Source organism: Mucilaginibacter sp. CAU 1740 (genome assembly GCF_039839285.1).
Taxonomy (GTDB): domain Bacteria; phylum Bacteroidota; class Bacteroidia; order Sphingobacteriales; family Sphingobacteriaceae; genus Mucilaginibacter.
Map to the genome: position 1 here is coordinate 230,686 of NZ_JBDOQS010000008.1, position 115,343 is coordinate 346,028.

The following is a 115,343-nucleotide window of genomic DNA, read 5'->3' on the forward strand; positions in this document are numbered from 1 at the left end:
AGGCCTGCTTGATGGTGATTCGCCGAATGCCTTAGGGGCTACGAGGGGGAGCAATGAAGCCGGGATCAAAGCCAACATAAAGAAATACCACGACGCCGGTTTTAACCAGATCAAGATCTACAGCTACATTAAGAAAGGTGATTTCAATACGATAGTTAAAGAGGCAAGATCATATAACATGGATGTGGTTGGCCACCTGCCCAATGGTTATACTATTGGCTATTTTATTGATAATGGCATGAACAGTATCAGCCATATCCACTATTTTATGAACAACATGAAGTTTACTGGCGGCGACCTGACATCGGCCAATAAACCTTTAATAGATAAGCTGCTTGAAAAGAAGATCTACCTCGATCCTACCCTTAACGTATATGCCTTAACAGGCGATAAAAAAGTTGATTACTACAGGCGCTTTGTTAAACTGTTTTTTGATAGTGGTGTACCGATAGTTGCCGGTACCGATAATGAAGGCACCGTAGCCCAAGAGGTTCAGAACTATGTAAAGGCAGGCTTAAGTCTGCTGGATGCCATCCGTGCGGCTACCATAGTACCGGCAACCATGATGAAGATGAATAATGAAAGCGGTAGCATTGAGCAGGGAAAAAAAGCCGATATTTTACTGTTGAACAAGAACCCGCTTGAAGATATTACAGCGCTTAATGATATTGATACCGTTATAAAAGGGCAGTTGATATTTAAAAAATGATCGTAAAACATATTAATGACCGAAACCAACCTTATCAAACAAAAATTTAAAAGCGCCGTACAACGCGGGACCGGCGAGGCTCATTTATTAATGCAGGGCCATCCTGATCTTGATTTTTCAGCCTTAATTATAAAAGCCTGCATTAAAAATTTCGCTTACGATGGTCAATGCGAAAGCAGCCGGATTGGATATCTTTTCGAACTGATCAAACTATCCAACCAGGAGTACAAAATTAAAGAGGCGATACTTAAAGCCCTGTTAACCCCGCAAAAAGATACCTGGACGCTAACGCAGCTTTTTGAACTGGCTTTGTTGTTTGCCAAGCAAGGTGATATCCGCGCACGGCAGGTTATTTATGATGCCTTTGTGTCAAACCCGATGTGGGGATCGGATTGGGCCGGTACCTATCAAATTGTTGAACTTGATGGTATGAAGGGGCTTGAGTTTATTGCCGAAGAATTTGGAAAAAGACTGAGCAATAACCCCGAAGATTGGCACGACGATGACCTGATCAAGTATTTTCAAGGCAAGAACCCCGACATAGATGTATGGGCAACGCTTGATAAACAGGCGGAACAGAACTGTTTTGTTAAATTTCATGTTGATAATGTAAGGGAGATAACGGCCCGGCAGGCGGCACATTCAACCAGGCTGCGCCCGGTTTATAAAGATATTGTGGAAGAGGTTCTGTTAACCAAAAGCAGGTTTAAAATTTGGAATTTTAAGGACGATGGGGCCGGGCTGAATTTAATAGCAGAACGTTTAGCAACCGAAAAAAACAGGAATAATATCGAGAAGCTTTTATTAGTATTTACACAGAACGAATATCCGCTTGATAGCAACATAATTCTTAACCTTGCCCGGCATGGCGCTAATAAAAAGATCAGGCAGCGCGCTATTAACGCGCTGCAGTTTTTACAGGGAGAAGAGATAAGGCAGTTTGTTATTGATCATATCACTACAGTTAAAAATCCGCAAGATTATGTGAAAGGGCTTCGCTCAAACTACCAGCCGGGCGATCACGAATTGTTAACTCAACTGGTTGAAAAATGTAACAATGCAAGTGCTTTAGAATCGCTGGTTATCCATTACCAGGATATTTATCGTAATAACCCAACCCCCGAATGCCGCGGGCCGCTTGAAGCCCTTTATAACAAACACACTTGCGCACTTTGCCGGGAACATACTGTAGAGATATTGATTGATAATGGTGTTTTGAGCGATAAGATAAAAAGCGAGATCCGGTTTGATTGTAATGAGGGCATAAGGCAGTTATATGAAGATTAAACCATAGCAAAGGGTGCTGTGAGTAATAAGTGCGGCTTTGTTTGGTAACAAAACCAGCTGCGCATCATCTTAAAATATATAATATCTACATAAATTGACTGGGTTTCCTGACAATATAAAATTCCAGTACAGTTGGCGCAAATATCAACAACGTGTACTGGACGGACTTGATGATTATCTGATTGATGGGCATTTACATGTAATAGCTCCACCCGGATCTGGCAAAACTGTTTTAGGCCTGGAGGTTGCCCGGCAGATAAACAATGCTACGCTTATTCTTACACCTTCTATCGCCATCCGTAACCAATGGGTGCAACGGTTTTGCGATATGTTTTTACAAACCGCGGAGGTACCCGGCTGGATCTCGAAAGATATCCGCAAGCCTGCTTTCCTTACGGTAGTAACTTATCAGGGACTCCATGCGGCATGTAATAATTTGCGTGTGGCGGATGATGATAATGCCGAAGAAGAAGAGTTTGATGATGAACCTGCTCAAGCCTCGCATAACCAAAATCTTGAAAATATTATTGCGGGTTTAAAGCAGCAAAATATAAAAACCATAGTTATTGACGAAGCGCATCACCTTAAAAATGAATGGAACTACACATTAACCAAAGTTAAAGAGGCTATTGATCCAATTACTATCGGCCTTACCGCAACACCGCCATACGATGTATCGCCGAATGAATGGCAGCGATATATTGAACTTAATGGCCCGGTAAGCGTTGAGATCTCGGTGCCGGAACTGGTTATTGAAGCCGACCTTTGCCCTCACCAGGATTATGTTTACCTGAGCCTGCCTACCCAAACCGAAAAGGAAAATATCAGCAGTTTCAGGGAGCGGATGCAATTCGTTTTCGATGAAATAACGCAGGATGAGATACTGATCGTGGCCATAGAAAGCCATCCTGCCTGGATTGATCCCGAACAGCATCTTGATTGGATCTACAGTAATTTATCATGCTATTCGGCCAGCCTGATATTTTTGAACGCCTGCGGTCGTGAAATTTCAAAGGCCCATCTCGATATCATTGATGATAAGGATGTAAAGATCCCGGTGTTTGATTATTACTGGGCGGCAATATTGCTTGATTTTTATCTGTATAAGGAAAAGCTACAGTTTAAGGATTTTCAGGAGCACAACAAAAACCTTGAGAATAAGCTAAGGCGCAATGGTGCCATCGAAAAAAAGCAGATCAACTTTTCGCAAAACAGGCAGGTTACGGGTTCGCTCGCCTCAAGCATTAGCAAACTGCAAAGTATTAAACAGATAGTCGAGTTTGAATACGGGCAGCTGGGACATAATATGCGGATGGTAGTGCTTACAGATTATATCCGCAGCGAGTTTTATGTCAACAATGTTGTCAATAACATCGAACTAAACAAAATTGGTGTGATAACCATTTTTGAAAAATTGCGCCGTGAAAATGCTACCGGTATCCGGATAGGGGTTTTAACTGGTTCGGTAGTGATCATCCCGCATAAAGCATACACCGCCTTCGAGCTGGCAGCCCAGGCAAAGGGTTTAACTAAGCTGGTATGCACTAAGGTGCCTTTTGATGGCGATTACGTGTTGATTGAAGAATGTGCCGCACTAAAAAACGATATCGTTCATATCATCACCACCATTTTTCAGCAGGGAGAAATAGAATTGCTTATCGGCACAAAATCATTATTGGGCGAAGGTTGGGACGCTCCCGCCATTAATGCACTGATATTGGCCAGCTTTGTAGGCTCGTTTGTACTCTCAAACCAAATGCGTGGGCGGGCTATTCGTACCCAAAAGGGGAACAATGATAAAACAGGCAATATCTGGCACTTGGCCTGTATCGATACTACATTGGCAAATGGAGGCGATGATTTTGAAATGCTTACGCGGAGGTTTAAAAGTTTTGTAGGTATTTCCTTTAAGGGCGATAGGGGTATTGAAAATGGAATGGCCCGGTTAAATATTTCTGAAAATTTTTATGGCAGAACAGACATTGAAGAGCTAAACCAAAAAACGCTTAAACATGCATCTGACCGTGCCGGGCTTAAACAAAACTGGGATGCCGCGCTTGAAAAAGGCGTATCGTTAATTGAGGAGATCAAGATTCCGTTCCCCGAAGATCAGGAATATCAGGCCATTAAAAGCATGTATTTTGATCGTACTATCAAAAACCTAATTGTTTCGCTGCTGATTGGTATGGTTGATTATTTTATTGGGATGTTGGAGGGGATTGGCCGGAGTGGCAAAAGTATTTCCACACGGCAGGATCTGAACACTTACTTTTCTTTCGCTTTAATAATTGCAGTGTTTGTATTTGCCCGTAAAGCATTTAAAGCTTTTAGGCTATATGTTAAGTATCGTGACATAGCCAAGGATATACAAACCATTGGCGATACTTTGCTGAATACCCTGGTAAGTATAGGCATTGTGAAAACAGAAAGGACAAAGCTTGAGGTGGAAGCAACTGTAGATAAATTTGGAGCGGTTTACTGTTACATAGATGGCGGAACCACCTTCGAAAAATTCACTTTTATAAACATGCTGCATGAAATAACCGCGCCTATCGATAATCCTCGTTATGTGATAACCCGCCGGGCCATGTTTATGCGTTATATTAAGCAGGAGGATTTTCATGCAGTGCCCGAACTTATTGGCCGTAATAAAAGTACGGCGGTTTATTTCAGTAAAGAATGGCAGCGCCTTGTTGGTAACTGCGAACTCATTTTTACCCGCAGTGCCGAAGGCAGGAGGCTGTTGCTGAAGGCCCGCGTAAAATCGTTGGCGGCGCAGTTTCAAAAACGTGCCGAGCGTATAAATAAATGGCAGTAACAACAGGCTGTCGCGATGCACTGTATCGATAAATAGGAACTTTATATCGATGGCCGGCCAAAAAAACGGTGGTTAAAAATTTGGATATTAAAACTTAAATCACTTATCTTCGTTAATTACCAAAAGGCAAGACTATGCAGGCAAGTGGCTTACATAGTCTTGTTTGCTTTTATAAGCGTCGCGTCCTTTCTTGAAATAGGGAAGGGCGGTTTTTTTTGGATAACGAACAGTAATCATATTAATAAATTTTTGCGTTATGGCAGAGGTATCATACTATACCAAAGATGGTTTAGAGAAATTAAAAGAGGAACTACAACGATTAAAAACAACCGGTCGTTCTGATATATCAAAGGCTATTGCCGAAGCCCGCGATAAAGGCGATTTATCAGAAAATGCCGAATATGACGCGGCTAAAGAAGCCCAGGGCTTGCATGAAGCCAAAATAGCGCAAATGCAGGAAACGCTTGCTAATGCCCGTTTGCTTGATGAATCAAAAATTGATGTATCAAAGGTATTGGCGCTATCAATTGTTAAGATCAAAAACCTTAAAAATGGTGCAACCATGAGTTATCAGCTGGTATCTGAAAGTGAAGCGGATATGAAATCGGGCAAGATCTCGGTTACATCGCCTATTGCTAAGGGCCTATTGGGCAAAAAGGTTGGCGAAAAAACAGAGATCACCGTACCTGCCGGTAAAATTGAATTTGAGATCCTCGAGATTAGCAGGTAATTTTTATAAAAATACTTTAACGGGGTGGATGGTTTTTAAATAGGATCATTTGCCCCGTTGGCATAAACAAGCATCAACCAAACAAAAACAAACCCTTATGAGCAGCATTTTTTCGAAGATAGTAGCAGGCGAGATCCCGGCCTACGTAGTAGCCGAAAGTGTAGAATTTCTGGCTTTTTTGGATATTAACCCATTAGCTATAGGACACGTGTTGGTGATTCCTAAGAAGGAAGTGGATTACCTGTTTGATATTGATGACGAAACTTATACCGGCCTACAGTTATTTGCAAAAATTGTAGCCACCGGGCTTAGAAAAGCTATTCCTTGTAAGAGGATAGGTGTAGCGGTGATAGGACTTGAAGTTCCGCACGCGCACATACACCTGATACCGCTGCAAAATGTGGAGGATATTAATTTTTCGCGTCCGAAATTAAATCCAGGCCCCGAGGAGTTGAAAGAAACCGCCGAAAAAATAAAAGAGGCATTACGGTAGTTTTAAGCTGTTTAAATTAAATAGCCGAAATATCAAAAATTGTAATTGTGAGGTACGAAGCAATAACGAACTATACAGGTCGGACCTGCTTCATTGCGATTGCTTCGTACCTCGCAATGACATTGCGGAGAATCCTCTTTCAACAAAAAGAGCTACTTAACAACCCTTTTAGCATTATCCTTAACAAAAGTATCCCAACCCGAGTATGATTTTTTGCTGCCGGTTTTTCCCGCGCCGGTAGTAACCCGCTGAAAGGAATGACAAACGGCAACAGCCAAGCCATCTGTAGCATCTAAAAAATCGGGGGTTTCCTTAAATTTTAAAAGGCTTTGCAGCATGGCTGCCACTTGCTCTTTAGTGGCGCTTCCGTTACCTGTAATGGATTGTTTTATTTTGCGGGGCGCATACTCGGTAATATCAACATTGCGCGATAGGGCCGCGGCGATAGCCATACCCTGCGCCCTTCCCAGCTTAAGCATTACCTGTATGTTTTTACCATAAAACGGGGCTTCGATAGCCAGGCAATCGGGATGATAATTATCAATAAGGGCTACCGTTTTTTCAAATATGCGTTGCAGTTTCAGCATAGCATCATCCGTAACGGGCATTTTTACTACACCCATGGCAAGCATTTCAATTTTAGAGCCTGTTTCTTTCACCAGTCCGTAACCCATTACCACTGTTCCTGGGTCGATGCCTAAAATTATCCGCTCTTTTGTGTTTACCGCCTGCTGCATATCAACTCAAAGGTAACCAATCAAACCAAACTATTTTGCAGCACAGTCATATATTGCTTCCTGTCAATCATACGTGCGCCCATCGATTCGAGGTGATCCGTATGTACCTGGCAGTCTATCAATTTATAAAGGCCTGTACCAGCCAAATAAATAAGCGCCATTTTTGAAGCATTGTTTGCTCTGCTAAACATGCTTTCGCCGCAAAATACATCGCCAACGCGTACCCCATAAAGCCCGCCAACCAATTCATGGCCCTCCCAAACTTCAACCGAGTGCGCGTGGCCTGCGGCATGCAACCTGTTATAAGCGGCTATCATATCGGCCACTATCCAGGTGCCGTCCTGCCCCTCGCGTGGCACTGCTGAACAGGCTGTGATCACATCATTAAAGCAAGTATCAATAGTAACCCTGAATTTGCCCGATCGTATTACCTGCCGCATTGATTTGGAGATCCTCAACTCGTCAGGAAACAATACAAAGCGCTCGTGCGGCGAGTACCACAAAATAGGATCATCCTCGCTATACCACGGGAATATGCCGTTTTGATAGGCCAGCAATAACCTATCAACAGACAGATCACCGCCAACAGCCAAAAGCCCGTCTGGTTCGGCCAGATCGGGCTTTGGAAATATCAATCGTTCGTCGAGCCTGAATATCATTCAGGGGCAAAATTAAGCTTTACGACGGATCACCAGTTTTTTATTTTGCGCTTTGGCAATGGCATCCATGTACACCTGCATTTCATTGTATTTTGCGGCAGGTATAACGTGATTTTTTAAATTGAATTTAGTGGTGCTGATAACCTGGTTTTTAGCAGCATCATAAACATATTTAACATCGTAGGTGCCATAAGTAAATTTGAGGCTTTGATCGGTAGGTAAGGCATCAATTTCAAAACCTGCAGGCAGATCAATAGTGGTAACGCATGTTTTTAACATGGGTATCTCGAAAAAGTAATCGCTTTTTCGCTTTTCAAGCACAGGCATAGTGGCCTGCCAAATATCAAACACGCGGGGTTTGTAAAATTGTTTATTACCTGCTGCAACATCGCAAAACTTATCATATATCAGATCAATATCTACCTCCTTGGTTCCATCCTTATCGGTTGATGGTTTAAACTCAAATATCGAGGGCTGTTTCATATTAAGCCTGCGGATAAGGTATTGCTTTTGCTCGTCGGTTTTTAAAGCAGCTAAGCCAATGTAATCGTCGCGATAACCGCCGGTAGTTAAAATTTTAAGCTGAGCTTTAGCGCCGCCGTCGGCATCCAGTATAATATGGGCTTCGGCATTAAACTGATTATCGGCATCATTGCTGCGTGGGGTTTTAACCAATTTCCCGCCATCATCTGTAACTAACAGCGCGTACCTGTTTTCAGTAAAGGAGCCAAGCTTGCCAAATGATTTTTGCATGTTGGTGCATTCTAACCAGGTTGTATCTCCTTTAAACGGAACGCATAAAATGATATGGTTAAACGGATCGCTCGGGAATGATGGATCGGCTGGTTCTTCATTAGCGCCCGCGTTAATAATAGCATAGTACGATGGTATGTTTACTGCTTTAAGCAGGGCGTACATGTAATTTGATAAGGCTTTGCAATCGCCATATTTTTTCTGATCAACAAAAGTTGCCGGGAAAGGTTTCAAGCCGCCAATACCAAGCTGAATGCTCACATAGCGCATATTTTGCTGCATGTATTGGTACAAAAATTTGGCCTTTTCCTTATCCGTTTTGATATCAGCAGTCATTTTTTTGATCTCTTCAATCCGTTCGGGGCTAAGTGTGCATATATCGGCGTTTAAGGCCTGCTGCCATTTGCCATAGTTTTGCCAGGTGCTTATATCGCCCGGGATCCCTCCAAACTGGAACGAATTTGCGGCAAACATGATCTTGGGCATAACCTGCCACGCTTCGGCATCATCCTCGGGCTTTATGGCTTTTAAATTTTTTACGTGCCAGGTATATTTTTCAAGTTCACCAACCGCGCTTTTTTCAGGCTTAATGTTAATGTTTTTGTTCATGTACCTGAAGCCTACAGCAGGGTTTACAAAAAAGGTGTAGTCGGCATTTTGAACCGAGCGTTCGCGTGTTTGAATATTCCACTCGCCAAGGTCAAGATAGCTGTTCCTATCAGTTTCGTATATGATCTCAATTGTGGTGGGGTAAATTGAAATGGTATGTTCTACAAGCAGCACGCGGTCGTCGGTTACAATTGAAATACCATCAATAGCTGCACGGTCATAAAAATCGCTTTTGCGGTATTTTTTGATCATGGTGCCGGCGGCGTTGTACACCAGCATCTGTGCATCATCGATACTTGAAAACTTTTTATCATAAAATAATGGCAGAAAGGCCGCGCCATCGCCTTTTTCGTTTAAAACAGTAATGATAGCGTGGTGCCTCGTCATCATTTTACCTGGCCCTTTTACCGTTACCTCATCTGATGAATAGCGAACTACCGAATTTGCATCTTCCTTCAACGAATCGGGAATGGTTGAGGCTATATAAAGATCCTTAGAGATATTTTTATCCTGGCCATATACTGTAGCCAACGAGACAAACAGAACTGCTACGGTTAATAGCAGCCTGTTAAAAAACTTGATACACATACTAATTGATTATGTTTTTTTGAGTACAACCTGTTGGTTAAGTTTCCCGAAAAACTTTTTCCAAAACTGAGGCTAAGCTTTTTTCAATACAATTTGCTCATTGATCATATCCTGCATCTGTTTATAAAATTCGTGCAGCTCAGGATAGTTCTCTTTTTCGTAAAAGGTTTTTTCGTAGGTTATAACGTAGCGAACTACAATTACTCCGTTTTGTTCGGCCATAACCCGTCTAAAACTGATGCTTTGGTCTGGAATTACCATACGTATGCTTTTTGGTAGCGCATCAACTTTATAGCCTGCGGGTATTTTGTAAGTGCCGGCTATTTCATAGCGGTTTCGGTGCCCAAAATCAATATCGGTCGATCGTTTTTCGTTTATAAAAGGGTTTACCTTAATTGGTGTGAACAAATTAGGGTTAACATAAATATAGTTTCCGTCCGATCCGGTAAGTTCAAGGTTAAAAGCTATGTTCTGAACTAATGGAAGGGTGTCGCTTTCCATATCGTTCATTTTTAATGACGTTATTTTAAGGTTATTGTCATTATCCCTCAGGTAATCGATATATTTTTTCTCGCCATCAGTTTTGTAGCGCTCGCAGCTATTGATCTTGTGATAGCTAAAGCTGCTGATATCTGCCGTGCCGGTCATTTTGCCATCAGCCATGATCTCGGCATTGATAATGGTTACCTGCCTGGCGGGCTGCTCTTTTTTGATAAAAAGCATATCGTAGGTATTGGCCGGTTTATCGATATACAGGCCCAGTGAGTTAAGCAGGTTATCAGGAGTTTCGTTATACATGTTATACTTGCTGGTAGCATCAAGTATATATTCTTTAGTAGTATCAACAGGTATATAAACCACTGCCCTGTTAAATTGCGAAAGCGATGTATTATAACGGTTTACTTTTCCATGCTCGCGCGTACTCACTATCATGGGATAAATTTCTTTTATGCCTGATTGTTTAAGCAGGTGATATAAAATGATATTCACCTCGGCCGAGTTGCCTGTTTTCTTTTCCCAGGCGCGGTAGGTACCATCGTTGGTGTACCAGCGGTCAACGCCATCCCATTTCATGGTGTTTTTTACAGCGTTAAATATATAGGCTATTTTTTCCTCGTCGGTTTTAAAAGTTTTGGCCTTGGCAATAATGGGCTCTTCATCTTTTAATTTACGTTTAAGCTGGCCTCCAAAGTCTTCATCATCAGCAATAATACCGCCTACTTTGGCCCAGGTATCTGAATATGACTTGTAAAAGCCATAGTTTGATTTTACTGAAGTGAGGTTAAACTGCAACGAAATGGTGTTATCGGCATATGAGCGCATAAAAGGTTCATCACGCAACGAAGGGATATTTTCTATCACCCGGGTATCCTTTTCTTCGTTATACGATAATGAACTGTTGCCAGGCATTGTGCGGGCTTCAGATTTATGTATGCTTTTTGAGTAAGGCATCCAAACATGGTTCACCTCCCTGAAGTATAACAGATCGGGAATAGAAGTATCCAGCTCGCTATACTTCACCGGTATTTTTTGCTGAAAATCCCAGGATGGGAAATTGCTTATCGAAACAGTGTGGTATTTGTATTTATATTCAATTACCGAACCTGCTTTTACGTTAGGCATCGAAAACACTATTACGCTACGCACCCTGTCAATAGCCTGCGTATAAATAAGCTTTTTATCAAGTTTGGTTATTTCGGGTTTGCCGTTAACCAGGTTAATGGTTTGGGCTTCTACACCGGTAATATATTCAAGCCGGTTGCCGCCAATGTATTCAATACGGATGTTTGCTTCATCTTTGGCGTTGTCATTAAATATTTTGATGCGCTTGTGGTATTCGCCAATAATGTCAAACGAGCCATCGTAATATACGTCGCCTTTGTTAAAAAGCACTTCGGCGTTGGCATCCGGTTCAAAATCACATTTGGTCATTTCCAGGTCGGCAACATCTACTTTGCCAAATACAACTGGTTTAGGGGCTGCTGTTTGCGCCTGTGCTGAGAGGGTAAAAAGGGCTACTCCCGCGAGTGTTAAAAGCCTGTTCATTGTAATAAGGTTTAATCGGTGCTAAGATAACAATAAACTTACATTGTTACGAAAAGTAATTAATAGCCATTTTATTTATTTTTTTTGAAAGAAAAGCTGTTTTATCTGCCTGTTTGCTGTGGCTTATGCTATTTTGGCATTAAATTTTATTTACCACGCCCGTTTATGTACATTTATTTAACTGGCATTTGGATTGATATACTGTAATTAATGAAACAAAAATTTTATGATACTGCTGTGAAGCAGGAGAAAGCTGTACTTGTTGGTGTAATAACACCAAATGAAACTGATGAGATGGAAAAGGAACACCTTGAGGAGTTGGAGTTCCTGGCCAGTACTGCCGGGGCGTTGACTGTAAACCAATTCACTCAAAAGCTACAGCGCCCGGATAGGGCAACCTTTGTAGGTTCAGGTAAACTGGAAGAAATTAAAGCCTACGTTATTGAAGAAGAAATTGATATAGTTATTTTTGATGATGGCCTTTCGCCATCGCAATTGCGTAATATAGAGAATGAACTACAGGTAAAGATCCTGGATCGGAATAACCTTATCCTGGATATTTTTGCAAGCCGGGCTCAAACGGCACAGGCCAAAACACAGGTTGAACTGGCGCAGTTACAATACCTGTTGCCCCGTTTAACCCGTCTCTGGACTCACCTTGAGCGCCAAAAAGGTGGTATTGGTATGCGTGGGCCGGGTGAGTCGCAAATTGAAACCGACCGTCGTTTGATCTTGAATAAAATATCCTTATTAAAGGAAAGGCTTAAGCAAATAGACAAACAGAACGAAACCCAGCGCAAAAATCGCCACCAATTGGTGCGTACCGCGTTGGTGGGCTACACCAACGTTGGTAAATCAACTATCCTGAATATGATTGCCAAATCGGAAGTGCTTGCCGAAAATAAGCTTTTTGCTACGCTGGATACTACGGTGAGAAAAGTGGTGATAGAGAACCTACCCTTGCTGATGTCGGACACGGTTGGGTTTATCCGCAAGTTACCTCACCATTTGGTTGAGTGTTTTAAATCGACCCTTGATGAAACCCGCGAGGCTGATATCCTGATCCATGTGGTTGATATTTCGCACCCTAATTTTGAAGACCAGATCCGCACGGTAAATGAAACCCTGAAAGATATCGGCGCTATTGATAAACGCATCATTACAGTATTTAATAAAGTAGATGCCTTTAAACCCGAAGATCATTTGGTTGAAACCCAAGGCGAACCATTAACTCTTGACGATTTTAAGCATAGCTGGATGGCTAAGAATAATGCACCGGCCATATTTATTTCGGCAACTAAAAAGGAGAATGTGGATGAGTTTAGGGCTTTATTGTATAGTGAGGTGAAGGCGATCCATACCGAGAGGTATCCGTACGATCAGCTGCTTTATTGATATCATTTACCGGTTGGTGTATATTGATAAACCACCTCATAAGGCTTATCCATCCATTTCTTAGCAATACTGCCAATGGCCAGGTTTTCGGCCTGCGGGGTTGGTTCACAAAATGAATATACCCTGCCTTTGTAAATGATGGGTGTACCTATTGGTTTATCAAACTGTACGGCCATGGTAATATGGGTTGGATATAAAACCGCTATCATAGGGAGGTTATAGATCTCCTTCACCAAATAAAAAAACAAGGCGGCCCTGTCGTCACAATCGCTGTATTTTGCAAACAGAGTTTCCTCCGGCGACAGGCGCTTTTCTTTCCCGAAATTTTCCTCATCAGTTTCATATAAAAATGCGTAGCGGGTAAAGCGCATCAGGTAATCAACGCCTTTTTTCTGATCCATGTTCGTTAAATTTTTTTTAAGTAGCGGGATCAGCGAGCCATAGGTTTCTTTGCTCATGGGGATGTTAAAGTACGATTCAAAATCAACCACCGGATAATTGGCAAATATCGTTTCTACATCTTTATTCAGTTTGATGTTGAAATAGTAAACTTTGTGATTGTAGGTAAACTGGAGTTCTTTATCAATATAGCTATCCGGGCTAAAATCGGGCATGCGGGTTATTTTGTATGAAAAGCTTTTAGTTGCCTCGGGTATGTTAATGTTAACCGGAATTGGCTGGTCCTGGTTAAGATTGGTGTTGGGATAATCATGGTAATTGAGGCAGATATATTTTTTATCGCCTACCATAAAAAACGGGATATCTTCAACATCCTCATCATTCAAAACATAAAAAATAACTTTGCTTGACGTAAGTGCAAGCCGGGCATCATATCCGGATTTGGCGAGTAGAAACCATTTGTAAAGCGTGTACCGGGCGTAGTTGTTTTCTTTTGGGCTGATTTGCTGTGCCGCTCTGCGAATTAATTGGTAGTAAAGCCAATCGCTTAATTGATAATGTTGTTGAAAAGCCTTCAATGAATCAATTACCGCTTGATAACCTGATAGGTTTAGTCGGTTATAAAAAGCTTTAACATCTTTAGATGTAAGCGTTTTCGGGGCATCAACCCATAAAGTACTATCCGCAGCAGTATTAAAAGTACCTTCATAAAAGTCAAAGCGAAGCCTTTGATCTTTATGTTGGCCATATGCGAAAGTCAATGAAAAGATCAGCAGTAATGTACACCATACATTAAGCGGCCGTATCATGAAGATTTATAATTGGTATATTAAATATACGTAATTATAAAATAAAGGGTGTGTTAAGTTTTAAGAAGTTTTATGAAAAATTATTTTTTTGGAGATAACAAATCTTCCGGCGAAATGCGCTTAACCTCCATAAAAACCTGGTTAAGATGATCGAAATCTTTATCGGTAGTTACTAAGGTTAAGCCGAGGAGGGCGGCTGTTGAGGCTATCCAGAGATCGTTTTTGCCCATGTTGCGGGGAGTGGTGAAGGGGTAATCATCATATCCCGGATTGCGCCGTTGTGAATAAGCGTCAATTTGCGAATAAGCGTTTATCAAAGTTTCATTAACTTCCAATACGTTACACGAATCATAAAAATCTTTAACAACTTCCCATCTTTCGATACTCCAGTTATTTTGAAATGCAATTGATTTAAGTTCTCCTATTGAAACTATAGAAAGGTAAACCCTGTCATTGTCAAGATCAACAGGGATGTTTTTCAAAATCTGCTCCGGATTTTTACTTAGATATAATAATATGTTAGTATCAAGTAACAGGTTCATTTACTTGCATTAAGCGTTTCTAATGCGCTTTTTAATTCTTCATCGGTCAAAAATGAATCTGGAGAAAATGAAGCCATCTTTTCCTTAAAGTCTTTTAAACTTTTCCCCATCTTGTTTGCAAAGGCCGTGGCCCCACCTGCTGCTAAAACTTCATCTATAGCGTATGACTTGGGATTTTCAGGAATATAAGGTATTGTATGTTCTTCTGTTTTGGCTATTTTAAACTTCATTTTAAATCCTCCCTTCCACACAAATATACCAATTGTGTCTAAATGTTTAGATATTTAAATGTCGTACTTTAGTTATCACGCTGTCAAAAATATCCCATCCTTTATTTCCGGAATAATCCCTTTCTCCAACGCAGTATCAAACATCAGGTTAATGGCTTTTCGGCCTTCCACGCCCAGATCAACCGAGTATTGGTTTACATAAAGTTCGATGTGTTTATACATTACTTCCTCGCTCATTTCCTGTGCATGCTGGCGAATAAATTCTAAACCCGATTTAGGATTAGCAAAAGCAAACTCGACAGATTTACGCAGCACCCGGTTTATTTTATGCTGAACATCTAACGGTAAATTACGGTTGGCTACAATGCCGCCCAACGGGATAGCGCAGCCGGTGCGTTTTTCCCAATAATCGCCAAGGTCGATGATCTTTTTCAGGCCTTTATCCTGGTAGGTGAAACGGTTTTCGTGAATGATGAGGCCGATATCGATACGGCCATCCAGTACAGAGTCTTCAATTTCAGAGAACACGATCTCTTTTTTGTTGGTAGCTTCCGGGAAAGCAAGGCCTAATAGAAAGTTAGCCGTAGTGAATTTACCTGGGATACCTATTACAGGTTCTCTCGTACCTGATTTAGGATCATTGATCAAATTCTTTTCCAAATCCGAAACTGAAATTTCAGTATCCGAAATTAACATGGGTCCTACGCCAAAACCCAACGCGCTACCCGAATCAAGCAATACATATTTATCGGTCATATAGGCAAAGGCATGGTAGCTGAGCTTAGTAATATCCAATTCGCCGCGAAAAGCTTTTTGGTTAAGGGTTTCCACATCATCATAAAACACCTCAAACTCCAGCCCTTCGGTATCAATTTTATGGTGAATGAGGGCATCAAAAATAAAAGTATCGTTAGGGCAGGGCGAAAATCCGAGCGTTAGTTTCATGGTAGATAGATTACGTGTTAATGATCTGGCTAACCAGGTCGGTGGCAAATGTATTCAGATTTTTAATGGCCAGGCCAATGTTCCATGCCTCGCGGTTACGTTTTTCAACATAATTTGACACAGCCCTGATCTGCAGGCAAGGCACATTCATCTGCCGGCAGGCATAAAAAAAGGCTGCACCTTCCATGCTTTCCAGTTGCGGGTTTAAACGCTGCTGTACTTTTTGGATGGATGGTTCATGGCCGTGAACTGTGTTAACGGTGATAGCCCTGGCCTTTTTTAAATAAAAGCTCGGATAAACCTCGTCAAGTGATGTGGTAGGCGTAAAAACACTTTCACCAAACCCCAGCGTATCTATATTAATAAAAGCATCATCGTCCTGCGCGCCAAGCTCCGAAAAAGTATCTTCGGTGATCTCCAGTACATCGCCTAAATTAAAATTACGATCGAAACTGCCGGCAATGCCCAGGTTAATGGCCAGATCATAAGTGTGATTGCTGAGTTGCCGGGCCATGCCGAAAGCGGTTGGCACCATGCCCGCGCCGGTTACCAGCACATCTACTTTGTTACCAAAAACGTTAACTAAAGGCCCTACTTCAAATTTGGTGGCTGCAACAATGAGTATAAGCATATTGCATTATTTTGACGGCTAATATAAAACAACTCACCTGTTTTTGTTTTGTATATTTGCACCCAATTTGTTATGATGATACATATAACGCGCAAGGAACATTTTAATGCCGCTCACCGGATGTACCGTGAGGAATGGAGCGCTGAAAAAAACTTTGAGGTATTTGGCAAATGTGCCAACCCCAACTGGCATGGCCACAATTACAACCTGTTTGTAACTGTAAAAGGCGAGGTTACCCATGCAACGGGTTACCTGATAGACTTGAAAGAGCTCAAAATAATAATCAACGAATATGTGATCGAAAAGCTCGATCATAAAAATATCAATAAAGATGTTGATTTTATGGCAGGCAAAATGGCATCGACCGAGTTGCTTTGCATTGAGATATTTAACCAGTTAAAAGGCCCTATTGAAGCTTACGAAGGTGTGTTTTTACACTCTGTAAAGTTGTATGAAACCGAAAATAATTCTGCCGAGTATTTTGGCGGTTAATTTTATAAAATGAGCGATTCCCAATTTAACCAGGATACCGACGACGACGATTTCGGCGGATACATTAAAATAGATCGTTACAACCAGGACCGTATTGATAGTTTGAAAACCAACTATCATAATGTGCTCAAGGAGATAGGCGAAGATGCCGAGCGCGAAGGCCTGTTAAAAACTCCCGAGCGTGTAGCTAAAGCCATGCTTTACCTCACTCACGGCTACGAACTGAATGCCGAAGAGATCTTAAACTCGGCAAAGTTTAAGGAAGATTACAGCCAGATGGTAGTGGTAAAAGATATTGAGGTATACTCGATGTGCGAACACCACATGCTGCCCTTTTTTGGTAAAGCCCACGTGGCTTATATTCCTAACGGCCATGTGGTTGGGTTAAGCAAAATTCCGCGTGTAGTTGATGTGTTTGCCCGCCGTTTACAGGTGCAGGAACGTTTAACCAACGAGATCCGCGATTGTATCCAGCAAACTCTTAACCCTATAGGTGTAGGCGTAGTTATTGAATGCCGCCACCTGTGCATGAGCATGCGCGGCGTACAAAAGCAAAATTCGGTAACCACAACATCGGCCTTCACCGGCGAGTTTTTGAAAGAAAAAACCAGGACCGAGTTTTTGAATTTAATTTCATCGAAGTTGAGTTAAGCCCTTTGGGCAGAGATTAGAGGTTGGAGGCCAGAGATTAGGTTTTGAGAACTTATCCTGATACCAACCTTTAATCGCCAAACAACTAATCTCTAATTAACTAACCTCTAATCTCTAAAACAATGAAAGCATATATTTTCCCGGGCCAGGGTGCCCAGTTTCCGGGTATGGGCAAAGACCTGTACGAGCAATCAGAAAAAGCGCGTGAGCTGTTTGAAAAAGCTAACGAGATATTAGGTTTCCGCATTACGGATGTAATGTTTGAAGGTACTGCAGATGATTTGGTACAAACCAACGTTACCCAGCCTGCTATATTTTTACACTCCACAATTTTAGCAACAGTTTTGGGTGATGATTTCAAACCGGAAATGGTTGCCGGTCATTCATTGGGTGAATTCTCTGCATTGGTTGCTGCTGGTGCACTAACTTTTGAAGATGGTTTGAAACTGGTTGCGGCACGAGCCAACGCCATGCAAAAAGCCTGCGAGATCCAGCCATCAACCATGGCCGCTATCTTAGGCCTGGATGATTTTACGGTTGAAGATATTTGCGAGCGTATTAGCGAAGTAGTAGTACCTGCTAACTATAACTGCCCCGGCCAATTAGTAATATCTGGCTCAATTGCCGGTATTGATGAGGCTTGTGCGAAAATGACCGAAGCCGGTGCCAAACGTGCCCTGAAATTGAAAGTTGGTGGCGCGTTCCACTCGCCGTTAATGGAAGCGGCAAGGGTTGAATTGGAAGCTGCTATTGTAGCTACCGAGATCAAAGCTCCGGTATGCCCTATTTACCAAAATATTGATGCCAAACCATATACCGATCCTGAATCGATCAAGAAAAACCTGATCGCTCAGCTTACCGGTGCCGTTAGGTGGACACAAACCGTACAACATATGTTAGAAGACGGCGCGACTTCATTTACTGAAGTAGGGCCGGGCAACGTTTTACAAGGCCTTGTTAAAAAGGTTGATAAAACAGCCGTGACGGCCAGCGCAGTATTGCCGCAATAATTTTTTAAGGGTCACAATCAACATTGTGGCCCTTACTTTTGTTATAGGCGTGTAACAAAATAAAAATCTATCTTTATAGCTATATCTTGACCACCTCCCGAAAAATACGCCTTTTACTTGCCCTGCTTGTTGTTACTTTGCTGGCAACAGCTATTATTGTTCAAAAAACGTACACCCCGGTAAATAGCCTGGTACAATCGGCACGCACGCTTGAAGATAATCTGCACAAGCGGGAGGCCTATGTAAACCAGCAATTTAATGATCCGGCAAGGTTTAAGAAATTTGCAGGTTTGCGCACAAACGAGCAGGATGCACTTGATGCCATCAAAGAATTTACTACCGATCATAACCTGTGGTTTCTGGTGCTTACTAATAGCCATTTAAGTTTTTGGAGCGGTATTAAGGTTTTGCCGGATAGCGCCGGCATGATAAAAGAGGGTTTTTCGTTTATAAAACGGCCTAATGGCTATTACGAAACCATTCGCCGTACAGAGGGCAGCACCTCAGTTATTTTCTTTATCCCGATAAAGGCTAATTATGCTTTCGAAAATAGGTATCTCAAAAACCGTTTCGCTAAAGAATTGCTCGATGAAGACAATATTGATATAGCCGATTTTACTGACATTAATGTTTACGAAGTACACAGTAGTAACAATGATTACCTGTTTTCGGTAAGGCTGAGGCCTAATGTTAACGATAATAGCTTTGCCTGGTACGAGTTTTCTTTTTGGTTATTAAGTATCCTCTCGCTATGTGTATTGGTGCATAATTTATTAAAGTATGCAGCTGCCAAGGGTTACGTAATAGCATCTATAGTGTTACTGGCTTTGTTCATTGTGTCGCTCCGGTTTGTAAACCTGCACTATAACCTGCCCGATTTTAGCGATAAGCTCGATCTTTTTAATCCCGAGTTTTATGCATCGAGCGCTATTTATCCCTCCCTTGGTGACTTTTGCATAAATATACTCCTCATTTTTTGGCTTGTTTGTTTTACTTACAGGCAACGCGGTAGGTTATTAAATAATGTAAAGGATAGGCTGATAGGGTACATCATTGTAATATCATCAGTACTGTTGCTTATCGCTGCGTCAACCGCGCTATTAAGATTGTTTTACGGCCTGGTCATCAACTCAAAAATAAGTTTTGATGTAAATAATGTGCTTAGCCTAACAGGGTTTAGTGTACTGGGTGTGCTGATGCTTTGTTTCAGTTTTTTGATATTTTACCTTATTAGCGAGGTTGTTTTAACCATTTGCCTTAAACTTAGCGTTCCGCGGTCGCACCAGGCATTTTTGCTTTTTTTGGGTGTGATAGCCTCCACTGCTATTATCGCCTATTACTTCGAGTTTACGCTGTTTTACATTTTGTGGATGATATTGGTGTTAATAAGGGCCTATAACTACATTTACTACCGGGGCCAACTCTTCGCCACCTCATTTTTAGGCATTGTATTGATATGCGCTACCATCGCCGCGATAAAATTGAGCCATTTTGAAGATCTGAAAGAACACGAAACCCGTAAAGCACTCATTCAAAAACTCGAAATACCCGACGATACCGAGGCTGACCAGATCTTCAAAAAGATCGAGAACCAGATCATCACGGATACTGCCATTGTGAAATACTTTGCCAACGGCACCCGCAATGGCGATTACCTGAAAACCCGTTTCCAGAAACTATATTTTGATGGCTACCTATCCAAATACGAGTTCAGGGTGCACGAGTATGATGCTAATGATGAGCCAACATCTGATGATAAAAACTATTCGCTTAATGTTTTTAAAGATCTGGTGGTGTATAGCTCGTTCAAGGTATCAGATTACTTTTATCGCGAAAACGAATCATTCGGTTTCCAAAATTATTTTGCCATACTACCCGTTAACAGTAACGATAAGCAATTGGGCACCATCGTTATCGAACTCAAATCAAAACCGCTGCAATCATTCAGCGCTTTTCCCGAATTATTGATAGATGGCAATTTTGACAGGGAAGATGATTTTAAAGATTATTCGTACGCCTTTTACAGCGACAATAAGTTATTGAGCCAGCGTGGCACTTATGTGTATTCGCGCAATAATGGCGAGTTTAAAGGAGAGGTAAAAAAGTACACTGTTAGAACAACCCAAAGCTTTAACCCTACCTGGTACAAACGTTTTACAACGTATAGTCACCTCATATACAAACCCAGCGAGCGGAACCTTATTGTAGTAAGTAAGGAAGAGAACTCGCTTTATTATGGCGTTACCTCGTTAACCTTCTTTTTGGTGGTACTGCTTGTTTTTAGTGCGGTTATTATTTCTGTGAGATGGTTGTGGGCCCGTATTAAGATACTAAACGTTACCGAAGATGGGGCCAGGTTTAAATTCAGGATAAGTTTTGATAAAGTATTGTATAAAACCCGAATCCAGATCTCGATGATCCTTGCCGTGGTTATTACGCTGGTGCTGGTTGGCTTTATTACTTTTTTATCTATCAGTAACCAATATTACGCCCAGCAGGAAAAAATGATCAGGGATAAACTTACCCGTATTTCGGCCACGCTCGAAAATGGGATGTTTACCAAAGATATTGAACACGTTGATGAAGAAAGCCAGGTACACTTTAATGAGCTGGCCAATACCTACGCAACCGATCTTACCTTGTTTGATACCACCGGCGTGCCGCTGTTAACCACGCAACCTAAAATTTACGAATACGGCCTTGTTGCCAAACGAATGAACGCCCGCGCGTTCATTAACTTAAGCATGCTGCAAAAAACAGGTTTTGTTAACGATGAGAAAGTTGGCGACCTTAACTATAAAACGGCATACGCACCTATTACCATACCTAACAGTAATAAAACGGTAGCTTATGTTCAGCTGCCATATTTTAGTAATGAAACTGATTACCGCGAACGCATAAGCTCGTTGCTTAATGTGATGATAAACGTGTACGCCATAGTGTTTATAGCGATAGGTTTGTTTGCCATTATTATAGCGCGGCAGATAACTGCGCCGCTTAATTTTATACAGCAAAGCTTAAGTAAAACCATCTACGGTAAAAAGAACGAGCAGATCAAATGGTCGCGCGATGACGAGATCGGGGCTTTGGTGAAGGAGTACAACAAAATGATATCAGCCCTTGAAAACAGTGCCCAGCGGTTGGCGCAAAGCGAAAGGGAAAGTGCCTGGCGTGAAATGGCCAAGCAGGTAGCGCACGAGATCAAAAACCCGCTAACGCCGCTTAAATTAGGTTTGCAGTTGCTTGATAAATCGTGGAGGGATAAAGACCCTAAGTTTGATCAAAAGTTTGAACGTTTCAGTAAATCGTTTGTGGAGCAGATAGAAAGTTTATCATCTATCGCTTCGGAGTTTTCGGCCTTTGCCAAAATGCCTGATACTAAAATTGAGCAGATAGATATTTTCCAGATGCTTAACCAGGCGGTTACCATTTTTAAGCAAATGGATAACGTGTTTATTGCCTACATGCAACCCGCAGCGCCATTCATTATCAATGCCGACCGCGACCAGTTGTTGCGCTGTTTTAATAACCTGCTCAAGAATGCTATTGAGGCCACTCCGCCGGGTACGCAATGTATTATTGAGGTAAACTACCTCATCACAAGCAAAAACATACTGCTTACCATAAAAGATAACGGAAATGGCATCCCTGAGGAGATGCGTGAAAAGATCTTCGAGCCTAACTTTACAACCAAAAGTTCGGGAACCGGTCTTGGTTTGGCCTTTATTAAAAACTCTATTGAAAATGCCAACGGTAAGATCTGGTTCGAGACCACAATGGGCGTAGGCACTACGTTTTACTTGAGTTTACCGGCCGCTTCTTGAAGGTGAAAGGAAAAAGGCGAAAGGTAAAAGGTTTGCATTGAAGGTTGTTTAGCGCGAAGCTTCTTTTCAAATGTCTCGGTGCTAAGAACCTTTCGCCTTTTACCTTTTTCCTTTCACCTAAATTTTCACAAACTTCTTCACCGTTTCGGTAACATGTGCCAAATGATGGCGGCTGTGCCACGAGTATGTTGCAAGGCATTTTTTAAGGGAGATGGTATCGCCCGAAGCCGGGTGTACAAAAGTACGTTCCCATTCGTTTTCGGTAAAACTTTCAAATAAGGCAACCATGTGTTGGTGGATGCCCTCCAGCATTTTTATGGATGGTTCAACCGGTAGGCGATAGTCGGGAAGGAGTGCCCAGTCGGCTTCTTCGTAAGGTTTTATTACCGGGTTGTTTTCGGTAAGGGCGAGCTTAATACGGGTGATAGAGTTCATGTGACTATCGGCCATATGGTGGATCACCTGGCGAAGCGTCCAGCCACCGGTGCGGTATGGTGTGTCCAGCTCCTGGTAGTTTAAACCTGCTATTGCAAGCCTTAATTTACCAGGCAACGTAGCTATATCATCAATCCAGCGACGGATATCTTCGGATGTATATGAAACCGGGTTTACAAACCTCCCGATGGGGTATCGCATTTGTTCGTCTGTAAGCATAAATGTTAAAAAAATTTAAAGTAGCTATAATTTTATACTGCCACAAGCTTTTAGCCTATTTTAGCGTTTTACAGATTGTTAATTTAACTGATGATAAAAAAGTTACTGCTTGTACTTTTAATTTTTAACGGTACGCTATCCTTCGCCGAAACTATCAAGACCGACATATTAGTGGTAGGCGGCACCGCCAGCGGAACGGCGGCAGCCATACAGGGTGCCCGTAGCAAATTAAAAACCATGCTGATTGAGCAAGGCCCTTGGTTGGGTGGTAGCCTAACCTCGGGAGGGATGTGTGTAGTTGAAGGGAACCGCAATTTGCCAACCGGTATTTGGGGCGAGTTTAGGCGCAGGGTACGTGAGTTTTACGCCAAAGCTCCGGGTTATGATACTGCTTATAACGCCACGTTAAGGTTTGAACCTTACACCGGGGCAGCCATCCTCAAAAAAATTACTGATACGGTAAAAAACCTCACTGTTAAATTAAACAGCCCTTTTATCGGCATAAAAAAAGATGGTGCCGGTTGGGATGTAAGCGCCACCATAGACGGTCGAGCAACCATCATTAAAGCCAAAGTAGTTATTGATGCCACCGAAACCGGCGATGTAGCCGCCAAGGCCGGCGAAGTTTACACCTATGGTTTCGACAGCAAAAAAGAAACAGGCGAAACACTGGCTACAGAAGGCTCATCGCGGGTGCAGGATCTGAGTTGGATAGCTATTTTGAAAGATTATGGCAGCCAGGCAGATAAAACCATTGCCCAACCAGAAGGATATGATGCAAGCCAATACGCCTGCCTAAAGACTAAAAACATCAAACAGCTACTTACTGATGGCCGGCTACCCAATGATAAGTATGTGATAAAATGGGCCGATTGCGGTAATCAATTCCCTGTTACAACTACTGATCTTAAACCCGAAAATCGGGACGCTTTTTACACCAAAGCCCGCCTGCATACTTTAGGCTTGATATACTATTTACAAACCGAGCTTGGCTATAAAAACCTCGGTATTGATGATGGCTTCATTACGCCAGATCATCTGCCTTACACCGCATATCTGCGCGAAGCAGGCCGTGCGACAAAGGGTTTAATAAGGATGATGCTTGATGATATTTATAAACCATACAGCCGCGAATCGAAACTTTACCGTACGGCCATTGCTGTTGGCGATGCATATCCCGGTCAGCATTATACAGGAGAAGGTGTGCCGTTGGTTGATTACCAATCGTTCCCGGCTTACGGTGTTCCGCTGGGGGCTATTGTTTTAAAAGATCTGGATAATTTATTAATAACCGAGAAAGCCATGTCGGTAACGCATTTGGTAAATGCCAGTACCATGTACCCTTCGGTACAAATGGCCATAGGGCAAGGTGCGGGCGCTACGGCAGCTTTCTGCGCGTTTTTTAAAACTACTACGCAAAACCTTAATGTGCGAATAATACAGGGCGAACTATTGGATTTCAAAGCCTGGATTATGCCATTTTCGGATATCAAGCCAGCCGATCCTTATTTCAGGGCGATACAGCAGATCGGTGCTTCGGGCTTATTAAAAGGAGTGCAAAAAGCTGATAGAAATACCGCCAGGTTATTGTTTCAACCTGATTCATTGGTGGCTACCGCCGAGGTTGAGCCGGTGCTGAAAGAAGTTTACACCCGTGCGTTTTTATGGTTTAATAGGGAGAAACCAGGTCCGGTATTTACTATTGGTAACCTTCTTTCATTTATCAGCGAAACCACACTAACAGATCCGCACACATTGGAGATAGGCATGCAAAAAGCCTGGAAAAATCAATATAAATTCAGTTCGGATTTTGATTTGAAACGGCCTGTAACCCGCAGGGAGTTTGCTATTTTGGCTAATAGGTATTTTAATCCCTTTGCACGTACTGTGGATATTGCGGGGCGGATGGTGAATTAAAACTAAGGGATTCAGACTTACGAAGTTTCAAAAACTTCGTAAGTCTGACTTCTATAACCGTGTTATTACTACCCATGAAAAGTTAAAAAAGCGTCGTCATCCTGAGCGATAGCGAAGGATCTTCTTCATCAGGAATGGCCGCTATACAGAGCGAAGAAGATGCTTCGTGCCTCAGCATGACAAATGGGCGAATGTCATATGTGATAATCTGGTCGAAGTTTAGCGATAGCGTAACTTCGACCTAAACTGACGGAAGCATCCTGCTTCCGGGTTCAAAGCTTTACAATTCCAATTCCAACTGATCTCCCGGCCCCAATTCTTTATAATCCCGTTGTTTAACCGAAACTTCGCCAAAATTAGAAAGCGAAATCCCCAATAATCGAACTTTAACATCCTCCACACCCGTAGCCGCCATTAATTGCTTAGCCGTGTTGCTGATAGTTTCAAGATCGTTTATCGGCGAAGGAAAAGATTGATTACGGGTGATCTGCTTAAAATCATGATACTTTACTTTGAGGGTAACGGTACGGCCTTTCAGCTCATATTTCAGTAACCTGTTATGTACGGTTAGCGCGATCTTATCCAGTTCGGCCTCCATCTCTTCAATAGTGGTGAGGTCATACGCAAAAGTATCCTCGGCTCCCATCGATTTTGTTTCGCGGTGAGGCTGTACCTCGCGGTTATCGATGCCGCGTACTATCTGGTAGTAAAAGCGGCCTACCTTGCCAAAATGCTTTACCAGTTCGGTTTCTTCCAGGCGTTTTAAGTCGGCACCCGTATGCAGGCCCATTTGCTTCATTTTTTGCGCGGTTACCTTGCCCACGCCGAAAAATTTATCTACCGGTAATTGCTCCATAAAAGCCTCGATACTTGATGGGCCGATGAACTTCAAGCCATCGGGCTTATTGATATCTGAAGCTATTTTGGCAACGAATTTATTGATAGAAACTCCAGCTGAAGCGGTAAGCTGGAGTTCGTCTTTAATAGCCTGTTTGATGAGCTGTGCGATCTCAATGGCCGAGCCTATGTCTTGTTTATCCTGTGTTACATCCAAATAAGCCTCATCGAGCGAAAGCGGTTCGATCAGATCGGTATAACGGCTAAAGATCTCCCGGATATGCTGCGATACCTCCCGATAAACATTAAACCGCGGCCGCACAAACAAAGCATGCGGACAAAGCTGCAATGCTTTTTTAGATGACATAGCCGACCGGATCCCGAACTTCCGGGCTTCATAACTCGCGGTAGCTACCACGCCGCCCCGCCCCTCGGGCAAACCGCCAACTACCAAAGGTTTGCCACGGTATTCCGGAAAATCTCGCTGCTCAACCGACGCGTAAAATGCGTCCATATCAATATGGATTATTTTACGGTGGGTTGTGGATGATTGATCGGCCATGGGGATAATAGCAAATATAGGCCAGTTAAAGTATAAAAGAGTCAGAGCAATTGCATGTTCAAACGTCAAGCTTGAATTATACGATATGTAAGCGTGGACGCCTGAACGTAGAAGTTAGTTGAGAAAATCCCCCAGAGGGGGGAACAGGTTTGTAGCAAAATATGCAGCTTGATTAGTCGTGCCAGAGGTACGGAACACCGTGGTTGTGTACCTCTGGCACACTGAAAATTTGCCTGTTCTATTTCTACAAACCTTTTGCACCTCTGGCGCAACCCTTAAATCTATCAACTTAATAGCATACCGTTTGCGACAGCAAACCCTTCTTTAACTCTCGGTATCCTCTGGCAAAAACCGAAGCTTTTTCTGAAAATACATATCCCAGCTATGTTGCTGTACCCTATCCTGCATGTGGGCAGTATCCTCATCATAATCCGAATTAAGCTGTTTGTACTTGGCATCTATCCGGTTAAAAACAGCCATCGCCTCATAGTTGTAGTTGCTGCTAAAGCGCATCCGGCTTACGGTACGTAATAACTCCTGCTGTTCTAAAAAGGCTATGGTATAATGGCCCTGCTCATGCTTCAGTATCTCGGTCATTTGCTGCGGGGTACTTACCCTGCTTTTATCAAGCCACGATTTATTATTATTGAGGATAAGCCGGATGTTGAAATTGAGCCGATAGCCTCCACGCTCTCGCTGTGCCTGATAACGATAATCGATAGTGCAGTTGGTATATGCAACAACGCCGCCGGCATTAGCCCGCGGCGTTCCCCAAAAATCATTGGCGGTAAGCTGATGAAATGACGATTGTGCCGAAGCCGTTGTTATCATCGTTAAAACACACATGGCCGCAAGGCCTATCTCTTTCACAATATGTTTTTTCATTTAAAAAATGGCGGTTTCAAACTTTTACTTTTTGACGTTGTCATTATGTAAAAGGTTTAAAGCCATCATTTCTTTTAACGTATGTTGCATCTGATCGGTTGAGCCATCAAGGAAAATAACATTGCCTTTCGAGTTTTCAGAAAAGTGTTTGATCGATTCTGTCCACATGGTGAATAATATCACCGAGGTATCCATGTTGGCTTCGGCCATTTCTTTGGCAGCTACGGTCATACCGCGGGCAACTTCCTCACGGAATAAGGCGATACCCTGGCCACGTAATTGCGCAGCCTCACGCTCGGCCTGTGCCGAAATTTTAATGGCGTTACCCTCGGCCTCAGCAGCTTTGGTTTTGGTAATGAGCAGAGCCTGGCCTTCGTTTTCAGCAGCGGCTTTCAGGTTGTTTGACGCCACTACCTGGCTCATCGATTTCATGATTACATCATCAAAAGTGATATCATTCAATTGCAGATCTTGCAGATGATAGCCCCATGTTTCCAATATCTGGTCCAACTGTTCTTTTACGTGCTCAACAATATCACGGCGTAAAATCAATACTTCGCTTTGGCGTTTGGTGGCCACGAAGGCACGGATGGAGCCTTCAACCGTACGGATTAGGGCCTGCATCAGGTTGCGTTCATCAACAAATTTAAAGGCTACGTTTTTAATGGTTTCTTCCTGCTGATCCAGTACTGAATACAAAAGCATCGCCTTAAAGTAAACATTGGCCTGATCATAAGTTACGGCCTGGAACTCCAGCTCGACAGAGCGGTTTTGGATAGAGATCTTAGAGTAAATGCTTTCTATAAAAGGGATCTTGAAGTTAAGTCCCGGTGTAAGGATGCGGCGGTACTTGCCAAATACGGTAATAACTACTATTGTGCCCTGTTTTACAGACACAAACGAACTGAAAATCCCTATAAGGATTGCTACAAAAATTATTATTCCTACAAATGATCCTAATGATTCGGGCATGGCTTTGGTTTATTAGTTTAAAATAAAAGTAGTACTAATTATTGGTGTGTTATTTGTTTTTTAAAAAATGCTTATAAAAAACAGCACATCTGCCATGAACTTAAAACGTACTTTCGGAACCATCTTGACCGTGCTCGGTATAGTTGGTCTGATTTATACAGGTATCGCTATCATTAACCATAGCGCTCAGGTAACCACTATGGTGGTAATAGGTATTATTTCGTTGATCTTTTTTACAACAGGGATTAGTTTGGTGCGGAATACAAAGGATGAGGCTGCATAGTCTACTCACCCGGTCTGCGCTTCGCTGGACCACCCTCTCTACGGCAAGCCGCAAAGAGGGTAGAAAAGTATCAGAAAATAAATGCAAACAGGGTTAAAGCCTATGGTCGGTGTTTTCACCGCACCACATGATTACGGGTGGTGATAGTATTTGGAGGATATAAAAGTGGTACGGTGAAAATACCGACCAAAAGCTGAATTATTGTTATTGAACTGTGTATCCGCTTAAATAGCCGGAGCCAAACTCACCTCCCCCGTATCAGAAATCACCAACCCCGCATCAGGAAAATCGGTCTCCGTTAATTGCTTGATCCTAACAGCTGCTCGGTTAAGCGTATCAACCTCCAGTCCTTTGCTATGATCCTGCCTTAAGGATATGATCTTGCCATTCAAAAACTCACCTTTTTTATTCAGGTGTACTTTAAGCAAAGGGGCCAGTCCGCAAACACCCGATACGCTCACACTTTTGTAAGTACAGAAATTGCCAAGGCTATAAGCTATCAATCTGTTTTTATAAACCTCCATAGCCCGGCTTACGTGCGGTCCGTTACCGAAAATTACATCGGCACCGGCATCAATGGCATTATGGGCAAAAGCATGTACATCGCCACGCTTTTCGCTAATGAAGGATTCCATAGCAAAAGGAACATGCTCGTAGCCCACACCCTCGCCTCCGCCATGAAACGATACAATGAGGATATCACAACGCTGTTTTAACTCGCTGATAATTTTGGCAGCGTTAGGCGGGTTAAGAATAGGCAAGGTATTAGCATTCGGCGCGAATGAGCAAAAGCCATATTTAACGCCGTTGCGTTCAAACACTGTACTTGGATGGCTTAGCAATCCACCATAGTTAATGCCGATGCTGTCCAAAACACGCATAGTACTTACGCGACCGGTATCTCCAAAATCGCCAATATGATTATTGGCAAGGCTCAGCACATCGAAGCCGGCATCTTTAAAAACGCCGGCATAGGCAGTAGGCATCCTGAATAGATATGCTTTACTTTTTTGATGCAATTTATAATGCGCGGGACTACCGCCGTCAAGCAGGCTGCCTTCCAGGTTACCGAAGGTCACGTTGGCATTGCGAAGTTCATCCGCTATTACGCTGAAACTGTTTTTAGCGCTATCGGGCGGTAAAGTGTAATTATTAGGGTAAGATGTTCCGAGCATCATATCACCAACGGCGGCTATAGTTATGGAGTCGGACGGAGGAGCAACCGGGGTTGCTGCTATTGTGGTATCGGGTTTAGGTTTGGGAGCCGGGCTTAGTACTGTTTTTTTATTGGGTGGATGGTTACACGCCTGTAAAAACAGCGCCATGCAGGCGGCTGCGAATAAATAAGATCTCATTACAAAAAAAAATCCCCTCATTAATTAATGAAGAGACTAAATTATAGAATTAATTTAAAATCGTTTAGTTTTTACTTTCGTCAACGTCGTCGCCCATATCGTTGTTACCCGCCGTGGATGCCGAACCTTTAAACTCGTTTTTAAACGAGGCTAACAATCTGCCGCCTTTATAAAAGTAGCGGCTGTAATAAGCATCATCCAAACTGCCTATTGCTACACCTTTTGATGATGCATGCGCAAATTTGTTATTGCCTAAATAAATACCCACATGCGAAATGCTGCGGCTGTGAATTTTAAAGAAAACTAAGTCGCCTTCTTTTAACTCATCTTTAGCAACAGGGTTAACCATGCTAAAAATATCACGCGAGTTTCGTTTAATGTCTAAGTTGAAAACTTCGCTATACAACTCTTTGGTGAAAGCAGAGCAGTCAATGCCTCTTCTTGAGCTTCCGCCAAAATGGTAGGGAGTGCCTATCCAATCGTAAACGAAGTGAAATAATTTCATGTTTGAGGTGGCAGATAAAGCAACTCCCATAATTTGGGAAAAATACGCTTTACCTAAACTTTCCTGGTCGTCTTTGCTGTCATCAGTTGTACTTGCTACACTTTTTGTTTGGGCTTGCGAAGCCACGACGCTGAAAATAAGGGCAATAGCCAGGGCAAATTTCTTCATTTAATCAGTTTGTTTGTTGCGTAGGGTCAACAAATTGTTTATTAAAAAAGACACTATGTCTATCGTTCTCTACAAAACTATTTATATTTTCTTTATTTGCAAATAAATGATGCTTTTTTTTCGAAAAAGATAAAAAAGTGTGTAATAATACACATTCGTTTAGAAAACAGGCTTTTGTACGCGTCTCAATGTAATTTAGTTGTAATTATTTCGTTGCTTTTTCGCCATAAAAAGCAAAAACAATATTTCTAAAACTTCGTGCAACGATAATTTATTGCCCTGTGGTGAATATTTTTTAAGTTTTATTTGGCATAGTTTCGTTGTGCCAAACTTATATTGGGATAAATTGTTCATTTGACACAACCCGGTTTTCCGCCAAATAAAATTTTGCAACAAATTGCCTGATGTTTCGATAATTTGCAGGATATAATTAGATTTGCGCTTTACTCCAAAAAGGTTGTTTAATACATGAGTTCAATCGAAATAACTAAGGACACTTACCTGATGTGGTATGAACAGATACTGTTGATGCGCAGGTTTGAAGAAAAAACAGGGCAGTTATACGGACAGCAAAAAATAAGGGGCTTTTGCCACTTATATATTGGGCAGGAGGCTGTTTTGGCCGGAGCTATGTCTGTAATTAAACCTGAAGACAGCTTGATCACCGCTTATCGCGACCATGCTCATGCGCTTGCTAAAGGTGTAACCCCTAAAGCCATTATGGCCGAGATGTATGGTAAAGCTACCGGCTGCTCAAAAGGCAAAGGTGGATCTATGCACATGTTTGATAAAGAAAAGAATTTTTACGGTGGTCACGGTATTGTGGGCGGTCAGGTACCACTGGGTGCCGGTATCGCTTTCGCCGAAAAATATAAAGGTACCGAGTTTGTAAACATCGCTTATATGGGTGATGGTGCAGTACGCCAGGGTGCTCTTACCGAAACTTTTAACATGGCTGCTCTTTGGAAATTGCCGGTAATTTTTGTTTGCGAAAACAATGGTTACGCCATGGGTACTTCGGTTGAACGTACTACAGCTCAAACTGATATCTACAAATTAGGTCTGCCTTACGGTATCCCTTCATCACCAGTTGATGGTATGGATCCGGCAGCTGTACACGTAGCAATGGACGAAGCCGTTCAGCGTGCACGTGCCGGCGAAGGCCCAACCTTCCTTGAAATGCGTACTTACCGTTTCAAAGGTCACTCAATGTCCGATCCTCAAAAATATCGTACTAAAGAGGAGTTGGAAAGCTACAAAGCGAAAGATCCTCTTGAGGCTACCAAACAAACCATCCTTGATCAAAAATATGCTGATGAAGCATGGTTTGACGAAATGGATGCTAAGATCAAGGCTATAGTTGACGAAGCAGTTCAATTTGCCGAAGAGTCACCATGGCCTGAGGCTTCTGAATTATATACCGATGTATATGTTCAGGAAGATTATCCTTACATCAGGGACTAAGTTTTAAGTCGGAAGTCTTAAGTTCTAAGTCTTGAGCCGAATGTTTTTAGTTGTGTAAATGACTTTAGGCTATCGACTTTTGATTTGGGATTTTCCACAAAGAAGTACTAAAAAATTAAACACATATAAATAGTATATGGCCGAAGTAGTAAAAATGCCTAAGATGAGCGATACCATGACCGAAGGGGTATTGGCTAAATGGCATAAAAAAGTTGGCGATAAGGTAAAATCGGGCGATGTATTGGCCGAGATTGAAACCGATAAAGCTACCATGGATTTTGAATCGTACCAGGATGGTACCCTGCTGTATATCGGTATACAGGAAGGTGCCGCTGCCCCGGTTGATGCCGTTATTGCCGTTTTAGGTAAAGAGGGCGAAGATTACAAATCATTGCTTGACCAGGCTGGAAGCGCCCCTGCTGCAGAACCTGCTAAAGAAGCTGCCCCGGTAGCTGATAAAGCACCTGCCGCTACTCCGGCACCAGCTGCTGCAAAGGTTGATCTGTCGAGCATCCCGGCTACGGTTATCCGCATGCCGTTGCTTAGCGATACCATGACCGAAGGCACCATCGAAAAATGGAACTTTAAAGTTGGCGATAAAGTAAAAGCTGATGATTCACTGGCTGATGTGGCTACCGATAAAGCTACCATGGAAGTTGTGGGTTACGAAGCTGGTACTTTATTATACATAGGCGTAAAAGAAGGCGAAGCTGCACAGGTAAATGGTATTATTGCCATTGTAGGTAAAGAAGGTACTGATATCACCCCGTTATTACAGGATGGTGGTTCGGCCCCTGCCGCTGAAGCTGCTGCACCTGCTGCCGAAGCAAAATCAGAAGCTGCACCAACTGCCGCTGCCGAAACTGAAAGCTCATCTTCAGATGACAGCCGCGTAAAAGCATCTCCATTAGCACGTAAAATAGCTAAAGATAAAGGCATCAACCTTAATGATGTAAAAGGCAGCGCCGAAGGCGGCCGCATCATTAAAAAAGATGTTGAGGAATATACACCATCTGCTAAAGCTGCTGCACCTGCTGCCGAAGCTGCGCCTGCCGCTGCTCCGTCTGCCGCGCCGGCAAAAGCAGCTATCGTGTTGCCAACCTTTACAGGTGAAGAGAAATTTAGCGAAAGGCCTGTTACTCAAATGCGTAAAGCTATCAGCCGTCGCTTAAGCGAAAGCTTGTTCACTGCTCCGCATTTCTACGTAACCATGAGCATTGATATGGATCAGGCAATTACTGCCCGTAACCGTATGAATGAGGTTGCCCCGGTTAAAATTTCATTTAACGATTTTGTAGTTAAAGCTTGTGCTGTTGCATTGCGTCAGCACCCGGCTATCAACTCATCATTCCTGGGTGATAAGATCCGCACTAACGAGCACGTTCACGTTGGTGTAGCTGTTGCGGTTGATGAAGGTTTATTGGTACCGGTTATCAAATTTGCCGATGGTAAATCACTAAGCCACATCTCGGTTGAAGTGAAAGAGTTTGCCGGTAAAGCAAAATCTAAAAAATTACAACCAGCCGAAATGGAAGGCTCAACCTTCACCATTTCAAACTTAGGTATGTTTGGCGTTGACGAGTTTACTGCTATCATTAACACACCAAATGCTTGTATCCTTGCTGTAAGCGGTATCCAGGCTGTTCCGGTTGTTAAAAATGGTGCCGTAGTACCTGGTAACGTAATGAAGGTAACCCTGAGCGCCGACCACCGCGTGGTTGACGGTGCTACAGCTGCTGCCTTCTTGCAAACACTTAAACAATTATTAGAAGAGCCGGTAAGGCTGTTGATATAATTTATTGATTTCGGATTTCGGATTTTCCATTTCGGATTTTGAAAAGCGATGGGTTTAGGCTCATCGCTTTTTTTGTACACAATAAAAATTAAAAATCTGCCGCGGGTTTAGCGATAGCGTAACCCGTGGTGTACAATAGCTTAAGTTTTCAACTTAAGCTCCCCCTGAAGAACATGTACAGGAGTGATTTAGATTAAAATAAATTTCACGGCAGATCGTCAGCGTTAAAAAATAATCTTTTAATCATAATGCGGATGATCAACACTTACCAACCAGATGCTTTCATCGATCTTCATACCCACCGTAATGAGTTCCCTGCCGGGTTCCTCAAAGCGGGATACCAACATTTTTTTATCACAAAGGTTGAAGATATGCTTTGCCGGATGAAGTTGCCTGTCCCGCCTTCCCGGGTTTCTGTTCATACAATGATCTACCTAACAAGCGCAATTGCCAATATGAGGATCAATGGTGTGGAGCATCAAATTAAAGCCGGAGAGGTATTATTAGTACCGACGGGACAGGTGTTCTCCTTTGATACGTTGGATATCAATACCGGGTTTTTATGCTCATTTAATGATGAGTTTTTACATCACAGCCCAATAACCTCAAATGACGCCTATCCTTTGAGGCATCTTGATATTTCAGGAAAGAATCGTTTCACACCTACCGATCAGCAATCTGCCTGTATTCATCTTAATTTATCAAGGATGCTGCAACTTTATACTGCATCCGGGCTGGGTGCACATCAATTGATCCGGGTTTATTTATTGAGTGTTATTTTTGAATTGCTTGTAAGTGAAACAAAAGATGTTGGTCGAGCATCGTCGCAATTGGAATTGGCAACCCGTTTCAAATTACTTTTGCTTCAACACTTCAGAACACAGCACAAGGCCGGTTATTATGCCGATTTACTATGTGTTACCCCCAATCATTTAAATAAGATTTTACGAAAAGAAACCGGAAGATCTACCAAGCAGTGGATAGCCGAAGCTCTTTTGCTGGAGGTGAAAATTTACCTCAACTCCACCAACTCAACAATTAGCGAGGTTGCAGTAGAAACCGGATTTGCCGACGTTACCTATTTTAGTCGTTTCTTTAAAAAATACACCGGCATAACACCGTTAGATTACAGGAAAAGGATTGATTATTGAAATAAATGGACGGATTTGTCCTGACAGGCATTTTGATGGAAAACGAAATTTGGACTCATAAAATTATACGTTATGATCAACCCAAATTCAATTTTACCTTTTGTTATGCCTGTGCTTATTGCACTGGTAATTATTTTAATATTTTCATTTGTAAAAGAACCATACCGGCAAAAAATTAACGCTTTGGGCATCGCCGCAGCGGGAGCTGTTTATTGGAGCGGAGGATTTGGTGTGTGGGAATTTCCCTTCGGTCCGTTAATGTTATTTGTTGCCTACCAGGGACTGAGCAATTACAAGTTTATTGCCCTGGGCTGGTTGCTGCATACCTGCTGGGATATTTTACATCACTTGTATGGCCATCCTATCATTGTTTTCGCGCCGTCATCATCTCAGGGTTGTGCCATTTGTGATAGCGTTCTGGCAATTTGGTTTTATTTAGGAGCCCCTCCTGTTTTTCGAATATTTCAAAAAAATAAGGTTATCGGTGTTGGCCAATCTGCATAGTTTGCGATTGCCGCGTCGCCCCCTTCGCACAATTCCGCACGGCTCCTCGCAATGACATGTTTTATAATATTTTGTACTGATCATTGCACAAACCCCTGCATCCCTACAAAAAAATGACACAATGACCTAATGACATCAAAGACCGATATGTGTATATTCACGGCAAATTTTGAGGTATGACACTTTATAGCTTTTTTAAAGAAGCCCATTCAGGTTTCAGGTACATTGTTATCGTTTTAGTATTGCTGGCCATTGTACGCGCTTTTATGGGCTGGCTAAGCAAAAGGCCTTATGGCGAGGGTAACCGCAAACTGAACCTGTTTGCCATGATCTCGGTACATACACAGTTTTTGCTGGGCATCATTTTATTTTTCATTAGTCCGATGGTGCAGTTCAGCAAAGAAACCATGAAAAATCCTATAACCCGTTATTGGACGGTAGAGCATTGGGTAATGATGATCATTGCTATCGCGTTGATCACTATCGGCCATAGCAAATCGAAGAAAGCTGCTCTGCCTGAGGCTAAACACAAAGCGGTGGCAGTGTTTTATTTGATCGGTTTGATCCTTATTTCGGTGGCAATTGTGCTTATCCCGAAGTAATTCTATGTAGCTAATAGGATTTAGCAAATAAATAATTTCACAAAAAATTTGACAATTCAAATTTCTTTATAAATTTGTGACCGCGATGATTAAAAACACACATAAAAACAGCTGGTGGCACCAATTAAATTGGCAGCCGGCTTGCGCTTTTTGATCAGAGACCAACTAATCAATTGTGAACCTAAATAGGAAACCCGGCGACCCCAATTCGTCGGGTTTTTTTGTTTTAAGATATTTTGAAATTATAACATGAGCACATTTAAAATTGTTACTACTTATAAAAAGTTACTTGCCGATACCACAACCCCGGTAAGCATTTACCTGCGCCTGCGCGATGTATTCCCCAATTCGCTGCTGCTGGAAAGTTCGGATTACCATAGCCGTGAAAACAGCGCCAGCTATATTTGCTGCGAACCGTTAAGCGGCATTGTATTAAATAACGGTGTGCTGAAAAAAAGTTATCCAGATGGCAGCCAGGAAACACATGAGCCGGGAACTTTCGATCTGATAGAGCAGCTCAATAGTTTCACCGGAAGTTTCGAAACAGATTCATTGCCGCTAAAAATGATCACCAACGGTTTGTTCGGTTATTTTACGCACGAGGCGGTTGAGCATTACGAAACCATCAAGCTAAAGCAAAGCGACGATACCACCCGCCAGATCCCGGTGATGCAGTACCATATTTACCGCTACATCATCGCCATCGATCACTTTAAAAACGAACTATACATATTCCACAACCAGCCCGAAGGTGCTCCAACCAACGGTGGGATCGAAAAACTGGAATACCTCATCAAAAACAAAAACTTTCCTGAGTACAGCTTCAAAAGCAACGGCGACGAAAAATCGAACCTTACCGGCGACGAGTTCATTGCTATAGTAGAGAAAATGAAGCAGCACATTTACAGGGGTGATGTATTCCAAATAGTGCCTTCAAGGGCTTTCTCCCGCACTTTTTTGGGCGATGAGTTTAACGTTTACCGCGCGCTTCGCTCTATCAATCCATCTCCATATTTGTTCTACTTTGATTTTGGCGATTTCAGGATTTTCGGCTCATCACCAGAGGCACAGATCACCATCAAAAATAATGTAGCCAATATCTTCCCGATAGCCGGAACCTTTAAACGGAGCGGCGATGATGAAAAGGATGCCGAAATAGCCCGCAACCTCGAGAATGACCCTAAAGAATCGGCAGAACACGTAATGCTGGTTGACCTGGCCCGTAATGACCTGAGCCGGCATTGTGAGAATGTGACCGTTAAGGCATTTAAAGAAGTTCAGTACTACTCGCATCTTATCCACTTGGTATCGCACGTTAGCGGCAAGCTGAAGCCTGGTGTATCGGCATTTAAGGTAGTGGCAGACACTTACCCGGCAGGTACCCTAAGTGGCGCTCCAAAATACCGTGCCATGGAGATCATCGACGAAAATGAAAACATCAAGCGTAGCTTTTACAGCGGAGCCATCGGTTTCCTGGGTTTTAATGGTGACTTTAACCACGCCATCATGATCCGCTCGTTCCTCAGCAAAAACAATACGCTACACTACCAGGCCGGCGCTGGCATTGTAGCCGGATCGGTTCCAGAAAGCGAATTAAGGGAGGTGGATACCAAGATCTCGGCGCTGAGAAGGGCGTTTGAGTTAGCGGAGGAGTTGTAATAGAGGTTAGTTGAATTTTTAGAAAAGAGACATGAAAAATATTTTAATCATAGATAATTACGATTCATTCACCTATAACCTGGTGCATTTGGTAAACGAACTTGGCCTGGAGTGTGAGGTTTGGAGGAACGACCAGTTTGCCATTGAGGATGTGGATGCTTTTGATAAGATCATCCTTTCGCCAGGGCCGGGGATACCATCTGAAGCGGGTTTGTTGCTGGATGTGATCGAAAAATATGCGCCAACCAAAAGCATTTTTGGTGTGTGCTTAGGTCAGCAGGCCATTGCCGAGGCTTTTGGTGGGCAGTTGCATAACCTTAATCAACCAATGCATGGTATTGCTACACCCATTAAGGTGACCGATAATGAAGAAGAACTTTTTGTTGGCTTACCCGAAAACTTTAAAGTTGGCCGTTACCACTCGTGGGTGGTGAGTGAAAATGGTTTGCCCGATTCATTGCATATTACCGCTATTGATGAAGCTGATAATTCTATAATGGCTTTGAGCCATAAGGAGTACGATGTACGTGGGGTACAGTTCCACCCGGAATCGATATTGACTGAATACGGTAAAGAAATGATGCAAAACTGGCTGAAGGCTTAGTTTTGATGAATAATGATAACTTTGAAAAATTAAGCTAATACAATTGTCATCCTGAGGAACGAAGGATCTTCTTCGATTTGCATAGCGGATTTGCAGGGCGAAGAAGATGTTTCGCTATCGCTCAACATGACAAATTTTAAAAATGGGCCAATATGACCATACTTGATAAAATAGTTGCCAATAAAAAGAAAGAAGTAGCTGCTGCCAAAAAACGCACATCGTATATCGCGCTTGAAGAATCGGAATATTTTCATCGCGATACTTATTCGTTTAAAGATTTCCTGCTCGATCCGGCACGTACCGGTATTATCGCCGAGTTTAAGCGTAAATCACCATCAAAAGGTATCATTAATGATAAGGTAAGAGTGAGTGCCGTTACTACAGATTACGCTGCTGCCGGTGCATCAGCACTATCGGTACTAACCGATCGCAACTTTTTTATGGGCCGCAAAGCCGACTTGCAAAAAGCTCGGTCGGTAAACAGCATCCCGGTATTGCGCAAGGATTTTATGATAGATGAGTACCAGGTGATAGAAGCAAAGGCTTTAGGTGCCGATATCATTTTGTTGATAGCCGCTATCCTTACCCCTGCCGAGATAGATACCCTGGCCAAACTTGCTAAAAGCATCGGCTTGAATGTATTGCTTGAGGTACATAATTTGGAAGAGTTGGAGCGCAGCATCAACCCTAACCTGGATGCTATTGGTGTAAACAACCGTAACCTGGCCGATTTTACTGTATCTGTAGAAACATCGTACCAACTGGCTAAACATATCCCGGCCGAGTTTTTAAAGATCTCGGAAAGTGCTATCAGCGATCCTGAAACTATCCGCCATCTTAAGTTAGAAGGTTTTAACGGTTTCCTTATCGGCGAAACTTTTATGAAACAGGCCGATCCCGGCCAAGCCATGCGCGATTTTGTGGCTTTGTTATAAATGCACAATATATGTTTACCGAACAACAATTAAAAGCAGCACATAGCAAAGTAAAAACAGGAGCTGATTTCCCGGCATATATTAATGAGATAAAAGGGCTGGGCCTTTTGCGCTACGAGTTTTGGGTTGATAATGGCCGCACCATTTACTACGGCGGTAATAGCCACGTAATAGCTACTGAATCCAAATACCCCGAACAGGGTATTTCTACCGGATCTTCGGCAGATGAATTACGTCACATCATCACCATTCATCAGCAGGGGCAAACAGATTTTAATACTTTTTGCAAGCAGGTTGCCCATGCCGGGGTAGAAAAATGGGTGATAGATACCTCCCTGATGACCTGTACTTATTGCAATTTGAAAGGGCAGGTAATGGTTTCTGAACCAATACCGGAAATTAAATATTAAGAAAAAGACCTTTAATGCCCGGTAATTTCTTATCCGGGTATTTTTTTAACTTCTGAAATAAATAATTTCACTTATTGCTATTGTTCATTTTGTTCACGCTTTTCCCGAACAACATATACTCCTTTTACGTATAAAAGCGCATTTCCGGGTCGCTATTAAACATCAACCATCGGCCTTAATTTAATATACTCAGTAAGATGCCCTGATTAATACACGGGCATTTGGTTCATAATTATTGAGTATGATGAAAGACTTATAACGTATGAATAAGCCGTTACTTGTACTATACCTTCTGATTTTATGTTCGCTTGCGGGGTATGGGCAAAACTGTACATTAAATGTTAACATAACATCTTCTGCTCCCAATATTTGTTCGGGTAATAAAGTTACTTTAACTACCAACCTTACAGGCGGCACCGGACCCTATACCTATCTTTGGAACACCGGTGAAACTACAGCATCAATTGATGTAAACCGGGCCGGTACCTTTACAGTTACCGTTACTGATAAAACTCCTGGTTGCCAACCGGTAGTAGCAAATAAGTTGGTTACGGCGGTAAATACGCCTAATCCACCAACGGTAGCCGGGCAAAGGGTTTGCCCCGGCTCAACTGCCACACTTACGGCCACCGCACCAGGCGGTACTTATCAATGGTACGATGCCAATGGTGATTTTCTTTATACCGGTACAACATATACTACCAATCCTATCACTCAATCCACTGTTTTTTACGTGGAAACAACTATTGGTGGTTGCACCAGCTTTAGGAGCACCGTAGTTGTAAGCGTTACCGGCAGGCCAAGTGTTCAGGCAAATCCGGTGTGTTCAGGTGGATCAGTAACGTTAATCGCTTCGGGAGCCGATAGCTATGCCTGGTATTCTAATTCAACAGGTACCGGAACACCGCTAAGTACCAGTAGTACTTATGCAACCCCCTTGTTAACCACAACAACCCCATATTACCTGGTAGCTGTAATTGGCGACTGTACAAGCCAACCAATACTGGTAAACGCGAGGGTTATTCCACCACCCTCAAAGCCAACAATAACCGCGATTAATAGTGTTTGCGCAGGATCATCGGTGAATTTGCATGCCGATGGTGATGGCGTAATAGAGTGGTATGATGTACCATCGGGTGGCACGCCGTTAATTTCAAGTCCTGATTATACTACCCCGGTACTTAACACAACAAAAACATATTACGCGCAGGCTAACGTAGGCGATTGCGTAAGTCCGCGCGCTGCTATACAGGTACAGGTTACGCCGCTGCCTGTAGCACCGGCTTCTCAATCGCCATCAACCTGTTATGGTACAAGCACTACGTTAATTGCCGATGCAAACCCAACCGGATCATACGCATGGTTTACTACTGCTGTTGGCGGTACAGCGGTGTCCAATTCAAATAGTTTTGTAACGCCTGTATTGACCAGTACAACCACTTATTATGTACAGCACAGCAACGGCGATTGCACCAGCGATCGTACTCCCGTTATTGTGAATATTACTTCACAGCCCAGCCCTCCTGATGCTGCCGATGTGCCGCCTGTATGTAACGGCGGGCAGGCTACATTAACGGCCACATCAACCCAAACCGGTGGTGCAATACAATGGTTCACTGCAGCCAGTGGTGGTAACCCTGTATTTACGGGCTCTCCTTTTGTAACCCCTGCTTTAACCCAAGCCGCAACCTATTATGTACAATACAGAGATGCCGGTGGTTGCGCCAGCGAAAGGATCCCGGTATCGGTAACCGTACTTGATGCTATAGCCAAACCTGTTGTTACAACTACACCTATTTGTGCAGGAACTGCGGCTACATTAAAAGCTACCGGGTCGCCGGATGATTACCAGTGGTATGATCAGCCAACGGGTGGTACTCTGCTTATTGCAGGCGATACTTATGTAACGCCCGAGTTAACTACTACCACAACTTACTATGTGCAAAGCATAGTTAATGATTGTACAAGCCCCAGAACTGCGGTTACTGTAACCGTTAACCCTATGCCTGTAGCCCCGAACGTAAATGGGCCTACCCAGGTTTGCCCCGGCGAATCGGCAGTGTTGAATAGTCCGGCTTCGGGAACTGTACAATGGTTTAACGTTGCAACAGGCGGTACGCCCGTATTTACAGGTAGCTCTTATACTACTCCTCCGTTATTCAATCAAACAACGTTTTACGTGCAGGTATCAAATGGCAGTTGCGAAAGTGACCGTACTCCTTTTACTGTATCTATAACTTCGGTAATTAACCCGCAGTTTCAATATCCCTCGGGTACGGTTTGTACTTCGGGCGCTAACGTAAAGCCGGTAATTTTTAATCCGGCTGGTGGTACATTTAGCAGCTTGCCCGCTGGTTTGGTATTTGTTAATAATAGCACCGGCGAGATCAATGTTGCTGCAAGTATTCCAAATAACTACACCGTGATATTTACTTACGGAGGTGCCTGTGCCGGGGCAAGTAGTCAGAAAATAGCTATAGTAACTACGCCCGATGCCCACTTTACGTACAACGGGCCGTTTTGTCAAAGCGATAATAACCCACTGCCGGTATTTAACGCAGGAGCAAGCGCGGGGGTGTTTAGTTCATCATCTCCTAAATTAGTATTTAAAAATACGAGTACAGGTGAAATTGACCTTGATAAAAGTTCGGCCGGTACGTTCCAGGTTACCAATATCATAGCAGCAAGTGCTGGTTGTGCGGCAAGTACTTATACAACGCAGGTTAAAATCAGTGCCAGGGTATTTGTTGACGCCGGCCCGCCACAGCCGATATTGCAGGGAACAACGGCGCAATTGGCCGGAAGTATTAGCGGGGGCGTAACAACCGGTAAGTGGACAGGTGGCGCCGGCTCTTTTTCTGATCCAACTGATCCCAAAGCAATTTATACACCAGCGGCAGGAGAAACGCAGGTTACACTCACACTAACCTCTGATAGTCCCGTTAGTCCCTGCGGTCCTGTAAGTAAACAGGTAACTATTACTATAAGCCCTGTTCCGCCTGAGCCAACGGTTGATGCTAAACCTGTATGTGCGGGGAGTAGCGCAACACTTATAGCTACTGCACCGGGAGGCACTTATCGCTGGTATGATGCCGCTACGGGTGGTAATCTTTTAAAAACAGGCGCGATATTTACTACTCCTCCAATTACCGCAGATATCACGTATTATGTATCGGTAACCAAAGGCGGGATAACCGGCCCGCGAAAAGCAGTATTGGTAACAGCCAACCTCCAGCCTGCACCTCCGGATGTTACCGTGCCTGCGCAGGTTTGTCAAGGCTCTGCTGTAACACTGGTGGCTACAGGATCAACCGGTATTTATAAATGGTATGACCTGCCCGTTGGGGGTAACCTGCTAAAGCAGGGCGATACATTTACTTCGGGGGTATTAACCATAAGCCGGACTTATTATGTAGAAACCACTGTTAACGGTTGTACCAGCGATCGTAAAAAAGTTGATGTGCCGGTGACGCCCATCGCCCACGTAATTGGTGTTGGTCCTAACCCTGTATGCAGTGGTACGGCATTAAATTATACTATTACTGCCGATAGAACAGATGCTACCTTCTCATGGAGCAGAGCGGCGGTAAGTGGTATTAGCAATGCGGCAGTAACCGGCCAAACAACAAATACTATTACCGAAACTTTAATTAATACCACCGGAAATGCTATCAATGTAGATTATGTTATAACCCCATTGAATGGGGCTTGCGCAGGGCCGCCGGTAACATATACAGTTATTGTGAACCCTACCCCGGCTATAACCAACCAAACTATACCTCCCGTTTGCAATGGCTCCAGCACTAATTACACGCCAATGTTTACCACTACAGGCACCAGCTATAACTGGAGCCGTGCCGCGGTTGATGGTATCAGTAACTCGGCAGTATCAGGGCAGGCCGCGGCTACTATAAAAGAGGTTTTATTTAATACTACAACAGCTCCTATTGATGTAACTTATGTATTTAACTACAAAACTGCATCGTGCCAGGCCGAGCCTTATCCAATTAAAGTAACGGTCAATCCCGAGCCTCAAATTACCAGCGATGCTTCAAGCCCTACTGCGGTTTGTAGTAACACTCCTTTGGGTTACACTATAAAATCAAATATTCCATCAGCTACATTTATATGGAGCAGGCCTACTGTTGCAGGAATTACCAATCCGGCAGTAAGCAATCAAACAGATGCTGTAATTAACGAAGCCTTGGTTAATACAGCTCCTTTTGGAGTTAGGGTAACCTATACCATCACCCCTTTTGCTTACGGTTGCGCCGGGAAACCATTCACCTACTCGGTAACTATTGCGCCACAAATTGCGAAACCAGATGCCCGCAGCAATTCGCCGGTTTGCGAAGGGCAGGATATTCATCTGCAAACACCGGCGCTGGCAGGAGCTACGTTTTTATGGACCGGGCCTAATAATTTTCAATCGGAAAGCCAAAACCCTATTATACCCAAAGCAACAATAGCCAATCAAGGTGAGTATAAGCTTTATTTTAAGGTAGGCAATTGTTTAAGTGAGCCATCACCTATAAATGTTGATGTAAATCCAACGCCTGTGGTAAATGCCGGTAACAATGAAAAATATTGTAAAACCATACCGTTTATTCAACTTGATGGCAGCATCCCCACCGGCGGAACAGGTGTTTGGACCAGCAGTGGGACCGGCAACATTGCCCAGGTTGATAACCTTAAAACAACATACACCCCATCTCAGGCGGATAGGGATGCAGGAACAGTAAGCCTCACGCTAACATCTACGGGCTATTGCGATCCGGTAAAATCATCTGTTACATTTACTTTTGGGCCAAGTGCTGGTGCTGATGCCGGCCCCGCGACTATCAACGGTGTTTGTAACCAAAACCCGATGGTTCCAATATCGGGAGCTTCTGTATTGCCAGGTACTTCACCACACTGGACCTCAGCTTCCGGGAAAGGGGCGTTTATCCCTTCGGCTGATGTACTTAACCCAACTTTTGAGCCAGATCCATCCGATGTAGCAACGGGTTCTGTTAAATTAACCCTTACAGCGGTTGGTGTGGATGAATGTCATACAGGTACAGATGATGTAACCATCAATTTTGTGCCGCCGCCAACAGTGCAGGCTGATGCCGCAGGCGATACGCGATATGTTTTAAAAGACCATACCATAACGCTTAACCCTGTGGTGAGCAATGAAAACGTAACTTATTTGTGGACACCGGCAACAGGCTTGAGCGACAACACGGTTAAAAACCCGCAGGTAACGGGCGATGCAGATATCACTTATAAACTTACTATTACACAAACATCAAATGGCTGCCCTAATTCAAGTTATGTAAATGTTAAAGTATCGCCAAATATATCGGTGAAAAATACATTTACACCTAACGGCGATGGCGCAAATGATTATTGGGAAATTACCGGACTTGTTGCTTATGAAGATGTTACCGTAGATGTTTTTAACCGTTACGGGAAGCAGATCTTCCATTCAATTGGCTATCCGAAACCATGGGACGGAACCACTAATGGAGGTGCCGTACCAAGCGGTACTTACTATTACGTGATTAATAGCAGGCAGGAAAATTTGAGGTTAACCGGATATGTGGTAGTATTGAAATAGAGGGCATTAAAGAAATTTTATCAGTACAGCGAATACCACTAATGATAATACAGCAAGAGTTATAAATTGCCTGGAACGTTCATTGGCCTGCCTGATATCTGTAGCTCGACCTTCATGAATGAGGCGGTGATATCTCCGGTTATAACCATAAGATATTAAGAATAGTATTAGCGGTATGTAAAGCAGTAAGTATTTCATCGGCATAAAATTAAACACAGGGTTAGTATTATGCTAATGGTTAAAAATACTGAACGGAATGAATGCGAATGTTCCGCTGAGCGAAATTTTTAATTGAGATTAAAACCCGGTTACTAATAAGTTTTTGGCAGCTGTGATCTGTTAATAATCCTTAAATCCATTTTAAGTTTAAAAATTACGTTTAATTATTTTGTTGATAGCCTCGCCCCAAAAAACACCTAATGCTGCTGCGCCCTTTTTATTGGGATGAAGGTAAAAAGTACCCTGTTTCCCATCTTCAGGGATTTGATCTGTAAGGTGATTTTTTTCAAAATAGGCGAATGCTTTGGTATCTCCCACAAAAAACTGTTTGGGATTTGTGGCACTGTAGCTATTAGCCAAGACGTCGATCATCGGTACATAACTTTGAAGCCTGTTGAGGCCTTCCTGAAGGTATTGAGCGCCATTATAGGTATTAGGACTATACCACAGCGGGTGCTGGAAAATTATAACCGCCTTTGGGAAATCGGCCAGTAGCCTATCCACAATCGTTTTCAAGTTTTTCTGGTAATTTTCAGGAGATACCGGCGATCCATGCGGCCCTTTCACCGCGCTATCATTAGTACCAAGCTTTATCGAAAATATCAGTAACGCGTTTTTATCGGCGAAGCCATTCGCTGCCTCCTCAACTTTGGTAAATGTTTCTGTTCCAGGCAAAAAATCCAGTGTGGTATAGCCGCTATGGCCTTGGTTACTGAAATTTACCGTGCCCAGGTTTTTTTGTTTTTGCAGATAGGCCGCCGCCACAGCAGGTGGCGCTTCAATAGCTGCATTTGCCAGTTGTACGCCCTGCGTAATACTATCACCAATAAATACAATATTGATATCAGGTTTACTTTTATCAGTGAAAGATGTGCCGATAAATAGCACTAATAGCAGTATGGCAATGTACTTTTTCATGAGTATATCCCTTACCATTTTAACCCTACGTTCCAAAACATAAACGCCCATTTATCAACCTGTCCGTTTATCATTTGCGCGGTACTTTGTCCTGCGCCATGGCCTGCATTGGTTTCTATACGGATAAGTACCGGGGCTGTTCCCTGTTGATATTCCTGTAAACGTGCTGCGAATTTAAAAGAGTGGGCGGGTACCACGCGGTCGTCATGATCGGCAGTGGTAACCATGGTGGCAGGGTATTGACCTGGCTTTAACGCGTGGTATGGTGAGTATTTATAAAGATATTGAAACATTTGCTCCGAATCTTCGGCTGTGCCGTAATCATAGCTCCAGCCGGCACCGGCAGTAAATTTGTTATAACGCAACATATCCAAAACACCCACCGCCGGGAAGGCAACTTTAAACAGATCTGGCCGTTGGGTAAGCATAGCGCCTATAAGCAAGCCCCCGTTTGATCCACCCGAAATAGCCAGCTGATCTTTCGAGATATATTTGTTTTTAATAAGGTATTCGGCAGCGGCAATAAAATCATCAAATACGTTTTGCTTTTTTTGCTTGATGCCTTTGCGGTGCCAGGTTTCGCCATATTCACCGCCACCTCTTAAGTTAGGTACTGCGTAGATGCCACCATGCTCCAGCAAAATAATGTTTGATGTACTGAAAGATGGCGTTAAACTGATGCCGAAACCACCATAAGCATACAGCAAGGTTGGGTTTTGCCCGTTAAGCACTGTGCCTTTTTTGTAGGTGATGATCATCGGGATCTTGGTTTTATCCTTCGATGTATAGAAAACTTGTTTTGATTCGTACTGTTCCGGATCAAACTTGGCTCCCGATTTTTTGTACACTGTTGACTGGCCCGTTGCTATATCCAGTTTAAAAATAGTTGGCGGATATACATAATTAGTGAAAGTGTAGTAAGTTTCTTTTTCCTCCAATTTGGCACCAAAGCCAGATGCTGTGCCCACTGCAGGCAGGTTTATGGTGCGCTCCAGTTTGCCGTTCATATCGTATTGTTGGATCAGCGAGGTAGCATCCTGCAAATACTCGGCGAAAATTTTACCGCCGCCGGTTGTGGCGCTCAATACGTTTTTTGTTTCCTCAATGAGGTTTTTCCAGTGCGTAATATCTGGTTGAGCAGCATCAACAGTAACAAGTTTAAAATTGGGGGAATAGATATTGGTGAGAATGTAAAGCTTGCTGCCAACATTGTTCAATACGCTGTGCTGGTTATCAAAATTGTTCACCACGTTGATGATCTGGCTATCCGGTTTACTCAGGTCTTGTATATAAAGCTCGTTGCCGGTGGTAGATGTAGCAGCGGTAATTACCAAAAAACGCTCATCTTCGGTAAGGTAAGCCCCAATATACCGGCGCGGTGTTTTCTCTCCGCCAAAGATCAATTTATCGGTACTTTGCGGCGTGCCCAGTTTGTGATAGTAAAGTTTATGATACTGCGTCATGCCCGAAAGCTGGCTACCTTCGGTAGGTTTATCGTAGCTGCTGTAATAAAAGCCATCGGTACCATGCCATGCCAGTCCGCTGAATTTTACATCTTTAAGGGTATCGCCAACAACAGTTTTATCATCAGTTTTAATAACGATCACCTTACGCCAGTCCGACCCTCCTTCCGAGATCTGGTAGGCGGCCAGCTCGCCATTTTTGGTAAAATCGATGCCTTGCAGGGATGTTGTACCATCTTTAGAGAATTTGTTCGGATCAAGAAATACTTCGGGTGTGCCGTTATCGCCTAATTGGCGGTATAATACGCTTTGGCTTTGCAAGCCGTCGTTTTTATAAAAGTAGGTGTATTTACCTTCTTTAAAGGGGGCGCTGTATTTTTCGTAGTTCCACAAAAATTCCAGGCGTTTATGGATCTCATCACGATATGGAATTTGATCGAGGTAATTGAAAGTTACTTTATTTTCGTCCTGTACCCAGGCTTTGGTATCATCGGCTCGGTCGTTTTCAAGCCAGCGGTACGGATCAATAACCGGGGTGCCGAAATAGGTATCGGTAACATCAACTTTTTTTGCTTTGGGATATGGGAGCGTTTTTATGGTAGTCATTTGTGCAAATGTATAGCTGCAAAGTAAAACAGCTAATGCTAATAAACAGAACGTTTTTTTCATGTTTGCTTAAATTACAGGCTACTAAAGATAGCATCCGTATATCTTACCGCAAAGTAATTTATGGCTTAAAAGGTTAAAAGTTGTTAATTTTGCGCCCTTGTGCTGTTTAATTGGGCGGGGCAAGCTATATTAGCAGCGTAAAAAAAGCTTTATTTATATCGCTACAAACGATTAATAATAAGCTTGTTGCGTTTTGTGGTAGACCAGGCCGCTAATTTTTTACAGCGGATAGCCGGTTTATCATCGTGCAGGTATCAATAATAATGCTTTTTTTTACACGTTTTTGCTTTGCAATTAAGCACATGCGGGCAAAACATACAGTAATACAGTTACAGAAATAAAACATGAAACAAACCCTTACTTTTTTTACAGCAGGCCTTTTAATGCTGATGGCATATACCGTAAAAGCACAGGATAGTAACGATAGCGATGACGAAACAAAGGTAAGGAAGCTTAGAAGCTATGTTAGCTTAAGTATGGGTGTATCTTACGCTTTGGGCGATTTTGCTAAAGCCGATTACAGCAACAATAAATCTGGTTTTGCCAACAGGGGCGTTACTTACCAAATTGATGGTGCTGTTTATGTATATAAACATTTTGGTGTTGGTTTTACATTGTCGCACCAGGATCAGAGCAATTTTTCGTACGATGACGATTTGATCCTGTCGCAAGGTTATACTACAGATTTTAAAGCCGATAACGGCACTGTAACAGCCGATAAACGTTACCGCAGTTATAACTTTTTGCTTGGTCCGCAGTACACGTTTACATGGCGCCGTCTTGCGTTTGATTTAAGGGCATCAGCAGGTGCTATTAAAAGCCGTACGTCGCCGCAATTAACCATTGCAGTTACCGGTGTTAGCGCGCAAAGTGGCAGCATTGTACAACAAAGCGCAACCGGTTTCGCGTTTGCTTATGGTGGCAGCGCGGCTATCCGTTTTGATATGGGTGCAGGCTGGGGCTTATCGTTAAAAGGCAACTATGTTAAATCGGATGGTTATAATGTAACTACTACTGGCCGTACATTAAACGTTGGCCGTTTAGTAACTAAACAACCTATTACAGAAGGACAAATTGTATTTGGTTTGACCAAAGCATTTTAATAAGAACTTTATAAACAAGAAAAGCAGCCTGATGAGGGCTGCTTTTCTTGTTTTATGGGTGTTTTACGAAGCCGTCATTGCGAGGTACGAAGCAATCGCGAACTATGCAGAGCCGATTTGCTTCCGTGCGATTGCTTCGTACCTCGCAATGACGACCTTGATAGATCAATTCACCGTTATCTGCTCCGGCTTATCAGCAACAATTTCTGGTTGGCCTTTAAATAATTCAAAAACACCGGTAGCGCAAATGTGCTTGCCTTTTATGTTAGGCAAATCGAGTTTTATTTGTTTTCCTTTTACCGCTAAGGTATATTTTTGATGCGGGTACACTCCGCCCATATTAAGCAGGGTAAGTGAATCGCTTATCGTTCTGAGCGAATAGACGGTATCGCATAGGGTGCCCGTTTTGCCTATGTTGTTTTTAAAATCGGTTATGTTAAAACCTTTGCTTTGTGCTGATGATCTGCTTGCGAAAGCAAGTAATAGCAGTGCCGGTAATATTATTTTTTTCATGCTGTACTATTTGCTGCTTTGGGGCTCGTTGTTACCATCTTCCTTTTTATTATTCGGCGCAGGGGCGTAACCGTCTTCATAGTTCAGGGTAAAAGATGATTCGGCAGCACGGCTGGCCGCGTTTAACCCTTTTACATCAGGTTCGCTGTTATCAATTATTTCGTTGCCGGTATCCTGGCCTTCGTTTTGTTCAAACTCGTTGCCTGGGTCTTTGTCTTCCTGGGCATCATCAAGATTTGGGTTTTCGGGGATTGCCATAACATTAGTTTTTAGTGTACCTTTTATAACCCCTAAGTTACGGCCTTGTTTGCTGTCTGTTATGTAACAATGTTTATCTTTTTGGTATCAGGCCTAAAATGTATTTTTGCGGCTATGCCGGTACGCGATAAACTTTATTTTGCTTCTGATTTTCATTTAGGCGCGGGAGGCTATGCTAATAGCCGTATTCGCGAAGACAGGATAGTGCGCTGGCTTGACAGCATTAAGCACGATGCCGCCGAACTGTTTCTGGTAGGAGATGTTTTTGATTTTTGGTTCGAATACAGATCAGTTATCCCAAAAGGCTACATCCGTTTTTTTGGCAAACTGGCCGAACTGGTTGATGCGGGCGTAAAGCTTTACCTATTTAAAGGCAACCACGATATGTGGATGTTTGATTACTTTGAAAAGGAACTCGGTGCAACCATCATTAGCAATGAGTTGAAACTTGAGCGTAACGGTAAAAAGTTCTTTATCCATCACGGCGATGGTTTGGGCCCTGGCGATAATTTTTATAAAATCCTGAAAAACTTTTTTCGCAGCCCTTTTTGCCAGTGGCTATTCGCTCGGATTCATCCTAATTTTGGTGTGGGTATAGCTAATAGCTGGAGCCAGCACAGCCGCGATACCCACGAAAAACAAGAGAATCCCAAACCCGGCGAGCAGGAATGGCTGGTTAAGTTTTGCCGTGAGGAACTCGAAACCAATTTTTACGACTACCTTGTTTTTGGCCACCGCCATCTGCCGCTTGATATAGCATTAAATGATCAAAGCCGCTATATAAACCTGGGCGAATGGGTTTCTTATTTTACTTACGCCGTGTTTGATGGAAGGGAACTTAAGCTTAAGTATTTCGAAAAAGAAGCATGATCAATATTGTTTACTATAGCCTGAGTTAAGTATCCTTGCTTTTTGGTTGTTAAATTCGGCCTCTGTAATAGCGCCGCTATCAAGCAGCTGTTTAAACTTTTGAAGTTCATCTGCCGATGATCGGGGCGGAAAAGCAAACGGATCTTTATTCTGAATTTTTGGAGTGCAGTAGATAATTAAAATGCCGATAAAACTCAGAAAAAGAGCTAAAAATAGGCCCGGAACTGCGCCAATTGTGCGAGTGCTCCCTGCTTTATATCCCCATATCGGAATGGCAATGGCAAATACCGCCATTAAGGCGAAGGCAACAATAATTAAAATGATTTCTGGTGCGCCTAATCCACCCATAGATTTAAGATTTAAGGTTTAAAAATTGGTGTTACAGCGGCTAATATATCAATTAGTATTTTTAAAATACAATACCTAAACCGTGTTTTAAACCGATGTTGTTTGATAGGCATTGTATGCACATTGTAATAAGCAATTACAGTTGAGCGCCCGGGATAATATGGGGAGTTTTTTGCAGAAAAAAATACGTACTTTTGTGCACTTTTTTGCAGTTGGCCTGTAAACCGCTCCAAATATTGAGTTTTTCATGAGCCGGTTCAATATCAATAGCTTAGCTGCATTTTATTTTTTAATTATATGTTAGATAAATTAGAGCTGATATACGAGCGCTGGAAAAATGTTGAAGGTGAATTGAGCAATCCTGAGGTAACGCAGGATATGAAGCGTTTTGCCCAGTTAAATAAAGAATATAAAGATTTGAGCAAAATTGTTGACGAGTATCATATATACCGCAACATTATGAGCAATATCGATACCAATAAACATATCCTGGCTACCGAAAAAGACGAAGAGTTTCGCGATATGGCCAAGATGGAGCTTGATGAGTTGCTTGCCCAGCAGGAAACCAAAGAGGAAGAGATCCGCCTGATGCTGATCCCTAAAGATCCTGAGGATTCTAAAAACGCGATGGTTGAGATCCGTGGAGGTACAGGTGGTGATGAAGCCGCTCTTTTTGCCGGCGACCTTTACCGCATGTACATGCGCTATTGCGAAAAACGCGGCTGGCGTACCGAGCTGGTTGATTACACCGAAGGTACCAGCGGCGGCTACAAAGAGATCGTTTTTAACGTAACCGCGGAGGATGCGTACGGTACTTTAAAATACGAATCGGGCGTGCACCGTGTGCAACGTGTGCCGGATACTGAAACTCAGGGCCGCGTGCATACATCAGCAGCATCGGTAGTTGTACTGCCTGAAGTTGATGAGTTTGATATCGATTTGCAGGTTAGTGATATCCGTAAAGATTTGTTCTGTGCTTCAGGGCCGGGCGGTCAGTCGGTAAATACCACTTACTCGGCGGTTAGGTTAACCCACTTGCCTACAGGTATTGTGGCGCAATGCCAGGATCAGAAATCGCAGTTGAAAAACTACGATAAAGCCTTACAGGTATTACGTTCGAGGGTGTACGAGATGGAGTTACAGAAACACCTGGAAGAAACATCCAAAAAACGTAAAACCATGGTATCAACTGGCGATAGGTCGGCCAAGGTGCGTACATACAATTATCCGCAAGGCCGTTTAACCGAGCATCGTATTGGTTTAACTATCTATAACCTTCCGGGTGTATTGAATGGTGATTTGCAGGAGATTTTAGAATCATTGCAGTTTGCTGAGAATGCTGAGAAATTGAAAGAGGGTACGGTAGCGTAAGCTTAGTATATCTCAATTGATAAGAAATATTTAATCTCGTCATTGCGAGGTACGAAGCAATCCCCAATTAGCAGGTTCGCCCTGTATGTTTGGGATTGTTTTGTATCTCGCAATTGTCGTTTAGGGGGGCATATCGTTCGAGGTTGTGCGTCGGGAGGGATAGTAGTAGAAAGCCCACAGCGCGGGTAGGGATTGCTCGCGGACAAGGCAAGGACTGGCAATGGATAGCCCGCCCGTTGGCTAACGTCCATATTTGAACCGTTGATTGGGATGATTACGTTGATTTCGTTGATTTTTCTGAACCGTGATTTGGGGGGATTTTCAGGATTTATTGGATTGTGATTGGTGTACTGTAGTTTTTTCTTCATCACTTTCCTAAAAAAATCTTGTCCATCCCATAAATCTCCCCAAATCCCGGTTCAGACAAAATAGATGATAAGTTATTCTGAAACCCATTATTTATTGAAAAATTCCTCTCTTTCCTACCTCAATCATCCCTTTATCATCCAAATGTTAAAAAATGTCAAAATCAGTTAATTATGTTAATTGAAAAGTGTTTTTCATCTCAATTTCATAAAGGGGGCATAATTTAGTTTTTGTAAAGGAATAATGTAGCGTAATAGCTATTACAACCGTAAAGCTTTTAACACTGCATTGGTGTAAATGAACATATATTAAAACTGGATACTATGCTGGCTATAAAAACTTTAACCGATAATTTAACCATCTACAAACGCTCGGTACGTTTAATGGGTGATAAATTTGAAATTAGTGTGGTGGGTAACAATCCGCTACTGGCCGATGAGCAAATAGACATTGCCATTGATGAAATAAACCGCGTTGAAAAACTGCTTTCGGCTTTTAGCGATGATAGCAGCATTAACCGGATAAACCGTAACGCGGGCATAGCTCCTGTACAGGCCGACGGCGAAACTTTTAGGTTGATAAACCGCGCTGTTCAAATTTCTGAACTTACCTACGGCGCATTTGATATCACTTACCTTGCCGGTAAAAACGAAGATAATGCTGATGTAGCCGTTAAAGCGGCTAAACAAACCAAAACTTTGGCCAGCTATAAAAATATTGTGCTTGACGCGGTTAACCAAACCGTGTTTTTAAAGGAAGCAGGCATGCGTATAGGCTTTGGCGCTAACGGTAAAGGTTACGCTGCCGATAGGGCCAAATACGTGTTGCAAATGAATGGTGTTGACGCTGGTGTGATCAACTCTGGTGGCGATCTGCTTACATGGGGACTACAGCCGGGCGCTATGCCATGGACTGTTGCCGATGCCGATGCTGAACAAGCTAACCAACCGTTTGCCGATCTGGAGATCAGCAACATGGCTTTCGCTACTTCGGTTAATGCCGAAAACTACGCCAGCATCAGCAACAAAAAATTTGTTAATGTGCTTAATCCTAAAAAAGGGTTCCCCGTTAGCGGTATCAGCAGCGTAAGCATATTGAGCCCTACTGCCGAGTTTGCAGATGCTATGGCAAGCCCTGTGCTTACCATTGGTGTTAATGCAGGTTTGTACATGATAAACCAGCTTAACCAGGTGGCCTGTGTAATTATTGACGATCAGGGCCGCGTTTACACCTCAAAAGATATCAGTCTGTAAGAGGTTTCGATCAGTTGAAATATTATTAAACCTACATCATAATTAAGATTGTTTGCTCAGTTACATTGGTACGGTTGGTGCCTTTGTAACTGATTTTTTATGTACGGCATCCGTCTGTGTTTTGATATATCTGTTTAACTTGGTCGGAATTTGAAAATAATTTTAAGTCTTTCTTCTCCTCAATGATAAAGTGGTTTGCGTATATTGGTTTGTTATTGATATTTGCAACACGTATATCATCTGTTAATGCTAACACAAAAGGTATTACGTTAATTGCTTATGCCGGTAACAAAAAACCGGCCGATGCGTCATATACTATTAAAACGCTGGCTACAGATACAACTACCAAAACAAAAAAACAGCAGGAGGATGAAAAGAAGAAGATCAAGGAGATAGCCAAGGCTAAAAAACAGGCAAAACCCGCCACGGTTGACGACGATGCCGTCGTTGTACCTAAACCTAAACCGAAAAGGCAGCGCCGCCCTGAAGGCATGGAGCGCCCACCCGAAATACCGAGGAGAAATGGCAATTAAACTGGTTAAACAATCTACCATATTGATGAGATACCTTTGCTTACTTTTATTATTAGTTGCAGGCAGTACTGTTTACAGTGCCCCGGTTAACCTGCACCTATTTGAGGGTAAGCATGCTTTAGTTGCCGATTCGGATACCATTATCCGCAAGCGTTCGGTTTCGGCAGGGGTGAGTTATGGTAGCGACGTGCTTTTCTTTGGCCGTACCGGCCCGGTTAAATATCCTTTTGTTACTGCCGATTTGATCTACAATACCAAATCCGGGGTGTTTTTATACGGTTCGGCTTTTAAGGTGCTGGGTTATGCTCCCGTTGATGAGGTTGACGTTGGTGGTGGTTATTTCTATAAATTTTCGAAAGCTTTTTCAGGTGCGATCAGCTATACCAGGTTCTTTTTTGCAAGGGATGCCGCACAGGTAATTAAATCAGCCTCATCAAACGATATCAATTTTAAAAACTCGTACGATTGGAAATTCCTGAAATCCACGGTGGTTTTTGATTATCTCTTTGGAAAATCGAACGATAAGTTTTTTACTGTAAGCCACTCTAAATACTGGGAAAGCAGCTGGAGTATTTTTGACGATCAGGATTTCCTGTCGTTCAATCCATCGTTCAATTTTATATTGGGTACGCAAAACTTTGTGCAACGTTACTCGCTCGATCATAATTTCAGGGATGAGGCCAGCAATATTTCGGTTCATTATGATCCTAAATATGCCGCCCGTAACCGCAGGTTCAATATGCTTAATTACAGCTTTAAAGTACCTGTGGCCTATAACCGACCGCATTATACTTTTGAGTTTTCGTATAAATACTCCATCCCGGTTAACGTGGAAGGTGTATTGCTTAACCGGCGCGAATCGTTTTATAACCTAACCTTTTACTACGTTTTTTATTAGTACTAATACATGAATGTTTTAATAATAGAAGACGAAACAGCGCTGGCGCAGGAACTACAAATTTTCCTGACCAACTATAATTATATCTGCGAGGTTTGCCATGATGGCGCATCTGCTTCCGAGAAAATTGGTACCAACCTGTACGATTTTATATTGATAGATCTTGGCCTGCCTGATTATGATGGCCTCGATCTGTTAAAAGAAGCCAAAAAACACGATCCCGAAGCAGCCTGTATCATCCTCACCGCCCGTGCCGAAATTAATGACCGCATAAAAGGCCTTGATCTGGGTGCGGATGATTATCTGCCCAAACCTTTTTCATTGCTCGAGCTGCAAAGCCGTATGCAGGCTATTGTACGCCGAAAGTTTGGGGTAAAGAATAATATTATTGAGCTGGGCGGTTTCCTGATCGATTTGACAGCGCGTACTATATCCTACTACAACAGCGTTGTAAATACCATAACCAAAAAGGAATTTGACCTGATTGCCTATTTAATTTTGCATAAAAACCGCACGCTAACCCGTATGCAGCTGAGTGAACATATTTGGGGCAGCGTTGTAAATAATGATTACGACAGCAATTATATAGACGCGCACATTAAAAATATCCGCAAAAAATTAAATGCCTTCGCCCCGCCCGATTGGTTGGAGACGGTACGGGGGCTGGGATACAAGATAAAGATCAACGCCTGAGTATAATTTACTCACCCGGTCTACGCTACGCTGGACCACCCTCTCTACGGCAAGCCGCAAAGAGGGTAAAAAAATAAAAAACCAAAAATCCCCTCTTTACGCGCAGCGTAGAGAGGGGTGACAAGCGCAGCGATGTCGGGGTGAGTAATATGCAAGCGATATTTACGCCAAGTTAACCATAGGCTATTTCTTGCAACAAGGCTTGTCCTGAAGTAGACGCATGTGATGCGTCTCTACATAAATGATTGTGACACACAATTTAAATAACGCTTGAGTATTTGAAATTAGGAACAAAACTTACGCTTTTTAACGCCATATCAAAACTGGTTATCGTGATACTGTTTGTATTGCTGTTACCCGTATTGATAAAAAATATCAGCAGGAGTTATGTTGATAGCCAGCTTGTTAAACAGAAAAACAAGCTATTGCAGATTGTAAAAAGCCAGGGCATTGGTACCTATATTGAAAATGGCGAGGCCTATGGCAGTTACCTTCCACTTAAAGAAGAATACATCAGTTTGGATGAGGTTGATCCGGATTATTACCTGGATACTATAAAGCGAGGTAAGCGTTTGTTTAGCGAAGGCGATACCTTGGAGTACCGAATCCTGAGCCACACTTTCAAAATAAAAAAGAAAAACTACCTGCTGGAAATAGGTAAAAGCGTTGACACGCTTGATGAAACCAGTGCGCCGCTACAAAATATAGCCTTCCAGGTGTTATTGGGTATGATATTGCTTACCGTATTGGCCGACCAGGTATATTCCACCTACGTACTTAAACCGCTACGGCTCATTATCAAAACCAAGCTGGTTGGGCAAAAGTTTCCAAATTTTCAGTCGTACAGAAAAGTGCGAACGACGACCTCCGATTTTGAGCACCTGGATATAAGTATCCACAACATGATCGAAACCATTGCCGATAAGTTTCATAAAGAACGTGAGTTTATCTCCAATGCCTCGCACGAGTTGATGACGCCGATCTCCATCCTCCAATCAAAAATTGAGAACATGTTTGAGGAGGAGGATATTAATGATGACCTGAAAACACGGCTGCTGGAAATGCAGCGGATCTTGAACCGCTTAAAAAGCATCACTAAAACCCTGCTCCTGATCTCGCAGATAGAGAACGAGCAGTTTTTAAAAGAAGATACCGCTTCAGTTGTCGATTTGCTACAGGATGTTAACGATGAAATCTCGATCCGTTTGCAGGATAAAGACATCAGCTACGAAATGACAGTGCCCGATAACTGGCATTTTGTCAATATGAACAAGTTTTTGCTATTTAACCTGTTTTTTAACCTGGTCAATAACGCCATCAAATACAATAATGAAGGTGGCAGCATTAACGTGACCGGCGTACAGGTGTTTGATAAATTTGTGATCAGTATTACGGATACCGGGATAGGGATTGATGCCGATGCTATCCCGCTGATTTTTAATCGCTTTAAAAAAATGAGACAGGCTTTAAAGCAGGATAGTTTTGGGTTGGGGTTGCCTATTGTAAAATCGATAGCCTTGTTTCATGATATCGACATTGATGTGATCTCAGAAAAAGGCAAAGGCAGCACTTTTAAACTCATTTTCCCGGCTACGCTTATCGTTGCGAGGTAAAACGGCAGGGGCATGTGCCAAATTGCCCTGTAGCAACAATTTTACAACTTATTTTGTACTAAAAAATAGTCACCCGTTAATCCCCTTTTTAGGGGATTTTTCATTTTGTGCAGATTCTCTTTGTTAATAGTTAAAAAAATGTTGTTCTGGGTTCAGGCTACGGTCAATTGAACTATTGTTGTGCTTCTATACTGCCATTGCTATGCTTTGGCATCTGCTTTGCAAACATGCTGTATAACATATTATACAAATACGATGAGAACGCTAAAAATAAAGATAGCTACCCTGGGTGTAGCTTTAGCTACAGTAGGTTTATTAGGCTCGGGATGTAACTCGCTTACAAAAACACAAAAAGGTGCGGCGATTGGTGCAGGTGCAGGTGGTACCGTAGGTGCTTTTATAGGTAAAGCCGCAGGTAATACCGCGCTGGGTGCTATTATTGGTGGTGCCGTTGGTGGTACAGCCGGTGCTTTCATCGGTCGTAATATGGACAGGCAGGCTGCGGAAATTAAACAAACCGTACCGGGCGCTACTGTAACCCGCGAAGGTGAAGGTATTTTGGTGAAGTTTGATTCAGGTATTTTATTCGATACCGATAAATCGGATCTTAAATCTGCAGCGCAAACTAACCTGCAAAATTTAGCAGCTTCACTTCAAAAAAATCCTGAAACCAATATTACCATTATTGGCCATACAGATAGCACTGGTTCTGCTGCTTATAACCAAACACTTTCGGTAAAAAGAGCGGATGCGGTTAAATCATACCTTGTATCTGGTAACGTAGCTTCGTCACGTATGACTGTTGTTGGTAAAGGTAAAAACGAGCCGATTGCCGATAATGCTACCGCCGAAGGTCGTGCGCAAAACCGCAGGGTGGAGATCACCATTGTGGCTAACGACAAAATGAAAGAGCAGGCTAAATCTGCCCAATAAAAATTGAATAATAAGATCAGTTAATAGTTTAATGATGAAGTCCCCGGCGCAAGGCCGGGGACTTTTTTGCTTTTATACCTCATAATGTCATTTGATATTCAAAAGTGGGGGGAAGTGCGATTCCCTCCCCTGGGAGGGTGTAGGGAGGGGTTTCTACGAATTGCATATCTACAAACTTGGCGTACAAACCCCTTCCTGCCATTGCTCATTTCCCCCGCGCCCCTCCCCAAGGAGGGAATCAAAAATTCCCTAATAGCCTATATGCGATTTTAACCTTTATTAATGTCATCTTTCCTTTCCCGATAAAAACTACTTGCAATCAATAAGTTAATCGCTTACTTTTGTTTTATGGTAAAAAGGACCGGCGCAATATTACTCACTATGCTGTATATAGTTACAGTGTTAGGCTTTGCGCTAAACTTTCATATCTGCGGCGATTATGTGGCTTCGGTGAAAATTGATGCACCGGCTGTTAATTGCGGCATGGATAAGGCCAACGGCAAAATGAAATGCTGCAAGGATAAGCAGGTTGAGGTGAAGGTGAAAGACGCTCATCAAGCCGAAGAAGCTACTTCATTCCTGGCAAAAGTATTTGGTTTTGAGTTACCTCATCTTTCATTAGATGGCCTGTTCCCGGCATTGCCATCGTCGGTTTCCGAAAAGTTTTATGATCGCGGTCCGCCCGATCCTCCTTTGCAGGGCATCGCTACTTTTATCCTCAACTGCATTTTCCGTATTTGATCTTTTAATTGTTTAACCTTAGATAAACCTTATCCTCAGTTTATTCTCAAACAATTAGTTAAAAAAGATCAACATGAAAACTTTAAAAATATTTGTCATCATATTCGCGCTTTCGGTAACTGCCGCTAAAGCCCAATTCACCAAAGCCGAACTTCAGGTTAGCGGCTTAACCTGCGCCCTTTGCGCAAAATCAACCGAGAAAGCTTTACGTACGCTCCCTTTTATCGGCGAGATCAAAACCGACCTCATCCGCAATACTTATATCCTTACTTTTAAAAATGATGTGCCTGTAAATTTCGAGCAGATCAGCAAAAAGGTACAAGGCTCAGGATTTTCGGTTAACAGCTTAAAAGCCACCTATAACTTTGCCAACACCAAAGTTGCCGAGAGTAAATTCACTTACGGCGGCGACACCTATCATGTGCTTAACGCCGGCGATAAATCATTTACCGGTGATGTTAATGTTACCGTGGTTGATAATGGTTTCGCACCAAAATCAGTATCTAAAAAGTACCTGGGCCAGGTTACCGATACTGCACCTGCCAGCGGTCGTGTTTATCATTTAGCTATATAAGCCCTTCATTTAAACATATTTTTTATGAAGAGGATTTTATTGGCTGTTTGCCTTATGGCAGTGGCTTGCCCTTTGTTTGCGCAGGAACTGTATGTAAATACCGAACCTGCCAGCAACATGGCAACCAACTCCTTAGGTTTACGCATTGAAAACCAGGGCTACTTCAAGCCCGATTTTAAAAATCGTAGTACTTTTGAGGGTATGTTTGGCCTGAGCCGTTATGTGATGGTGCATGGTTCGTTGTACACATCCAACTATTATACCAGCGGGCAACATTTTGAAGGTGGGAGTGTGTACGCCAAGTTCAGGTTTTTATCTATCGATACCGTTCAGCAACATTTCAGGGGAGCATTTTTTACTAAGCTTTCAAGCATCAACAACCCGATAGTTAATCAGGAGATAACGCTCGAAGGTGATAACAGCGGCTTACAAAGCGGTTTTGTATTTACACAACTGCTGCACAAACTGGCGCTTTCAGGCTCGGTAAGTTATTTGCGCGCTTTTGATAACCGCGGCGGATATGATCTGCCAGATGGACAAGCGCGAAATGCCGCTGCCTATACCCTATCGGGAGGATACCTGTTGCTGCCACGCAAATACCGGGATTATAACCAAACCAACCTCAACCTGTATGTGGAGCTGTTGGGCAAAACCAATCCGGGTAAGGGGCAAAGCTATCTTGATGTGGCCCCTGCTGTGCAACTGATCTTTAACAGTACTTTCCGGTTGGATTTTTCATATCGTACCCCTATCTACAATGATATGCAGCGTAATACCAAAAACATGTACCTCATAAGGTTGGAGTACAATTTATTTAATCTTTAACCCTACACCTACTTTGAAAAAATATATTTTACTGACCGCCGTGTTTTTGATAAGCACTGCGGCCTTCGCTCAGCATCATCATGAAATGAACATGACGGATAGCGCGAAGAAGAACATGAATATGAAGAGCACCAAACCCATGATGATGGATGGTATGGACATGGGCGATATGAAAATGGATACCCCCATGCACCACCACATGATGATGACCAGCCAGTTCTCGCGCGATCTGCCCATGAACCGTGATGGTTCCGGTACATCATGGGTGCCGGATGAAACGCCGATGTACGCTTACATGATCCACGGGAAAAAATGGATGAGCATGGTGCACGGCAGCTTCTTCGCCAGGTATAATAACCAGGATCTGTTTAACAGCGGCAAACGCGGTGGTAAAAGTAGATTTGATGTGCCCAATTGGTTGATGTTCATGACACAACGCAAGGTTGGTAACAACGGCCTGTTCTCTATTAATACCATGTTCTCGTTCGATCCCTTTTTGGTTGGCGCAGGCGGCTACCCGCTGCTTTATCAAACCGGCGAATCGTACCAAGGGCATAAATTGGTAGATAAGCAGCACCCGCACGATCTGTTTGCTGAGTTAAGCGTAGCCTATACCCAGCGCGTAGCTAAGGATGCCGACATCTCCTTGTCGGTTGGTTATCCGGGCGAACCGGCTTTAGGTCCGCCGGTATTTATGCACAGGCTTTCGGCCATGAATAATCCCGATGCACCGCTTGGGCATCATTACCAGGATGCTACGCACATTACTTTTGGTGTGGCTACCTTGGGTTTTAGGGTTAAGAATGTAAAACTGGAAGGTTCGATATTTACCGGTCGTGAACCGGATGAGTTCCGTTATGATTTTGATAAAATGAGGTTTGATTCTTACTCGGTACGCTTATCCTACAATCCATCAAAAGAATGGGCCTTGCAGGTATCTGATGGCTGGATCCACAGCCCGGAGGAAGCCGAGCCGCAACAAAATGTAAACAGGTTTACAGCATCGGCCATTCATACCAAAATGTTAGGCAATAATAGCTATGTGGCAACTACGCTGGTATATGGGCAAAACCACTACTCGGATAATAAACGCACACAGCCGTCAGTATTGTTAGAAAATACTTTTCAGCTAAATAAAACCGCTATTTATGGGCGATATGAGTTTGTACAGAAAGATGCCCATGAGCTTGATCTTGAGAATGAATTGCCCTTAGATCCTAATTTAAATATCAACGCATTAACGCTTGGGGTAAATCGCATTTTAGGCAGCTTTAAAAATACCAATGTAACTGGTGGGGTGCAGGCTACGCTTAACGTTTCGCCATCGGCATTAAAACCACTTTATAGCAGCACGCCGGTTGGATTTGAGGTTTATTTGAGGATAACCCCTGCAATGATGAAGATGTAATTTAATGTAGAGACGCATAATTGCGTCTCCCGCAGGACAAGCGGCCTTGCAAATCATTTCTGCCGTAAATTGCTTGTGGGAGACGCAATTATGCTTCACTACATTAAAAAAAATGAATTATTTACTCATAACTATGCCGCTCAAAATCATAATCAGATTGTGAGCTGATGATCTTCTTTCGCCGTTGAACGTCGGTATCTAAATTATGGTCATAAATATTATCCGTAACCGCAATGTCGCGTTCCTTATCGCGCTCGGCTAAATGGATATTGGCCTCGGCGGTTTTGGCAATGGCCGTATCATAAGGCCCTTTGGGCGACATCAGTTTTACAAATACCGGCAAGCATTCAAACAAAATAAACAAGTAGCCGATAAAGGAAATAGCGAGGTAAGTATCCAGATCGCGGGTGCCGTTTTCGTTATAAGTTAGCTGACCTAAAGCCCAGTTACGGTCGGAAAAACCGGCTATACTTGCCAAGCTATCCAACTGATGCTCGGTGAATAGGCGGGTGCTGTTTAACCCCTCGTAATCCTTTCGTGCACTCAGGTACTGGTCCATTTGCCCTAAATTATCGGTCACCGTTTTTAGCCGGGCTTCTTTCTCTTCCAATACGGCCTGCTTTTGTTTGGCGTAAGTGCCATAGCCCGTAATGCCCGATGTTTGGTTGGTTTTATCGCCAAATACTTCCTGGTTAAGCTGGAAACGGGAACGGTTGATATCTTTCTCTAACGAGTCCTTTTCCTTTTTCAGGTCGCCATTTTTACCCAACTCCATGGCATATTTCTGCATATAGGTTTTTTCGAGGGTATCAATTTTGCTGTGCTGGCCTTTAAGGTAGGCAGTTTTTAACTTCTGGCGGATCTCCTTATCGAAGATCTTCAGTTCCAGCGGACGCGATATCACTATCCCTATCATAATAGCCAGCAAAACACGTGGCGATGCCTGCAATATTTGTTGCCTGCTTGTACCCTCTTTATTAATGCTGGATACGATGTAGCGGTCCATGTTAAAAATGGCAGTGCCCCAAAGCAAGCCGAACAATATGGCAAAACCTACGGCAAAGCCATCGCCATTAAAAACAAAGTACATGGCGTAACCGCCCGAAAGCGCCGCAAACAAAGCAGTAAAAAATATAGTGGCCCCTATACCTACATACTTATTATGTTCGATAGGGTATTTTTTCAAGGTATCGATATGTGCACCAGAACAAAACCAGAAAAAGCGTGTAACTTTTTTCATTAAGTAATTATTTTGTCAATATTGTATGAAACGCTCATACACATTGATTGTTACAAATAACAAGCCTAAATTTTTGATACAGAAAAAAACTACCTTTGAATTATAATTTAAAACTAACATGAACGAGATAACCGTACAGGAACTAAAAGAAAAGATCGACAATAAAGAAGATTTTCAACTGATTGACGTAAGGGAAGATTTTGAATATGAAACTTCAAACATCGGCGGTGTGCTGATCCCGTTGGGTGGCGTACTGATCGAATCGGACAAGATCTCAAAAGATAAACCGGTAGTAGTAATGTGCCGCAGCGGCAAACGTAGCGCAGCAGCTATAATGCAATTGGAGCAACAAGGTTTTACCAACCTGTCAAACCTGCGTGGTGGTATCCTTGCATGGCAGGCCGAAATTGACCCGGAAATAAGCGTTTACTAATATGGGCTTTAAATTAGTGCTCAATGTGTTGTACACCATGGGTGTAGCGTTGTGCTTTATTGTTGCCTACAAAATGTTTACCACCCACCAGTATCTGATCATGGCAGGTGCCATGATTGTTGGTACTGTGGTTATATTTTTAAAGCTGAGGTTATTGAAAGAGGTTAAAGAGGCTCAGCAACCCGAGCAAAAAGAAACCAAAGGTAAGGGAGCTAAATAGTTCGTTTCTTGTCCTGGCAGACTTACGAAGTTTTGAAAACTTCGTAAGTCTTGATCTTTTCAAAATCAATATCTATACACACGGTACTTTTGTCCAACAAATTGCATTCTGTCAGTCTATCTGTGTTGAGTAAAAACCTGAACCAACCTACAAATTTATGATCATTTCTTCTGCAAAGCTTTCAACGCTTATTGTTATAGTTATCATGCTTTCGGCTTGCGGTAGCGGTACTACACAAAAACATAAAGCAACTTCTAAAGAAATATCCATAATCGTTACCTACCAAGACAAACTAAATCAATGCAAATCAACCTATCCTTTTACCCAATGGAGAAAAATGGTTGATGATGGATTGGACCAATACACCGAAGAGAACTGCAACAAGGCTAAAACTATTTTTGATAATTTAATAAGCGGACTGATCAAAGCAGGTGAAGCCGCTACTGAAAAACAAAAGGTTGAGCTTTTTGAAAAAGCAGTGACATCACTAAACAGGCTTAACGACAAAATTGACGGATCGCTTATTGAAACCGGGGAGCGGGAAGAGCTTTGTGCGTTGATAGATAAGATCACCATAGCGGCAGGTCTTAATCCTGATGATTATGGCGATGGTGGTGGGATTGCTGATAAATGGAGGGAATGGTAAGCATCTTTTATTATCGATGAATCGCTTACACAGCTAAACTTCGTCCCGGGAAATAAAAATCTAAAATCTTAATCCCAATCCCGCATCCTCATTTAAAATATACTTTCCATCCGCAAACTCCGGCATCACGTAAGGATTGTTACTCACCAAAAACGGTCCATCCAGATCCACCCAATCCGCTTGCGGGGCAATAGCTAAACCTGCCAGGGCGGCGCAGCTTGTTTCCGTCATACAGCCTATCATTATTTTCAAGCCAAGTTCACGCGCTTTATCTATCATACGCTTGGCTTCATATAAGCCGGCCGATTTCATGAGTTTGATATTGATACCGGTGTAAACACCCTTGGCTTTTTCTACATCTTCAAAACGTTGCACCGCCTCATCGCCAATAATGGGGATAGGGCTTCGCTCGGTGAGCCAAGCATTGCTATCCGGATCGGTTTTTAGCATGGGCTGCTCTATCAGCTGTACGCCTTGCTCATGCAGCCAGTAGGTCATGTCAAGGCTTTGCTGTAGGTCTGTCCAGCCCTGGTTGGCATCTACATATAACGGCACATCGGTAACTGAGCGAATAGTGGCGATCAATTCTTTATCACTATCCCTGCCTAACTTTACTTTGATCACTTTGAAACCTTCGGCTTCTTTTACTTTTTTGATGATCATTTCGGGCGTATCAATACCTATGGTAAAACTGGTAACAGGCATCAGTGTAGGGTTGCTGCCAAGTAATTGCCAGCAGGGTTTGCCTTTCAGCTTGCCATCCAGATCGTGCAGGGCAATATCAATGGCTGCTTTTACTGCCGGATTGCCCGGTGCAACGCTATCTAAGTAATTGATGATCGAGCCAAAATCAAAAGGATAGCTGAACTGGCTGATGTCAACTTTGCTCAAAAACGCGTTAGCCGTTTCATGGCTTTCGCCCATATAGGGCACCATTGATGCCTCGCCATAGCCTGTTTTACTTTCGTGGCTGATCTGCACCAGCATAACCGGGGTTGAGGTGCGCGAAAATTTGGCTATCGTAAAAGCATGCTTCAGCTGAAGCTCGTAGGGTTGATATGTCAGTTCCATGTTAAAAACCAAAGCTAAAATTTTAGTACCAAAATCGTGCTTATCTTTGCCGCCATGTCGGCACAAATTTATTCACCGTTCACTAATTTCAATTTCAGCAATAGTAAATGCTTCCTCACCGGGCAAAACCTTAATTCGCCCGAAGAACGCATCCAGGTTTTTCCGCAATGGCTCATGAGCCGTTACGAACTGGAAGACAAGCCATTTAAACTGCTTGATGAAAGCATGGCTACCTACAAAGACCTGAAGTTGCCATGCACTGCCGAGGTTAATGAATTATACCTGGAGCCTTTAGAAAATGAAATTGCCGCAGCTTTTGAAGGTGGATATGAAGCTGTAAAGGCTTTAGATGAGGATAAGCTGTTCCTTTGGGCGGGCAAATTATTGTACGGCATTATTTTTAATGAGATCCAGGCAGGGATCAAATTACAGCATTCGCAGGGCGAAGAGTTTAATATCTCGCAATCCATCATCCATAAATTCAATAATCTGCACATGATGTTGCAGAGCCTGAATTTACCTATCGAGTTTGATGGCTTTAAGCCTTATAGCCTTGTTTTATTTAAGGTAGATAATGCCGAGAATATTTTTGGCTACCGCGATGAGATCAATACCATGACTTTCTGCTTACGGGTGAACGATTTTGGTATGATCATTTGCTTGCAGGATAATGGTGCCAACGCCCGTTACCATAAAGAAGCTTTAGATAAAATTGGCGATCAAATACTTCACCCCATCCAGTTTGAAGAGCTGAACGCCCGCTTTTTTTACTCGGCCTACCTGTTTAACCGCCTGCCCGAGTATGATATTTTTAACATAGGTGATACTATTTCTGTAGAGGCACTACCCCTGCGCGGCACCAGCAGCAAACCACTGTTTGACGATTGGATGAATAAGACCTACGGCCAGGTATTAGAAAACTTCTGGAAAAATTGGGGGTTCCTGCTGTTAGAGATCATCAAGAACCCCGAAAAACCAATGAGCTTTTTATTTGATGCCGAGGGCAGTTTTAAAGATGCAAACGGCCTGGGGCTTCAGAAATAATTTGCTGAATAAACTCGCTTAAAACGTGGTGGTTAAAAACAATAGTGATCATCAGTCCGCTTATCGCTCCAAAAAAGTGTGCATCATGGTTGATCCTGTCGCGCGAATATTTGGAGGCATAATGGCAATACACCAGGTATAAAATGCCAAACACCCAAAACCAAATAGGAATAGGGATTGGCAATATCATAATGGTTTGCCATGGCGCAAACAATATTGTGCTGAAAATAACAGCGCTCACTGCTCCTGAAGCACCGAGACTAAAGTAGTTGTAATCGTCTTTATGTTTAACCACAGTTGGCATATCGCTTAATATTAAACTTAGTACATAAAGTATCCCAAATTGAGCATGCCCAATCACCGGCTCAAGATTAAACGCGAAGAAATAATACGACAGCATGTTGAAAAACAAGTGCATCCAATCGCGATGGATCAGCCCGCTGGTAATTACGGTATGGATATCCTTACCCCGGGAAACGGTGTAAGGGTGCAGCATCATGCGGCTGTACAGGTTGTTATTTGAAAAAGCTAACAGCGAGGTAATAATACTTATTACAAAAATAACACAGGCCACCGGGGCCGTTTGAAGGTATTCCATTTATTTAAGGTCGAGTTTGGTATCAGTTAGTATACGGCCCACCGGGTAACGTAAAAATGTTTTTTCAAAATAAGGCGAATTGCGGTACACCCAAAACAACTGCGCTTCGGCGCTTTGTGCCAGTTTGGGATCATCTTTTTTCGCCTCTTCCAGCTTTTGTTTAATGGATGGATCTTTCTTGATCAAGTCGGCAGCGATGTCCTCAAACACATAATCCGAAAAATATTCCTTTTCGCCCAGCATCGAATCAAAAAAGTTCCAGGTAAAAAACGAATCCACACCTTGTGGTTCCAACGTTTCCACGATATAACGGTTAATTGGCTGATTAGTATATACCACATAGTCGCCGCTGTAAAATTTAATAGGCATATCAACCGGGTTAAGCTTTACACCGCTGTGCAGGTAATGGCCTTCAAAAGGGCGAGGCGGAGTTTTATAATCGGCAATGTAATACATCTGCAGTTTAAGCGTGGTATCATGTGCCAGTTGTTTCATCTGTACGCCATTCAGTTTAAATAGATCAATAATTTTACCCCAGGCCTGCGGAATTACATAAGCCACCGGTTTATCGGCCGTGGCGGTTACTTTATAGCTGTTAAAATATTTGATAATTTTGGTATAGGGTTTATCGCGATCGTAATATAGCCGCTGCAAGCCGCTTACCTCGCTGGTTTTGTATTTGGCTTCATACCCTTTAAAGGTAATGGTATCCACCCTGCTGTTATCAACTGCCCAGCTTAAGGCAAAAGTTTTTTGTTTGCTTACCTCTTCATCGGCCTTGCGTTTTAACTCGCCAATTAGCTTCGAATCGCGCTGGTTGATCTCGATTAGGTGTTGCATAAAATCATAAGTGGCATACACGCGCTTATCAAACGGCTTAAGCATATGCGTTTCGGTAATGTAGCTGATGATGTTGTGCTGAGCAGTAAAACCTGTTGCAAAACGCGGTGTTTCTAAAAAACTCACGATGCCCGAATCGGGTAGTCCTTCCTCGCCCGCACCATATGGGATCATCTCATACCCGCTCTTTTTCATTTTGCTGTACAGGTACGGCGTGAGGGTTTTGGTAGTATAATCTGCCAGGATTGGGTTTTGCTTATCCTTTTGAGTTTCTATCAGCGTCATCACATACTGGTAATCGGCACCATCGCTGGTATGGTTATCCAGAAATATCTCAGGTTTCCATGTGGTGAGGATCTGTGTAAAAGCTAAAGCGTTACGGCTATCGGCCTTAATAAAATCGCGGTTCAGATCAAGGTTGCGATAATTTCCTCTAAAACCATAAGCAGATGGGCCGTTCTGGTTAACACGGCTCATGCCCCGGTTAAGACTGCCATCAATATTGTAAAGGGCTATTAGGCAGATCACCACATCTTTTGGCAGGGTGTTATTTTTAAGCATATCGCGCACCAGCATCATACTGGCATCAATACCTTCCGGTTCGCCGGGGTGGATGCCGTTGTTGATGAGCAGCACGCGTTTGTTTTGCTTTTTGATGATAGCGGGATCAAATACTTTATCTTTTGATAGCACTATCAGTGTTAAAGGTTTGCCAACATCAGTACTGCCATAATTGATCAGCCGCATTTGCTGCGGATAAAGCTTATTGAGCTTTTGATAATAATCGATAACCTGGGCGTAAGTGGCGGTATAGTTTTTATCCTTGCTTAGCTCAAAGGGAGTAAGCTGAGCTTTAGCCTGCAGGGCGATAAAACAAACCAATAATGCTGATAAAAATCTCTTCATAGAAATGCTTAATGCTCAAATATACTTTAAGTATGGCAAAGCGGCTGGGTGTAAGGGGAATTTTACGGGGTGAGGTATGGCGAATAATCTACTCACCCCGGCTACGCTGCGCTGGCCGCCCCTCTCTACAGCAAGCTGCAAAGAGGGAGGGAAAGTAGATCTTAAAAAACAAATCCCCTCTTTACGAGGTAGAAAGGGGTGTCGAGCGAAGCGATGACGGGGTGAGTCAACTCACAAAGCCGCTATCTCCGCCTGTACTTTTTTCGGTAAACTTTTCACTACCTGATCATACGAATGATCTATCATTTCGCAAAGCTGCTTACGGGTGAGTGAGCCGTTCATATACACCGTATTCCACATTTTTTTGTTCATGTGATAGCCGGGCTGTACTTCTGAATAACGTTCACGCAGTTCAACGGCCAATTCCGGGTCGCATTTTACGTTGAACCTGTCGCCGGTTTGCAGGTTGGTGAGCAGGAACAGTTTTTCGGCAATTTTAAATACAAGTGTATCCTCGCCAAAAGGAAAACCTTCGGTAGCGCCCGGTTTTTGCAGGCAATAATCGCGTAGGTCCTCTATATTCACTATCTGAAGTTGCGTACCAATTTGGTGTAAGATACCGTGTTGCCGAAGTTATATTTAAAGCCGAGGGTAAACATGGCAAATTGATCAGGCACGTTGTTTTTAAATTTTTGAGTATTATCGTTATACCCATCAAGGCCTTCACCAAAGGTGTAGGCGTGTTGATAGCCTAATGTTATGGTATAACCTACCTGGTCGTAATCATCATATATTTTAAATTCGTAACCAAACCGTATCGGTACCATCAGGTTAACACTTTTATCTTTACCAGGAAAAACGTAAGTGTTAGGACCGTTATATAAATAGAGGTTTGTACGCTGTATATCCTTCATGTTATTTGATATAGCACCAATACCAGCACCGATGTAAAAATTTTTGATCCTGTTTAAAAAAAAGCTGTCATCGTAGTCAATTATTTCGCCCATCTGCAAGTCGGCATGTAAAACAAGCGCTTTAAAATTGTTTTTCGAATAACGTCCATATCGGTCCTGGCTTTCAGTACGGCCGCCTCCTTCGAGTGTGCCAAACTGAACTTCAAGACTCATTGGCACGAAAGGGCTATAATTATAGGTTAAGTTTAAACTTCCGCCTGGGTGCCAAACTTGTCGGTTAAGGTCGTCAAAACCACGGCCATAGCTTGCGCCGAAACCCGCGCCCCATTCGTAATAGTTAAAACCACTCTGGGCTTTTGCCATCATCGTGACAGAAACCAAAACAAAAAGCAGAAAATATTTTTTCAATGTATAATTTTAATCAATATTTACAATTGGCTCCGGTTTAGGTCGGGAAGCCTTATTATGCTACTAATATAATAGCTTTATATGAATTTCAGCTCATCTATTACATTCACTGTAGCCGAACGCTTTTTGCGTTACGTTACCATTGATACGCAATCAGACCCTACTTCGGTTACATTTCCATCAACAGAAAAACAAAAAGACCTGGGTAGGTTGCTGGTTGATGAGCTGCTGGCCATAGGTGTTAGCGACGCGCATTTAGATGAGTGGGGCTATGTATATGCCACTATTCCATCCAATACGGATAAAGATGTGCCTGTGATCTGTTTCTGCTCGCACATGGATACCGCCCCCGATAGCAGTGGCAAGGATGTAAAACCCATTGTGCATAAAAATTACCAGGGACAGGATCTGATATTACCTGATGATACTACCCAAGTACTAAAAATGGCCGAGCATCCCGATCTGAAAAATCAGATCGGCAATGATGTGATCACAGCCAGCGGTACCACCCTGCTCGGTGCTGACAACAAGGCCGGCGTTGCCGAAATTATGGATGCCTGTTACCAGTTGATCAATCACCCCGAAATAAAGCATGGTACTATAAGGATCTTATTTACGCCAGATGAGGAAGTTGGCCACGGGGTTGATCATGTTGATATTGCCAAATTAGGAGCATTTGCGGGCTATACTATGGATGGCGAAAGTGCCGGGAACATGGAAAACGAAACTTTCTCTGCCGATGGTGCAAGGCTTACCATTCAGGGAGTAAGTTCGCACCCCGGTTTTGCTAAGGGCAAAATGGAAAGCGCCATTAAAATTGCAGGGCAGATCATTGCCACCCTGCCCGATGATCTGTCGCCCGAACATACTGAAGGCATGCAGGGTTTTGTACACCCGGTAGGCATGGAAGGCCATGTGGAAACAGCGTCGATAGATTTTATTATCCGCGATTTTGATGAGACCAAATTGGCCGGGCATGTAGATGTGATCCGCAAAACTGCTAATGCTGTATTAAAGAAATTTCCGGGTTCGAGCTATGATATCGCGGTGAGTCAGCAATACCGCAATATGAAAGGCGTGCTCGATCAAAACCCACAAATTGTAGATTACGCCATGGAGGCCATCAACCGTACCGGGCTTACCGCTAAACTGTGTAGCATCCGCGGTGGTACCGATGGCTCGAGACTTTCATTTATGGGCCTGCCCTGCCCTAATATTTTTGCCGGTGAGCACGCTTTTCACGGAAGGCACGAATGGGTATCAATACAGGATATGCAAAAAGCAGTGGAGACCATACTACACCTTTGCATGATCTGGGAAGAAAGAAGTTAATTTGAAGTCGGAAGTCTTTAGTTGTTTCTTTCTTTGACTTCGAACTAAAGACTTCTGACTTAAAACTAAAACAAAAGAAATGTACACCATACGCACAGCTACAGTAAACGATGTGGAAATCATCCGCGAGATAGCCGATAAAACCTGGTGGGTAACCTACGGCCCGATTTTAGAAAAAGCGCAGATAGAATTTATGCTGGGCGAGATCTATTCGGAAGAAAAGATCTCCAAACAAATTGCCGAAAACCTGCAAGCTTTTTTGTTATTAGAAGAGGATGGCCGTCCGGTAGCTTTTGCCGCTTATTCGCCCCGCGAAGAAGACGCCGAAATATACAAGTTGCATAAACTATACTGCCTACCCGAAACACAGGGCAAAGGTTATGGTAAAATATTGATCAATGCCGTTGCTGATAAAACTGTTGAAGCGGGAAAAACAGTGTTGGAACTTAATGTGAACAAATACAACAACGCCAAATCATTTTATGAAAAAATGGGCTTTGTTATAGCCTATGAAGAGGATATCCCGATAGGAGAATACTGGATGAATGATTACGTAATGCGGAAGGAGCTTTAATTAAGCTTCTTTGGGTGGCAGGGTTTTTAAAAGATCTTTGGCGGGAACGGCTTTGAAGCTGCCGTCAATTTCGCCAATGATTAAACTTTTGCCTTTTTCCGCAGATGATTCGACCAATTTCCTTATGGCTATATTCATGCCTTTAAGCACTTTTGCTTCTAATTCATTTATATCCATATTATTTGTTTTCATTTGCCTGATTAACAATTAACTTCCAAACATCGGGTTTTATTATAGAGGTTTCTGAAGCTTTTAAACCTTTCGCCACCACCTCCGGTCCGGTATTCATGTTCTTTATAACGAGCCATGTTTTACAAAGAGGTATATACAAAGATATTAAATTTTTTATCCCTCTGTAATACCTACGTTCAATCACATCAATGGGAATATTGTGCCCTCCTTCGCTAACTCGGGTAGCAACCCGTTCCATTGCTATTTGTGGAGAGCTTAGCCAGAAAAACAATAATGTAACCTCATATCCTTTTGCTTGAGCCCGCTTAACTAATGAGACATAACTGCGGGTTGCAAGCGTTGTTTCAAGTGCAAAATCAACACCGCGATTTAATAACTCTTCAATGCGCTGAAGCATAATCCTCCCAGCTTCGAGAGCTACGCTTTCGGGATCAAATGGCGAAAGCCCCGCTGCAATATTATCAGCATTAACAAACTCTTTGCAATTAAGCAATTCTGGCAAAACGGTATAACTCGCCGTTGTTTTACCCGCACCATTGCACCCTGCTATGATATATAAATTCGGCATACTTCCTATTTAATATAACTCTCCCTAAAAATAGCATATAAATGCTTATCCATCACCTCATCATTTTTAATAACAGAACGCCGCAGTATAGCCTCCTTAACGAACCCCGCCTTTTCAAGCACCCGCATTGAGGCTGTGTTTTTATCATAAACGCCCGCCTCTAAACGTTCCAGAGGGAAATACTCAAAGGCATATTTTGTTATCAATTTAACGGCTTCAGCCATTAGGCCTTTTCCCCAATGTTCTTCACCAAGCCAGTAGCCAATTTCGGCAGTTATGCGGCTTTCGCCGTTCATGAGCTCAATGCCAATACCGCCGCAGGATTCACCGTTAACGATAATAGCGAAATTGGTGAGCTGTGGTTGGTTTTGGGCCAGGTTGATCCAGAATTTGGCATCATCAAAAGTATATGGGTGCGGGAACCTGTCGCGCAAAAACAGGGGTACTTTGGGGTTGTTAGCATGTTTTTGTAGTGATGCTTCATCGCCCGTTTGCCATTCCCGTAATAAAAAATCTTCGCCCTGTAATATCATTTTGTAACAATAAACTGCTTAAAAATAGTAATGATTGCCTAAACTATTAAATTGCACGTTTTAAGTTGATATGAAAAAACTGTTAGGCCTCATGCTGCTATTGCCGGCGGCAACTTCCTTTGCCCAAAAACTGGATACCCTCACTATCGAAAAAATTATGCGCGACCCAAAATGGATCGGCGTATCTCCCTCTAACATTAAATGGGCCGATGATAGTAAAAAGATCTATTTTAAATGGGATGAGAATGCATCAGGCAATACGGCGTTGTATTCGGTAGCCCCTGCCGATAACCGGGCGCAAAAAGTAAGCATTACCGAACAGCGAGCCCTTAGCACCGACAACGGCGACTGGAACAAAAAGCACAGCCAAAAAATATTCAGCAAAAACGGTGACTTATTTTTATTCGATATAAAAACTAACAAAACCACCCGCCTCACCAATACCGTAGCGCAAGAAACCGCCCCGGCTTTTAGCGGCGATGAAACCAAGATCATTTACCGCGAGGATAATAACCTATTCGCCATCAGCCTGAAAACTGGCCAATTGATACAGCTTACCAACTTTGTGCGAACGGCAACTGATAAAAAAAGCAAGGATAACCCCAACGAGCAGGAGCAATGGCTTAAAAAGCAGCAGCTGGAACTGTTTGATATTATTAAAGAGCAGGCTAAAGAAGAAAAGAAAGATTCGATCCAAACCGAATTGCTGAAACCCGAAAAGCTAAAAGAAATTGTAACCGGCGATAAACGCATAAGTGGGGTAAAGAACAGTCCTGACGGTAGGTTTATTACCTACAGGCTTACCAAACGTGCCGATGGTGTGCAAAATGCCATTGTGCCTAATTATGTAACTGCTTCGGGCTTTACCGAGGATATCCCTAACCGATCGAAAGTTGGCCGCGCTTCTTCTGCATCCGAAACTTTTGTTTACGATAAACGCCGCGAAGCTTATTATCCTATCATTACCTCAGATATTCCGGGAATAAAAGACCTGCCTGACTACCTGAAAGATTATCCCGATGAACTAAAAGAACGCCAAAAGCAAAACGCCGACAGGCCCGTAACCATTGATGGTGTGTTATGGAATGAAAGCGGGAGCAATGCGGTGGTGATCATTTCATCTCAGGATAATAAAGATTGTTGGATCATGCGCCTCGATCCTGTAAGCGGTAAACTAAGCATACTCGATCGCCAGCGCGATGAGGCATGGGTTGGTGGGCCGGGTATTGATAACCCTGGCAATGCAGGCTTTATTGATGCTACCCATTTTTATTACCAAAGCGAGGCCAGCGGCTACTCGCACATTTATGTGGTAGATGTGGAGAGTGGCGCTAAAAAACAACTCACCAGTGGTAAATGGGAAGTTCAAACATTGCAGTTGAGCAACGATAAAAAAACATTTTATTTTACTGCCAATATCGATCATCCCGGTATTACGCATTTCTACAGCATCCCGGTTACGGGCGGAACACCGGTTAAAATTACAGGGATGAAAGGTGGAAATGAGGTAACGCTTTCGCCAGATGAAAAGTGGCTTGCTATTCGCTACTCCTACTCAAATCGTCCGTGGGAATTATATATTCAGGCTAACAAGCCTGGTGCAAAAGCCGTGAAAATAACCAATTCAGTTTCGGCCGAATACCTGTCGTACCCATGGCGAGATCCTGAGATCATCAGCTTTAAAAACCGCTATGGTGCAGATGTTTACGCACGCTTATATCAGCCTAAAAAAGCAGACCCGGCAAAACCGGCTGTGGTGTTTGTACATGGAGCTGGCTACCTGCAAAACGTAACTTACTCCTGGAGCTATTACTTCCGCGAGTATATGTTTAACAACATGCTGGCTGATAATGGTTACACCGTTTTGGATATCGATTACACCGCGAGTGCAGGCTATGGCCGTGACTTCCGCACAGGCATTTACCGCCACATGGGAGGCCGCGACCTAACCGACCAGGTGGACGGTGTGAAACTACTGGTTGATAAATATGGCGTTAACCCTAAACACGTGGGCCTTTACGGCGGATCATACGGTGGCTTTATCACGCTGATGGCTATGTTTACCGAGCCTGATGTTTTCTCAGCCGGCGGTGCTATCCGTTCAGTTACCGATTGGGCACACTATAATCATGAATACACCTCCAACATCCTGAACGAACCTTTTACCGATGAGCAGGCTTACCGCAAAAGCTCGCCTATTTATTTTGCCAATGGTTTAAAAGGCAACCTGCTGATGCTGCATGGTATGATAGATCAGAATGTGAACTACCAGGATATTATCCGGCTAACTCAAAAATTAATCGAACTGCATAAAGAGAATTGGGAGCTGGCTTCATACCCGGTAGAGGATCATGGTTTTGAACAGCCAAGTAGTTGGGCTGATGAGTATAAACGGATTTATAAATTGTTTGAGGGGACACTGAAGAAGTAAGTCAATATGGATGCTTACAACAGTTTGATAAAGGCCCATTACGCTTCAATTTGGGGAGATGGTTTTGAAAAGAGAAAGTGGAATAAAGGCCCTATAAATGAGCTTGGCGACAATCTTTCTATTTGGGAGTTTAGGCCGACAGAAACGCGAAAAATGTGGACTTATGCTACTGTTGGCATGTCGACCTTTACCCATAAAACTCCGTTAGAGCTGCATATGTTTTCTGCTGTTCAGGATGAGTCGATATTGGAATTGTTAACCGCGGCGGCTTATTATCATAGTACTGAAAACAATCTCGGCTTAAATCATACGGTTGATTTTGGCGGGCCATGGCAAGGGGCTTCGGTGTGTAGTTATGGTTTGATCTCGCTGCCATATCTTGATGGGCCGAAGTTGGAGTTACTGGATCCGGGAAATGGGAATAAAGCTATAGCCTGCTATTGGCTTATTCCCATAACGTTGCAGGAGCGGGAATATAAAATGGAATACGGTATAGAAGCCCTTGAAGAGAAATTTGAACAAAAAGGCTTCAATTATCTTGATCCTGAAAGGGAGAGTGTTGTATAGCAAACGGGCCAGGTAAAAAACATGTCATTGCTAGTGAGTAGAAGCCGAGGCCTCTGAAGGAGATATGACATTTTCGGGCGGGCCGGTCACTCTGAGCTTGTCGAAGAGTAGCGCGCAGAGGCCCTACCCACCATGCTTCGACAGACTCAGCATGACACCCATTTTAAACTTGTCATGGGTAGCGTAGCGTGGCAATCGCATGCTATACAGGGCCGCTCTGCTTCCGTGCGATTGCTTCGTCGTACCTCCTCGCAATGACATCATTATAGTAAAAGGGGATGCATTTGCCATTGGCGAATGCATCCCTTTTATTTTTTAGTTTAATTAAAATACCCTCCAATCTGCAAATCTTCCATCAAACCGATATGCGTAGGTTTCCAACCTGTAACCTCGCTGGTTTTAGCTGATGAAGCTTCACAATTCATACTGGCAAAATGGGTGAACCAGGTAAAGTGAGCCGCTACATCATCTCCTGTTTTGCTTTCAACCGGCAGGTTTAAGCCTTCGCCAATGGCGGTTGCTATTTCTTTAAAAGGGATACCTTCTTCGGCAACGGCATGGTAGTTTCTTAGCGCTGGCTTTTGCTCAACTATCAAACGGTACAATACTGCTGCATCCTGGCGGTGGACGGCCGGCCAAAGGTTAGCGCCCTCGTTAATGTAGGCCGAAACGCCTTTTTCTTTTGCCATATTGATGATCATCGGTACAAAACCATGGTCGCCGGCATCGTGGGTGGTTGGTGGCAGCCTTAACGTGTAGGCATTTACGCCTTTAGCCTGGGCGGCGCGTACGGCTTCTTCAGATGCCATGCGGGCTACTACGTCCGATCCAACCGGTGGCTTTTCATCCTCGGTTACTTTATGGTTTAAGCCGCTAAATAAGCCGATGCCGGTAGTAACCACTAAGGGACGGTCGCTGCCTTCCAGTACCGAGGCCATGGCTTCTACAACCTGCCTGTCGGTTTCGCAGTTATCCTTAAATTTTGAAAAATCGTGGTTGAAAGCAGTGTGGATCACGGCATCGCAAACGGCAACACCGCTTTTAATACTTTCCAGATCGTACAGATCGCCATGGTGCACTTCGGCACCTAAGGCGGCCACTTTTTCGGCACCGGCATCCGAGCGAACCATGCCCAACACCTCATGTCCGGCCGATAATAATTCTTTAACAATTGCAGAGCCTACGAATCCCGAAGCTCCTGTAACAAATACACGCATAGGTCAATTAAAATTTGTGAGCTACAAAATTGCCCTAAAATGGTGCCAAAAACGAGGTCATTTGACCATGATTTAAAATCGCTGTAACTGATCGTGCCTAAGGCGGGTAAGGGTTTTGATAGATACGCCCATGTAATCGGCTATCATTCGCAAAGGTAAACGGGATAAAAGCGTTGGATAGGTTTTTACAAAGTCCTCATACTTTTCTTCGGGTGTGCCGCTTAAGGCTGTTAAAATACGCTGGCGGCTGTTGTAAATATTACGTGAGATCAACTGTTGTGAATGCATTTTAAATTGCGGCAGACTGGCAATCAGTTTATCAAAATCTGTTTTATTCCACAGTAATACTTCACTTGGTTCAATAGCGGCAATATTATACTTTGCAGGTTGCTGACTATCGTAGCTTTCAACATCTAAAGTCCAGCTGCTTTCGGGCGAGAATTGGAGGATATGTTCGCTGCCGTCTTCTTTAATAGCGTAGTTTCTTAATATTCCGTTGGCTACGAAGATCTTTTGCCTGCATACCTCACCGGCAGTAAGCAGGGCTTCGTTTCGTTTTAGTTTCTGTGTTGTGGCAAGATCAATGATCTGCCTCATCTCTTCATCAGAGAGCTGGGTATGTTGGTGGAGATAATTTTCGAAAATTTCTTTCATCGGTAATATCAAAAATACGGAAGATGAGGAGGAAGTGCAAACGGGCTATTTACTCACCCCGACTTCGCTACGCTCGCCACCCCTCTCTACGCTTCGCGTAAAGAGGGGATTTTTTTGTTTTTTCTTTTCCTACCCTCTTTGCGGCTTGCCGGAGAGAGGGTGGTCCAGCGAAGCGTAGACCGGGTGAGTCGATTCTGCGCCATGTTTATTTTCCGGGTGGGCGTGTCTCCACGCCTACATGCTTTCTGGCCAGCAATTACTCTATTGGAAAATCCACATCAAAACATGCTTCCCCTGCTTCCTCAACAAAGCATCCACAACCTTCATCGTATTATTCGAAATAGCTGGGCAGCCCCAGCCCTCCGGTGTACCATTAGGATAAACCTCCATCTCGGGCACCTGTTCCCATGAGTGGAAAACGATCTGCCTCGCCAGCGCATTGTTATTGGTACTTTCCAACCCAGTTAAATAATATTTTACATGGATGCCCCAGGCGCTGTAAGCCCGGCCATCTATTTCATATTTACCCAGTGCGGTACAATGACTCCCATCCAGGTTACTAAACTCCGGCTTATCTTTCGACCATACCCCACTCCATGGGTTCCGGCCGCAGCCGTGACTTACCAGGCCGGTTAGCAGTGTATCATTTTTCTTAAAATCCCAAACAGCAAAGCGCTTAACGCCCGAAGGCAGGCTCATATCAATCAAAATGCAATAGCGGGTATTGTAGCCTCGCTGCCTGCAAAAAGCAAGGCTTTGTTTGGCTTTTGCTTTAAGGCGATCAAGATTTAACCCGGGTGTAGCAGCATTAAGCTTAAAACAACAGGCTATCAGGCATATCAGCAGGAAAAAAGATTTAGATTTCAATTGTAACAGGTTTTGATTTGTAAACCTAAAAAACGGGTTTTTATTACAATAAAGGTATCTTGGTGCATGAAAATTTTCATTTCAATTTTATTGGTTCTGATGATATTCGGCTGTTCGTCAAAACCCGATAGCCGCGTCATATCCATCAGGCTCATCAACAATAAAAAAGCATTACAAATAAAAGGTTTTGATGCAGCAGTTATTAATGATATCGCCCGAGATTCATCCACGGAGGCCTGGCAGGCATTGATGCTTGTTTACCGTATGCCTGCAGATACCGATCTGAAAAACCTGCAACCTGTGCAACCCGGATGCTACACCGTAAGTAACAATGTGATTGTTTTTACGCCCGATACCGCTTTCGCCACACAGCAAAGCTATTTTTTGCGTTACTATGATTTCGATAAAGGCACAACCCTTACCGATTTGATAAAAAGCCGTAGTAAACCCGGTGCTTTACACTATAGCGATTTGATTTTTAAGCCATAAACTACCTATTTGCTTGAAAATTTAATATTTTTGATTATATTTGCAACCGTTAATAAAAGAGGGGGCAATTAGTCCCCTCTTTTATTTTATCAATCAAAATTATTCTGTCAAAAACACCGGTGGGTAATGAATATTGAAAAAAGGGTAAAAGAACTGGTAGAAGAGAAATTAGCAGATAAGCCAGACTTGTTTATTGTTGACATTAAAATGCACAGTAACGGCAAGCTGATCATTCTGCTTGATGGCGATAATGGTATCGGTATTGATGATTGCGTAAAGGTAAGCAGGCACGTAGGTTTCCATCTGGAAGAAGAAAACGTGATCGAAACAGCTTATAACCTGGAGGTTTCATCGCCGGGTATTGATTTTCCGCTGTCGTCGCCAAGGCAGTACGCCAAAAATGTAGGGCGTAACCTCGGCATAAAAATGAAAGATGGTGCAAAACGCGAAGGTGTATTAAGCAGCCTTACCGAAGATGCCATCACTATTGAAGAAACAGTAAAAGAAAAAGGGAAAAAAGCGCAGGTTGTTGAAAGCGTGATCCCGTTTGATCAAATAACAGAAACAAAGGTTTTAATATCATTTAAGTAAAAAATGAGCAATATTAATTTAATTGATTCTTTTCAGGAATTTAAAGATTTCAAGAACATTGACCGCCCTACCATGATGAGCGTTCTGGAAGACGTTTTCAGAAGCATGATCAGAAAAAAATACGGTACGGACGAAAATTGCGACGTAATTGTGAACACCGACAACGGTGACTTGGAGATTTGGCGCACACGTAAGGTAATGGAAGATGGCTTTAGCGAGGATGATGACCTGGAGATCGAACTGGCCGAAGCTCACCTTTATGATGCCGACCTTGAAGTGGGCGACGATTATATCGAACAGATCACTTTAGAGAGCTTTGGTCGTCGTGCTATTTTAGCTGCCCGCCAAACTTTGGTATCTAAAATTTTAGAATTAGAGAAAGACGAGATCTTCAAAAAATATAAAGACCGAGTAGGTGAAATTGTTACCGGCGAGGTTTACCAGGTTTGGAAAAAAGAAACTTTGGTGCTTGATGATGAAGGTAACGAGCTGTTGCTGCCAAAAACAGAGCAGATCCCGGCCGACTACTACAAAAAAGGCGATAGCGTAAAAGCTGTTGTACATAAGGTAGATATGCTGAACAGCAACCCGAAAATCATCATTTCACGTACAGCGCCTGAGTTTTTACAGCGTTTGTTTGAACTTGAAGTTCCGGAGATTTTTGATGGTTTGATCACTATCAAGAAAATTGTTCGCGAACCAGGCGAGAGGGCAAAAGTTGCTGTAGAATCATACGATGACCGTATCGATCCGGTTGGTGCCTGCGTAGGTATGAAAGGTTCGAGGATTCATGGTATCGTTCGTGAGTTGAAAAACGAGAATATCGACGTGATCAACTTTACCAACAACGTTCAATTATATATTCAGCGTGCATTATCGCCTGCAAAAATCACTTCTATTAAATTAGATGATGAGAAAAAAACAGCGGCGGTGTACCTGAAACCCGACCAGGTTTCGTTAGCGATCGGCAGAGGTGGGCACAATATTAAACTGGCAGGAAAATTGACAGGATACGAAATTGATGTTTACCGTGAGGCTGATGAGCATGATGAAGACGTGGACATTGAAGAATTTTCAGACGAAATTGATAGCTGGATCCTTGACGAATTTAAACGTATTGGTTTAGATACCGCCAAGTCAGTTTTAGCCTTAACCGTAGGTGAATTGGTTAAACGTACCGATTTAGAGGAAGAAACTGTAAAAGAAGTGTTATCAATATTGAGTGCAGAGTTTGAATAATCATAATAAGCAAAATTAAAATCGTATTTTTGCACCCGAATAAGCAGAGAAAGTAAGTAATAATAAATGTCAGAAGACAAATCCATAAAATTAATTAAAGCAGTAAAAGAACTGAACATTGGCATGGGTACCCTTGTCGATTATTTAGCAACCAAAGGATACAAGGTTGACAAGCATCCTATGGCCAAGCTGGATAACGATATGTACAGCGCCCTGTTGAAGGAATTTGCTGTTGACAAAAGTATTAAGGAGGAAGCTAAGCAGATCAGTATCGGAAAGATAAGGAAAGAAGAGCCTGCTGCACAGATTCCTGAAAAGCCGGTTGAGAACCGCCGTTCGCGCGATTTTGAGAACGAAGAGATACTGATCAAGAACGCAGGTCAATTTGCACAGCCTCAGGTTGAAAAACCTAAACCGGCTGAGCCTGTAGCTCCGGCTGCACAAGCGCCTGCACGTTCTGATGAGCGCAATGACGTATTACCTGGTGTTAAGGTTATTGGTAAAATAGATCTTAACAACCTGAATGCTAAACCACAGCCACAGGCCGAAAAACCTGCGGAAAAACCAGTGGAAGTTGTTAAACAGCCCGAGCCTGTTGCAGCAGCGCCTGCACCGGCCCCTGTTGAGCCAAAAGTTGAAGCGCCAAAACCGGTAGCAGTACCAGAGCCGCCAAAGGTTGAAACACCTAAAGCGCCTGAACCTGTTGTTGAAGCTCCTAAAGCTGAAGAGCCTAAAGCGCCTGTAGCTGCTCCTGTTGCTGAGAAAGCACCAGTGGCTGCGCCACCTGTAACTCCGGCTGCCCCTGCCGAAACAACGGCAGCAGCCGATGACAACCAGGAACCAGACGTGATCCGCGCTAAAGCCGAGCGTTTAACCGGTCCGAATATTATTGGAAAGATCCAGTTACCTGTTAACGCGCCAAAACGTAACCCGGTAGCTTCATCAAACGCTAATAATAACCAGGCCGACAATAAACGCAAACGCAAGCGTAAAGATAATCACGGCAATCCGCAACAAGGTGGTGGTAACCATCCTCAAGGCCAGCAAGGCGGTGGTGGCAATCATCAGCAAGGCCAGCAGCCAAGCGGTGGTGGTACTATAAATCCTAACCGCCCGGATTTCAGGAACCGTACACACGGCGCGCCTGGTAACAGTGCACCTGGTCAGGGTGGCGGTCATCACGGTGGTGGTGGTCATCATGGTGGTGGTAACCGTCCGGATTTCAGGAACAACCGTAACAATCCTCCTCAAAACACAGGTCCGAAGGAAGAACCTTCAGAAAAAGATATACAAGACCAGATCAAGGCTACACTTGCACGCTTAAGCGGCGCAGGTAAGTCTGGTAAATTTGCGCAACGTGCTAAATTCCGTCGTCAAAAACGTGATGATGTTGCCGCAAGTGCCGAAGAACTGGCAATGGAGCAGGAACTTCAATCAAAAGTATTGAAGGTTACCGAGTTCGTAACAGCCAACGAATTGGCCAGCATGATGGATGTGTCTGTAACGCAGATCATTTCAACCTGTATGAGCCTGGGTATGTTCGTATCCATTAACCAAAGGCTTGATGCCGAAACACTTTCTATCGTAGCCGACGAGTTTGGCTACCAGGTTGAATTTGTGAAACCACAGGATGAGGAAGCCAACCTTGATCAACCCGATGATCCGGCCGATCTGGTGGCACGTGCCCCTATCGTAACCATTATGGGTCACGTTGACCACGGTAAAACTTCATTGCTGGATTTTATCCGCAAAACCAACGTAATTGGCGGCGAGGCGGGTGGTATTACCCAGCACATTGGTGCATACGAGGTAACATTGCCAGAAAACAAAGGAAAGATCACCTTCCTGGATACACCGGGTCACGAAGCGTTTACCGCTATGCGTGCAAGGGGTGCACAGGTTACGGATATAGTTATTATAGTGATAGCTGCCGACGATAGCGTGATGCCACAAACCCGCGAGGCGATAAACCACGCGCAGGCTGCAGGCGCACCGATCATCTTCGCCTTTAACAAAATTGATAAGCCGGGTGCCAATGCCGATAAGGTAAGGGAACAATTATCGGCCATGAATATTTTGGTTGAAGAGTGGGGCGGTAAATACCAATCGCAGGAAATTTCGGCCAAAACCGGCTTAAATGTTGATCTGTTATTGGAAAAAGTATTGCTTGAAGCAGAGATCCTTGAGCTTAAAGCTAACCCTAACAAACGTGCCGTAGGTACTGTTATTGAGGCTGCTTTAGATAAAGGCCGTGGTATTGTAACTACAGTATTGGTACAGGCCGGCCGCTTAAAAGTGGGTGACCCGATATTGGCAGGCTGCTACAGCGGGCGTGTAAAAGCGTTAACCAACGAGCGTGGCCAGCGTGTAGAATCTGCAGGCCCATCAACACCGGTACAGGTGTTAGGTATGCAGGGTGCACCAACCGCGGGCGATAAATTTAACTCGCTTGAAAGCGAAGTTGAAGCACGTGAAATTGCCAACAAACGTTTACAATTACAACGTGAGCAGGGCTTACGTACCCAGAAACACATCACGCTTGATGAGATCGGCCGCAGGTTGGCAGTTGGTAACTTTAAGGAACTTAACATCATTGTTAAAGGTGACGTGGATGGTTCGATCGAGGCCTTGTCAGATTCGTTGTTGAAACTATCTACCGAGCAGATCCAGGTGAACGTGATCTCGAAAGCGGTAGGTCAGATCTCCGAATCAGACGTATTGCTGGCATCAGCATCAGACGCGATCATCATCGGTTTCCAGGTACGCCCATCAACAGGTGCACGTAAACTGGCCGAAGCCGAGCAGATTGATATCAGGCTGTACTCGATCATCTACGATGCGATCAACGAGATCAAAGCGGCAATGGAAGGTATGCTTGCGCCAACCTTTGAAGAGAAAATTGTGGCTAACGTTGAGATCCGCGAAACCTTCAAGATCAGTAAAGTTGGTACTATTGCAGGTTGTATGGTACTTGATGGTAAAATTAACCGTAACAGCAAGATCCGCATTGTGCGTGATGGTGTGGTAATTTACACCGGCGAACTTGCTTCACTGAAACGTTATAAAGACGATGTGAAAGAAGTAAGCCAGGGTTACGAGTGCGGTTTGAACATCAATAACTTTAACAACATTGAAGTAGGCGACATTGTTGAAGCTTACGAAAACGTGGAAGTAAAACGCAAGTTGGCATAAGTAATTAGCGTATAAATATTGAAGGGCTTATCTGAAAAGATAGGCCCTTTTTTATTAGGCTATATTCAAGAGGGAACGTGCGGTGCGCGCGCACCGGCTTGGCGCTAAGATTTATTTGTAAAAGAAGAAGAATCTAACACCTTAACTAACATTTCAAATTCCGGCAGATAAAATCCATCGTTAAGATTTTTATAGTATTTATGATATTTCTCCAACAAGAGATCATAATTGGGGTTTTGGACGATTTTGGCAAGTATAAGACCCACATTACCTTCATATTTCAGTCCCGAAAAAATACTTGCCTCATTTTCTATATTTATTGCCCCCTCAAGGTTTTCTAAATTATCATATTTTTCATAGAAGGGAACCGCTGTTTTAATGAATAACGTTTTTATATAATTGACACATATATCTATATCATCTTCCGAACTTAAATAACATTTATAATCTTTCCCATCATTGATGAATTTCTCAATGCTAATTCCAATAGTTGGGGTGGTTTTATGATATTTTGCTTCATAATAGGATGCTTTATGATATATATCTTCAACAAGATGATACCTTATAAGCATCCCTAAGTTGATTTCCCATCCGTATTGTCTATCTAAAAAAATCAAATGAAATTTATTCCATCCCCATCTGCGTCTCTCAGTAAATTCACATACACTTTTATTTAAGGAGAAGTTAAGATCTTTGAAAAAAGGGTTTAACTTCTCAAGTAAATTAATTTTGAGCTTGTTTTTCTCCATTTTACGGTCTTACATGTTTACTTTAATTGGCGGATTTTTATACTTGCTGGATGCACCCATTCGCCACGAGTATGCAGCGAAGGGCTTGTGAAATAACGTAATCGTGACTGCTTCTACTAAAAAACAACAAGTACGAAGCTTACGGCCAACTTATATATAAACCCCTCCCAAATAAATTCATCTAACCTTACAGATAAATTTAAGATACCCTTCCGGATCAGAGCGGGAAATTTTCAATAGAACCTCTTCGTGAACCTGGAATGTATCTTCGGTTGTAGTAAAATCACTTTGATAAGTTTTATTATGATATTTATATTCTACATAAATCATAGTAACACTTCTTCCTCGTTCTTTTTGAACTATATGTGCTTTAACATAGGCTCCATTACTTAATTCTTGTTTTTGTTTTTGACCAGAATAGTAAATCCAAATAGTACAGAGTATGATCATTATGGCGGCTATTATAAGCGCATATTTTCGGGAGTCATCATTGCTCATGTAATTGATTTGTTAAAGGTTAAGGTAGTTTATTAAGCTATTATTTATAGGCGTAATTTTATAGGGATCATGGGTGATATGGTAAATTATCCCGTCTGTATCAATTCCCACAAAGTCACCATCTTCAGTATCCATCAGGTGGTAATACAATTTTCCATCTAAGGGTACTTCATATACTTGTCCTGGATTTACAAGCTCCAGATCTTCATCTTTTAGTAAGGATTTTACTTTATCGTAGTCGGGGTTGTCCTTTTTTTGTAAGGTGTAATTACTTACATCGATGTTATTTACGTCAATTTTAATATCATCGGCACCCACTAACTTGTATCCGCAAATTACATCGCTGGAGATGAAAATTGTGAATAGTTTGCTTTTTAGGTTCGGGCTATCAAAAACCCGGATATTCGTGATTTGAAAATCAAGCCCCCTGTTGTTTTCAAAATCGTTTATCACATCCGGATTAAATGAAAGGGCTACATAATCAGGAAAATCTTTGCTATAACCAATCAATGCAAAACGAAATAGGTTTTTATGTACCTGTTCCAAAAGCGAATGAAAATCAGCCGGAAGTTTCTGTATGGTATTAGAAAGGAGTTGCATTTCCCATTTTTCAACAGGGCGTCGCTTTCTTTTTCTGTTAAATAAATTAAACATTTGATAGATTTAAGGTTTTTGTAATGATTTGCAAGCTGGCCATTGCCGTAATGCTGTCAATTCCCATTTCCTTTTCGGGCGTAAAGCCCCAGCTTATTTGAAGGTTCAGATTTAGTGATCATATAGTAACCAATACAAAGATACAGTTCACCTATTTTCTTTTTACCGAGAAAAACGGTACGTCCCTCTAAATGAAAATAACTTTGAGTATCAAAAGTGAGAAAATCACCTATATGACTCCCTCCGTCATACTTCCACTCATATTTTGTGATGTAAGAACTTCTATTTACATAATAAAGAAAGGCGAGTATTGCCAATGTAAAACACAATATTAACTTTTTAAAGGCTTTCATTCGTCTTTCCGGGGTTTGTCATTGTTGCTTGTACTTAAGGCTTATCTATAATTATTTTTGTAAAAACGCGCACATTGGCTATGCGATGATCGGGGTTCAAGTTACGGTATCATTAAAAAGTATCAAAAAGATTATGGAATATACTGTTACATATAGTAAACTCTATGCGTAATGTTTTAAGGAATGTGACCTGGTTATTGCCCTGTAACATAATTAATACAACTTTTACCGACACTTATTTCCTTATTACCTAAAAGTCATGTAAATTCCATTTTTTATGACTGATTGAATGACAAAAAAAATTATCCTAACCTTAGTCATCGCCTGGAGCATTATCGCAAGTAACCAGGTATTCGCTCAAATGGCTGCGGATAGCACAGGTTTTAACCAGGTAATTGCCGGTTACAACAAGGCTATAGGCAAACAATCGTACCTGTACAATGGTACCGAGTACGAGTTTTATCCTCCTACCATAAAAGGCAACGCATATATTTTTGATGTTAACACCTTTAAACCCGGACGTGTAAATTACGATGGGGCTTATTATGATAACGTACCCATGATGTACGATTTGAATAAAGAGATTGTTGTTATTTTATTGTATAACAACTTTACCAAAATATCACTGATCAACGAGCGGATCTCTGATTTTTCCCTGCTTGGACATTCATTTGTGCGCATCAATGCCGATTCATTGACCGGTACCAAAAAAGTAGCTACCGGTTTTTATGATGAGCTGTTTAATGGTAAACATGTACAGCTTTTTGCAAAACGCGCAAAAACCATCCAAACCACTACCGGCACCAATACGCTGGAGAGTTTCTTTTCCGAAACCCGTGATTATTATCTTAAAAGAGGGAACGATTACATCTCGTTTGGCGGAAAAGGCGCTTTGCTTTCCTTACTTAAAGACAGGAAAAAAGAACTGAACCAGTTTATAAAAGCCAACAATATTGATTACAGGAGCGATCCCGAAGCATCAATGACCGCCATTGTTAAATATTACGATCAACTTAATAACTAAAGCCCGAAATGGTGCCTGCCGATACCGGTTTTACGCGTATTGATACAAGAAAAAATTAACCACCCCGGATGAAAAAAATTTACTTTTTAAGTTTCTGCTTTTTGATTTTATTAAAGCTTGCCCATGCGCAGCAGGGTAACGTAAAATTAATAAGCGTAAACTTTCAACAGGCTACTATTGATCAGTTTGTTACCGAGCTGGAAACTAAATCGGGATATCATTTTTTTTACGATCCCAGCCAGTTTGATAGCCTAAAGGTGACAGTTCAAGTTAACAATAAACCGCTCGAAACTGTACTTAGCCTCGCTTTTAAAGGCACCGATTTTAAATATGCGATAACCAAGCAGCAGGTTTTTTTAACAAAGGGCCGCGAAATACAAACCGGTTTGGCTATTGGTTATTTTGATATTACCCAGGCAAATGCCACCACGGCCAATACAAGTGTAACATCTGCCGAGGCCGATAATGCCCTTACCGACAAGGATAAAAAGATCCCGGAAGCCACTACAGAAAACAAACTGTATGAAATTGGCATAAAAACAAACACCATCGAGGCTGGTACCGCTACCCTTTCGGGTTATGTAAAGGAAGCAAAATCCGGCGAATCTGTAGTTGGGGCCAGCATTTATGTTACCAATACTAAAACCGGGGTAGCTACAGATCAGTTTGGATATTTCACCATTAAGTTGCCTAAAGGCCGCCAGATATTAAGTATCAGGGGCATTGGCATGCGCGATACCCGCAGGCAAATTGTTTTATATTCTGACGGTAAGATCATCATTGAGATGAAAGAACAGGTTACCAGTTTGAAAGAGGTGAAGATCTCGGCCGAAAAGGTGGCAAACGTGCGCAACGTGCAGTTGGGTGTTAACAAACTTGATATTAAAAGTATAAAACAGGTGCCTACCGTATTTGGCGAGGCTGATATATTAAGGGTAGTATTAACCCTGCCAGGTGTACAATCTGTTGGCGAGGCCACAACCGGTTTCAACGTACGCGGTGGTTCGGCCGATCAAAACCTTATTTTGATGAACGATGCTACCATTTATAACCCATCGCACTTTTTTGGTTTCTTTTCGTCGTTCAACCCGGATATTGTTAAGGATATTGAGCTATACAAAAGCAGCATCCCCGAAAGGTTTGGCGGTCGTTTATCGTCGGTACTGGATGTTACCAACCGCGAGGGTAATAAAAAGAAGTTTACCGGTTCGGCAGGGATTGGTTTGATCACCAGCAGGCTGAATGTTGAAGGGCCGATCATTAAAGATAAAACCTCGTTCTCATTCGGCGGACGTACCACTTATTCAGATTGGTTACTGAAATTGCTGCCCGAGGCATATAAGCATAGCCAGGCGTCGTTTTATGATGTAAACCTCGATATCGTTCATCAGTTTAACGATAAAAACAGTTTGTATTTAACCACCTACCTCAGTAGGGATAAGTTTAAACTTAACAGCGATACGTCGTACGGCTACAGCAATAAAAACATCAACCTAAAGTGGAAGCATAATTTTAACAACAAGCTGTTCAGCGTTATTACGGCAGGTATTGATAGGTACCAATATGATATTGGCAGCACAGTAAACCCGGTAAATGCCTACAAACTTAACTTCGATGTTAACCAAAAAAACTTCAAGGCCGATTTTACCTTTTATCATGATCGTAAAAACACCATCGATTTTGGGGTAAGCTCTATTTATTATACTCTGCATCCTGGTAATTTTCAGCCAAACAGTCCGCAATCGTTAGTAGCGCCAGATGTAGTTGCAACGCAGCAGGCGCTGGAGAGCGCGGCCTATTTAGGCGATAAGTTTGATGTTACTGAAGATTTTTCAATTAGCGGCGGCGTGCGTTACTCGCTGTATAATTACTTAGGACCGCAAACGGTTTATAATTATGCCCCTAACCTGCCTAAAACAAGCTCAAACTTTTTAGATAGCACTAATTACGCTAAAGGTAAATTTATCAAAACATATTCCGGCCCCGAGATCAGGGTTTCAGCAAGGTACCAGGTAGGTGATAATACTTCGATAAAAGGCGGCTACAATACGTTGCGCCAATACATCCACTTATTATCAAACACAACGGCCATTGCACCTACCGATGTATGGCAGCTTAGTGATCCAAACATTAAACCTCAATACGGCGATCAGGTATCATTGGGTTTATATCATAACCTAAAATCAAACACGATAGAAACATCGGTAGAAGTTTACTACAAACGCCTGAGAGATTACCTTGATTATAAAAGTGGTGCCAACCTGGTGCTGAACCATCACATAGAAACCGATGTTATCGGCACCGAAGGAAAAGCTTATGGCATTGAGCTTTTAGTTAAAAAAGCAACAGGAAAGGCTAATGGCTGGATCAGCTACACTTACTCTCGCACTTTCCTGAGGCAAAACGACCCGAATGCGGGCGAAATGATAAACGGGGGCGCATATTATCCTGCAAATTTTGATAAGCCGCACGATTTTAATTTTATAGGTAATTACAGGTTTTCGCACAGATTTAGCGTTTCATTAAACCTTACCTACAGCACCGGCAGGCCAATAACATTACCTATTGCCAAGTATGAGTACGGTGGTTCGGAAAGGGTATTTTACTCCGATAGGAACCAATACCGCATCCCCGATTATTTCCGCTCAGATTTTTCGATGAATATTGAAGGGAACCATAAAGTGCACCAGCTAACCCACAATTCGTTCACCATAGGCGTGTACAACTTAACCGGCAGGCAAAACGCGTACTCAACCTATTTTACCCAGGAGGGTGGCGTAATTACCGGGTATAAGCTATCCATATTTGCCAAACCAATACCATTTATAAATTACAATATCAGGTTTTAAGCGATGAAGATGACGACTAAATATAGTTTTTGGGGATGCCTGTTAATTGGGGTGTTACTCTATACTTGTAAAAAGCCCTATAATCCGGGGATAATCAATTCGCCTAATAGTTATTTTGTGGTTGAAGGGGTGATCAACAATGGAAGCGATTCAACAATAGTTAAACTAAGTAAAACGGTAAACATATCAAGCAGTACAAAAACAAGCGGGGTTGATAATTGCACAGTTCAGGTTGAGGGAGAAGGAGGTTCAAGCTACCAACTTAATTCGCAGGGAAATGGATATTACGCGCTGTCGCAGCTTAACCTTGATGTTTCAAAAAAATATCGGTTGCATATCATCACCGGCGATAATAAAGAATATGCTTCTGATTATGTTGAAGTAAAGAAAACTCCGCCTATTGATAGTGTTGGGTTCCAGGTAAAGGATAACATGCTACAGCTATACGCCAATACGCATGATGCAGCTAATGCAACCCGTTATTATCGTTGGGCTTACGATGAAACATGGCGTTTTCATGCAAAGTATCAGTCATCATTCGTGGTGGATAAAGAATCACAAACAGTTGTTTCCCGACCCGGCAGCGAAGCAAATTATTATTGTTTTGCAGGCGATAAGTCGAGCACAATAGTTATTGGCTCATCGGCCAAATTAAGTCAGGATGTGATTTTTCAGCAGCCGATAACAACTATCGCATCTACATCTGAAAAAATTGAGATGCGATATAGTATATTATTGAAACAATACGCACTTACCAAAGAGGCTTATCAGTTTTGGGAAAATCTAAAGAAAAATACCGAACAGCTGGGGAGTATATTTGATGCGCAGCCCTCTCAATTAATTGGGAATATCCATAATTTAAAAGATGCTACCGAACCTGTTATAGGTTACATAAGCGTAACTAATGTGCAAACCAAGCGGGTTTTTATCGATAACGTAGATGTTCCGAATACCTGGCGAACTACCTATCCATACGATTGCGGCCCGCCCGACTCCGCTTTATATGTGAACCCCAAAACGGGATCAAATGATGTACAAAGCATGATCATAAATGGAGGTGCGATTCCGGTACAGGCAATTACATCGCAAATAAAAATAATTGGGTTTACGTACTCAAGCGTTGAATGTACTGATTGTACAATAAGGGGCCGCGTTGCCACTCCATCTTTTTGGATTGAGAGGTGATGAAGCAGTAGCAAAATGTAATGTTAAGGTTCATTGAGGCAATATTTATCCCATCTATTTGGGCAATAGAACATAAAAACAGGGCCGTAGGTTCCTTTAAAAATAAAAACAGCTTTTGGGCTATGAAGAAAATTAAACAGGTTGCTGAAATTATAGCTTTTTCATTTTCGGTGTTATTGTTTTTGCCGGCAAATTGTTTTGCCCAAACAATAAATCAAATTACAAAAAGCCTTGATCAATACAGTCAAGCTACCGTTCAGGAAAAGGTATTTATACATACCGACAAAAGCGTTTACATGCCTGGCGAGGTTTTGTGGTTTAAAGCCTATGTTGTTAACGCTGACGATCATAAGCCGCTTGATTTAAGCAGGGTAGCTTATGTAGATGTGCTTGATGCCAAACAAAATGCTGTAATGCAAGCAAAAATAGCGGTAACAAAAGGGTTGGGCAGCGGCTCGTTATATATTCCTGTATCGTTAACCAATGGCAATTATAAGCTGCGCGCTTATACCAATTGGATGAAAAATTTTAGCGCCGATTACTATTTTGAAAAAAATATAACCATTGTTAATCCGCTTAAATCGCCGGAAATCCCGACAAAGGCAGCACAGCCTGCTTACGATGTGCAATTTTTTCCGGAGGGAGGCAATCTTGTGGCTGGAATAGCCAGTAAAGTTGCTTTTAAGGTAAGCGCCGAAAATGGACCGGTAAATAACTTTAATGGAGCCATTGTTAATCAGCAAAATGATACAGTTGCCAGGTTTAAACCTTTAAAATTTGGCATTGGTAGTTTTACATTCACGCCTGTTGCCGGTGCAACCTATAAAACCATAATTAAAGTAGATAAAGGCGCGCCTGTAATTAAAAGCCTCCCGGATGTTAATAGTGGAGGCTATGTCATTACCCTGAATGATAATGGAAATCAGCAACTGGAAGTAGCAGTAAAGACTAAAGGTGTTGACACCCGCGAAGTTTATCTTTTTGTACATACCCGCGCGGCTGTTGCAATTGCCGAAACTGCAAGCCTTGTTGATGGAGCAACCCGTTTTACCATCGATAAAGCTAAATTGGGCGATGGTGTATCATACATTACCATTTTCAATGCGGCAAAACAACCTGTTTGCGAGCGTTTGTATTTTAAACGCCCTAAAAAACAGCTGATACTTGAGGCTACTGCCGATCAGCCACAATACTCTCAACGCAAAAAAGTGAATGTAGTAGTTTCGGCAAAAGATGCTGCCGGAAAACCGTTAGACGCTAATCTGTCAATGTCTGTTTATCGTGTTGACTCATTACAGCAGGTTGATGCAGGCGATATATTCAGCCACCTTTGGTTGAGATCGGATTTAAGAGGGAGCATTGACTCTGCGAGCTATTATGTAAATAATACTGGTGCCGAAGCTGATGCCGCGCTTGATAACCTGATGTTATCGCAAGGCTGGAGACGGTTTCAATGGAATAATGTATTAAGCGGAAAAGCGCCCGCGTTTACCTTTTTGCCCGAGCGTGATGGCCACCTTATAACAGGTAAGGTAACCAATATAACAACCGGTGCACCCGCTAAGGACGTGGTTGCATACTTGAGTGTACCCGGAAAAAGGGTGCAATTATATGCTGCCGAAAGCGATACGGCCGGTAAAATAACCTTTAACACCAAACAACTTTTTGGTCCCGGTGAAATTGTGGCGCAAACAAATACCGAGCGCGATTCTATATATCGTATTGATATTGCCAGCCCTTTTTCTGAGCAATATTCAGCATACGTAGAACCTAAGTTTCAACTGGTTACTGCTATGCGAAAAGCCGTTGAAGAGCATAGCCTTGCCGTACAGGTTCAAAATACTTACACCGGCACCAAGCTCAGAAACTTTTATGAACCGCGGGTTGATAGTTCCGGATTTTACGCTGCGCCTTATAAAACCTATCTTTTAGATAATTACACGCGCTTCACCACAATGGAAGAAGTGCTTAGGGAGTACGTAAAAGAAGTATGGGTTACCAGAACACAAAAAAGATACCATATAAAAGTGCTGAACGGTAACGGATTTTTGGATGGCGACCCGCTGGTTTTGCTGGATGATGTACCGGTATTTAATATAGATAAGGTTATCGCTATCGACCCATTAAAGGTGCGAAAGCTGGAAGATGTACCTTTCCGATATTATTGGGGGCCGTCGGTATATGAAGGCGTGCTTAGTTTCACTACTTATAAGGGCGATCTGGGCGGCGTTGAAATGGATCCGCGCGCGGTTGTGCTCGATTATGAAGGCTTGCAACTTCAGCGCGAATTTTACTCGCCGGTTTACGAAAACGATATGGCCGGAAAAAGCCGCCTGCCCGATTTCAGGACTACACTTTACTGGACACCGAATATTAATACCGGGGGGCAGCAAAAAGGACAGGCATCATTTTACACTTCGGATATGGCCGGTAAATACATCGGGATTGTGCAGGGGATAACCGGTTCGGGCGATGCAGGCAGCCAGTATTTTAATTTTGAAGTGCGATAAAAATATTTTTTTCGGGGTTTTAGCTAATGTGGTGGCTCATGTTTTATTTGATAACCAATACTTTAACATACTATTAAAAAATCAGCGCAAACCAGTATTTGATTTTTTTTAAAAACAATTTGCGTAGAATAAAATGGTTTGTATATTTGCACACCCAAACGGAGGAGTGGTAGTTCAGCTGGTTAGAATACATGCCTGTCACGCATGGGGTCGCGGGTTCGAGTCCCGTCCATTCCGCAAAAGAGATTAAACTCTTATCAGAAAGCGCTTAAATCAATGATTTAGGCGCTTTTTTTGTGTCGAAAAATTAAAATTTATTTTGATTAAAGTATTTGCAAAACCTCAAAAAGGTTTGTATGTTTGCACTCCCAAAACGGAGGAGTGGTAGTTCAGCTGGTTAGAATACATGCCTGTCACGCATGGGGTCGCGGGTTCGAGTCCCGTCCATTCCGCTAAATCAATATTAAAATTGAGCAAAACCCTTCAAATGATATCATTTGAAGGGTTTTTTGTTTTCGGGCCACACCAAATTATTCATCTGAAATCATGATTCTGGTGAGTAATGCGGTGAGTCAATCAAAGTAGCTCAACGACTCACCAATTCTTCTGCAACTGTTTGATATGCAAGTAGTTCGATATATGAACATCTTGCGCTCAAGTGATGAGAAAATTAATTTTGTTTCACTATTAATCCTCATTTCCATGAGAACAAACGTCAATCTGCTTTTCTATTTGAAAAAGCCAAAGAACTATCAATCAGGCCCAATGCCCGTTTATCTCCGATTTACTGTTGACGGTAAACGATCAGAAGCCACTACCGGGAGGACCTGTGAGCCGTCCCGCTGGAATAATAAAGCCGGAAGACTTACAGGAACGAAAGAAGATGTCCGCGCCTTGAACAATTATCTCGATGGATTACAATCCAAGGCCTTCGATTGCCACCGGGTCATGACCCTGCACGATGAATTAATCACTGCTGAAACTTTGAGGGACAAGTATATCGGAAAGGTCGATAAGGTAAGAACAATTACAGCAGTATTCGCAGATCATAATCAAAAGATGCAAAACCTGATAGGGCAGGAATTTGAAAAAAGCACTTTGCAGCGCTATTCAACTTGCCTTATGCATATCAAAGATTTTATGCAATGGCAATTCAACGTATCGGACCTGCCTGTTACGAAAATCAGCTTTTCCTTTTTAAATGATTTTGAATACTATCTGAGAAGTATTCGCAAATGCGGTAATAACTCTGCGATCAAATACATCAAAAATTTTGGAAAGATCGTGAGAATATGCCTTGGTAATGGATGGTTGACCGTCGATCCTTATCTCAACTATAAACCGAAGACTTCTAAGGTTAACCGAGTAGCGCTAACAAAAGACGAGCTGAAAGCCCTCTCGGAAAAGGAAATGCCAATGGAGCGGCTGAAACTGGTTAAGGATATTTTCCTGTTTAGTTGTTATACAGGCCTTGCTTATGTAGATGTAAGTAAGCTTAAACGTTCTGAAGTGTTAAGAGGAATTGACGGCGAAAGTTGGATTTACACAAACCGCAAAAAAACCGATACCCTCTCCCGGATTCCCTTGCTTCCTTCCGCACTCGAAATTATGGAAAGATACCACGAAAATCCGCAATGTCAATACGACGACAGAGTATTGCCGGTATTAAGCAATCAGAAGATGAACGCCTATCTCAAGGAAATAGCTGATCTGTCCGGTATAAGTAAAGTACTCACTTTCCATATCGCCAGGCACACCTTTGCTACTACCATAACGCTAAATAATGGGGTGCCAATAGAAAGTGTTGCAAAAATGATGGGGCATACCAGTATCAAAACCACGCAGATCTATGCTAAGGTAATGGATCATAAGATAAGTGAAGACATGAGCCTGCTGAAGCAAAAGTTAGCTGCAAGTTGATCTGTATAGAACACGGGATAGTCTCCTGTCCCGTGTTGCTTAAATCATAATTAGGTTCAGATAATTTAAAGATTGTTACAACCATTACACGGCTCCAACTTTGATTAAGATAAATTATTTTAAGTGATTTTGTATGAGAACATTGCCACAGATCATGCGCAGCACAGTAAAAGATGTACGTTCCAAATCGATGTTTGAATTATCGGCACAGGAAGTGGCCGACAGGCTTCGTCCGACTGCTGATGCCGTTATGCGCGAAACATTCAACAGGAACGGTTATCTCACCTATTTCGATAATGCTGTCTGTCCCGGTACCAGTTACATGGTGCATGAGTACTGCGATAGAAAAGTACTGGTACGGATAGATGACCAAGGTAAAGCATATCTGTTCAAATCCTTTAATTATTAACTTAAATCACCAGTAACTAATGATCTTAGCGGCGCTGAAGGGTGCCGGTAAATCTACTTACACAATCTTTCTTAAGACACCGGAAAAAACGAAACAGTAACAGCAAGGCGACGCTAAGGCAACTGAGCGAACGGAAGATACCACGGTGCTTCACAATCGAATTTTTCCCACCCAAAGGCGGATGATGCGCCAAATTCGGTGGGCAGAGCTTGATACAAACCTAGGCAAATGCGGGTTGGCAAACCGTCTGTTCTTGCTTTTGTAGGAGGCGATTACATCTAAAATTTATGATGACCGTATATTGCACTAATAAAAATTCCTTTATAACGCCGCGATATATCGCTCTAGCTCCATTGCTTTGCTGTGAATTACCGCCGGTGCAACTACTTCATCATTAGTACCGCTAAGAAGTTCGCGGGCATCTATCTCTAATATCAATGCAATAGCAAATAACCGTACAACGGTTAAGGTGCTGTATCCAAGTTCAAGTTTGCTATACGCATTTTGGCTGATTGATAACTTTGCTGCTAAATAGTCCTGGGTGTATCCTTTAGTTTCCCGGGCAACGCGAATCTTCTCGACAATTGATTTTACTTTTTTCTGTACTAATTCCATATTTTAATTCCACATATTATCCATCAAATCTGCAGTGTGTAGCCACAACTAAAAGGGGTAGCAAATGTTTGCTATAAAGAAGAAATTTTCTTGTAGCGACCGCACTTTCATTTGTTAAGCACTTAAACCTGTAAAATAAATCATCAAAAGGAAATCCCTCTGGATACTATGAGACATATTAAGACCCAATTCGACTGTTTCGATTTTGAAGCAGAGTTGATATATAGAATGAAATGTTTTAGCTTTAAAAGATGGATTATTTACAAGCAGTCGATAAAATAAAAACTGATTACGCCTATTTACTAAATCAAAAAATACCCAATAGTAAAACTAACGAAATAGATAGTTTTGATGTAATTACTATTACTCCCATAAAAGGTGGTCATGGAGACTACAATTGGCTTGACTACTCTGATTTAGCATATCGAGCGTTTTTGACTAACAAAGAGTGCTTAATACTATTTGTTCTTAATTACAAAAGTAAAAAACACGCAGGCGGTATGTTTTTGGCAATTCAAGAAAGCGGGCTAAATGACTATAACTTACCGGCTAAACCGACTCTGAAATAAACTGTAGAAGGATGTGTAAGTGTAAGCAGATGTGTTGATGGACCTCGATTTTTCAATATCAAAAACTTATCTGCTTTTGATACACATTTGAACAAGTAACAACGGTATGACCTCGCGCCATACCGTTGTCAAATAAAACCTTATTAATTTTGCGGACATAAGCCTGACCAATGAATTTAGACCCAAATATACGGCAGTTTGCTTGAACGTTCTTCTGTTGAGGTTGAAACTTTTAACACCTCCTTTGCGTACGAAGGAAATCACTCAATATATTGTTAGTCTGCCGATAGCTATGAAAATTATTGCCGCGACATTTAAGAGACCTTCCAATGCCTTTATCGCGGAAATTCAGCAGTATTGCAAAGCACTCATAAATGCAAGCGACGTATACCGCCTCTATACGCTGTTTGACCTTCAAAAGCTCATTGATGCAAAAGCGGCCTCAATGAGCAAGGAACGCCGGTGTTCAACAATCGAATTTCTTGAATGTGAAGTGCATTCGTACATCACGTTTGAGGTGTTTAACCTCATTTATGACAATGATACTGTTGTTATATCAATTACCACGCGCAAATCCCCCTTTGAAACCGCATTTAACGATTATGATATGTTACGGCATGTCCTTCTGCCGCTTAGGTAAGGCTATAGGTCTTCGATAGTTGGTTGCTCTGAGAACATTTCTTTCCCTTGTAGTAGCAATGTGGCCTCTACCTCAAGTATATTGGCAATTTGCAACAATCTCTCAAGAGAAAGCAATGTGGATGTAAGCTCTATCTTGCTATAGGCATTCTGGCTAATCGAAAGTTTCGCTGCCATGTATTCCTGACTATACTGTTTTTGTTCCCGTATGTTACGGATCGTGTTTATGACACCCTTAACTTTTTTATCAACTTCTGCTTCCATGCAATTCCTTGTCCTTGCCGATCCTTTTAATCCGCAACGGGTGTTGCGGAACGCAAAACTGTGTTGAAGCCTTATGCAATACTAATACCATCAATAATATAGTATAAAGGAATCCAAATTAGCTACTATAAAGCGAGCATATTACCCATGTTGTGTAAAAAATACCCGCTAATCATCGATGACAAGCGCAATAAATAATTTCTAAGAGAATGATTTGAAAAATAATTAAACCGTATCTTGTAGGCATACTATCCCCCTGATTATGAGAGTACAAGGAACGTTCGAAAACGAGCGGTTTGAGTTTCATGTTGAACTATATTCCGACCACCATCACAGAATAACCTTCCTGGTGCTCCTCAAAGGAGCAAAGTACATGCTGGTTCAAAAAAACATTGATATACAACCGTGGCTCCAAATTTCAGGAAGCTTTATTATGCCAGAGTTTCGGGAAGCGGTATTTGCAGCGATGAGTGTGGCCGATCAATCACATTGGCAAAAGGAAGTAAAGCCGCTTCGTGACCTTGATACGCGATATTTGAGATAGAAAATGGATGTTTACTGCTATCGCAAAACTATTGTTTCACTGGCTGCCTGCGCTTAAACGAGAATTTAACACCGTGTTTCCAATGCTTTTCTAAAATCACTATGCTGAGTATATTCATTGCCTGAATGAGCATACTAAATTTTCGGTTGTCCATGGTTTAAAGGTTTATATATTTTTTACGGCAACCCCCATCAAAAGGTTTTATTTACTATGTAATAACCAGCTCATTGCTAACTATATATACATCCAATTCTTTATAGTCAAAAATAATTCTGCAACTGTTTTGATATTGTTTCGTATAATGACCATGAACGCAATCACCCCTAAAGAAAAAGTTCACCTGCTGCTTGGCAACATCCGTTCAGTTCGGCAGCTAAAAAATTACACACAGGAATATCTTGCAGTTAAAATTGGAATTTCTCCAAAAACATACAGGAAACTTGAACATGGCGCTATCACATTAACCCTCCCATACTTTTTGCAAATCGCTGAAATTTTAGATCTTGAACCGATGCAGCTGATCGAAGGACATGGCATTGATTCCATATCGTTATTCCATTGATGGCTGCCCTTATCAAAACTGCCATGAAAGTCCTTGCTATTACCTTTAATACCCCGGCCAATCGTTTTATTGCAACGTTGCAAGACCAGTGTCGAATACTGTTACTGCATATCGCAAAAAATAATATAACTACTGTTCATGAATTGAAACAGGTAGTGGTCATGGAAACGGCAGAATTATGCGCACAATACCCAAGTGCCCAGTTTGAGCATATTAGGTTCGAAGTGTCGTCCTATCTTACGTACGAGACGTTCACCATCTTTTGTGATGGAAAGGGGGTCGTAACATTAACTGCAAGAAAAAGTACGTTTGAGTATGCGTTCAAGGATTATGACAAAGGATTATTTAATTAAGCAAAGCATTCGACTTTCAACCATCTATACATTGCCACAATTGTAATAAGCCGGGCCTCTCGCCTGGCTTTTACTTATACACTTTAATTCTACCATTACAAATAATGTTGATAGCATAACGAAAATCTGTTGCTGCGGTTTTTTCGTTCATTACCATTCCTGCAACATCCGTGAAGCTGCCGCATGGTGCTGATCGAGCCAGCGCTGTAATGTGAGGTCGATACACCGCCACCCCAGTTCATCGTTTTTGACAAACACAAAATGATGGGTATCATCATCCGTTTCTATGTGGCGGTGGCTGAACGTTCCCCGGTCACGACCAACAGAAATAATGAGCATATCGTTATCGCTTTCATGTATTGAAGGAAGCGATGTCCGAGCTTCCAAAAATGCTTGTTGTATTGGTGTAAGCATGAGAAATGTAAGTATCTGTTACGTATTGTCATATATACAAATCAGCCCAAATTCGGTTTGCATATTTTATGCTTTGGAAGGAATATAAAAGCCAGGCCTCGCGCCCACCTTCTACGCCATTTTACTAATATCTATTATTTAAGGAACACTATTACAAGATACTTGTTTTATAAACTACTGATTTGTAGCGCATTTTATACCAACGCAATAGTGAAAAGATCGCGCTGGCTCGCGTTACTTTCACTTTGCTTCGCAATAAATAAAGTCATCCTCCTTATCCCAGGCAAAGACATTCGTATCTATGAAAACTATTCCCAAAAACTCTATTCGACAATTCTGCTAAACAAATAATAAAGCGTGTCCGTATCACTCGATAAACGATAAATTGTAGTTATGGTGCCCGATCCTTGTCTTGAATCATTGAAGGTGTTAGTCTTGGTGCATGGCAACACCCTCCTTACTACACCCGACGAAGCCAGTCAATTGGCCTTGCTTATTGATCGCCGTACCCAGCATCTGGTGGCGGAGATAACCCTATTACGGTTTTTTGGATTCGTTAGTGCTAAATTCCCGCCCTCTTCCTATACCAAGGATGTATTAGCACAATTTTGCGGCTATAGAGATTATGTCATGTTCTGTGAAGAACAGACAGCTTAAAAAAGGAAGCATGCCAATACCTGCACGGAGGCAAAATATGGCACTAAAAGCGGGGGTACTAATTGTTACGGTTATGGGTCGAAAATCGAGACGATATTCCGGGGGTAGCACCATTGGTGCTACCAGCTATAAAAATACGCTTTTAATCAACAGATAATAATTATTTTATTTTTTCTTTAGCGTTAACCACAGGTGAAATAACACACGGTAAAAAGAGTCAAGATTCCTGCCGGGCTCAGGGGCTACTGTTGTGCCTTTTCTCATTTTTTCTCATTCTTTAGTAAACATTTTAAACAGAGCGGTGTCCTATCCATGAACATGAGCAAACGAGCGAATACCATTACTGAATTTCAAACAAGAAAAGATGATTTTACTAGAAGGCTTGCACTTTTTGATAAATCCCACGAAACCTTGTTAAAAGATAATGAGTGCTGCACATTGAATGAGTGCTTCGAGATAGTCTTTGCACATAACAGCGTTGGTCTTCCGTGCTTCCGCTTGCGCACCTCTCATCTCAAAACTGTTCCCTGTAATATCAATACTATTGCCCAAACACTATTTAAAGAGTGCATGGGATATTATGCGCTATGAACAGCCAGTATTGCTATCGAAGTGACCAAAAAAACAAGAAAAGTAATTTTTGCATTGATTGAAAACTGAACGTTATCTTTGAATAGCCGATTTTATTGCTACTTGTGGGAGGAAGACATTTAATATTGTCAACCTATGACTACCATCGTCGAACTTACCCCCCGTCCGAAGAAAACGTGCCCTTGCGGCAAAGAAACCAATCCCGATATCGAGCGTATCCGCCGAACGCTCTTTATGAAAATGGTGTTATTCTGGCTCCCGATAAAGCGGTACAAGTGCTATACCTGCATGCAAAAGCGCTGGACACTAAAGTAGGGGATACTAGCGCGGAATCCTGTTTTTGAAAGCCAGTCTTCATCGAATTAGATTCAAATGAGTGATCCATTAATCCCGCTATCCCTCATTTACTTACTCTTGTTCTGGTTCAAGATATAGTTAGCAATTAGATTGTTAGTAAATGACCTCGAAAGTATACCTGCAAAAAGCTGCTTATCGTCTTTTGTTGCTGGAGCCATAATAGAATAGGAGTTTAATCATTCCTTTCTATATTTTGGCTTTGATATGTATAATATTCTTATGAAATGTCGTTAAATTGAAAAATATTTTTATTAATTATATACACCTTTTAATAAAGGTTATCTCAGTGGTATTTTATCAGCATTAAGGGCAAGTATATATACTGAAAATGGTTCATTCCTCAGCTATGATGCAGCAGGAGAACATGCAACTCACTTTACGAAAGTCTTTTGGATTACAATACCAACGGATAACGTTAAGTGCATGTTCCGGATCATGTGCCTGCAAGTACTTTTAGCTGGTTGATTGAAGACTCATTGCCCCATAAGAAAACGCTGTCATTGTTATAAGAATATCCGAATTTCCAGGCATTCTGAGTGATCAGGGCGCGTAAACGGGAGTCATACCGATCTCGTTTGATTTGAATTCTTTTTTGTAATTCCATGGCGATGTTTTCGGGACTTTAGCAAAATCTGTGCCGCGGCGATCCATTACCCGGAGAGTACATTGCATTATCCGTCGATATAAAGGAGAAGAGATGTTTTAGTCAGCCTGTGAAAGTAACTAAGAGCCTGGAGGAACTGACACCCAGGTGCAAACGGGTTACACGCCAAACTTCCACCAAAAACCAAAAATCCTATGACAACAAACAGAGCGTCAACAGGCCTTGGTGATTGCATGGGCCATGATCGCCGTTGCTTGGGAACTGGCCGTCTATGACTGAAAACCGTTTCGCAGAAACGCCTGAGCAAATGCTTGGTACGGCGATCCTTTGCTGGCTGGTTTATACCTTCTCCTGCAAGCCGCAGGGCGATGATGATTGGGCGTTTTCTGGCTTGATTAGTATCAATCATTTTCCAGGCCGCGCCCGGTTTTTTGCTGTAATTCCTCAATACGTTTAGATGCTTCGGCCTTGGTTAGGTTTTCATCGAATGTTTCCCCGGCTTCGGTGCTTAAGGTTTTTAGATAGGACTCCTGGGCACCAGTCATCTTTTCATCCCCGGTAGTCCAGTCATCCGGGTCTTTGATGGTATTGGATCCTTTATCCGTATGATTGCTGAGGTTTTCGTCTCCGCGAAAAAGTTTTTCCTCATGATCGTTGCTTGGTGTCATGTGTCTGCTAATTTATTTAGTAACAACTAACTGCTGCTTGGGTTTTAAAAATATGCGTCGGATGAAGGGAGCGGAAACATTGAGTGTATTCACCTATTATCCTCTTAAGAAAACCATTTGAAAAAGAAGGTAACACAGGACTGATCCTAGGGATCAGCGTCGGGTGGCGGCAGCATTGCCTTAGGCTGGCTGCTCCTGACGGATGATGGCGCGAAATATCGCCACCAGCTCAAGCGTAAGTTCAGTTATACCGGCCTTGCCTACGTAGATGTGCGTAAGCTTAAACGTTCTGAAGTGTTAAGGGTAATTGATGGTGAAAGCTGGAATTATACAAACCGCAAAAAAACCGATACGCTATCCCGGATTCCCTTGCTTCCTTCCGCACTCGAAATCATGGAACGATACCAGGAAAACCCGCAATGCCAACGCGATGACAGGGTATTGCCGGTATTAAGCAATCAAAAGATGAACGCCTATCTTAAGGAAATCGCTGATTTGTCCGGAATAAGTAGAATGCTTACGTTCCATATTGCAAGTCACACGTTTGCTACAACGGTCACACTGAATAACGGCGTACCAATATAAAGCGTTGCGAAAATGATGGGCCATACCAGTATTAAAACAACACAGATCTATACTAAGATAATGGATCATAAATTCAGTGAAGATATGAGCCTGCTAAAGCAGAAGTTAGCTGCAAGTTGATTTGTGATCTAACACGGGATAGGTTGCTATCCCGTGTTTCAGGGCGCAAAATAATCTCGATACTAATCGCGTTGTTAGGAACCTGTATCAATTTAAATTAAAGTTGTTTCAATGTATTCCCTGAAAGTTTTAGTTTTTCTACCCAATAACCGCTCTAAATCCCCCGATTGATATTCAAATTCACCTTCTTTAATTGCAATTACCCAGTTCTTCAGAAACTCGGCAACTTTGTGAGGAGTTCCTTTGGCAACCAGGTTGTCAATATATTCTTGTGCTGTAATTGTAGAAAAAGGTACCGGCTTTCCTTTTATATCTGCAAGGATTTGGGCGATACCTGCAAATGAAATAGCTTCGCTGCCACCCAGTGAATAGGTTTTCTTTTCATGCCCAGGGGTAGCAAGTATTTCAGCATGGGCTTCAGCCAGTTCATCACTCATCGCAGGTGCCATCTTTGCGTTACCCGCGGGAACTTTTATACCATGTTCATATGGATTTGTACCATAGTAAACAGTTAGTACATCTGTAAAAGGCGGCTGGTAGACAATGGTATAATCAAGCCCTGATGACTTTAATACCTGTTCCGTAAATAAGTCCGACTCCGTGATTTCAGGCATTATTCTTTCGGATCCTTTTTTGCGCATAATTGACATGTAAACCAAATGCTTAACACCGGCCTGGCGGGCAGCGGTGATCACATTATAATGCTGGGTGGCCCGGTCTGTAAAAGCAACTGCACTGGTGAGCATTACCTTATCAACACCTTTAAAGGCCTTCAACAGGGAATTGTAATCGAAGTAATCACCAATGCGGATGTCAATACCTTTGACTGTTAAATCAGCAAGCCCGTCCTTTTTCGGCCTAATCCAACAAGTTGGCTTGCAGGAATTCTTTTTTTCAACAGATGTTCAACTGTGCTTTTCCCTATCAGGCCAGTTACTCCTGTTACTAATATCTTTGACATTGACTTAATATTGAGTTTTAAAAAAGGCAATTATTATTTTACCGGTGAATTTGTATGTAAAGGCTGCAGGTTGTGCAGCCTTTTATCTTCAGAATTCTTCGCCCCAAAAAGCATCTCGTAACGCGCGATAAGGATCGCGGATTTCATTAAATAGCAGAAATTTAGGATAGTTCTCCCATGGTACATAATGTTCGTCACCTCGCATAGCTAAAAAATTTGAGTGAATATTGCGTTAGTACCTAAAATTGATAATCCCAATTTGTATAACCTAATCAGCCATTTTCTATCTTACATTTTCGCCTTGCATATTTCGCCGTTTATTATTTCTATTTTAGATAAAGCAGCATTTTATTATTTTCTTTAATTTTGAGAACACTCTACATACTAACTTATGAATACTACCGACACTCCACAGAATATCCACCAAGGCCGCAACGTTAAACGTTTTCGTGAAATGCTCGGATTGAAACAGGAAGCATTGGCTATTGAATTGGGTGATGATTGGAGTCAAAAAAGAATATCACTTTTGGAATCGAAAGACATTATCGAACCGGAATTACTATCGAAGATCGCTAACGTTTTAAAAGTACCCGAAGAAGCCATCAAAAACTTCGACGAGCAGGCTGGTGTGTCATACTTCAACACATTTAATGACAACAGTATAAATCAAGGCGCGGTTTATGCTTTCAATAGCACGTTTAACCCAATTGAAAAAATAGTGGCGCTTTATGATGAAAAAGTGGCATTACTTGAACGCTTGTTAGAAAGCGAAAAAGAAAAGGTAGAAATTTTAAAGAACAAAGGTTAATGGAAGATCATGCTGATGAAAGCAATTACCAGAACAGGCTATTTGCATTTATCAACGATAACGAACTTGCCGCTATAGGTCAAAGGTTTCAGCCTTATTTTGAGCTTCACAAAATTGAACACATATTTGATCTGTTTGACGTTGTTCAATCCGCTACCAATGATATTACTATAGGTAAACTCATTTGGAAAACAAAATGGGATTTACCGATTGAACTTAAGAAAGCTGTTATCAACGTTAACAGCAGTTATTTCCAGAATTAGATTTCCCCCTACATCTTAGCCGACTGGCCCAATAATCACAAACACACCCAGTCATATCACCGCTTAAACAACCGGAGCTGTTAGCAGGAAAACTGTCAAGGGTCCCGATCCTATCATCGGGATTTATATACCCTTGACGGTTTTCCTGCGTAGCTACCTTTGTGACTGCGGTGCTGTGACTAACCGATAATCCGCGGGCGGGAAAGGCAGGTGTGTATGAGGAACGACACACTCCTGCACGCGCGGTGGCGAGGCTGGCGGCGAAATGGAACCCGAAGCGCGCGGTGTAACGGAGTCGCCTGCCGCAACCGCATAGCCGGATTTGTTGGTTTGCTTTTTTTAATATTTTCTTTACTGCTTCTGTTTTTTGGCTTTTTTTCATCCCGCCCGGCGCTATATACACAAGGTGGCCCAAATTTGTTATTTATTATTAACGTAAATAATAGCTAAATCTTCGCAAGTTATATGATTAATAGTATTTTCGTTTAAGGAAAACAATGGCGACTTATAAAAATTTAACGGACCTGCAATTGATCGATCTGCTGAAAAAAGATGACGAAAGTGCATTTGAGGAGATTTACATACGTTATGCGGAAACACTGACAGATTTTACCTCATCGAAACTTTTCAACTTTGATGACGCGAAAGATATTATTCATGATTTGTTTGTTAGACTCTGGTCTGAGCGGAAAAACCTTCAAGTGGACAGTCACCTCAAGGCTTATTTGTTTAAAATAACCAGACATCGTATTGTCGATACAATCAGAAAAAATATAACCCGGGAAGAATATGCTGCGATGCTGCAAAGGCTTGAAAATTATACGGATACACCGGTAGAACAAAAAATCGCAGCTGAAGAATTGAAGGAAAGAATCCAGTATTCTCTGAAGGAATTGTCGCCCAGAGTAAGAGAGGTATATATGATGAGCCGTGAAGATAATCTCACTATACCTGAAATTGCAGAACGTCTGGGAGTTTCTGAGCAAACGGTTAAAAACCAACTTTCTTCAGCGTTAAAACATTTGCGTCAATCGCTCGCTGCGGCTTCGTCAATCGCCCTTGTATTTTGGTCGCTTCAATAAAGACTAAAAATATTTTATTTTTATATAGTACTAATAAGCTGTCCAAACGACTACTGGCAAATCACAGGTGAAAAATGAGTCGTGGACAAGCAAATAAATTGTTAGATCGCTATCTTAACGGAACTTCCACTAAAGAGGAAAATGCGCAAATAGAAAATTGGCTTGATAAAAGCAATGACTTTCATTCAGAATGGTCGCGACTAAATTCTGTCTCAAAAGCCGAATGGCTTTCGAGCGTATTTCGCGATATCAATAATACAGTTCATACACCTGATGTCGTACACCTAAAAAGGTCGTGGTCTCGGTTTGGGACAGCAGTGGCGGCGGCTATTCTGGTAATCGCGAGTTTTACCTATTTATTCTGGCCTTTACTCCAGTCCAGACGCCATCCGGTGGAATTGACTACAATTTACTCACCTAACGGGACAAAAAAACAAATAATCCTTGCTGATGGAAGCCGAGTATGGATGAACGCCGGTTCCGCATTAAGGTATGCAAAGATATTTAACGGAAAAGTAAGGGAAGTTTATCTTTTAGGAGAAGCATATTTTAATATTATACACGACAAGTCCAGGCCGTTTATCATTCATACGGGGAATGTTGTAACAACTGTGCTGGGTACTTCATTCAATGTCAAGGAAGATAAACGTAATCACATTGTCGAGGTGACCGTACATAGCGGCAAAGTAAGTGTGGCAAACGGAAATAAGTTACTAGGCGTACTTACACCTAACCAGCAGATCAAATTTAATACCTTAAAAAATGAGCTTGTTAGATTAAATGTGGATATCGGTAACGTAGTCGCCTGGCAACAAAATTCCTTCAACTTTGATGATATAAGTTTTGCAGATGCAGCGCTGAAGTTACAAAAGCATTTTAATGTGAAGATCGGTTTTCGGAATGAGCAATTGAAAAATTGCCGTTTTTCCGGAACATCAATTAAGGGCGACAGATTGGATGAAATTTTAAAAGTGATCTGTGCATTTAATCATGCAACTTTTGAAACCAAGCCGGATGGCAGTATTATAATAGAGGGTTCCGGATGTAACTAACAACAGCAATAATGAAAAAGCGCTAACGATCTATACCATGTTTTATCTTCAAGGCAGGATAAAATAGCCCGCAGGCCGACTGGCATCGGTCTACGGGCTACCCGAGAAAATCGGGGTTTTAAATAATCTGAGTCACTTAAAACATTTAAAAATATGAATATTTCTGCAAAATTGCGGAAGAAGGGGAGATTATGCGATCTCCTTTTCGCCTGGAAAATACAAAATAAACAAATCATCTGTCAATTAATGCGTATAAGTGTACTCATAACATTCATCATATTAAGTAGTATTCAATTGCTGTTGGCAAATTCTGCAAAAGGTCAGAATATGAATAGTGATCAGGTTACCTTGGGGTTGGATAATGAAAGCCTTTTAACTGGATTGAAAAAAATCGAAGGACAAACACCCCTTCGTTTCTATTATCGCAAAGAAGATATCAAAACCTTAACCGAGCTTAACCTTCCAAACAGGAAGAGGACTATCGCGCAAACGCTGGAGGAACTATTAAAGAACACATCTCTTTCCTTTCGGCAAATCGGTGATAACATTCTTCTCGAACGGAGCGGGATGGATATAAATTACCAGATCAAAGGCAGGATCGTCGACGTCAACCACAAACCCATTGCCTACACGACCGTAAGTATCGTAAAGCCGGAACTCGGGCGGGTGATACAGTCAACACATACGGATACGATGGGCGTTTACAATCTTACTGTGCAGGAAGCAGGGGCGTACCTGTTAAACGTCACACAGGTAGGAATGGACAGCCTGTCAATCCCGTTGACAATTTCCAACAGAAAGGTGCTACAGTTGCCCGACATCACTGTAACTATTTCAACCAAACAGCTGGACCAGGTAACTGTAATAGCAAAAATCCCCCCAATAGAGAACCGGGGAGATCGTTATGTCGTCAACGTTTCCAATAGTACAATGGCTACTTCAAGTTCACTGCAATTGTTGAAAATTCTGCCATTTGTCAGGGTGACGCCAGCTAAAGAGGTCAAACTCGACGATAAGAACACGCTGATACTATTGGATGGAAGGCCGGTTCCCGGCGTTGCAACTTCTGATATTTTAGACAATCTTAAAGTCAATGATATTGAAAAGATTGAGTTGATCACCCAACCCTCCGCTAAATATGACGCCAACTATGGAGCTGTCATTAATATTATCACCAAGAAAAGGCAGACTGTCGGCTTTACCGGTAATCTGATCGGAGACGATTCCCAAGGTATTTATAACTCAGGTTCAGTATCTGCGAACGTAACCTACAAAACCGAGAAATTCACCATAACTGGCCGGACTTCATACGGACATACTAACGAATATTATCTGGATGATAACAATAGGGTGGAAAGTAGCGGCCCGGTAATTCAGAGACTTCAGGATAGTACAAGACGCTTGTATAAAAATAACAATTATTCCGTCCAGTTAGGAGCTGATTATAAGTTGAATTCGGATCAGACCCTCGGCATCCAGATCTATGGACGTCTTAATCACACACCGGGAAATTTTGACGCAATGGCTAAATTCAGAAGCGTTAGCGTAGTTCCCGATTCAATAGTCAGAACGAATAGTTTATTTAAAAATGACGGTTACACTTTTAATTATAATATAAATTATCGCCTACTTACAGATTCAGCAAAGAACGACCTGTCGATGCTCTTTACGTATACTCCATACAAACTGACATTAAATCAGTCGGCATTTCCTAAATTGTATGACGGCGAAGGCGCTTTTGAGAAAGACATCAGTCCTTATCAAACTTATGGGCGCTCGTTAGTAAAAATCTATATCGGGCAAGCAGATTATGTTAGGAAATTTAATGGTAATCAAACCCTTGAAGCTGGCGGTAAATTTCAAAACACCGATTCCCATAATCTTCAAAGTTATAGCGTTTCCGAAATGACCAGCGTAAACAGCATCGCCGGATACACGACGAACACGGACTTACGGGAGACGATAATCGCAGGATATGGCATATACAGTAAAAATTGGAAAAAGGACAATTTAAGCTTTGGAATGCGGATAGAAAACACAACTACTTCTGGTTTCTCTTTTAAGAATTATAATTATATTAATTATTTCCCTAATGCTAAATGGAATCATCAATATAATAACGACTATTCGCTGTCTTTGTCCTATGGGAAATTCATCAATCGCCCTCCATATCAAGAGTTACTGCCTTACAAGGTCGTTACCGATCAGTATACGATCATGCAGGGAAATATAAACCTGAAACCAAGTTATGATCACACATTTACTGGAAATGTCAGGATCAAAAATCTCAATGTATCCCTTGAGTATACCCATACTACCGCTCCTTTTTTTCAGTTACCTGTCGACGAAGATGCAGGCAATCAAATTACTACCTTTGCTTTTGAAAATCTAAATTCGGCGAACAAATTTTCACTGAATACTTATTATTCCCTTGACATTTTTAAATGGTGGAATTTGGGACAAAGCATTTCAACCGGGCATAATTCCGCATTAGGCACTGTGCTGTCAGGGCGATCAAGCTTGAGCTCTTATTTTTTTATCGCAAATAACAGCCAGACATTTAACTTCTCAAAAAAAATAAAGTTTGCTCTTAACGCGTACTACGTTTCTGCTGGTAATGTAGGTTTGACCAAGCTTAAAGCATATGGGAATTTAGATGCGAGTGCGATATTTGACATTTCTTCGAAGCTCCAATTTACGTTATCAGGTGAAGAAATACTTAAACGGCTAAAATACCACTCGATGAGTGATTACGGACTGCTAAACAGCGAAGTATACACCTCGTCGGATAGCCGTCGGATCAGGGTAGGTCTTATCTATTCGTTTGGAAAGTCTCAAATAAAAGACGTGAAAAAGAAATTAGGAAACGATGATGCAACAGGAAGGCTTTGATCTGTCGGCAATCAACTGGAACTTATTAATTGTTCCGAATATGATTAATCTCTTATGATAGGGCGTCCCAGTTCCGGACTTCGATACCAGCTATATCATGAAATGTTAAAAAAAAAAGCCTTCATGTAGCTATCAACATTTCCGTTATTTTTCCCTAAACCAAGTGCTATTTCTCAGCTAAAGAAATGAATTTAAGTTTTCATCAGCAGATCTTCGTCAGAACGGCCAACGAGTCCTTTGACGATTTCAATTACGACGATTTGCGCGTGATCATCAAAGAACGGAGATTTCAACACGCTATTTTTTTTGCGAGCGAAACGTTGCACAGCGAACTTCACCAACGGGATTTTGTTTACGATGATCTTCCGGAAAAGGTAAGAACAAGTTTAAAGAAGTATTATAATCGTTTATGTTTCCGTGCCACACCTTTCGGGCTTTTCGCCTCGACGGGCATCATAAGCTGGGGGAAAAACCATGGCGCATCTGTTCAGACTCTAAGTCGTAGTGCTTACATTTACCCCGACTTCCCATTATTATTAAATATATATAGGGATGAGGCAACGCGTGTTCACGACCTTCAGACTTATCTAGCAAACAACACCATTTACAGAGTATCGAATGGCTATCGTTACATCAATTTTATAAAGGATATTAATGGAAACCGATTTCAATTGAATTCACTTGAGCGGAATTCTTTTCTTTCGAAAATATTGATATATGGCCGGGAAGAAAGGACGAAGCAGCAGTTGGTTCAATATTGCGTCGATCAGGGTGTCGACAGCAATGAAGCAGCCTATTTTATTAAACAGGCGATCAACGGCGATTTATTTTATCAAGGATTAGTACCGCGCCATGTTGGCGAGCCCTATTTTTTGAAATTATTTACACTACTTGACAGATCCGGGATGTCGGATAGCCAGCGAATGGAAATTATCGATTTATTTAGCCGGCCATATAAGCAGGGAAATATTCCGCTGATGAAGATATTGGAGATTGGGCGGAATTTTCGCCCTCGGCATCCGCTCAATAAATTCTATGTAAATTCCACTGCAACTTTTAATAATTGCCTCCCGGAAGAGTACCAGGCAAAAATCATGGAGGGGTTAATGTGCCTTGATAGACTTTCATCTAATGATCAGCCGCCGGCGTTAAAAAAATTCAAAAAAGATTTTTTAGCTCGTTTTGATAAGCAGGTCGTTTCTTTGGCAAATGCTCTTGATCCAGCGTTGGGCATTGGCTATGCTGACCTGGCTGCTAAAATCTCAGACAATATCTTATTGGAAGATCTTCATCATGAACCAGTTTATCAGGAGGGTAATCCGACCTTCGGACCGCTACATCAGCTCCTGGTGAAGAAATTACAGCAGGCGCAGCTGTATGAATCTATTACCCTTAACGATAACGATCTCGACATGCTGCCTCTTCCCAATTCCTTGTTCCCACCAAGTTTTTCTGTGCTTTTCCAGCTAAAAGGGGAGTTTGTTGTTATGGAGAAGGTTGGCGGTGTTTCCGGGGCCGCTTTGCCGGCAAGATTCGCTGTGTTCAATAAGGATCTGGAGGCCTATACAAATGAGATAGTCAGTCAAGAGCAAAAGATAAACGATCAGGTGGTCTTCGCAGAGGTTTCCGCTATGATAGACGGAAAAGCGGCCAATGTGGTCACCAGAAATAAAACATATGAACATGAGATCTCGATCCTGTTAGCGCCTTCGGTTGAGTCACATAGAAACATTGGTTTAGATGACCTGTATATTAGTGTAGTGGACGATAAAATCATATTACGGTCCAGAAAGCTCAATAAAGTAATAATACCAAGATTCAGCAGCGCATTTAATTACAACAGGCATGATCTATCGATATTCCGGTTTTTATGCGACCTTCAGTACCAATCGGTTAAAAGTGACTTTTCATTCAGCTTTTTAAAGTTGTTCCCTGGCCTTAGTTTTTATCCACGTCTTGTCTATAAATTTTGCATTATCAGCAGGGCAACCTGGGTTATCGGGCATTCCGAACTGAATTTGATTTTTTATAGCCCCGAACCTGAAATAGCATGTAAACAACTCTGGTCCCAAATCAATCTGGCCACCCGCTTTACAATATCAGATCAGGATAACGAAATTTTTTTTGATCAAAAATGGGTGGGGGCTACTGCTCTTTTTATCAGTATGATCAAGAATAAAACATCTTTGACATTAAAGGAGGCTATTTTGCCTGAATCTACCATGATCAAGGATATGAACGGTAGGTCATTGGCCAACGAGATGGTCGCTTGTATCATTAATCGGGATAATGTTTACAGTTCTGTCCCCGCTCCCCCAACAGGTTATCCGAAAAGGATCGGAAGAGGCCATATCCCGGGAGATGAATGGTTATACTACAAATTATACGGGGCACCAGTTACGCTGACAAAGATTATTGAAAAGCCACTATACGATTTGATTCGAAAACTTTCCAGGTCAGAATTGCTCAATCAATGGTTTTTTATCCGTTATTATGACCCTATGCCACATTTGAGGATCCGGATACGCTTAGACCGGAAGCATTTGGGGAGAGCCATACTCATTTTTAATGCTATTTTTAATAAGTTGTACCAATCCGGGGCTTTGTCTTTAATACAGCTCGATACCTATAGCCCGGAGTTGGAACGGTATGGAATTGACCATTATCCGATCGTGGAAAATATATTTCAATCAAGTAGTCGTTGCGCAATGAAATTCGCGCGGCATTATCGTAGTGGCCGGATCGACAACTTTAGTTTGGGAACCGTACTGTTGATGGTGCATCATATATTGCTGATCTTATCACCAGACCTACCGCAGCGGCAAAAAATCACCCATGGTATCGTCTGCCGATTTTCGGAAGAATTTATTGACAAAACACATCGTGTTCTTTTAAATCAGAAATTCCGAAAATGTAAGGGGCTGATAAGTGACGCCCTCGAAGGGGCCGGAGAGACGAAACTGTTGAACAAATTAGAGTTCGGCCTTTTGCTCAATCAGATAAGATCATTGAATGTCAGTCTTTCCGGGGAGAGTT

109 protein-coding genes and 2 tRNA genes (2 of these 111 only partly in view) are annotated in these 115,343 nt (G+C 42.4%); 68 read left to right on the forward strand and 43 right to left on the reverse strand.

The features are described from left to right. From AAFN85_RS18470 to AAFN85_RS18490, 5 genes are all read left to right on the forward strand, one after another. Positions 1 to 709: the 3' end of an amidohydrolase family protein gene (locus tag AAFN85_RS18470; RefSeq protein WP_347529086.1), read on the forward strand. 1,004 nt of this gene lie to the left of the window's left edge; only the last 709 of its 1,713 coding nucleotides appear in the window; its start codon lies beyond the left edge, outside the window; it ends in the stop codon at positions 707 to 709. 15 nt (positions 710 to 724) lie between these two features. After that, complete coding sequence (locus tag AAFN85_RS18475) at positions 725 to 1,996, forward strand: hypothetical protein (RefSeq protein ID WP_347529087.1); 1,272 nt, start codon at positions 725 to 727, stop codon at positions 1,994 to 1,996. Positions 1,997 to 2,090: 94 nt separating this feature from the next. Further along, the gene (locus AAFN85_RS18480; protein ID WP_347529088.1) at positions 2,091 to 4,814 is read left to right on the forward strand and encodes a DEAD/DEAH box helicase family protein; all 2,724 of its coding nucleotides are present in this window, start codon (positions 2,091 to 2,093) and stop codon (positions 4,812 to 4,814) included. A 256-nt stretch (positions 4,815 to 5,070) separates the two neighbouring features. Beyond that, positions 5,071 to 5,544 (forward strand): transcription elongation factor GreA, encoded by a 474-nt coding sequence (greA, locus tag AAFN85_RS18485; protein ID WP_347529089.1) that lies wholly within the window; start codon positions 5,071 to 5,073, stop codon positions 5,542 to 5,544. A 97-nt stretch (positions 5,545 to 5,641) separates the two neighbouring features. Next, positions 5,642 to 6,037, forward strand: coding sequence for an HIT family protein (locus AAFN85_RS18490; RefSeq protein WP_347529090.1), 396 nt, complete (start codon positions 5,642 to 5,644; stop codon positions 6,035 to 6,037). A gap of 152 nt (positions 6,038 to 6,189) precedes the next feature. On the opposite strand, the gene ruvC is transcribed toward AAFN85_RS18490, so the two are convergent. The 4 genes from ruvC to AAFN85_RS18510 form a co-directional block, all read right to left on the reverse strand. Beyond that, positions 6,190 to 6,774, reverse strand: coding sequence for a crossover junction endodeoxyribonuclease RuvC (ruvC, locus tag AAFN85_RS18495; protein ID WP_347529091.1), 585 nt, complete (start codon positions 6,772 to 6,774; stop codon positions 6,190 to 6,192). A gap of 20 nt (positions 6,775 to 6,794) precedes the next feature. Next, positions 6,795 to 7,433: a leucyl/phenylalanyl-tRNA--protein transferase gene (aat, locus tag AAFN85_RS18500; RefSeq protein ID WP_347529092.1), complete on the reverse strand. Its 639-nt coding sequence runs from the start codon at positions 7,431 to 7,433 to the stop codon at positions 6,795 to 6,797. Between the two features lie 12 nt (positions 7,434 to 7,445). Beyond that, complete coding sequence (locus AAFN85_RS18505) at positions 7,446 to 9,383, reverse strand: DUF3857 domain-containing transglutaminase family protein (RefSeq protein WP_347529093.1); 1,938 nt, start codon at positions 9,381 to 9,383, stop codon at positions 7,446 to 7,448. Positions 9,384 to 9,455: 72 nt separating this feature from the next. Beyond that, complete coding sequence (locus tag AAFN85_RS18510; protein ID WP_347529094.1) at positions 9,456 to 11,429, reverse strand: DUF3857 domain-containing protein; 1,974 nt, start codon at positions 11,427 to 11,429, stop codon at positions 9,456 to 9,458. Positions 11,430 to 11,639: 210 nt separating this feature from the next. Between AAFN85_RS18510 and hflX the strand changes: the two genes are divergently transcribed. Continuing rightward, complete coding sequence (gene hflX, locus AAFN85_RS18515) at positions 11,640 to 12,824, forward strand: GTPase HflX (RefSeq protein ID WP_347529095.1); 1,185 nt, start codon at positions 11,640 to 11,642, stop codon at positions 12,822 to 12,824. A 2-nt stretch (positions 12,825 to 12,826) separates the two neighbouring features. On the opposite strand, the gene AAFN85_RS18520 is transcribed toward hflX, so the two are convergent. The 5 genes from AAFN85_RS18520 to mqnB all read right to left on the reverse strand — a co-directional run bounded on the left by AAFN85_RS18520 (position 12,827) and on the right by mqnB (position 16,380). Beyond that, positions 12,827 to 14,032, reverse strand: coding sequence for a hypothetical protein (locus AAFN85_RS18520; protein WP_347529096.1), 1,206 nt, complete (start codon positions 14,030 to 14,032; stop codon positions 12,827 to 12,829). Positions 14,033 to 14,112: 80 nt separating this feature from the next. After that, positions 14,113 to 14,574, reverse strand: a complete 462-nt coding sequence (locus AAFN85_RS18525) for a type II toxin-antitoxin system VapC family toxin (RefSeq protein WP_347529097.1) — start codon at positions 14,572 to 14,574, stop codon at positions 14,113 to 14,115. Further along, entirely contained in the window at positions 14,571 to 14,804 is a 234-nt protein-coding gene (locus AAFN85_RS18530) for a hypothetical protein (RefSeq protein WP_347529098.1), read from the reverse strand. The genes AAFN85_RS18525 and AAFN85_RS18530 overlap by 4 nt, the downstream gene beginning before the upstream one ends. Positions 14,805 to 14,879: 75 nt before the next feature. After that, positions 14,880 to 15,749, reverse strand: a complete 870-nt coding sequence (locus AAFN85_RS18535) for a 1,4-dihydroxy-6-naphthoate synthase (RefSeq protein ID WP_347529099.1) — start codon at positions 15,747 to 15,749, stop codon at positions 14,880 to 14,882. Between the two features lie 10 nt (positions 15,750 to 15,759). After that, positions 15,760 to 16,380: a futalosine hydrolase gene (gene mqnB / locus AAFN85_RS18540; RefSeq protein ID WP_347529100.1), complete on the reverse strand. Its 621-nt coding sequence runs from the start codon at positions 16,378 to 16,380 to the stop codon at positions 15,760 to 15,762. Positions 16,381 to 16,455: 75 nt separating this feature from the next. On the opposite strand from mqnB, the gene AAFN85_RS18545 reads away from it, so the two are divergent. From AAFN85_RS18545 to AAFN85_RS18560, 4 genes are all read left to right on the forward strand, one after another. After that, positions 16,456 to 16,872, forward strand: coding sequence for a 6-carboxytetrahydropterin synthase (locus tag AAFN85_RS18545; RefSeq protein WP_090534603.1), 417 nt, complete (start codon positions 16,456 to 16,458; stop codon positions 16,870 to 16,872). 9 nt (positions 16,873 to 16,881) lie between these two features. Next, complete coding sequence (gene folE / locus AAFN85_RS18550; RefSeq protein ID WP_347529101.1) at positions 16,882 to 17,523, forward strand: GTP cyclohydrolase I FolE; 642 nt, start codon at positions 16,882 to 16,884, stop codon at positions 17,521 to 17,523. A gap of 122 nt (positions 17,524 to 17,645) precedes the next feature. Continuing rightward, positions 17,646 to 18,533 carry an ACP S-malonyltransferase gene (fabD, locus tag AAFN85_RS18555; protein ID WP_347529102.1) on the forward strand — a complete coding sequence of 296 codons (888 nt, stop codon included), beginning with the start codon at positions 17,646 to 17,648 and terminating at the stop codon, positions 18,531 to 18,533. Positions 18,534 to 18,619: 86 nt separating this feature from the next. Further along, positions 18,620 to 22,357, forward strand: a complete 3,738-nt coding sequence (locus AAFN85_RS18560) for an ATP-binding protein (RefSeq protein WP_347529103.1) — start codon at positions 18,620 to 18,622, stop codon at positions 22,355 to 22,357. A 117-nt stretch (positions 22,358 to 22,474) separates the two neighbouring features. Here AAFN85_RS18560 and AAFN85_RS18565 read toward each other — a convergent pair whose 3' ends face one another. Further along, positions 22,475 to 23,011, reverse strand: coding sequence for a YfiT family bacillithiol transferase (locus AAFN85_RS18565; RefSeq protein ID WP_347529104.1), 537 nt, complete (start codon positions 23,009 to 23,011; stop codon positions 22,475 to 22,477). Between the two features lie 90 nt (positions 23,012 to 23,101). Between AAFN85_RS18565 and AAFN85_RS18570 the strand changes: the two genes are divergently transcribed. Further along, positions 23,102 to 24,928, forward strand: a complete 1,827-nt coding sequence (locus AAFN85_RS18570; protein ID WP_347529105.1) for an FAD-dependent oxidoreductase — start codon at positions 23,102 to 23,104, stop codon at positions 24,926 to 24,928. A gap of 280 nt (positions 24,929 to 25,208) precedes the next feature. Here the strand turns inward: AAFN85_RS18570 and dinB are convergent, their stop codons facing one another. From dinB to AAFN85_RS18585, 3 genes are all read right to left on the reverse strand, one after another. Next, entirely contained in the window at positions 25,209 to 26,327 is a 1,119-nt protein-coding gene (gene dinB, locus AAFN85_RS18575) for a DNA polymerase IV (protein WP_347529106.1), read from the reverse strand. A gap of 324 nt (positions 26,328 to 26,651) precedes the next feature. Beyond that, positions 26,652 to 27,212, reverse strand: coding sequence for a DUF922 domain-containing protein (locus AAFN85_RS18580; RefSeq protein WP_347529107.1), 561 nt, complete (start codon positions 27,210 to 27,212; stop codon positions 26,652 to 26,654). Between the two features lie 24 nt (positions 27,213 to 27,236). Then, the gene (locus AAFN85_RS18585) at positions 27,237 to 28,184 is read right to left on the reverse strand and encodes an SPFH domain-containing protein (RefSeq protein ID WP_347529108.1); all 948 of its coding nucleotides are present in this window, start codon (positions 28,182 to 28,184) and stop codon (positions 27,237 to 27,239) included. A gap of 67 nt (positions 28,185 to 28,251) precedes the next feature. Here AAFN85_RS18585 and AAFN85_RS18590 point away from each other — a divergent pair, with 67 nt between their 5' ends. Next, positions 28,252 to 28,467 carry a hypothetical protein gene (locus AAFN85_RS18590; RefSeq protein ID WP_347529109.1) on the forward strand — a complete coding sequence of 72 codons (216 nt, stop codon included), beginning with the start codon at positions 28,252 to 28,254 and terminating at the stop codon, positions 28,465 to 28,467. A 224-nt stretch (positions 28,468 to 28,691) separates the two neighbouring features. Here the strand turns inward: AAFN85_RS18590 and AAFN85_RS18595 are convergent, their stop codons facing one another. Both AAFN85_RS18595 and AAFN85_RS18600 read right to left on the reverse strand, forming a co-directional pair. Then, on the reverse strand, positions 28,692 to 29,822 hold the full coding sequence (locus tag AAFN85_RS18595; protein ID WP_347529110.1) for a CapA family protein: 1,131 nt from the start codon (positions 29,820 to 29,822) through the stop codon (positions 28,692 to 28,694). A 64-nt stretch (positions 29,823 to 29,886) separates the two neighbouring features. Beyond that, positions 29,887 to 30,495 (reverse strand): NlpC/P60 family protein, encoded by a 609-nt coding sequence (locus AAFN85_RS18600; protein WP_347529111.1) that lies wholly within the window; start codon positions 30,493 to 30,495, stop codon positions 29,887 to 29,889. Between the two features lie 468 nt (positions 30,496 to 30,963). On the opposite strand from AAFN85_RS18600, the gene pdhA reads away from it, so the two are divergent. Beyond that, complete coding sequence (gene pdhA / locus AAFN85_RS18605) at positions 30,964 to 31,959, forward strand: pyruvate dehydrogenase (acetyl-transferring) E1 component subunit alpha (protein ID WP_347529112.1); 996 nt, start codon at positions 30,964 to 30,966, stop codon at positions 31,957 to 31,959. A gap of 136 nt (positions 31,960 to 32,095) precedes the next feature. Next, positions 32,096 to 33,754 carry a 2-oxo acid dehydrogenase subunit E2 gene (locus AAFN85_RS18610; protein ID WP_347529113.1) on the forward strand — a complete coding sequence of 553 codons (1,659 nt, stop codon included), beginning with the start codon at positions 32,096 to 32,098 and terminating at the stop codon, positions 33,752 to 33,754. 239 nt (positions 33,755 to 33,993) lie between these two features. Here the strand turns inward: AAFN85_RS18610 and AAFN85_RS18615 are convergent, their stop codons facing one another. Then, positions 33,994 to 34,176 (reverse strand): hypothetical protein, encoded by a 183-nt coding sequence (locus AAFN85_RS18615; RefSeq protein ID WP_347529114.1) that lies wholly within the window; start codon positions 34,174 to 34,176, stop codon positions 33,994 to 33,996. 3 nt (positions 34,177 to 34,179) lie between these two features. Between AAFN85_RS18615 and AAFN85_RS18620 the strand changes: the two genes are divergently transcribed. From AAFN85_RS18620 to AAFN85_RS18655, 8 genes are all read left to right on the forward strand, one after another. Further along, positions 34,180 to 34,905, forward strand: a complete 726-nt coding sequence (locus AAFN85_RS18620; protein ID WP_347529115.1) for a helix-turn-helix domain-containing protein — start codon at positions 34,180 to 34,182, stop codon at positions 34,903 to 34,905. Between the two features lie 72 nt (positions 34,906 to 34,977). Continuing rightward, on the forward strand, positions 34,978 to 35,409 hold the full coding sequence (locus AAFN85_RS18625; RefSeq protein ID WP_347529116.1) for a DUF6010 family protein: 432 nt from the start codon (positions 34,978 to 34,980) through the stop codon (positions 35,407 to 35,409). A gap of 176 nt (positions 35,410 to 35,585) precedes the next feature. Next, entirely contained in the window at positions 35,586 to 36,011 is a 426-nt protein-coding gene (locus AAFN85_RS18630; RefSeq protein WP_347529117.1) for a cytochrome B, read from the forward strand. 249 nt (positions 36,012 to 36,260) lie between these two features. Further along, the gene (locus AAFN85_RS18635) at positions 36,261 to 37,670 is read left to right on the forward strand and encodes an anthranilate synthase component I family protein (protein ID WP_347529118.1); all 1,410 of its coding nucleotides are present in this window, start codon (positions 36,261 to 36,263) and stop codon (positions 37,668 to 37,670) included. 31 nt (positions 37,671 to 37,701) lie between these two features. Then, a complete protein-coding gene (locus AAFN85_RS18640) occupies positions 37,702 to 38,274 on the forward strand; it encodes an aminodeoxychorismate/anthranilate synthase component II (protein WP_347529119.1) in 573 nt (190 codons plus the stop codon). Between the two features lie 152 nt (positions 38,275 to 38,426). After that, on the forward strand, positions 38,427 to 39,209 hold the full coding sequence (trpC, locus tag AAFN85_RS18645) for an indole-3-glycerol phosphate synthase TrpC (RefSeq protein WP_347529120.1): 783 nt from the start codon (positions 38,427 to 38,429) through the stop codon (positions 39,207 to 39,209). Positions 39,210 to 39,220: 11 nt separating this feature from the next. Further along, positions 39,221 to 39,619: a DUF1398 family protein gene (locus AAFN85_RS18650; protein ID WP_347529121.1), complete on the forward strand. Its 399-nt coding sequence runs from the start codon at positions 39,221 to 39,223 to the stop codon at positions 39,617 to 39,619. A gap of 262 nt (positions 39,620 to 39,881) precedes the next feature. Then, positions 39,882 to 45,221, forward strand: coding sequence for a PKD-like domain-containing protein (locus AAFN85_RS18655; RefSeq protein WP_347529122.1), 5,340 nt, complete (start codon positions 39,882 to 39,884; stop codon positions 45,219 to 45,221). Positions 45,222 to 45,587: 366 nt separating this feature from the next. On the opposite strand, the gene AAFN85_RS18660 is transcribed toward AAFN85_RS18655, so the two are convergent. Both AAFN85_RS18660 and AAFN85_RS18665 read right to left on the reverse strand, forming a co-directional pair. Next, entirely contained in the window at positions 45,588 to 46,358 is a 771-nt protein-coding gene (locus AAFN85_RS18660) for a GDSL-type esterase/lipase family protein (protein WP_347529123.1), read from the reverse strand. Positions 46,359 to 46,369: 11 nt separating this feature from the next. Next, positions 46,370 to 48,490 (reverse strand): prolyl oligopeptidase family serine peptidase, encoded by a 2,121-nt coding sequence (locus AAFN85_RS18665; protein WP_347529124.1) that lies wholly within the window; start codon positions 48,488 to 48,490, stop codon positions 46,370 to 46,372. Between the two features lie 344 nt (positions 48,491 to 48,834). Here AAFN85_RS18665 and AAFN85_RS18670 point away from each other — a divergent pair, with 344 nt between their 5' ends. Beyond that, positions 48,835 to 49,593, forward strand: a complete 759-nt coding sequence (locus tag AAFN85_RS18670; RefSeq protein ID WP_347529125.1) for a hypothetical protein — start codon at positions 48,835 to 48,837, stop codon at positions 49,591 to 49,593. Positions 49,594 to 49,758: 165 nt separating this feature from the next. Here the strand turns inward: AAFN85_RS18670 and AAFN85_RS18675 are convergent, their stop codons facing one another. After that, positions 49,759 to 50,106, reverse strand: a complete 348-nt coding sequence (locus tag AAFN85_RS18675; protein ID WP_347529126.1) for a hypothetical protein — start codon at positions 50,104 to 50,106, stop codon at positions 49,759 to 49,761. A 6-nt stretch (positions 50,107 to 50,112) separates the two neighbouring features. Further along, positions 50,113 to 50,364, reverse strand: a complete 252-nt coding sequence (locus tag AAFN85_RS18680; protein ID WP_347529127.1) for a hypothetical protein — start codon at positions 50,362 to 50,364, stop codon at positions 50,113 to 50,115. Positions 50,365 to 50,478: 114 nt separating this feature from the next. Here AAFN85_RS18680 and AAFN85_RS18685 point away from each other — a divergent pair, with 114 nt between their 5' ends. Then, entirely contained in the window at positions 50,479 to 51,234 is a 756-nt protein-coding gene (locus tag AAFN85_RS18685) for a UDP-2,3-diacylglucosamine diphosphatase (RefSeq protein WP_347529128.1), read from the forward strand. Here AAFN85_RS18685 and AAFN85_RS18690 read toward each other — a convergent pair whose 3' ends face one another. Beyond that, complete coding sequence (locus tag AAFN85_RS18690; RefSeq protein ID WP_347529129.1) at positions 51,235 to 51,582, reverse strand: SHOCT domain-containing protein; 348 nt, start codon at positions 51,580 to 51,582, stop codon at positions 51,235 to 51,237. It abuts the gene before it with no gap. A 297-nt stretch (positions 51,583 to 51,879) separates the two neighbouring features. Here AAFN85_RS18690 and prfA point away from each other — a divergent pair, with 297 nt between their 5' ends. The 11 genes from prfA (at position 51,880) to AAFN85_RS18745 (ending at position 62,790) form a co-directional block, all read left to right on the forward strand. Further along, positions 51,880 to 52,953: a peptide chain release factor 1 gene (gene prfA / locus AAFN85_RS18695; RefSeq protein WP_347529130.1), complete on the forward strand. Its 1,074-nt coding sequence runs from the start codon at positions 51,880 to 51,882 to the stop codon at positions 52,951 to 52,953. Between the two features lie 689 nt (positions 52,954 to 53,642). Next, positions 53,643 to 54,572, forward strand: a complete 930-nt coding sequence (locus AAFN85_RS18700; RefSeq protein ID WP_347529131.1) for an FAD:protein FMN transferase — start codon at positions 53,643 to 53,645, stop codon at positions 54,570 to 54,572. A 182-nt stretch (positions 54,573 to 54,754) separates the two neighbouring features. Next, positions 54,755 to 55,105, forward strand: coding sequence for a hypothetical protein (locus AAFN85_RS18705; RefSeq protein ID WP_347529132.1), 351 nt, complete (start codon positions 54,755 to 54,757; stop codon positions 55,103 to 55,105). Beyond that, positions 55,095 to 56,003 carry a hypothetical protein gene (locus tag AAFN85_RS18710; RefSeq protein ID WP_347529133.1) on the forward strand — a complete coding sequence of 303 codons (909 nt, stop codon included), beginning with the start codon at positions 55,095 to 55,097 and terminating at the stop codon, positions 56,001 to 56,003. The genes AAFN85_RS18705 and AAFN85_RS18710 overlap by 11 nt, the downstream gene beginning before the upstream one ends. A 9-nt stretch (positions 56,004 to 56,012) precedes the next feature. After that, positions 56,013 to 56,696, forward strand: a complete 684-nt coding sequence (locus AAFN85_RS18715; protein WP_347529134.1) for a response regulator transcription factor — start codon at positions 56,013 to 56,015, stop codon at positions 56,694 to 56,696. 278 nt (positions 56,697 to 56,974) lie between these two features. Beyond that, positions 56,975 to 58,309, forward strand: a complete 1,335-nt coding sequence (locus AAFN85_RS18720; RefSeq protein ID WP_347529135.1) for a HAMP domain-containing sensor histidine kinase — start codon at positions 56,975 to 56,977, stop codon at positions 58,307 to 58,309. A 255-nt stretch (positions 58,310 to 58,564) separates the two neighbouring features. Next, positions 58,565 to 59,242, forward strand: a complete 678-nt coding sequence (locus AAFN85_RS18725; protein WP_347529136.1) for an OmpA family protein — start codon at positions 58,565 to 58,567, stop codon at positions 59,240 to 59,242. A 348-nt stretch (positions 59,243 to 59,590) separates the two neighbouring features. After that, positions 59,591 to 59,983, forward strand: a complete 393-nt coding sequence (locus AAFN85_RS18730; protein ID WP_347529137.1) for a hypothetical protein — start codon at positions 59,591 to 59,593, stop codon at positions 59,981 to 59,983. 73 nt (positions 59,984 to 60,056) lie between these two features. Next, on the forward strand, positions 60,057 to 60,557 hold the full coding sequence (locus tag AAFN85_RS18735; protein ID WP_347529138.1) for a heavy metal-associated domain-containing protein: 501 nt from the start codon (positions 60,057 to 60,059) through the stop codon (positions 60,555 to 60,557). A gap of 24 nt (positions 60,558 to 60,581) precedes the next feature. Further along, positions 60,582 to 61,382: a hypothetical protein gene (locus tag AAFN85_RS18740; protein ID WP_347529139.1), complete on the forward strand. Its 801-nt coding sequence runs from the start codon at positions 60,582 to 60,584 to the stop codon at positions 61,380 to 61,382. 13 nt (positions 61,383 to 61,395) lie between these two features. Further along, positions 61,396 to 62,790, forward strand: coding sequence for a hypothetical protein (locus AAFN85_RS18745; RefSeq protein WP_347529140.1), 1,395 nt, complete (start codon positions 61,396 to 61,398; stop codon positions 62,788 to 62,790). 121 nt (positions 62,791 to 62,911) lie between these two features. Here the strand turns inward: AAFN85_RS18745 and AAFN85_RS18750 are convergent, their stop codons facing one another. Then, entirely contained in the window at positions 62,912 to 64,030 is a 1,119-nt protein-coding gene (locus AAFN85_RS18750) for a DUF4407 domain-containing protein (RefSeq protein ID WP_347529141.1), read from the reverse strand. A 118-nt stretch (positions 64,031 to 64,148) separates the two neighbouring features. Between AAFN85_RS18750 and AAFN85_RS18755 the strand changes: the two genes are divergently transcribed. The 3 genes from AAFN85_RS18755 (at position 64,149) to AAFN85_RS18765 (ending at position 65,329) form a co-directional block, all read left to right on the forward strand. Further along, a complete protein-coding gene (locus AAFN85_RS18755; RefSeq protein WP_347529142.1) occupies positions 64,149 to 64,463 on the forward strand; it encodes a rhodanese-like domain-containing protein in 315 nt (104 codons plus the stop codon). A gap of 1 nt (position 64,464) precedes the next feature. Continuing rightward, complete coding sequence (locus AAFN85_RS18760; protein WP_347529143.1) at positions 64,465 to 64,683, forward strand: DUF6358 family protein; 219 nt, start codon at positions 64,465 to 64,467, stop codon at positions 64,681 to 64,683. A 157-nt stretch (positions 64,684 to 64,840) separates the two neighbouring features. Beyond that, positions 64,841 to 65,329, forward strand: coding sequence for a hypothetical protein (locus AAFN85_RS18765; RefSeq protein WP_347529144.1), 489 nt, complete (start codon positions 64,841 to 64,843; stop codon positions 65,327 to 65,329). Positions 65,330 to 65,389: 60 nt separating this feature from the next. On the opposite strand, the gene AAFN85_RS18770 is transcribed toward AAFN85_RS18765, so the two are convergent. Beyond that, a complete protein-coding gene (locus AAFN85_RS18770; RefSeq protein WP_347529145.1) occupies positions 65,390 to 66,400 on the reverse strand; it encodes a dipeptide epimerase in 1,011 nt (336 codons plus the stop codon). A 36-nt stretch (positions 66,401 to 66,436) separates the two neighbouring features. On the opposite strand from AAFN85_RS18770, the gene AAFN85_RS18775 reads away from it, so the two are divergent. Continuing rightward, positions 66,437 to 67,444, forward strand: coding sequence for a hypothetical protein (locus AAFN85_RS18775; protein WP_347529146.1), 1,008 nt, complete (start codon positions 66,437 to 66,439; stop codon positions 67,442 to 67,444). On the opposite strand, the gene AAFN85_RS18780 is transcribed toward AAFN85_RS18775, so the two are convergent. The 4 genes from AAFN85_RS18780 to AAFN85_RS18795 form a co-directional block, all read right to left on the reverse strand. Further along, a complete protein-coding gene (locus tag AAFN85_RS18780) occupies positions 67,410 to 68,042 on the reverse strand; it encodes a rhomboid family intramembrane serine protease (protein ID WP_347529147.1) in 633 nt (210 codons plus the stop codon). The genes AAFN85_RS18775 and AAFN85_RS18780 overlap by 35 nt on opposite strands. Further along, entirely contained in the window at positions 68,043 to 69,788 is a 1,746-nt protein-coding gene (locus AAFN85_RS18785; protein ID WP_347529148.1) for a M14 family zinc carboxypeptidase, read from the reverse strand. A gap of 231 nt (positions 69,789 to 70,019) precedes the next feature. Continuing rightward, positions 70,020 to 70,373 (reverse strand): MmcQ/YjbR family DNA-binding protein, encoded by a 354-nt coding sequence (locus AAFN85_RS18790; protein WP_347529149.1) that lies wholly within the window; start codon positions 70,371 to 70,373, stop codon positions 70,020 to 70,022. After that, a complete protein-coding gene (locus AAFN85_RS18795) occupies positions 70,373 to 71,110 on the reverse strand; it encodes a hypothetical protein (protein WP_347529150.1) in 738 nt (245 codons plus the stop codon). The genes AAFN85_RS18790 and AAFN85_RS18795 overlap by 1 nt, the downstream gene beginning before the upstream one ends. A gap of 81 nt (positions 71,111 to 71,191) precedes the next feature. On the opposite strand from AAFN85_RS18795, the gene pepT reads away from it, so the two are divergent. Both pepT and AAFN85_RS18805 read left to right on the forward strand, forming a co-directional pair. Further along, on the forward strand, positions 71,192 to 72,442 hold the full coding sequence (gene pepT / locus AAFN85_RS18800; protein ID WP_347529151.1) for a peptidase T: 1,251 nt from the start codon (positions 71,192 to 71,194) through the stop codon (positions 72,440 to 72,442). Positions 72,443 to 72,521: 79 nt separating this feature from the next. Next, positions 72,522 to 73,016 (forward strand): GNAT family N-acetyltransferase, encoded by a 495-nt coding sequence (locus AAFN85_RS18805; RefSeq protein ID WP_347529152.1) that lies wholly within the window; start codon positions 72,522 to 72,524, stop codon positions 73,014 to 73,016. Here AAFN85_RS18805 and AAFN85_RS18810 read toward each other — a convergent pair whose 3' ends face one another. The 3 genes from AAFN85_RS18810 to AAFN85_RS18820 are packed head-to-tail and all read right to left on the reverse strand — an operon-like array spanning position 73,017 to position 74,309. Next, positions 73,017 to 73,208 (reverse strand): hypothetical protein, encoded by a 192-nt coding sequence (locus AAFN85_RS18810; protein WP_347529153.1) that lies wholly within the window; start codon positions 73,206 to 73,208, stop codon positions 73,017 to 73,019. It lies immediately after the preceding gene. Further along, positions 73,195 to 73,776 carry a zeta toxin family protein gene (locus AAFN85_RS18815; RefSeq protein ID WP_347529154.1) on the reverse strand — a complete coding sequence of 194 codons (582 nt, stop codon included), beginning with the start codon at positions 73,774 to 73,776 and terminating at the stop codon, positions 73,195 to 73,197. The genes AAFN85_RS18810 and AAFN85_RS18815 overlap by 14 nt, the downstream gene beginning before the upstream one ends. Positions 73,777 to 73,781: 5 nt before the next feature. Further along, positions 73,782 to 74,309: a GNAT family protein gene (locus tag AAFN85_RS18820; RefSeq protein ID WP_347529155.1), complete on the reverse strand. Its 528-nt coding sequence runs from the start codon at positions 74,307 to 74,309 to the stop codon at positions 73,782 to 73,784. 70 nt (positions 74,310 to 74,379) lie between these two features. Between AAFN85_RS18820 and AAFN85_RS18825 the strand changes: the two genes are divergently transcribed. Together AAFN85_RS18825 and AAFN85_RS18830 are read left to right on the forward strand one after the other, a co-directional pair. Next, positions 74,380 to 76,740 (forward strand): prolyl oligopeptidase family serine peptidase, encoded by a 2,361-nt coding sequence (locus AAFN85_RS18825; protein WP_347529156.1) that lies wholly within the window; start codon positions 74,380 to 74,382, stop codon positions 76,738 to 76,740. Positions 76,741 to 76,746: 6 nt separating this feature from the next. Further along, positions 76,747 to 77,307, forward strand: a complete 561-nt coding sequence (locus AAFN85_RS18830) for a suppressor of fused domain protein (RefSeq protein ID WP_347529157.1) — start codon at positions 76,747 to 76,749, stop codon at positions 77,305 to 77,307. A gap of 320 nt (positions 77,308 to 77,627) precedes the next feature. Here AAFN85_RS18830 and AAFN85_RS18835 read toward each other — a convergent pair whose 3' ends face one another. The 3 genes from AAFN85_RS18835 to AAFN85_RS18845 all read right to left on the reverse strand — a co-directional run bounded on the left by AAFN85_RS18835 (position 77,628) and on the right by AAFN85_RS18845 (position 80,045). Next, positions 77,628 to 78,524 carry an SDR family oxidoreductase gene (locus tag AAFN85_RS18835; RefSeq protein WP_347529158.1) on the reverse strand — a complete coding sequence of 299 codons (897 nt, stop codon included), beginning with the start codon at positions 78,522 to 78,524 and terminating at the stop codon, positions 77,628 to 77,630. 72 nt (positions 78,525 to 78,596) lie between these two features. Beyond that, positions 78,597 to 79,178, reverse strand: a complete 582-nt coding sequence (locus tag AAFN85_RS18840; RefSeq protein WP_347529159.1) for a Crp/Fnr family transcriptional regulator — start codon at positions 79,176 to 79,178, stop codon at positions 78,597 to 78,599. A gap of 261 nt (positions 79,179 to 79,439) precedes the next feature. Beyond that, positions 79,440 to 80,045: a murein L,D-transpeptidase catalytic domain-containing protein gene (locus tag AAFN85_RS18845; RefSeq protein WP_347529160.1), complete on the reverse strand. Its 606-nt coding sequence runs from the start codon at positions 80,043 to 80,045 to the stop codon at positions 79,440 to 79,442. A 66-nt stretch (positions 80,046 to 80,111) separates the two neighbouring features. Here AAFN85_RS18845 and AAFN85_RS18850 point away from each other — a divergent pair, with 66 nt between their 5' ends. From AAFN85_RS18850 to infB, 4 genes are all read left to right on the forward strand, one after another. After that, complete coding sequence (locus AAFN85_RS18850) at positions 80,112 to 80,534, forward strand: hypothetical protein (RefSeq protein ID WP_347529161.1); 423 nt, start codon at positions 80,112 to 80,114, stop codon at positions 80,532 to 80,534. 126 nt (positions 80,535 to 80,660) lie between these two features. Continuing rightward, positions 80,661 to 81,125 carry a ribosome assembly cofactor RimP gene (gene rimP, locus AAFN85_RS18855; protein WP_347529162.1) on the forward strand — a complete coding sequence of 155 codons (465 nt, stop codon included), beginning with the start codon at positions 80,661 to 80,663 and terminating at the stop codon, positions 81,123 to 81,125. A gap of 3 nt (positions 81,126 to 81,128) precedes the next feature. Next, positions 81,129 to 82,364, forward strand: a complete 1,236-nt coding sequence (gene nusA, locus AAFN85_RS18860; protein WP_347529163.1) for a transcription termination factor NusA — start codon at positions 81,129 to 81,131, stop codon at positions 82,362 to 82,364. Between the two features lie 66 nt (positions 82,365 to 82,430). After that, positions 82,431 to 85,556, forward strand: coding sequence for a translation initiation factor IF-2 (infB, locus tag AAFN85_RS18865; protein WP_347529164.1), 3,126 nt, complete (start codon positions 82,431 to 82,433; stop codon positions 85,554 to 85,556). Positions 85,557 to 85,660: 104 nt separating this feature from the next. Here the strand turns inward: infB and AAFN85_RS18870 are convergent, their stop codons facing one another. The 4 genes from AAFN85_RS18870 to AAFN85_RS18885 form a co-directional block, all read right to left on the reverse strand. After that, a complete protein-coding gene (locus AAFN85_RS18870) occupies positions 85,661 to 86,305 on the reverse strand; it encodes a hypothetical protein (protein ID WP_347529165.1) in 645 nt (214 codons plus the stop codon). Between the two features lie 177 nt (positions 86,306 to 86,482). Continuing rightward, complete coding sequence (locus tag AAFN85_RS18875; protein WP_347529166.1) at positions 86,483 to 86,803, reverse strand: hypothetical protein; 321 nt, start codon at positions 86,801 to 86,803, stop codon at positions 86,483 to 86,485. A 12-nt stretch (positions 86,804 to 86,815) separates the two neighbouring features. Then, entirely contained in the window at positions 86,816 to 87,457 is a 642-nt protein-coding gene (locus tag AAFN85_RS18880) for a hypothetical protein (protein WP_347529167.1), read from the reverse strand. A gap of 56 nt (positions 87,458 to 87,513) precedes the next feature. Then, positions 87,514 to 87,810: a hypothetical protein gene (locus AAFN85_RS18885; protein WP_347529168.1), complete on the reverse strand. Its 297-nt coding sequence runs from the start codon at positions 87,808 to 87,810 to the stop codon at positions 87,514 to 87,516. 289 nt (positions 87,811 to 88,099) lie between these two features. On the opposite strand from AAFN85_RS18885, the gene AAFN85_RS18890 reads away from it, so the two are divergent. From AAFN85_RS18890 to AAFN85_RS18925, 8 genes are all read left to right on the forward strand, one after another. After that, positions 88,100 to 88,834, forward strand: a complete 735-nt coding sequence (locus tag AAFN85_RS18890; protein ID WP_347529169.1) for a hypothetical protein — start codon at positions 88,100 to 88,102, stop codon at positions 88,832 to 88,834. A 68-nt stretch (positions 88,835 to 88,902) separates the two neighbouring features. Further along, positions 88,903 to 91,683: a TonB-dependent receptor gene (locus AAFN85_RS18895; protein ID WP_347529170.1), complete on the forward strand. Its 2,781-nt coding sequence runs from the start codon at positions 88,903 to 88,905 to the stop codon at positions 91,681 to 91,683. A gap of 3 nt (positions 91,684 to 91,686) precedes the next feature. Continuing rightward, positions 91,687 to 92,868, forward strand: coding sequence for a DUF4249 domain-containing protein (locus tag AAFN85_RS18900; RefSeq protein WP_347529171.1), 1,182 nt, complete (start codon positions 91,687 to 91,689; stop codon positions 92,866 to 92,868). A gap of 122 nt (positions 92,869 to 92,990) precedes the next feature. Continuing rightward, entirely contained in the window at positions 92,991 to 95,378 is a 2,388-nt protein-coding gene (locus AAFN85_RS18905; protein ID WP_347529172.1) for a hypothetical protein, read from the forward strand. 163 nt (positions 95,379 to 95,541) lie between these two features. Then, positions 95,542 to 95,615: transfer RNA gene (locus AAFN85_RS18910), tRNA-Asp, on the forward strand. A 141-nt stretch (positions 95,616 to 95,756) separates the two neighbouring features. Further along, positions 95,757 to 95,830: transfer RNA gene (locus AAFN85_RS18915), tRNA-Asp, on the forward strand. Positions 95,831 to 96,080: 250 nt separating this feature from the next. Further along, positions 96,081 to 97,298: a site-specific integrase gene (locus AAFN85_RS18920; RefSeq protein WP_347529173.1), complete on the forward strand. Its 1,218-nt coding sequence runs from the start codon at positions 96,081 to 96,083 to the stop codon at positions 97,296 to 97,298. 133 nt (positions 97,299 to 97,431) lie between these two features. After that, entirely contained in the window at positions 97,432 to 97,707 is a 276-nt protein-coding gene (locus AAFN85_RS18925; protein ID WP_347529174.1) for a hypothetical protein, read from the forward strand. Positions 97,708 to 98,028: 321 nt separating this feature from the next. Here the strand turns inward: AAFN85_RS18925 and AAFN85_RS18930 are convergent, their stop codons facing one another. After that, positions 98,029 to 98,322 carry a helix-turn-helix transcriptional regulator gene (locus tag AAFN85_RS18930; RefSeq protein ID WP_347529175.1) on the reverse strand — a complete coding sequence of 98 codons (294 nt, stop codon included), beginning with the start codon at positions 98,320 to 98,322 and terminating at the stop codon, positions 98,029 to 98,031. A gap of 251 nt (positions 98,323 to 98,573) precedes the next feature. On the opposite strand from AAFN85_RS18930, the gene AAFN85_RS18935 reads away from it, so the two are divergent. After that, positions 98,574 to 98,891, forward strand: a complete 318-nt coding sequence (locus AAFN85_RS18935) for a hypothetical protein (protein WP_347529176.1) — start codon at positions 98,574 to 98,576, stop codon at positions 98,889 to 98,891. 292 nt (positions 98,892 to 99,183) lie between these two features. Then, positions 99,184 to 99,531 carry a hypothetical protein gene (locus AAFN85_RS18940; protein ID WP_347529177.1) on the forward strand — a complete coding sequence of 116 codons (348 nt, stop codon included), beginning with the start codon at positions 99,184 to 99,186 and terminating at the stop codon, positions 99,529 to 99,531. A gap of 2 nt (positions 99,532 to 99,533) precedes the next feature. Here the strand turns inward: AAFN85_RS18940 and AAFN85_RS18945 are convergent, their stop codons facing one another. Next, complete coding sequence (locus AAFN85_RS18945; RefSeq protein WP_347529178.1) at positions 99,534 to 99,794, reverse strand: helix-turn-helix transcriptional regulator; 261 nt, start codon at positions 99,792 to 99,794, stop codon at positions 99,534 to 99,536. Between the two features lie 262 nt (positions 99,795 to 100,056). Here AAFN85_RS18945 and AAFN85_RS18950 point away from each other — a divergent pair, with 262 nt between their 5' ends. Further along, a complete protein-coding gene (locus tag AAFN85_RS18950; RefSeq protein WP_347529179.1) occupies positions 100,057 to 100,338 on the forward strand; it encodes a hypothetical protein in 282 nt (93 codons plus the stop codon). A gap of 28 nt (positions 100,339 to 100,366) precedes the next feature. Here the strand turns inward: AAFN85_RS18950 and AAFN85_RS18955 are convergent, their stop codons facing one another. Next, positions 100,367 to 100,492 carry a hypothetical protein gene (locus AAFN85_RS18955; RefSeq protein ID WP_347529180.1) on the reverse strand — a complete coding sequence of 42 codons (126 nt, stop codon included), beginning with the start codon at positions 100,490 to 100,492 and terminating at the stop codon, positions 100,367 to 100,369. Positions 100,493 to 100,645: 153 nt separating this feature from the next. On the opposite strand from AAFN85_RS18955, the gene AAFN85_RS18960 reads away from it, so the two are divergent. Next, positions 100,646 to 100,900, forward strand: coding sequence for a helix-turn-helix transcriptional regulator (locus AAFN85_RS18960; protein ID WP_347529181.1), 255 nt, complete (start codon positions 100,646 to 100,648; stop codon positions 100,898 to 100,900). After that, the gene (locus AAFN85_RS18965) at positions 100,900 to 101,253 is read left to right on the forward strand and encodes a hypothetical protein (protein WP_347529182.1); all 354 of its coding nucleotides are present in this window, start codon (positions 100,900 to 100,902) and stop codon (positions 101,251 to 101,253) included. The genes AAFN85_RS18960 and AAFN85_RS18965 overlap by 1 nt, the downstream gene beginning before the upstream one ends. Before the next feature lie 150 nt (positions 101,254 to 101,403). Here AAFN85_RS18965 and AAFN85_RS18970 read toward each other — a convergent pair whose 3' ends face one another. Beyond that, the gene (locus AAFN85_RS18970) at positions 101,404 to 101,640 is read right to left on the reverse strand and encodes a hypothetical protein (RefSeq protein WP_347529183.1); all 237 of its coding nucleotides are present in this window, start codon (positions 101,638 to 101,640) and stop codon (positions 101,404 to 101,406) included. A 420-nt stretch (positions 101,641 to 102,060) separates the two neighbouring features. Between AAFN85_RS18970 and AAFN85_RS18975 the strand changes: the two genes are divergently transcribed. Then, positions 102,061 to 102,324, forward strand: coding sequence for a hypothetical protein (locus AAFN85_RS18975; protein WP_347529184.1), 264 nt, complete (start codon positions 102,061 to 102,063; stop codon positions 102,322 to 102,324). A gap of 1,953 nt (positions 102,325 to 104,277) precedes the next feature. On the opposite strand, the gene AAFN85_RS18980 is transcribed toward AAFN85_RS18975, so the two are convergent. Continuing rightward, entirely contained in the window at positions 104,278 to 104,544 is a 267-nt protein-coding gene (locus AAFN85_RS18980) for a DUF3072 domain-containing protein (RefSeq protein ID WP_347529185.1), read from the reverse strand. A gap of 270 nt (positions 104,545 to 104,814) precedes the next feature. Here AAFN85_RS18980 and AAFN85_RS18985 point away from each other — a divergent pair, with 270 nt between their 5' ends. After that, positions 104,815 to 105,129: an integrase gene (locus AAFN85_RS18985; RefSeq protein WP_347529186.1), complete on the forward strand. Its 315-nt coding sequence runs from the start codon at positions 104,815 to 104,817 to the stop codon at positions 105,127 to 105,129. A gap of 212 nt (positions 105,130 to 105,341) precedes the next feature. On the opposite strand, the gene AAFN85_RS18990 is transcribed toward AAFN85_RS18985, so the two are convergent. After that, positions 105,342 to 106,112 carry an NAD(P)H-binding protein gene (locus tag AAFN85_RS18990; RefSeq protein ID WP_347529201.1) on the reverse strand — a complete coding sequence of 257 codons (771 nt, stop codon included), beginning with the start codon at positions 106,110 to 106,112 and terminating at the stop codon, positions 105,342 to 105,344. Between the two features lie 489 nt (positions 106,113 to 106,601). On the opposite strand from AAFN85_RS18990, the gene AAFN85_RS18995 reads away from it, so the two are divergent. The 6 genes from AAFN85_RS18995 to AAFN85_RS19020 all read left to right on the forward strand — a co-directional run. Beyond that, a complete protein-coding gene (locus AAFN85_RS18995) occupies positions 106,602 to 107,018 on the forward strand; it encodes a helix-turn-helix transcriptional regulator (protein WP_347529187.1) in 417 nt (138 codons plus the stop codon). Continuing rightward, positions 107,018 to 107,281: a hypothetical protein gene (locus AAFN85_RS19000; protein WP_347529188.1), complete on the forward strand. Its 264-nt coding sequence runs from the start codon at positions 107,018 to 107,020 to the stop codon at positions 107,279 to 107,281. The genes AAFN85_RS18995 and AAFN85_RS19000 overlap by 1 nt, the downstream gene beginning before the upstream one ends. 497 nt (positions 107,282 to 107,778) lie before the next feature. Then, entirely contained in the window at positions 107,779 to 108,363 is a 585-nt protein-coding gene (locus AAFN85_RS19005; protein WP_347529189.1) for an RNA polymerase sigma-70 factor, read from the forward strand. A gap of 74 nt (positions 108,364 to 108,437) precedes the next feature. Continuing rightward, positions 108,438 to 109,415, forward strand: coding sequence for a FecR domain-containing protein (locus tag AAFN85_RS19010; protein ID WP_109609879.1), 978 nt, complete (start codon positions 108,438 to 108,440; stop codon positions 109,413 to 109,415). Positions 109,416 to 109,568: 153 nt separating this feature from the next. Continuing rightward, on the forward strand, positions 109,569 to 112,307 hold the full coding sequence (locus AAFN85_RS19015; protein WP_347529190.1) for an outer membrane beta-barrel protein: 2,739 nt from the start codon (positions 109,569 to 109,571) through the stop codon (positions 112,305 to 112,307). A 185-nt stretch (positions 112,308 to 112,492) separates the two neighbouring features. Then, positions 112,493 to 115,343: the 5' portion of a thiopeptide-type bacteriocin biosynthesis protein gene (locus tag AAFN85_RS19020; protein ID WP_347529191.1), read on the forward strand. 146 nt of this gene lie beyond the right edge of the window; the window shows 2,851 of its 2,997 coding nt (coding positions 1-2,851); its start codon is at positions 112,493 to 112,495; the stop codon falls past the right edge of the window.

Bases quoted from the DNA above. Each gene is read 5' to 3' on its own strand.
- AAFN85_RS19000 (WP_347529188.1), top strand. From the start codon at position 107,018: ATGGAAGATCATGCTGATGAAAGCAATTACCAGAACAGGCTATTTGCA.
- pepT (WP_347529151.1), top strand. From the start codon at position 71,192: ATGAATTTCAGCTCATCTATTACATTCACTGTAGCCGAACGCTTTTTG.
- AAFN85_RS18650 (WP_347529121.1), top strand. From the start codon at position 39,221: ATGTTTACCGAACAACAATTAAAAGCAGCACATAGCAAAGTAAAAACA.
- AAFN85_RS18735 (WP_347529138.1), top strand. From the start codon at position 60,057: ATGAAAACTTTAAAAATATTTGTCATCATATTCGCGCTTTCGGTAACT.
- AAFN85_RS18780 (WP_347529147.1), bottom strand. From the start codon at position 68,042: ATGGAATACCTTCAAACGGCCCCGGTGGCCTGTGTTATTTTTGTAATA.
- AAFN85_RS18835 (WP_347529158.1), bottom strand. From the start codon at position 78,524: ATGCGTGTATTTGTTACAGGAGCTTCGGGATTCGTAGGCTCTGCAATT.
- folE (WP_347529101.1), top strand. From the start codon at position 16,882: ATGAGCGATTCCCAATTTAACCAGGATACCGACGACGACGATTTCGGC.
- AAFN85_RS18715 (WP_347529134.1), top strand. From the start codon at position 56,013: ATGAATGTTTTAATAATAGAAGACGAAACAGCGCTGGCGCAGGAACTA.
- AAFN85_RS18590 (WP_347529109.1), top strand. From the start codon at position 28,252: ATGCTTATAAAAAACAGCACATCTGCCATGAACTTAAAACGTACTTTC.
- AAFN85_RS18525 (WP_347529097.1), bottom strand. From the start codon at position 14,574: ATGAACCTGTTACTTGATACTAACATATTATTATATCTAAGTAAAAAT.
- prfA (WP_347529130.1), top strand. From the start codon at position 51,880: ATGTTAGATAAATTAGAGCTGATATACGAGCGCTGGAAAAATGTTGAA.
- AAFN85_RS18950 (WP_347529179.1), top strand. From the start codon at position 100,057: ATGAGAGTACAAGGAACGTTCGAAAACGAGCGGTTTGAGTTTCATGTT.
- AAFN85_RS18725 (WP_347529136.1), top strand. From the start codon at position 58,565: ATGAGAACGCTAAAAATAAAGATAGCTACCCTGGGTGTAGCTTTAGCT.
- AAFN85_RS18545 (WP_090534603.1), top strand. From the start codon at position 16,456: ATGATACATATAACGCGCAAGGAACATTTTAATGCCGCTCACCGGATG.
- infB (WP_347529164.1), top strand. From the start codon at position 82,431: ATGTCAGAAGACAAATCCATAAAATTAATTAAAGCAGTAAAAGAACTG.
- AAFN85_RS18920 (WP_347529173.1), top strand. From the start codon at position 96,081: ATGAGAACAAACGTCAATCTGCTTTTCTATTTGAAAAAGCCAAAGAAC.
- ruvC (WP_347529091.1), bottom strand. From the start codon at position 6,774: ATGCAGCAGGCGGTAAACACAAAAGAGCGGATAATTTTAGGCATCGAC.
- AAFN85_RS18980 (WP_347529185.1), bottom strand. From the start codon at position 104,544: ATGACACCAAGCAACGATCATGAGGAAAAACTTTTTCGCGGAGACGAA.
- AAFN85_RS18670 (WP_347529125.1), top strand. From the start codon at position 48,835: ATGAAACAAACCCTTACTTTTTTTACAGCAGGCCTTTTAATGCTGATG.
- AAFN85_RS18875 (WP_347529166.1), bottom strand. From the start codon at position 86,803: ATGAGCAATGATGACTCCCGAAAATATGCGCTTATAATAGCCGCCATA.
- greA (WP_347529089.1), top strand. From the start codon at position 5,071: ATGGCAGAGGTATCATACTATACCAAAGATGGTTTAGAGAAATTAAAA.
- AAFN85_RS18870 (WP_347529165.1), bottom strand. From the start codon at position 86,305: ATGGAGAAAAACAAGCTCAAAATTAATTTACTTGAGAAGTTAAACCCT.
- AAFN85_RS18900 (WP_347529171.1), top strand. From the start codon at position 91,687: ATGAAGATGACGACTAAATATAGTTTTTGGGGATGCCTGTTAATTGGG.
- dinB (WP_347529106.1), bottom strand. From the start codon at position 26,327: ATGGCCGATCAATCATCCACAACCCACCGTAAAATAATCCATATTGAT.
- AAFN85_RS18620 (WP_347529115.1), top strand. From the start codon at position 34,180: ATGATCTACCTAACAAGCGCAATTGCCAATATGAGGATCAATGGTGTG.
- AAFN85_RS18740 (WP_347529139.1), top strand. From the start codon at position 60,582: ATGAAGAGGATTTTATTGGCTGTTTGCCTTATGGCAGTGGCTTGCCCT.
- AAFN85_RS18785 (WP_347529148.1), bottom strand. From the start codon at position 69,788: ATGAAGAGATTTTTATCAGCATTATTGGTTTGTTTTATCGCCCTGCAG.
- AAFN85_RS18895 (WP_347529170.1), top strand. From the start codon at position 88,903: ATGAAAAAAATTTACTTTTTAAGTTTCTGCTTTTTGATTTTATTAAAG.
- AAFN85_RS18680 (WP_347529127.1), bottom strand. From the start codon at position 50,364: ATGGCAATCCCCGAAAACCCAAATCTTGATGATGCCCAGGAAGACAAA.
- AAFN85_RS18640 (WP_347529119.1), top strand. From the start codon at position 37,702: ATGAAAAATATTTTAATCATAGATAATTACGATTCATTCACCTATAAC.
- AAFN85_RS18610 (WP_347529113.1), top strand. From the start codon at position 32,096: ATGGCCGAAGTAGTAAAAATGCCTAAGATGAGCGATACCATGACCGAA.
- AAFN85_RS18655 (WP_347529122.1), top strand. From the start codon at position 39,882: ATGAATAAGCCGTTACTTGTACTATACCTTCTGATTTTATGTTCGCTT.
- AAFN85_RS18565 (WP_347529104.1), bottom strand. From the start codon at position 23,011: ATGCTTACAGACGAACAAATGCGATACCCCATCGGGAGGTTTGTAAAC.
- AAFN85_RS18570 (WP_347529105.1), top strand. From the start codon at position 23,102: ATGATAAAAAAGTTACTGCTTGTACTTTTAATTTTTAACGGTACGCTA.
- AAFN85_RS18705 (WP_347529132.1), top strand. From the start codon at position 54,755: ATGATAAAGTGGTTTGCGTATATTGGTTTGTTATTGATATTTGCAACA.
- AAFN85_RS18665 (WP_347529124.1), bottom strand. From the start codon at position 48,490: ATGAAAAAAACGTTCTGTTTATTAGCATTAGCTGTTTTACTTTGCAGC.
- AAFN85_RS18635 (WP_347529118.1), top strand. From the start codon at position 36,261: ATGAGCACATTTAAAATTGTTACTACTTATAAAAAGTTACTTGCCGAT.
- AAFN85_RS18750 (WP_347529141.1), bottom strand. From the start codon at position 64,030: ATGAAAAAAGTTACACGCTTTTTCTGGTTTTGTTCTGGTGCACATATC.
- AAFN85_RS18730 (WP_347529137.1), top strand. From the start codon at position 59,591: ATGGTAAAAAGGACCGGCGCAATATTACTCACTATGCTGTATATAGTT.
- AAFN85_RS18600 (WP_347529111.1), bottom strand. From the start codon at position 30,495: ATGAAGAAATTTGCCCTGGCTATTGCCCTTATTTTCAGCGTCGTGGCT.
- AAFN85_RS18960 (WP_347529181.1), top strand. From the start codon at position 100,646: ATGAACGCAATCACCCCTAAAGAAAAAGTTCACCTGCTGCTTGGCAAC.
- AAFN85_RS18660 (WP_347529123.1), bottom strand. From the start codon at position 46,358: ATGAAAAAGTACATTGCCATACTGCTATTAGTGCTATTTATCGGCACA.
- AAFN85_RS18760 (WP_347529143.1), top strand. From the start codon at position 64,465: ATGGGCTTTAAATTAGTGCTCAATGTGTTGTACACCATGGGTGTAGCG.
- AAFN85_RS18510 (WP_347529094.1), bottom strand. From the start codon at position 11,429: ATGAACAGGCTTTTAACACTCGCGGGAGTAGCCCTTTTTACCCTCTCA.
- AAFN85_RS18505 (WP_347529093.1), bottom strand. From the start codon at position 9,383: ATGTGTATCAAGTTTTTTAACAGGCTGCTATTAACCGTAGCAGTTCTG.
- rimP (WP_347529162.1), top strand. From the start codon at position 80,661: ATGAATATTGAAAAAAGGGTAAAAGAACTGGTAGAAGAGAAATTAGCA.
- nusA (WP_347529163.1), top strand. From the start codon at position 81,129: ATGAGCAATATTAATTTAATTGATTCTTTTCAGGAATTTAAAGATTTC.
- AAFN85_RS18965 (WP_347529182.1), top strand. From the start codon at position 100,900: ATGGCTGCCCTTATCAAAACTGCCATGAAAGTCCTTGCTATTACCTTT.
- AAFN85_RS19005 (WP_347529189.1), top strand. From the start codon at position 107,779: ATGGCGACTTATAAAAATTTAACGGACCTGCAATTGATCGATCTGCTG.
- AAFN85_RS19015 (WP_347529190.1), top strand. From the start codon at position 109,569: ATGAATATTTCTGCAAAATTGCGGAAGAAGGGGAGATTATGCGATCTC.
- AAFN85_RS18820 (WP_347529155.1), bottom strand. From the start codon at position 74,309: ATGATATTACAGGGCGAAGATTTTTTATTACGGGAATGGCAAACGGGC.
- AAFN85_RS18765 (WP_347529144.1), top strand. From the start codon at position 64,841: ATGATCATTTCTTCTGCAAAGCTTTCAACGCTTATTGTTATAGTTATC.
- hflX (WP_347529095.1), top strand. From the start codon at position 11,640: ATGAAACAAAAATTTTATGATACTGCTGTGAAGCAGGAGAAAGCTGTA.
- trpC (WP_347529120.1), top strand. From the start codon at position 38,427: ATGACCATACTTGATAAAATAGTTGCCAATAAAAAGAAAGAAGTAGCT.
- AAFN85_RS18675 (WP_347529126.1), bottom strand. From the start codon at position 50,106: ATGAAAAAAATAATATTACCGGCACTGCTATTACTTGCTTTCGCAAGC.
- AAFN85_RS18840 (WP_347529159.1), bottom strand. From the start codon at position 79,178: ATGAAAGAAATTTTCGAAAATTATCTCCACCAACATACCCAGCTCTCT.
- AAFN85_RS18995 (WP_347529187.1), top strand. From the start codon at position 106,602: ATGAATACTACCGACACTCCACAGAATATCCACCAAGGCCGCAACGTT.
- AAFN85_RS18630 (WP_347529117.1), top strand. From the start codon at position 35,586: ATGACACTTTATAGCTTTTTTAAAGAAGCCCATTCAGGTTTCAGGTAC.
- AAFN85_RS18585 (WP_347529108.1), bottom strand. From the start codon at position 28,184: ATGCCCGAATCATTAGGATCATTTGTAGGAATAATAATTTTTGTAGCA.
- AAFN85_RS18710 (WP_347529133.1), top strand. From the start codon at position 55,095: ATGGCAATTAAACTGGTTAAACAATCTACCATATTGATGAGATACCTT.
- AAFN85_RS18580 (WP_347529107.1), bottom strand. From the start codon at position 27,212: ATGAAAAAACATATTGTGAAAGAGATAGGCCTTGCGGCCATGTGTGTT.
- AAFN85_RS18975 (WP_347529184.1), top strand. From the start codon at position 102,061: ATGGTGCCCGATCCTTGTCTTGAATCATTGAAGGTGTTAGTCTTGGTG.
- AAFN85_RS18955 (WP_347529180.1), bottom strand. From the start codon at position 100,492: ATGGACAACCGAAAATTTAGTATGCTCATTCAGGCAATGAATATACTC.
- AAFN85_RS18940 (WP_347529177.1), top strand. From the start codon at position 99,184: ATGAAAATTATTGCCGCGACATTTAAGAGACCTTCCAATGCCTTTATC.
- AAFN85_RS18625 (WP_347529116.1), top strand. From the start codon at position 34,978: ATGATCAACCCAAATTCAATTTTACCTTTTGTTATGCCTGTGCTTATT.
- aat (WP_347529092.1), bottom strand. From the start codon at position 7,433: ATGATATTCAGGCTCGACGAACGATTGATATTTCCAAAGCCCGATCTG.
- fabD (WP_347529102.1), top strand. From the start codon at position 17,646: ATGAAAGCATATATTTTCCCGGGCCAGGGTGCCCAGTTTCCGGGTATG.
- AAFN85_RS18595 (WP_347529110.1), bottom strand. From the start codon at position 29,822: ATGAGATCTTATTTATTCGCAGCCGCCTGCATGGCGCTGTTTTTACAG.
- AAFN85_RS18615 (WP_347529114.1), bottom strand. From the start codon at position 34,176: ATGAACAGAAACCCGGGAAGGCGGGACAGGCAACTTCATCCGGCAAAG.
- AAFN85_RS18810 (WP_347529153.1), bottom strand. From the start codon at position 73,208: ATGAAAACAAATAATATGGATATAAATGAATTAGAAGCAAAAGTGCTT.
- AAFN85_RS18930 (WP_347529175.1), bottom strand. From the start codon at position 98,322: ATGGAATTAGTACAGAAAAAAGTAAAATCAATTGTCGAGAAGATTCGC.
- AAFN85_RS18690 (WP_347529129.1), bottom strand. From the start codon at position 51,582: ATGGGTGGATTAGGCGCACCAGAAATCATTTTAATTATTGTTGCCTTC.
- mqnB (WP_347529100.1), bottom strand. From the start codon at position 16,380: ATGCTTATACTCATTGTTGCAGCCACCAAATTTGAAGTAGGGCCTTTA.
- AAFN85_RS18825 (WP_347529156.1), top strand. From the start codon at position 74,380: ATGAAAAAACTGTTAGGCCTCATGCTGCTATTGCCGGCGGCAACTTCC.
- AAFN85_RS18530 (WP_347529098.1), bottom strand. From the start codon at position 14,804: ATGAAGTTTAAAATAGCCAAAACAGAAGAACATACAATACCTTATATT.
- AAFN85_RS18685 (WP_347529128.1), top strand. From the start codon at position 50,479: ATGCCGGTACGCGATAAACTTTATTTTGCTTCTGATTTTCATTTAGGC.
- AAFN85_RS18885 (WP_347529168.1), bottom strand. From the start codon at position 87,810: ATGAAAGCCTTTAAAAAGTTAATATTGTGTTTTACATTGGCAATACTC.
- AAFN85_RS19010 (WP_109609879.1), top strand. From the start codon at position 108,438: ATGAGTCGTGGACAAGCAAATAAATTGTTAGATCGCTATCTTAACGGA.
- AAFN85_RS18925 (WP_347529174.1), top strand. From the start codon at position 97,432: ATGAGAACATTGCCACAGATCATGCGCAGCACAGTAAAAGATGTACGT.
- AAFN85_RS18490 (WP_347529090.1), top strand. From the start codon at position 5,642: ATGAGCAGCATTTTTTCGAAGATAGTAGCAGGCGAGATCCCGGCCTAC.
- AAFN85_RS18880 (WP_347529167.1), bottom strand. From the start codon at position 87,457: ATGTTTAATTTATTTAACAGAAAAAGAAAGCGACGCCCTGTTGAAAAA.
- AAFN85_RS18890 (WP_347529169.1), top strand. From the start codon at position 88,100: ATGACAAAAAAAATTATCCTAACCTTAGTCATCGCCTGGAGCATTATC.
- AAFN85_RS18475 (WP_347529087.1), top strand. From the start codon at position 725: ATGACCGAAACCAACCTTATCAAACAAAAATTTAAAAGCGCCGTACAA.
- AAFN85_RS18830 (WP_347529157.1), top strand. From the start codon at position 76,747: ATGGATGCTTACAACAGTTTGATAAAGGCCCATTACGCTTCAATTTGG.
- AAFN85_RS18945 (WP_347529178.1), bottom strand. From the start codon at position 99,794: ATGGAAGCAGAAGTTGATAAAAAAGTTAAGGGTGTCATAAACACGATC.
- AAFN85_RS18805 (WP_347529152.1), top strand. From the start codon at position 72,522: ATGTACACCATACGCACAGCTACAGTAAACGATGTGGAAATCATCCGC.
- AAFN85_RS18535 (WP_347529099.1), bottom strand. From the start codon at position 15,749: ATGAAACTAACGCTCGGATTTTCGCCCTGCCCTAACGATACTTTTATT.
- AAFN85_RS18700 (WP_347529131.1), top strand. From the start codon at position 53,643: ATGCTGGCTATAAAAACTTTAACCGATAATTTAACCATCTACAAACGC.
- AAFN85_RS18935 (WP_347529176.1), top strand. From the start codon at position 98,574: ATGGATTATTTACAAGCAGTCGATAAAATAAAAACTGATTACGCCTAT.
- AAFN85_RS18770 (WP_347529145.1), bottom strand. From the start codon at position 66,400: ATGGAACTGACATATCAACCCTACGAGCTTCAGCTGAAGCATGCTTTT.
- AAFN85_RS18905 (WP_347529172.1), top strand. From the start codon at position 92,991: ATGAAGAAAATTAAACAGGTTGCTGAAATTATAGCTTTTTCATTTTCG.
- pdhA (WP_347529112.1), top strand. From the start codon at position 30,964: ATGAGTTCAATCGAAATAACTAAGGACACTTACCTGATGTGGTATGAA.
- AAFN85_RS18850 (WP_347529161.1), top strand. From the start codon at position 80,112: ATGAAAATTTTCATTTCAATTTTATTGGTTCTGATGATATTCGGCTGT.
- AAFN85_RS18815 (WP_347529154.1), bottom strand. From the start codon at position 73,776: ATGCCGAATTTATATATCATAGCAGGGTGCAATGGTGCGGGTAAAACA.
- AAFN85_RS18755 (WP_347529142.1), top strand. From the start codon at position 64,149: ATGAACGAGATAACCGTACAGGAACTAAAAGAAAAGATCGACAATAAA.
- AAFN85_RS18520 (WP_347529096.1), bottom strand. From the start codon at position 14,032: ATGATACGGCCGCTTAATGTATGGTGTACATTACTGCTGATCTTTTCA.